Genomic DNA, 115343 nt, shown 5'->3' with positions numbered 1-115343 from the left:
GTGAGGATTGTTGTGGCAACGAGGGCAACCGTCCTTTCGGAACTCATACGTAGCTCCTAAATCAAAAGCCAATGTAGTAGCCTCTGAGCTAAAATATAATTTATTTGCTTTTACATTATCAAAATCAACTAAATCTACCCCACCGTTCAGTACTTCCAAAGTACCGTTAGCCGATTGAATATTTAAGTTCACTTTGCCCTTATCGCTATTAGGCGTTAATGTAGCCGAACCCTCAAAGTCTTTAAAACCTACATAAATATTACCAGAGCCCTGTACTAATTTAGCACTCGCACCCACTTTCACCGAGTTCGTACCGTCAAAATACACTTCACCTGACCACGAAAAACCTACTTCCGAGAAAGCATTTATTACTATCTCTTGGTTGTTAATACTCACTTGGTAAGGGTTCGTGAGCTCTAAGTCGCTTAAATCAGTAACAAATGATTGCAACATTTTAGCATCTACGTTGCGCACATCACCTAAAACGCGTACACGAGAAAAAATTCCTACTGTATGCTGGTCATTTATCTTCACAAAAGCCGAAGGTCCTAACACATCAACATTAACTTTCGCGTTGATATTGTTAAAACCCAAGATAGGATTCTGAGTATCAACACGCGTATACTCGTTAAAGCTATTGGTAAGATTAGGGGTGAGTTTAATAGCATTGTTACCAAAACCCAAGTTCACTGTAGCGATATTGGCGTCCCACGAACGCTTACTACTAATCATATTCGCAGGATTTGATGTTACAGGAAAAATACCCGAATAATTGCTCTCTCGAAGCCCTGCATATGATTGCTGAGCTTCCACAGCCATTGTAGTTAAAAATAAGGCTGATAAAATTACTTTCTTCATTCTATAAAAAACACTTGTTTAAATTGCGTGGCAAAAGTACAATATTTTATCAAATAACAAACAAAACACCACAAAATTATTTGCAAAATTAATTTAATAACCTTATCTTTGCCCTCTCTATCCTGCCATTTACCGTTGAGCTACCCCTTGAAAAACCACATACAATTCTATTTACTTTGCTCTTATTTAACATTTATTTAGCATAATCCATTATCTAAGTTTCGTTTTGTCGCCGTTTTAGGTAGGGCATACATTCGGCTTTTGTATAACAATCGTCCAACATTCGTATAAGGTTTGTATAAGCTTCCTATATCTAATTATTGATTATCAAAGGCGTACATCACCTAAATACATCTTGTCTCTGAAAGTTTACGAAAGAAATAATATTTAAAACGTAATTTTTATAACCCTGTTTAATCTATAGAAGATTTTAAAAAAAACATTATTTTTATGAAAAAAATAATTCTCGTAGGATTGAGCCTCGTCGCGCTCTCCTGTCATACCACACAAAAAATAACACAAACAACCCCATCAGAAGAAGAAATGCTTAAAAATATTACGCATAATCTCATTATTAGCTATCAAAATCAAAAAGCATTGATACTTTTGAAGAAAGAAGTGCAAAAATACGGAGCTGAAATGCTTTATGAATACAAAATTATCAAAGGAATAGCCATTAAAGTACCCGAAAATAAAGATATTCGTGAGGCAAAAACCTATTTTTCTAATATCAAAGGCGTAACATCTGTAGAATACGACCAGATAAACCATATTAATTACTAATTATCAATCAGTAATCATTAATATATGACAATCCGACAAATCACCCTTGCCGATACCGCTGCCCTACAAGCGATCGGCAAACAAACATTTTTTGAAACCTTTGCGGCGACGAATACCGAAGCCGATATGCAACAGTATCTTAAGAAAAGCTTTGCAACAGCCAAGGTACAACAAGAACTCTCAAACCCCAATTCACTGTTTTTCTTCGCAGAAGAAGCAGGCGAGGTACGAGGCTATCTAAAAGTAAACTTTGCCGATGCTCAAACCGAATTGCAAGACCCTTAAGCGATGGAGATAGAGCGCATCTATGTGCTCAAATCCTTTCACGGCAGTGGGGTAGGGCAGGAGCTCTACCAAAAAGCCATAACAGTAGCTCGTGAACAAGCTGTACAATACGTATGGCTCGGCGTATGGGAGCAAAACCCCCGTGCCATTCGCTTCTATGAAAAGAACGGATTTGTACCTTTTGACAAACACGTATTTGTCCTCGGTAACGACCCACAAACCGATATTTTAATGAAGAAAACTTTAACAAAAGATTAACGCGTTCCCGCGCTTGTCTATAATTATTTTTGCCGTACCTTTGCACCACGACAACAAAACCACATAACACCCAAAAACAAGGAAGTGTTTTTTTGTAAAACGCTTCCTTTTTAGTATATTATTTTTAATAAAATTATCTTTCAGACCTGTCCAAATTCTCTGACCTGTCTGATAGCTAACCCCTAAATCTAAAATAACAAACATTATGAATAAAATCTTTTTAGCAGCAACAGCTATCGCATTGGTAGCTTGTAATAACGGAAATCAGCAACAGCAAGGATCTCAAGGTACTGTGTCCTACCCTGTGATTGTGGTAGGCGAACAAAATACCGTCGCAAACCTCTCTTACCCTGTGAATATCGAAGGGGTGGTGAATAGTGCCGTACAAGCCAAAATATCTGGCTATATCACCAAAGTATTAGTAGACGAAGGTCAGGTAGTAACCCAAGGGCAAGCGCTCTTCCAGCTCGAAACCCAAACCCTTAACCAGTCCGCTGCTTCAGCCAAAGCAGCGGTAGAAGTCGCTAAGGTAGAAGTAGATAAATTGGTGCCTTTGGTTGAAAAGAACATCGTGAGCCCTATCCAGCTCGCTACTGCCCGCGCCAATCTGCAACGCGCGCAAGCCACTTACAATGAGGTGGCGAGCAACATCGGTTTTGCGGTCGTAAAAGCACCCGTGAGTGGGGTAGTAGGTGCTATTAACTTCCGCGAGGGAGCACTCGTAAATGCCAATAACACAGTGCTCACTACCGTATCCGACGTGAAAGAGGTATATGCCTACTTCTCAATGAACGAAAAAGAATATCTCAACTTTTTAGGCAATACCGAAGGCAACACTACTGCCGAGAGACTCAAAAATTTACCCGAGGCTTCTTTGGTGTTAGCTAACGGAAAGGAATATGCCGAGAAAGGCAAGATACAAGCCGTAACCGGTCAGATTGATGCTACTACCGGTAGTATGCAGTTCCGCGCAACATTTCCTAACCCTAACAAGGTGCTCACCAATGGCAATAGTGGTACGATCAAAATTCCACAACACTTTAACAACTCGCTTGTTATCCCCGAAGTAGCTACTTTTGAGCAACAAGGAAAAGTATTCGTGTATAAAGTTGAAAAAGATACCCTCAAGCAAGCCGTCATCACCCTTAAAAATCGCGCCGATAACTATGCCGTAGTAGAAAGCGGACTCCAAAAAGGGGATGTCATCCTCGCTCAAGGTCTTAACAAAGTACGCTCAGGCGTAGTTATCAAACCCGAACCCATCTCAATGGACAGCCTCGTAAAGAAAATTCAACCCATTTTCTAAGGTAATACTAACAAGTAATAGCACTTTGACAAAGTCTCAAACTTTGTCAAAGTCTTCATTTGTCACTTGTCATTATGAAATATTTATTTTTATTTTTCTTCTCTCTGCCCCTCACAGCCCAAATCACTGTCACAGGAAAGGTTACTAATTATTATTTGGATAAAGAACAAACTTCTTTTATCTATACTGATACAGGAAAAAGAGCACGTATAGATAAAAATGGACTTTATTCTATTGAAGTAAAACAATGGGACGTAATTAAATTCTATGAACCTAACGTTTGTTTTGTAGTTATTGAGAATGCCCCTAAACAAACATACAATACTTCAATAGCTCCCCTGCCTAAAGGAATGATTTGTGTGGAATATACTTACACTTGTGGTATTTGTTTTTTTCTTGATGGAAAACCTGTGAAGGAAGAAAATAGAGAACAATTTAAAGAAAACTTACGCAAAGGGGTATTTGCTAAATATACATTACTTGTAGAGGATAAATTAAAGGAGAAGTATGGTTATTTTTATTCTTATGGTGTAGATGCTTATACTAAGGAATATTTAGAAAAACAAGAAGATACCTCTCTATAATTGTTAATTATTAATTGTGAATTGTTAATTGAAAACTTATGAATAAATTTTATAAATCATTCGCTATAGCTGCTATAGCCTTTACCCTTACCGCTTGCGCAGGTCGCAAAGCTTACGAGCGTCCGCAAGCCATTGACGAAAAGCTCTTCCGCACCGATAGCCCCGCTACCGATGCCCAGAGCGACGCCTCCCTCTCGTGGCGCAACATCTTCACCGACCCGCTCTTGCAACAGCACATCAGCAAGGCACTGAGCCAAAACCTCGATGTGCGTATCGCCTTGCAAAGCGTACAATCGGCGCAGGCATACCTGAAGCAAAGCAAAGCGGCATTTGTCCCTACCCTCTCAGTAGGTGCCAACTACACCCGCAGTACTTCCTCCCTCAATGCAGGAGGCTTTGCTACCGACCGCACTTACAACAATGCGTTCGATATCACAGGCACTGCCTCTTGGGAAGCCGACATCTGGGGCAAGCTATCGGCTCAAAAACGCGCTTCTTACGCCAGCTATTTGGCTACTTTGGAAGCCCAAAAAGCCGTGCAATCCGAAGTAGTCGCTACCTTGGCAACTGCTTATTACCAACTCTTGATGCTGGACGAACAGAAAAAGGTGCTTGAACAAACGATTGAGTTCCGCTCTCAAAGTTTGGAAACGACCAAACAACTCAAAAATGCGGGTTCTACTACCGAAGTAGCGACCAAACAAATCGAAGCACTCGTGTACAACGCACAGGCGCAACTCATTACAGTGAATAATAGCATCTGGGCATTGGAGAATACGATCTGCGTACTCTTGGGCGAAGAACCCCATACGATAGAACGCTCTACGCTTGCAAGCCAACAATTCCCTACCCAATTCCGTCAGGGGTATGCTGCGAGTTTGCTCGAAAACCGTCCCGATGTGGCACGTGCCGAACTCAACCTGCGCAACGCCTTTGAACTCACCAATGTAGCGCGTTCCAATTTTTATCCTACCCTTACCCTTTCCGCCCGCGGGGGTATCAGCAGCACCGAACTCGATACGTGGTTCTCTGCCAAGTCAATGTTTGCTAATTTCGTGGCAGGATTGGCGCAACCTATCCTCAACCGCCGACAAATACGCACCCAATACGAGGTACAACAAGCCGCTCAAGAAACCGCTTTGCTCAATTTCAAGAAAGCCATTCTCTCTGCCGGCAAGGAAGTGTCCGATGCGATGCGTCAGTTCAGCTCGCAAGACGACTTCGTTCAGCTCAAAACCAAAGAGATGGAAGCCTATCAGCAAGCTACCGACTATTCCAAACAGCTCTTTGACAGCGGTATGGTAAACTATCTCGAGGTCATCACTGCCGAAGTAAACCGCCTCAACGCCGAACTTAGCGTTGCCAACGCCCAGTTTACCCGTATGCAGTACGGCATTACCCTATACAAAGCCCTCGGTGGTGGCTGGCGGTAGTGCGAGCCGCACAGGCAATTACACACTTTGCCAAAGTTTCAAACTTTGGCTAAGTTGATTTCAGCCTCGTCTGCCCAGTCTGCCTTGTCTGATAACAAACAATAAACCATTAATAATTATGCAATCACGTGAAAACATCCAAGAATTGAACGACCATTTACAGGCGTTCCCAAAGGCAGAAGACATCTTTACGAAAGACCAACAATGGCTTTCAAAGCACTTTCTGCCCCTGATGAGTATCGATTTAGCAGAAATCAACCCCGATTGGGCAGGACAAAAAGTGTATATGTTATGCCCTTTTGAGGCAAATATAGGATATATGGGGGGAAACACTACCGAATATCACAATGAATACACCGCCCCTAACTGGGTAACGTTCAAACTCACCGATGATAACAAGTTTGAGTTCTTAGGAAATGAAGGATTTTTTGAAAGAACTAAATATCATAACTGGGATTTTGATTCTAAAGAAGAGAAAGAACTTCAAGAAATGGTGGAGTCCTATGAGCAAAGCAAGAAAAACATAATAAAATACGGTACCTTAGTAGATACAAATTATCCCGAATATAAAGGTAAACCTAATAGAGTAAATTATTTGAACAATTTAGGTGGAGATATATGGAGTGGAAATTGGCAAGGCTCTATTGATGATGGTGAGTATCCAAAGGCTTTCGATATGCAATTGGAGTATGAAAGACAACCCTCACCTGATTGGATTAAAATTTCATACCAAGGAAATCCATTTTATTTTATTGCAGATACAGCAAGTTATGATTGGTGTAAGGGGCATATAGATGCTATCATTATGTTTTACGAGCCCGTAAGCCGTATCGTACTATTCACTTTTGATTATTCGTAAATTGATTAAGCAATTTGAATATATTAACAATTTAATTAAATCATTAATTACCCGTGCGGCTCGTATCGAATGAAAACACTCATTATAGTAACACCCTCGCTGGCGCGAGCTTGTAGCTCGTGCCTCCCTATTCGTCCAATAACAGCAATTATTATCACAAATGAAAAGATTATTTTTAACCTCATCGTTCAGTTCAGTAGCAAAATTGTTTGAAGATTTTGCAGGTGAACCCATAAATGGGAAAAAACTTGCTTTTATCCCAACAGCAAGTTTGGTAGAAAAAGTGCGTTTTTATGTAGATGATGATAGAAAAGCCTTTGAAAAATTAGGTTTTATCATAGAAGAATTAGAAGTTTCTACCGCTACTACCGAAGAAATAGCCCAAGCATTAGAGCAAAATGATTATATTTTTATCTCTGGAGGGAATACATTCTACCTAATGCAGGAACTAAAAAAGAAAGGAGCAGACAAGCTACTTATAGAACAAATTAATAACGGAAAGTTGTACATAGGTACTTCGGCAGGTTCTATCATTGCTTCTCCTAATATTGAGTTCGTTAGTGATATGGATGAAACTAAAAAAGCTCCAGAATTAACTGATTATTCAGGATTACATTTGGTAGATTTTTACTTTTTGCCTCATTATTTGAACTTCCCTTATAAGGAAATTACTCAAAAAATAGTAAACGAATATTCACAGAAAATAGATTTGCGACCTATTTCTAACAATCAAGTAATTACGGTTTTAGGTAATGAAATAAAAACGCTTGAAAAACCTAAACGAGCAACTAAGAAATAGAAAGTTTTGTTGTGTTAGTTTCTCAATATCCCCCTTTGGAGTTTATTAGAGGAAGGTTTTTTAATATATTGCTTTACACTTTACTAAAATGAAAGCGTAGAAAAAAGTCAAAAATTGCTATTAAATAAATAATTTATATGAAAAATATATTATTAATATTAGTTTTAAGTGTCTTTTCTCTAAGTTATGCACAGAATAAAAATACTAAAAAAATGGAAAAACAAGTGTATATAGTACACGGATATGGCGCCACACCCGATAATCATTGGTTTAAGTGGTTAGAAGAAGAATTAAAAAAGCATAAAATTAAAGCTTATCGTATTGCAATGCCTTCTCCTGATAATCCAAACGTTGATGATTGGATAGCAACACTTAAAAAACAGGTGAATGTAACACCTCAAACAGTAATAGTAGCGCATAGCTTGGGTACGATTACTACTCTGGATTTCCTATTGGAGAGCAAAAAAGAACCTAAAGGTATCGTACTCGTATCGGGATTTTATGAACCAGTACCCAATTTTGAGAGCTTAAACCCATTTGTAGAGAAGTTTTCAAGTTTCAAGCGGTTACCAATGGTAGGTAAAGCAGTGGTTATTTCAGCTATAGATGACGATATAGTACCCACTCAGCTAAGTGATAATCTCTCTCGCTTGCTCAATTGTGAGTTTATTCGTCTTCCACAAGGGAAACACTTTCTCGACCGAGGAGGATATACTGAATTTCCATTAGTGAGAGATAAAGTATTAGATATCTTTAAGGAGAAATAACAACAAATTATGCCCAACATCTTATTGCAACAATTAGAAAACGCACTTCCCACAGGAATGCAAATCCCCGAAGAACTCCGTGCGCTCTACCAGTGGATAGAGGACAACGGCTATTGTGAGGAGAATGACGGGGTGCGTTACGGCTATCTCTATCCGCAAGACAAGCTAAGAGAAAGCTGGACAGAGGACGAACGCGAAGGTGGTACCGATATTTCGTTTTATGTAGCAACTCCTTCAGAACGTGAGGAACTGTTAGAGATTTCTTATGGGGAGCATAAGGAGGAAGCAGCTCGCCGTTTGATTTCTTTTGCACAGAGTGGAGGTGATGGTTCGGAATGTGCCTTGTGGTTGGACGATGAGGGAAATACCCAAATCGTGCATATCGGGTCGGGTTCAGGCTCTATGATGACCTGTGTATTGGTGAAAAACGGCTTGGATTTCTTGCGCCTTTTAGCTATTGGCTACGATGAAATTTGCTGGGATAGTGAATTAGCGACCCCACCTAATGAAGGAGAGAATGAAACATTTATCCACCCTAATACGAAATACCAAGAATGGGTACAAAATACCTTTCACACCACTATCCCCAAAATAGGTTTAGAGGTCGTTACCCCTCACGGAATGGACGATGACGATACCGATGACCCTTTTTTGAATTGGTTTTATGAGATGACAGATGAATAGAAACAAGCAACTTATTTATGATAATGATAAATATAACCAATTAAAAAGCTGTTATGAAGGACAAAAATAATGAAAGAAAAGAGTTTAGAGAAAAACTATTAAAAGGTCTTTCTCTTGCTTATCAGAAAATGATAGCCGAAAAACGTAAAAACAACCAACAAATAGTCGTGCGCCGTGAAGGCAAAATCGTTACGATTAACCCGTAGAGGAAAGAAATAAATGCTAATTACAAACATCAATTAATTTTTTATTATTGCAATTTTATTAAAATATTTTTAGTAATTTTGCGTTACCATTACAATAATGATTAAGATTAAAATGCTATGGGACTAAAATTCTTAGAAGAAATTAAACAGGGCATCAGAAGTGCTTCATTGAAAAAGGATATTATCTGTTATTACATCAATAATGGAGATAACACTCTCGCTGACCTCGGTAAAGAACTGAACTTCAGTGTACCCACCGTTGCCAAAATGGTGGGTGAACTGATAGACGACGGTATAGTGATGGACTTTGGAAAGATGGAAACCCCAGGGGGTAGGCGTCCCAACATCTATGGATTGAACCAAAGTTCAGGATATTTTATAGGTGTAGATATCGCTCAAGGAAACGTTCATATAGGTCTCATTAACTTTAAGGGAGATTTGATAGATGAACAGATGGATATCCCTTTTGAAGAAGTACAACCGCACGAACGTTTTGAACGTTTATGCGAAATTGTTGAAGATTTTATGAGCCATACAGTGGTACCAAGGGATAAAATACTGAGCATTGGTATTAATATTTCGGGGCGTGTGAACTCTCAAACGGGGCATTGTTATAGTTTCTTTTACTTCGATGAACGCCCGCTTACCGAAATGTTTGCAGAAAAATTGGGCATAGATGTCTCTATTGATAATGATTCGCGCGCAATGGCTTACGGTGAATATATTAAAGGTCGTGTGCAGGGTGAAAAAGATATCCTTTATGTGAATGTAGGCTGGGGATTAGGTTTAGGAATCATTGTTAATGGGCAGCTATACTATGGTAAATCAGGTTTTTCAGGAGAGTTTGGACATATTACTTCCTTCGATAACGAGATATTATGCCACTGTGGCAAGAAAGGTTGCTTAGAAACAGAGGCTTCGGGCTCAGCTCTTCACCGTAAATTCTTGGAAAAATTGCATAATGGGCAGTCGTCTTTGCTTACGCAACAGAAGGAAAATGAAGGCAGAATCACTCTCAACGATATCATAAATGTTGCTTTGCAAGAAGATATGTTGGCTATCGAACTCATTGAAGAGGTGGGAAATACCTTAGGAAAGCACATTGCGGGACTCATCAACCTGTTTAATCCTGAATTGGTGATTATTGGTGGTACGCTTTCTAATGCAGGCGACTACTTGATGTTGCCTTTGCGCAGTGCTATCAAGAAGTATTCGTTGAATTTAGTGAATAAAGACTCTTCGATAAAGGTATCAAAATTAGGTGATAAGGCAGGTCTATTAGGGGCAAGCCTCCTCGCCCGTAGTAAATTTATAGGATTGATATGAGAGAGCAACAACTTCAGGCTTTTGGGAGACTCCTCGATATAATGGACGACCTGCGTGCGAAATGTCCGTGGGATAAGAAACAGACAATGGAATCGTTGCGCCATCTCACTATTGAGGAAACTTATGAACTGGGTGACGCTATCCTTAGTGGCAATCTGCAAGAGGTGAAGAAAGAACTCGGCGATTTGTTGCTTCATATTGTTTTCTATGCCAAGATAGGTAGTGAAACGGGTGCTTTTAACATTGCTGATGTAGCCAATGGTGTGTGTGAAAAACTCATTGAACGGCACCCACATATTTATGGAGATGTGAAAGTAGACAACGAAGACGATGTGAAGCGTAATTGGGAGAAAATAAAACTCAAAGAAGGCAATAAGAGCGTACTGGGTGGTGTGCCTAAAAGTTTACCAGCTTTAGTAAAAGCTACTCGTATACAAGACAAAGTGGCAGGTGTAGGCTTCGATTGGGATAATATAGACGATGTTTTTGCGAAGATAAAGGAAGAAATAGAAGAACTACACACCGAAGTAAAAGCCCAAAAGCAGGCGAATATTGAGAGTGAGTTTGGCGACGTTCTTTTTAGTCTTATCAACTACGCCCGATTTTTGAAAGTAAATCCTGAAGATGCCTTAGAGCGCACTAATCGGAAGTTTATAACTCGGTTTCAATACTTGGAGCAACAGGCTGCTGAGCGAGGAAAATCACTTAAAGATATGACCTTACAAGAAATGGAAACCTATTGGCAAGAAGCTAAAGAAGACGCTAAGAATAGTGATTGAACATTCTATGATTGTTAATAAATCTTATCTTTGTATTGTGAAGAAAAAACTAAACTATGAACACTGATTTAGACAAAGAATTCAAAGCAAATATACACCCAAGAGTGTTTTGGGACTGCCATTTCGATAAGTTAAGTCTTAAAGAAAGTAAGTACTTTATGATTGCTCGTACCTTAATGCGAGGTACAGATAAAGAAATACAATTCATCGAAACACATTTTTCGTTAGAGGATATTTTAAAAGCAGTAGAGAAGTCTCCCGAAGCTGATGCCGTATGCAAGAATTATTATAGATATATTTATAATTATGTTACTAAAAGAAAGCAAAGCGATAGGAGAACCTCAGAAAAAATTGCTTAGAGAGTTAATGACATTAGATATCTTATCCGATGATTATTGTTTAGCAGGAGGTACTAATTTAGCTTTTCGGTATCAGCATCGCATTTCAATAGATTTAGATATCTTTAGGTTCAATAAAAACTCTAATAAAGATGCCAATATGGCTCTTTTTGGTGAGATAAAAGATGTTTTTGGTGACTCAGTCATACTGATTGATATTTCTAAAATAGGTATTTTTATGTATATCGAAGATGTTAAAGTAGATATTATAGAATATCCCTATCCTTTCTTTAACATAGAGACTATTGATGGCATTCGTTTGGCTTCTAAAGAAGATATTTGTGCGATGAAAATGAATGCTATCATAGGAAGAGGTAGCCGAAAAGACTTCTATGACTTGCACCAATTATTGAAAGAGTATACCCTTGATGAGCTAATTGAGTTGTATAAGAAAAAATATCATATTGATAATATGCAAATGATAATGCGTTCCCTTATTTATTTTGATGATGCCGATGACAAAGAGTTTAAAAATAATGATGTAATTAGTTTACAGAAAGAAGATTGGAGCACTATTAAAGAGAATATAAAAACCGTTTATAACGACTTATTAAAGAAAAACACTACCCTAATATAATAACGATAATGGCAATACAAAAACCAAGCATACCTAAAGGCACTCGTGACTTTTCACCAGCCGAAGTAGCCAAACGCAACTTTATTATCAACACTATTAAAAATACTTTTAACACCTTTGGATTTCAGCCTATTGAAACGCCCAGCTTTGAAAATTACGATACATTGATGGGTAAATATGGCGAAGAAGGTGACCGTCTTATCTTCAAGATACTCAATTCAGGTGATTTTACACAAGGAGTTAAACAAGATGATTGGGAAACTAAGAATACTCAGAAGCTTACTCCCCAAATATCAGAAAAAGCACTCCGCTATGACCTTACAGTTCCTTTTGCACGTTATGTGGTGCAACACCAAAATGAACTAATATTCCCCTTTAAACGTTATCAAATTCAGCCTGTATGGCGCGCCGACCGTCCGCAAAAGGGGCGTTTCAGAGAGTTTTACCAATGCGATGCCGATGTGGTGGGCAGTACGAGCTTGTGGCAAGAAGTGGAATTTGTACAGCTTTATGATGCTGTATTCACAGCGCTTAATCTTAAAGGGGTGACTATTAAGATGAACAACCGTAAAATTCTCAGCGGTTTTGCCGAAGTGATAGGGGAGAGTGATAAACTCATCGACTTTACCGTAGCTCTCGATAAGCTTGATAAGATAGGCGAGGAAGGTGTTATCAAAGAAATGATGGCAAGAGGTATCAGCGAAGGAGCTATTAGCAAGTTACAACCTATATTTGCACTTCGAGGAACTTTTGCTGAAAAGCTCACTTCTTTAAAGGAGATACTAAAAACTTCTGAAACGGGCTTAAAAGGTATCGAAGAGCTGGAGTTTATAGTACAGCAGGTAGAACAACTCACCTTACAAACGGCTATTTTAGACCTTGATGTCACCCTTGCACGTGGGTTGAATTATTACACAGGAGCTATTTTTGAGATTGCTGCTCCAGCAGGAGTGCAAATGGGGTCTATTGGTGGAGGTGGACGTTATGATGACCTTACGAGCATCTTTGGATTGAAGGGGATAAGTGGTATTGGTATCTCGTTCGGCTTAGACCGCATAGGCTTGGTGATGGAAGAACTCAACCTTTTCCCTGAGTCACTCAGCAATAGCGTAGAGGTGCTCTGTATAAATTTTGGCAATAATGAAGCCTTACAGAGTATGAAACTATTGAAAGAGTTGCGTAAACTCGGAAAGAGAGCAGAACTATATCCTGATGCTACTAAGATTAAAAAGCAAATGGAATATGCTAATAAGCGAAGTATTCCGTTTGTAGTGATGATTGGGGAAAGCGAGCTTACTAAAAATACTTTTGTATTGAAAAATATGATTAATGGCACTCAGAAGGAATGTAGTTTTGATGAGGTAAATGAAGCATTGTTTCAATAATATGAATTATAAAATAAATACAAAGGGACTGATGATATATCAGTCCCTTTTTTATTGTATGCTTTGTTTGGTTGTTGTTTAAACAATAACTGATAATAAGAAAATAAATTTACTTCACTATTATCTGAACCGTATCCGAAGCCACTTGTTTAAGCAGCACTTCTTTGTTCATTTCTACTTCTTTTATAGCCTCTTCTGTAGCGTGGCGAATGGTAAAAAGGGTTACGTTCTCAGTTACTGATACCTTAAAGCGTTCTTCTAACCTTTCTAATAGTTCAGTTAGGGTATCGAACTTGTTGTCTACGCATACTGAAAAACTAATAGCCGAGTTCTGTATCACACTTACTTTCATCTTAGCCTTGTGTAAATTCTTAAAGATATAGCTAATTCCTTCTTCCATTATAAATGAAAAGTCAAGTGAAGAGAGGGAAAGTAGTATTTGTTCTTTCTTTAGGATAAAGCAAGGTACCTTTGGAGATAATTCAGCTACATTACACACAGCACTTCCCTCAGCAGTAGGATTTAAAAACGAACGTACATAAAGAGGGATTTCTTTTTGTTGTAAAGGTTGCAGGGTTTTAGGGTGTATTACAGAGGCGCCGTAGAAGGCGAGCTCTATAGCTTCCTTATATGGAATTTTATGCAAGAGCTCAGTATGCTCAAAATATCGTGGGTCGGCATTAAGAACACCAGGTACGTCTTTCCATATCGTTACACTATCGGCATTTAAACAATAGGCAAAAATAGCCGCTGTATAGTCGGAGCCTTCGCGCCCCAAGGTAGTTGTGAAGAAATTCGCATCACTTCCCAAGAAACCTTGTGTGATGTTCAACAGTGACTTGTTAATATGTGTGCGAATATTACTTTGCGTTTCTTCCCAATCAATAGATGCATCACGGTAATTACTGTCCGTTTTTACAAGATTGCGCACATCTATCCACGTGTTTTTAATACCGTTGTCATTCAAAAACTGACTGATAATAGTGGTAGAAATCAGTTCGCCAAAGCCAATCACTTGGTCATATACAAAACTGTGTTTTGGTGACTTGTTTCGTTCTAAGAAAGAAGTAAGTTCTGCGAATAAGCCATCTACTTTCCAATACACAGGATGATTTTCATCAGCAAATAGCTCGCGAATGATATGGTAGTGAAAGTCCTTTATCACCTGAATGCTTTGCTCAAGTTTATCTTGTTCCTTAAAATAACTATTTACTACCACCTCTAAGGCATTGGTAGTCTTTCCCATCGCCGAAATAACGATGAGTGTATTAGCATAGCCTACCGTTTCTAATATTTTAGCGACATTGCGCACGCCTGCAGCATCTTTTACTGAGGCTCCTCCAAATTTAAATATCTGCATTTTTTTTAGGTAAGAGGTAAAAGGTAAGAGGTAAAAATACCAATGATACCTGATTATACTGAGATTAATAGTGCAAAGGTAGTGTATTTTAGTGAAAAGAGAAAAGTGAAAATGGAAAAAATGTCATTTAGAAGTGACATTGTTATATTTCTAACGAGCTTTTTTACCCGCTATTTAGTATTTATTGCCAAGGGAAAATGAAAATAAGCGTTGAGAATTATGTCTCTCAACGCTTACTTAAATGTGTTAATACCAAAGTAATCCTTTTATTTGTTTCCAGCTTGCTTTTTAGCGTCTGCTTTCATCTTTTCATTAGGAACAATTACCACGTTCACACGACGGTTTTTAGCGCGTCCATCAGCAGTTTCATTACTTGCAACAGGGTTCTTTTCGCCATACCATTTGGTAGTAAAACGGCTACTTGCTAAGCCTTTACTCTTAAAATAGTTGGTAACGGCTTGTGCACGGCGTTGTGAAAGTCCTAAATTGTATTCATCTGTACCTACACTATCAGTATGACCAGCTACTATCACGTTAGTATCAGGGTACTCTTTAAGGATAGCAGATAGTTTATTAAGTGTTTGTCTTGACTTCTCATTGATATTATACTTATTAGTATCGAAGTACACACCACCGTTATTTTCGTCAAAAGTAACTACAATTCCGTCGTCTACACGTTTTACATCGGCACCTGGGATTTCTTCTTCTATTTTTTTAGCTTGTTTATCCATTTGGTTTCCGATAACAGCTCCTGCAGCACCTCCTACTACAGTACCAAGTACCGCACCGAGTTCACTGTTTTGTCCGCTACCTACGTTGTTTCCTAAAATAGCTCCTAATAAAGCTCCACCAGCAGCACCAATTACAGCACCGCGCTGTGCTTTGTTAGTATTGTTGTATGCCTCACAACCGGTAAGCAATACAGCTGCCGATAAGGCTAAAACTACGATTTTTTTCATCTTCTGTTTGTATTAATCTTTAATTATTTTACGAAATTCATAGAGATAACAAAAGGTTTGCCATCTACTCTTACAGTTTGTTCCCACACCATTGAGTCATCAGAAATACTTGCTAAATGCAAACGAATACCTGCATTGGTGTCAGATTTGTACTTCTCATTAGTAGGTTTTAACAAGAAATCATAGTATCCTGTTGATTTGTCTATCTCTTGTACAATGAAAATGAAGTTTCTTTGCCCTGTTGAACAACCACTTGCGTTAATAGTATAGTGTCCGCGGTTGTTGTTAGGCACAAACTTCCAAGTACTACCTTCAAAACATTCTTTTGAGGTATCATTCAATAAGGTAACATTAAATTTACCTTTCTCACTATAAGTGATAGATTGTAAAGTCCATTCGCCTTTAATAGCTTTATTAGCTATATTCGTCTCTTTTGGTTTTGCAGTCATTGAGCCTGAAGAACTCTTACAAGCCATTACCAATACTGCCATTACAAGTAAAAGTGCAATTTTTTTCATCTTTAATTGTTTTTGATTACGAGGGCAAAAATATACTTTTTTTTTTCGTCCACCTAATAATTAACTAAATATTAACATTCTATTACTAAGTTATCATATGCCAAAAATACATTTTTAGGTAATCTTTTTTGTATCTCATCGTGGAAACCAAAGGTTTGACTCACGTGTGTCAGATAGGTATACTTAGGTTGTATATCTTCTATAATTTCTAATGCTTCCGATAAATTAAGGTGTGTGGGGTGTACTTCATCTCTCAGGCAATTCAGTACTAACACATCTAAATCCCTCATTTTTTTTCTTTCTCTCTCTTTTATATATTTAGCATCGGTGATATAAGCAAAGTTTTCAATGCGGTAGGCTATAATAGGCAAGTTGCCGTGCATTATGTGTATAGGCTGTATTGTTTTACCACGGAAACTAAAAGGGGTATTATCAATCTCGTGAACCATTACCGAAGGGGCTCCTTCATACCTGTTTTCAGTAGCAAAGATATAAGCAAAACGCAGTCTCAGTTCATCAATCACTCTTTTTAATCCGTAAATAGGCATATCACCTTGGAGGCGAACAAAAGGACGAATATCGTCCATACCTGCAGTATGGTCGGCGTGCTCGTGAGTAAAAAGAATAGCTTCTAAGTGCTGTACGTTATTGGAAAGCATCTGTTGTCTAAAATCGGGGCTACAATCAATAGTGATATTGGTATTGTCCCAACTGATGAGTGCCGAAGTGCGTAAGCGTTTGTCTTTTGGATTAGTACTCTTGCCTACGGGGTGGTTGCTGGCTATTACGGGAACTCCTTGAGATGTACCTGTGCCTAGGAAAGTAATTTTCATCATAATGATAAATGATAAATGGTTAATGATTAACTTTTACAAGTCATTAATCATTAACCACTAACCATTAAACAATTTAAATTGTTATTTTTTATGTCTTGGCTCAGAGGATACAGTGAGTTTTTTGCGTCCTTTAGCGCGACGACGTGCTAATACTTTTCTACCATTGGCAGTTGCCATACGTTCTCTGAAACCGTGTTTATTTCTTCTTTTTCTCTTTGAAGGTTGAAATGTTCTTTTCATTGCTTGTTAATCTTTAAAATCTTATTAAAAATGATACTTTATCTCTCTATTTTATCAATAGCGGGGCAAAAGTACATCATTTTTTTGGAATGACAAAATATTTTTTATTTTTTCTTGTGTAAGACTCTATATTCCTCGTAACACTGACTAATAGCTTCAAGCACTTGTAAGTCGTTAGCTGTCATTATAAAATCATTAGAATAGTTGCAAGAACGAATAATATCTTCTAATTCACTACGGTTTACTTGCAAAAGTTCTAACAAGGTTTCGCGGTCATAGCGGGTAGAAAGGGCATCGCTCAGCTCGTTGTCTTTACGCATCTCTCGCAGTTTACGCATCTCTCGACCTTTAGCACTAAACGAGCGACTCAGCAAGTCAGCAGGATTCATTACGGCACTCAGTACGCGCCCTACGGTACTGGCACTCGCCCTGCTTTCGTAGCCTATCTCTAAGCCCGAAACGCTGTAACGTGTATTGTTGTTGATAGGAGCATTTTTAGCATCAATGTCTAAATACCCAGTAAGTTTATAAGGGGTAACCACTACTTCTTGTAATGCATAAGCAAGCTCTGTCATTCCTATTTTCAATCCTTGATATTTTACCATATCATTGGTAACCCTTATTTTAGTAGATTTATACCCTAAAAAAGAAATGTAAAGAGTATCATTAGCACTTACTCTAATGCTAAAATCACCTTTTTCATTGGTAGTAGTTCCTCTTACTTTATTGAGGTTCAAAATATGTACATTAGGCATAGGTTTATTGTTCTGTACGCTATAGATGTGGCCGTGCAACTCAGTTTCTTGAGCTACAAGTGTAGTCATTACACACAAAAACATATATAACCACAATATTTTTTTCATCATAGTTACTCTTCTTTTAAGGGTAAAAAAGAGGTGTTCGAGAGGGCGAACCACAATTCGCCCCTACGTTCGAACACCTTTTGTAAAATTAAAACATTAGTTTTTTACATTGAAAGCTTTTTCTTTAGGATAGTAAGCTACTGAACCTAAAGACTCTTCGATGCGGAGCAATTGGTTGTACTTCGCCATACGGTCAGAACGAGAAGCAGAACCAGTTTTGATTTGTCCGGTGTTGAGCGCAACGGCCAAGTCGGCGATGGTGTTGTCTTCAGTTTCGCCAGAGCGGTGAGACATTACGGCAGTGTAACCAGCGCGGTTAGCCATATCTACAGCAGCGATAGTTTCAGACAAAGTACCGATTTGGTTTACTTTGATAAGGATAGAGTTGGCGATACCTTTGGCGATACCTCTTTCAAGGATAGACACGTTAGTAACGAACAAGTCATCACCTACCAATTGAACGCGGTCACCGATTTTGTCGGTAAGGAGTTTCCAACCATCCCAGTCGTTTTGATCCATACCGTCTTCGATAGAGATGATAGGGTATTTAGCTACTAACTCAGCTAAGTAATCAGCTTGTTCAGCTGAAGTGCGCACTTTACCTTTAGCGCCTTCAAAGATAGTATAGTCGTATTTACCATCTTTGTAGAACTCAGATGAAGCACAGTCTAAGGCAATCTTAATGTCTTCACCCCATTTGTAACCTGCTTTGTTCACCGCTTCTTTGATAGAATCAAGGGCATCTTCGATGTCTTTGAATGCAGGAGCGAAACCACCTTCGTCACCTACAGCAGTGCCAAGACCTTTGTCGTGTAATACTTTTTTAAGGTTGTGGAATACCTCAGCGCCCATTTGGATAGCTTGTGAAAAGTCTTTAGCGTTCACAGGCATAATCATAAATTCTTGGAAAGCGATAGGGGCATCGGAGTGAGCACCTGCGTTGATGATGTTCATCATAGGTACAGGCAAAGTGTGAGCACTTACGCCACCTACGTAACGGTACAAAGGCAAGCCGAGTTCTTCGGCAGCAGCGCGAGCTACAGCCAATGAAACACCGAGGATAGCGTTAGCTCCTAATTTAGATTTGTTAGGAGTACCGTCAAGCTCGATCATAGTTTTATCGATAAGGTTTTGTTCGAAAACGTTCATACCTACGATTTCTTCAGCGATGATATCGTTTACATTGGCAACGGCTTTGAGAACGCCTTTACCCATATAATCTTTACCACCGTCGCGCAATTCAACGGCTTCGTATTCACCAGTTGAAGCTCCAGAAGGAACAGCAGCTCTACCGATGAAACCGTTTTCGGTTTCTACATCTACTTCTACGGTTGGATTACCACGTGAATCCAAAATCTGACGTGCGTGCACGCTTACAATAATACTCATATATTTTGTTTTTAATTATTTACTTTGTTTTAGGCCATAGGCATTAGGGATTGTGATGCAAAAGGGACAATTGAACTGTGTTAATTGTTAATTATCAATTGTTAATTGTCAAAGCTTTCTCTTCCCCAAAAGAAAGGTGGTTCAATGCCTAAGGCGCGGAGGTAGGTATAACCTTGTCCGCGGTGGTGACTTTCGTTTTCAATAAAGTATAATATCCATTGAGCAAAGCTAAAAGTCATTTGATAAATAGTAAATGACTGGGTGTAATCACCTACTTTTTGCCATTCACGGTCAAGAATTTCTGTAGCTCTATCCCATAAGGCTAATACTTCAGCTTTAGTTGTAGGAAACTGACCTTCTAAGAAAAGTGTGTGTTGTTCCTGAAATCTTTCTTTAAAAAGATAGTCCATAACTCTCAAAAACTCCTCTACCATTGCTGAAAACGGACGTAGATTTGCAATATTGAACTCAAAGAGGTCTTTCTCGGGGAAAGCCTCAATCACTTTGCGGGTGAGGGCACGTACATCTTTTAGGTTAGTGAGTAGTGCTGTGGGGGTAAGTAATTCTTTCATTTATTATTAAAATTAATCAAAAAGTTATATTTCTTGTATGATGGCCATCGCTACTTCCCCCTTTGAAGGGGGGTGGGGGGGATGTTCTCCTATTTTTTTTGATTATTTCATTAACTCTGCAAATTGGTCGAATAGATAGGTGGCATCGTTGGGGCCGGGGCCTGCTTCGGGGTGATACTGTACGCTGAAGCATTTTTTACCTTTGATACGCAAGCCCATCACGGTATCGTCGTTCAGGTGTGTGTGGGTGATTTCAACCTTAGGATTGGCTTCGGCCTCTGCCCTATTCACGGCAAAACCGTGGTTTTGAGAGGTGATTTCACCTTTGCCCGTAAGCAAGTTCTTCACTGGGTGATTGATACCGCGGTGACCGTTGTGCATTTTGTAAGTGCTAATGCCATTGGCTAAGGCGATAATTTGGTGACCTAAGCAAATGCCAAAAATAGGCAAATCTTCGTCTATCATTTGTTTTACTTGAGCAATGACCTCGGTGAGCGGTTCAGGGTCACCAGGACCGTTGGACAAGAAATAGCCATCGGGATTCCACGCTTTGAGTTCACTCAAGGGCGTGTTGTACGGAAATACTTTGATGTACATATCACGGGCAGCCAAGTTGCGCAAGATATTCTGCTTGATGCCGAAATCAAGGGCAGCGACTTTGTACTTCGCCTCAGGATTGCCAAAAAAATAAGGTTCAGTAACCGACACTTTGGATGCCAATTCTAAACCTTTCATATCGGGGACTTGTTGCAAGCGCGCTTTGAGCACTTCTAAATCGTCGGTTTCAGTGGAAATAACGGCGTTCATAGAGCCATTGTCGCGAATATAGCTCACCAAAGCACGAGTATCGACTTCGCATATAGCTACCAAGTGATTGCGGTCTAAAAAGTCTTTGAGGGTTTCCTCGGCACGAGCACGAGAGGCATCGTAGCTAAAATTTCGGCAAACGAGACCTGCAATTTTCATACCATTTGATTCGTAATCATCGGCAGCGATGCCGTAATTACCGATATGGGCATTGGTAGTTACCATAATTTGACCGAAGTAAGAAGGATCGGTAAAGATTTCCTGATACCCAGTCATACCCGTATTGAAACACACCTCGCCAAAAGCAGTGCCTTCATAGCCAACGCTTTTGCCATAGAAGGCAGTGCCATCGGCGAGGAGGAGAACGGCTTTTTTCTTTTGTTGATACTTCATTGTGTTATTTCCTTAAATCGAGTGCAAAAGTACAAAATATTTTTGAAATATAAAAATCAAAGATATATTTTTTTGACTTGAACCTGTCAAATTTATTCTGAAATACAATCAATTTTTGCCTTACCTTCGCTTTAGGTTCGCTCTTCCTTAATAGTTTTTGCTTATCTCACATATAAGAAACCTTTGCGTTCTTCTTGTTTCCCGTTGTAATAGTATTTTACTATATAGAAATAAGTTCCTGCTAATCGCTTATTACCTATCGTTTTCACGTTTGGATATCCTCTAAAATAATCTCCGTGCTCTCCGTAGTGGCTATTTTCGTAAACTTTGAGTCCTATCTCATCAAAAATGAAAACACTGATAGGCATCTTTGGGTCAGTATTTTCTATCTTGAAATAGTTCTGTGGGTTATCTGTAGATACTCCATTGTAAATTACTAATACTTCTTGAGGTTCTATTTGGGGCTGAGGTTGTGGATTTTGACCTTTAGAGCTGATCGTAATTACTTGCTGGTGGGTTACTTGGTTGCCACATACATCGGTAGCCACCCAAATGTAAGTAACTTTTTCTTTGGTCTCGGTTTTTGAAGGAACAATGGTTACTTCACCGCCACAATTGTCATTGGCGGTAAGCGTTGTTTGTGGAGGAATAGCCTCACCTTCCTTAAGGGTTATATTTTGAGGTAATGCACCTACAAAAGTAGGGGCAATGTTATCATTTATCGTGATAATTTGCTTGTAAGTAATAGGTTGCATAGGGTTACAATCGCTAATAGCGGCATAGGTGCGTTCAATTACGTACTGATGTGCACAAGTTCCTGTTTTTTTTACATCGTTGTGAGACACGCGCACGTTAGTGCAAGCTCCTTGAGTAGTAGGGTTGGTGGGTGCAGGTATCTCACCTTCACAAGCCACGGTTAGGTTTTGAGGAAGTGCTGAAGGCACGAAAGAAAGAGTCCCTGGAGCGGTAGTGCTATTGGGGTCGATAGTGATATGTTGTACGTAGCGGTTTTCGTTGCGCGAGTAATCGCTTACATACCATACACGTTCTACCACTTCTTTACCGTTGAGAGTAATCACATTAGAGCTTTTAATTATTTTATAAGTAAGGTCGCCATTGCAGTTATCGGTAGCGGTAAGGCTTTCTTGAGGAGGTATATCATCTTTTGATTTCACGGTATAATCTTTAGGGTAAGACGAAAACTCAGGTTTTTCGGTATCGCCTACTTTTAAGATTTGTGTATGGGTAATAGGGATAGCGTTAGGGGCATAGGCTGTCCAGTGGCGACGTATCACGTATTTCAACTCATTTTCGCCGAGTTTGGCTTCTTGGAGCTCCACTTGAATATCATCAGCGCCTGTAGCCTTGAGTTCAGGGGCAGGAGGAATGCTGTTGAGACAACCTATTTTGTCATCTTGAGGAGGGTTCACCCACTGAAGGGTGTGCAAGGTAACTTCTTTTTCTATATAGATAAACTGCTCAAAAGTAACGGTATTTTTGCAATCATCAGAGGCTGTCCAAGAGCGTTTGTAATAAGTATCGTGTTTTTCTTCTTTATAAGTAAGTGTTACTTTGCTACCATCTTTATTACAAGAGGTTGTAGCGGTTACATTGGCTTTTTCGGGGATAGCATTCGCTTTAACCCTTACTACAGGATCAGGGAGGTTTTGAAAAGTAATGCTAGGTTTTTCGGCTTTATGTGAGTTAGGGTATTTTTTTTATTGCGATAGCAATATGGTCAATTACTTCAATTTTAAAAGTAGGGTAAACATAATTAGGATAGGCTTTAGAAGGAGCTGCATTAACGGGAAAAATCACATCAGCTTTTCCATTGTTAGGGATACTTTCTGCTAATACATATTTAAAGGTTGCTCCCTCATCATCAGAATATAGAATACGTACCTTACTATTTTTACCAAATATCTTTTCATCAACTCCCCAATGAATCGTTATTTTTTTACCTCTATTGATTGTTTCCCAAGCTGGAGTTGTCAAATTAGTAATGCTAAAAGGAGTTCCTTTTTCTACTTTCAGTTTGGTTTCTACCACATCATAGCGTACAGGGTGAGGCTTGTTTCCTTTATAACCCCCATCGTTTACGCCAAGCCAAAAGGTAAATTCACCTGTTTCTCCTTGTTTTAAGTAGCTATAGCGTTCTACACTACGACCGCGCTGGCGGTCTTGGAATACAAAAGTAGGGTCTTGCGAGAACTTAAAGGAGGTAAATTTGGCTTTACCCAAATCACTCGTACCAAAGGCAAAGTCGGCTTGATGGGCAACATAGAGCATAGGGTCGCCATCGGGGTCGGTAGCGGGGATGTAGAATTGAAAGTTCGTATCAGGAGGGATGGTGTAGCTTTTTTTAATTTGGGAGCGGTCGATGATGGGAGCGCGGTTATTCGTTTCTACTCCATAGACTTTGTTTTGGAACTTTGTATTGGGGGCACCTTTTTGATTTTTATCAGTATAATACTCGGATGCGCTATTTGACATCGCTTCTTTCATTTTGTGGATTGAGGGCAAAGAGAAGAAGTTATCATAATGGTGGCCATAGCTCATAATAGAAGAACCACAGCCAGGTTCAGTGTGATAAGTGTATTTACCACAATTTGTAAAAGTGTGCAGAGAGCCGAAGAGGTGACCTACTTCGTGCATAAGGGTTGTATCAGAAGAGCTATCGGTATACAAATCGCCTTTATTTTCCTCGCGATAAGCACCTCCTGATGAAGCTAAACCAGACGCAAAGTTATTAAAATTGGTTATCATTCCGCCGAGGTCATAAATCTCAGGTTCAATGAGTGTATTAATTTTATTGGTAATTGTATACACCTCGTTATCGCCTTGAACTTTAATACCGTCGTAGAATTGCTTCTCTTTTGTATCAACGATAAGGCGTTCGTCATTGACCATTGTAAAAGTTACGCCTACTTCGCGGAGGTAGAGTTCGTTGAGGAAAGTTTCGGCACGTGCCCAGAAGTTTTTTACATATTCTTTGTTTGATTGGAAGTATCTTCGAAAAGCATTGTAATCAACTGCTAAAGCAAAGCGGTAGTGACGGAGCACGCTATCGGAATAGATACCTGCGGGCACTTTGTTAGGGTTATTTTCGGCTTGTAAGGCAGGGCGCCCTGTAGGAGAGATAGGAGCGGTGTGCGAATGCGATTGCCCCTCGTCTACCCCACATTTACCTTCTGCTTGTAGGGTTACTTTTAATTGTCCTTTTTCGGTGGTAAAGAGGTATTCCTGTCCGCCCCATTGCACGCTTCCTGAGATAAAATCAGGTCGAACAGAGAGGACGCCTACTAAGTTCCCCTCGTAATACCCTACGAAGGTACGAATGCCTTCTTTGGCAAAGGAATTTTGGCGGAGTTGCCACTCAATAGGGTCGGTACTGTTTTGAGGTAGCGGTACTTGCCATTGTATGGTGGTAGCATTCACAAAACGCGCGGTGAGTGTGGTAATGCTTTGTTGGGCTTTTATAGAGAGGGTAAAAGCGATAGTTAGGATAAAGATTCTGAAAATTGCTTTCATTTGATTCAGATAAAAGGTAAGAGACTTTGTCAAAGTACTTGGACTTTGACAAAGTGTGTGACGTTCTTATGTATTTTTTATTTAATGTACAGATAGCCTTTTTGGGTTTCGAGTTGTCCGTTGAGGTAATAGGTAACAATATAGAAATAAGTACCAGCTAAGGCTCTGTTACCGATGACTCCTCTTATGTTAGCTTGCCCTCGGAAATAGTCACCGTGTTCACCGTAATGATTGTTCTCATAGACTTTAAGTCCCATTTCGTCAAAAATAACTACCGTGATAGGTTGAGCGGTATCAGCTCCTTCTATTTTAAAATAGTTTTCGGGGTTAGTGGTCGAAACAGCGTTATAGATGATAGTGGTGAACGAGTCAGACGAAGCAGAGGGGTCAGATGGTGTTGGGTTAGGCTGAGGTTAGGTTTGCTATCATCGGCTTTGAGCGTGAAACCACCATTGGTATAAGGTGTAGTAGTAGAAAGCGCATAAGCGAGATTGCCAATTACTTCTATTTTTATCACCCCTGCCCCCACTTGGCGGTTGTAATTGCCTTCGGTGGTGCCAATGGCTACATTGGGTAAAGTAACCGTATAGGTACCTGTGTTAGGCACACTTTCAGCTAACACATATTTATAAGTCTTGCCAAGGTCGTTGGAGAGGAGGATACGCACTTTGCTATCACTGCCAAAGATATTTTTATCCACTTGCCAATGCAAAGGCACCTCTTCGCCTGCTTTGTACTGGTGAGAAGTAGGGGAGCTACCTTTGTTAGTATTCACAAAATCAGTGATTACAAAAGGCTTTCCTGATACAATTTTTACGATGGTTTCTACCACATCGTATTGAGTGAGGTGATTAGGGTTTCTCGAATTTTGGTCGGCTGCACCCACCCAAAAAGTATATTCTCCTGTACCATTGAAGTGAGAATATTTTTCAAGTTCATACACGTTGCCCTTCTTTATATAGCGGTCTTGAAAGCGGATATTGTTATCAAGCGAAGGTTTATAGGTAAGGAATTTGGTGTTGCCCCACTTCCAAAAATTTCTATCAGCAGGGTGCGCCATATACATCATTGCATCGCCATCGGGGTCGGTTGCTTGAATGTAGAACTGAAAATAAGTGTCTTGGGGAATCGTGTACTCTTTTTTAATAGTTTTTCTATCGATAACGGGGGGCTTGCTATTAGTCTTCACGCCGTAAACCAAGTTAGAACCTCCTGGAATAACAATACCCCCTACCTTTGTAAGTTCTTTGTCACTATAATAGGCTAAGGTATTACCCAGAAGTTTTCGGATAGAGCGCAAGCTCGGAAGAGAGATAAAATCACGAGGTAGTTTTTCTATATGACCATAGCTCATAATAGATTGCCCATAGCCTATTTCAGTTTTTTCTGAATCACCATTGCGCCCTAATCCAAAGGTGTGACTTGCACCAAACATATGACCTATTTCGTGTGCCACGGTAGAAGGATTTGGGTACGACACCACCGCATTCGCTTTTGTAAAATCTTCATAAGCTGAGTTCATCGATGCAAGCCATTATACCCTTCAGTCATATTCGTGATATTAACCGCTAAGTCATATTTTTTCTTGTCATAATGCTCATTGAGGGTGATAGTCCCGTAGGTACAAATATGATCACCACTTGTTCGCGGTTTGTACAAAGGGTGTTCTTTATCTTTAAAAATAAGCGCCTCATCATCTATTACCTGAAAGCGCACTCCTGCATCACGAGGGTATAATTCATTGAGAAAAGCTTCCGTATTTGCCCAGAATTTCTTCACTTCATCTACACTATTGTGGAAGTCTGAAGAAAACTTATAGTAGTCTATCACCAAGGCAAGCCGAAAGTGCCTAAACACACCATCGGTAAGAATGTAGGTGTCGGGGGTACGATAGAGAGCGTTGTAATACTCGGGTTGCGTAATAGGTTTGCGAGCAGTGGGGCTCTCGGTAGGCAAATGGGTTACACCACAATCGTGATTACCAGTAAGTTCTTTTACTGATAGTTTCCCATTGGCAGTTGTAGCCAATTGATAATCTTTGCCTGCCCAAGTGAGGTTTCCGCTAACCGAATGCGTATCCAAGGACAGCGTACCTATCAGTGTATTCTCGTAGTAGCCTACAAAAGTACGAAGCTCTTTCTTATCAAAAGAAGAAGTGCGCGCTTGCCATTGTACAAGCGTGAGAGGTTGGTTAGGGATGGGCACTGCCCATTCTACAGAAGATTGTTGTGCAAAAAGAGCAATGATGTTTTGGACATTAGTTTGAGCGTTGGCTACTTCTATGCTTAGGCATAACCAAAACAAGCAGCGTAGTATTGGTTTCATTAATTTGAGTTTTTAGTACGGTGCAAAGGTACGCAGTTTTTCAAATATAGCAATACCCTTAATATAAATTTTACTAATAAAGCTATTACCCAATATAATAACTTCTCTTTTTATACGCAGTTACTTACTACCGGTAATTATGTATGAACTTTGCTAAAGTTGAAAATCTACTAATAAACTTCTCTTTAACTCTACCTTAGCTTTATGTTTTCTTCGCCTTAGGTTCGCCTTAGCTTCGTCATTCCTTCACTGTAGAGCCACTTATCATTCGTTCATTGTTCGTCATTCCTTCGTCTTTTGTTCGTCATTCCTTCGTCTTTTGTTCGTCTTTGCGTCGCTACAATTCCCCCTTTGGAGGAAGTCTGCGAGAGCAGAGTATGTGAATAGGGGGAGGTTATTATCGTCTTTTATTCGTTCATTTATTTTTTATCTGCCTGTCGTGCTACTATTTTTTATCTGCTTGTCGTGCTACGACTGCCTGTTGTGCTACAACTGCCTGTCGTGCTACGACTAATTTACAAATAATCATAAAAAAGCAATGTTATTTCAAAAAAATATTATACCTTTGTCATTATTTTAAATTCTAAACTTATGAAACAACTGTTTATCACATCTCTCATCCTGTTAGGCATAGCTTCTTGTTCCAATCCGCAGGAAGCCATAAAAGCATATCAGCAACAAAAGGAAGCTATAGGTTTGCAAACTCCCGAAAAGCAGAATGAACTTTTAGGGCAGAACCCCGTTGCTTTTCAGCAGAACCTACAAGCGATAAGTAAACAATATGCTGAGGTATTAGCAAATATTAAAGGATTACCCTCTGATTTTATCGCTAAAGAGCAGAAAGAAAACCAATACGAACTCTTAGCGCTTACCTCTGCCTATTTGCTCAATCATCGTAAATATACCCAAGAAGAAGCTCCTGCTATCAATACCTTAGAAGAATCTCTAAAAGACGTAGATTTAGATAACGCTACCGATTTTGATGCGTATGATGCTTATAGAACTTTAGTCCACAATTGCTTTCAGCTGAAAATCTATCGCTACCAAGTACAATATGAGTTCAACGACCCTTGGGGTAAGATTTTAGCCGATTTCAATACCCTCAAATCACAAAATATCAAAGAAACACTTGCTCCTTTGCTTATCGAAGGCGTTTCAGCTACTTCAGCTGAGACTACTAATGAGCAGATTATAGCTTTAGTGCAAAAGGTAGTAAAAGATGAAGAACTGTTAAACACTCTTTCAACACGCATCGCTACAGTAAACCAACTCAAAGCAGGGCAACCTTTCCCTACTTTGCCCTCACTTATTGATTTAAATGGCAAAGAAGTGAAATATGAGAGTTTACCCCTCAAAAACAAATTGCTATTTGTGGATATTTGGGCAACTTATTGTCCTGATTGTCGTAAAGAAATTCCTGCCTTAGAAGCTCTACAGCAAAACTATAAAGGTAAGCCTATTGTTTTTGTGAGTATTTCAGTAGACCGCGATAAAGAAACGTGGAAAGAAATGGTGAAGAATGATAAACTAAGCGGTATGCACCTCTATGCTGATGCTGAAACTAAACTGATTTTTAAACAGTTGTACGATTTGCGCAGTATTCCCCGTTATATGCTTATCAATGCACAAGGCAATATTATCAACAGTAATGCCCCAATGCCTTCCGATAGTCACTTGAAGGAATTGATAGATTCACAACTTTTACAAATAAAATAACTGTATTTTTTAACCAATATCACACTATAAAATGAAAAAGATAGTATTTTTAGCTGTTTTATTAATGGCAATTCCTGCCTCAGCTCAGTTGCTTCGTTATAATTTCGATGAAGAAGGCAACACTTTTATTCAAGGTATTGCACGCGGTCAGTTTTGGGCACGTTATACCGAAACCAATCCCGGTACTACTGTACAAGGCGAAGCCGTGAGTAACGTATTTGATTTTTCAGTACGTCGTGTGCGCTTAGGAGCTTATGCTCAGGTAGAAAAGAAATGGTTGTTCTATGTGCTCTTAGGGAATAATAACTTTAACCAAAGTACCCTCCGCAGTGCCGATTTGCGGCTGCTTGATGCGCTTGGTCAATATACTTTCAGTGAGAAACTCAGTATTGGGGTCGCGAAAACTACCTTTATCGGAGCAGGTCGTTATTCCAATGGTTTTTCTAACGCCTCTATGCTCACCCTCGATCCTTCCATTTATTATCACGCCACCAGTAATCATTACGATGATATGGGGCGTAGGGTAGGAGTGTATGCCAAAGGTCAGTTAGGAAAGTTTGAGTATTTCGCAGCTTTACAAAACTCAACTGTCCCTTTACAAAATGCAAGCACGGCAGGCTTTAACTATAGCAAAGGGAATCCACAGCCTTTTACTTCTGCTTACCTAAAATATGAGTTTTGGGATAATGAGGGCAGTATGTTGCCTTCCAGTGGAGGAGCAGGTACTTATATAGGCAGTAAACGCATTATGAACCTCGGTATGGGTTATGAATATCAAGCCAAAGTGAGAACCGTTACCACTAACACAGGCTCTGCTTACCGTGATTACTTTAATCTCGGTATCGATTTCTTTATGGATACCCCCATTTCTGAACGCAATGATGCTATTACTGCTTATGTAGGCTTTAATGCCATCTCTTTAGGTAGTGATTACGTGAGGTTTGTAGGAGCGAATAGTATTTTTGAAGGAGGAACCTCTCTTAATGGGGCTGGCAATGCTTCTCCCGCCGTAGGTACAGGCAGTAGCTTGTTTTTGCAATTAGGCTATTTGTTACCTAAATGGGAAGACTGTAATATTCGCATTCAGCCTAATGCAGGCTGGCGCTTTGCTAACTATAAAGCTCTCAATAGCAACGTCAATATCTATTCAGTAGGTGTGAATACCTATTTTAACGGACAAAAAAGCAAACTCTCCTTAGGCTATGAGAACCGTCCTATTTTCGATGCTACTGATAAAAAGGTAGACACTCGCTTAGGAACTTTTGTACTGCAGTACCAAATAGAACTCTAATTTTCGGTAAAAGGTAAAAAGCCTGTCTGAAACAAATTTCAGACAGGCTTTTTTTATTAATGTGAGCTATCATTTGCTCAACCTCTGATTTTTGTCCATTGATTCTTACTGAATTCTTTCTGCTCTTTGTTTATTGCGTTCTTCTATTTGTCTTTTTCGTTCCTCTATTAATTTCTTACGCTCGTTCATTCGCTGGTGTATTACGGCTTCACGTTGCTTGATGAGGTAAAAATTCCTTTCCTGAAAGCGGTTCATCGCTTTTTTCTCGAGTTCATACACTCGTTTGATTTGTTTTTGAGTGAGGAACTTGCTGTACTTGGCGTAGTAATGCTTCCTTATGTCCAATATTTTTTGACTGTACTCAAACTGCTCTTGTATAGCCTTCTTTGCTTGTTCTTCAGTCATTGTATCGGTTGGAGAAGCTGTCTTTTTTTCTGGACGCAATGCCCACAGTTCTTTCTGACACTGAGAGAAAGTCTCAATGAACTGCTTGGTAGCACTATCGCTTAGAGCGAGTTCGTTGGCGATATTTTTAGCTTGTATTGTAGCCAATTCTTCACGTGATAAACGTTGCTCAGCAGTGTTTTGAGCCGAAAGAGCTCCCGTAAAAGCTATTGTTGCAACAGCTAACGTAAATAGGTTTAAAAAATGGTTTTTCATATGTTTGTTTGTTATTCATTCATAAATACGTCGTCTTCAAAAACCCTGATAATATGATCTTGGTCGTCTTCATCCAGCTGACTAAAGGCTTGTTCCACATCGGGGACTGTGGTATCCTGGTGAAAAAACACACCCTTTACAATAAAGAACAACACTATAGCAGCTGCTGTAGCAAGGATTGCCCTAAAGACTGTCACCCTAACGTTTTTCTTAGGTCTAATGGGTATAGGTTGAATCTTTTTTACTTCTTCCAAGATAGTATCTTCTAATTGGTCAAAGAAGTTATCGGGTACGGTGTAAGGCATTTTTTTGCCTATAGTGTTAAAGTCAAAATCTGTTTCCATAGTTGTCAATCGTGAGTTTTCATATATTGTACAATTTTGTTTTTAGCGTTATGATAATTAGCCTTTACATTCGCAACCGTTGAGTTGGTTATTTGGGCTATTTCGTCATAACTTAACTCATCGTAATAGCGCAGGTTGAATGCCAATTGCTGTTTTGTAGGCAGTGAATGAATGGCTTTCTGCAGTTTTACGCTTTCTAAATCGGTGTAATCAACGTAGTTAGTGCTCATTATGCTATTAGAGTAGCCTTCTGAGCTGTCTAACGAAAGTTGCACCTCTCTCCTTCGGCTTAAAAGGCGCAGTGCTTCATTAGTCGCTATTTTGTAAACCCAAGCTGTAAGAGATTCTTTACTTTCGAACGTATGAAATGAACGAAACGCTCGTATAAAGGTCTCTTGTACGGCATCTTGTGCATCCTCGTGCTCCACTACGATTCTACGAATGTGCCAATAGAGCACTTTTTTGTATTTGTTCATCAGCAATCGGAATCCGTTTTCAGGGCACTCATTCATCGTGGCAATTATGGTTTTATCATCTATTGTCATTGCCATAACTGTTTTGTTTTTGTTTTAAGTGAGCTCATTTAAGCGAACGTTCTGTAGTAAAGACCTACTAAAAGGGCAAAAGTAAAATTTAAGAAGTATTTTTTTTTGCAAGCAACAATAAAAAAACTTTGCCAAAGCTTCAAACTTTGGCAAAGTTCGTATTTCGTCATTTGTGACTCGTCATTCGTATTTCGTAACTCGTCATTAAAAGAACGCGGCTTTTACTTTCTCTACGTAGTCTAATTTCTCCCAAGTAAAAAGCTCTACTTCTATCGTTTTTGTTTTGTGATAAGGCGATGAGAACACTTTAGTCACTACCTCAGGCGTGCGTCCCATATGCCCGTAAGAAGCCGTTTCGCTATAGATAGGATTGCACAGTTTCAAGCGTTGCTCAATGTCATACGGGCGCAGAGGGAAGATTTCTTGTATTTTCTTCGCTATTTCACCGTCTGTTAAGTTTACTTTAGCAGTGCCGTAGGTGTTTACGTACACACCTGTAGGTTCAGCTACCCCTATGGCATAGCTTACTTGCACCAATATCTCATCGGCTACTCCTGCGGCTACTAAGTTCTTAGCGATGTGTCGCATAGCATATGCCGCACTGCGGTCTACCTTGCTCGGGTCTTTACCCGAAAATGCACCACCGCCGTGAGCCCCTTTACCACCGTAAGTATCCACGATGATTTTTCTACCCGTAAGTCCTGTATCGCCGTGAGGACCTCCAATCACAAAGATACCTGTAGGGTTGATGTGGTAAATAATCTTATTGTCAAAGAACGGAGCGTACTGAGGGTACTTTTTAATCACACGTGGTATGAGAATATTCACGATATCCTCTTTAATCTTTTTGAGCATCTTGCTCTCAGTATCAAATTCGTCGTGTTGCGTAGAAATCACAATCGTGTTCACGCGCACCGGTTTGTTATCGTCGCTGTATTCAAGGGTTACTTGGCTTTTCGCATCGGGGCGCAAATAGGTAATCTCCTTATTTTCACGGCGCAACTCAGCGAGCTCACGTAAAAGAGCGTGTGAGAGGTCTAAGGCAAGCGGCATATAATTCTCAGTTTCGTTTACCGCATAACCAAACATCATCCCTTGGTCGCCTGCGCCTTGCTCTTCAGGCTTGCCTCGGTCTACCCCTTGGTTGATATCAGGTGATTGCTCGTGTATAGCCGAAAGCACACCACACGATTTAGCTTCAAACATATACTCACTCTTAGTATAGCCAATTTTCTCAATCACATTGCGCGCAATTTGCTGTACATCTATGTACGTGTTCGATTTTACTTCCCCAGCCAATATTACCTGACCGGTAGTTACTAAAGTCTCGCACGCCACCTTCGAATGTGGGTCAAAAGCAAGAAAGTTGTCGATTAGAGCATCGCTTATTTGGTCTGCAATTTTGTCTGGATGTCCTTCAGAAACGGACTCAGAGGTGAATAAATATCCCATTGGTAATTATGATTTATTAGGGGGACGCAGTTGTAAAGAAGAACTGTTTTAGCATTTTTCGGGCACTGCCCAAGAGGTTGCAATCAGTACAAATTTGTCCTCGTTGTTATTAATTGGTGGCAAAATTACAAAATAATTATAAATAAACAATCATAAATAAATATTTTTTCTCCCCCGTTCATTCGCCCACACTCTATCTATAAAGCTCACACTAAAGTCCTATTACTACTCCAACATTCGGTATAAAACCAGTGCTGAAAACACTTTTGTCCTTCTTGTAGAGCACATTGTAGCTCGCTCCTATCTGTATGTACACATTACCCCCCATATTTTGTATATAACCTGCCCCCACATACAAAGCATCTTCCTCAGTATTGTATTTGTAATCAGTGTTTTTATGCTTCTGAGAGATAAAATAATGCTGATATGAACTGCTCACATACGCCACCCTACCTATGTAATACGTTAAAGCAGGACCTACGCCCACTAACAAACTCCGGTAGTATTCTGAGTTCTGAAAAGAACCATTCACCACAGCAGCAAGCTCCAAATCTTCAGTGATTTTATAACCCAAACGCGGCGATACATCGAGCCCCAATCCATAAGTAGAGTACCTAATCCCTATATTCCCCCCATACGTCCAAGGGTTGGGACGACTGTTTTGGTAATCAGGGTCTAAGATATTAGGACTTTGTGACCAAACTAAGTGGCTCATAACAAGTAGTGCGGTAGCCAATAAAAAGCGCTTCATATTCATATGTTTATATTTTGGGGCAAAGATAATAAATAATTACAAATAACCAAGCCTAAGCCTATAGATAAGATAAGTAATATTTTTCTATAGAATAACACTTTCTTAGAAAAACTAAAACTAAATATAACACAAACTGCCTTATAGCGCTCAGCCAAGGTATATAAAGACTTTCAATAACATTCCTATATCTATCGTCCAAGATTCGTATAAGGTTCGTATAAGCTTTGTATAAGCTCCCACCAACAATCCAGCACACTTCCAAAATACATCTATTTATCATATTATCAGCTTATTAAGCTCTAAAACGCCCATCGCACTCATCTTCTCAAAAACAACTTGATAAACTATAATACTATTCTTTTTTGCACCTATTTTTTAGAATAAAATTCTAAAAATAAAATTATTAATCTTTTTATTTGTTTTTCTCATTTTTTTTTTGGAAACTTTGCGCTGAAAAATAAAGCGAATTATGAATTTGAAAAATCTATTAGTTTTTGTAGGTATTTTCCTTTGGGCATTGCCTTCCTTAGCTCAGAATATAACAATTAAGGGTTCGGTGAAAGACACCAAGGGAGAACCTATGATGGGTGCTTTTATCCTCATAAAAGGCACTCAGCGCGGTACTTCTACTGATTTTGATGGTAACTATACCCTCAATGCCCAAGTAGGCGATGTGCTCAGATATTCATTTCTCGGAATGAAAACCGTCGAAAAGAAAGTAACAGCTGGTGTAACTCAAATGGATATCGTCCTTCAAGACGACGTGCAACAGCTCGAAGGTACAGTAGTTACCGGCTATGGTAGTCGTAAGGTAGCCAGTCGTACCGTCGCCTCAGTATCACAAGTGCAGGGCAAAGATATTATGAAAATTACTGCGGCTAATGCAATGGAAGGCTTGCAAGGAAAGGTAGCAGGATTAGTAGTTACTAACGAGTCAGGGCGACCTGGAGCTTCTTCTGAAGTGCTTATCCACGGATTAGGTACTTTTACAGCTGCTTTTGATAAGTCCGAGATGCGTAGCACTAACCCTCTCTATTTATTAGATGGAGTGCAAGTATCAAGTGATATAATGACGATGATTAACCCTAACGATATAGAGAGCATTACAGTACTCAAAGATGCAGCTTCTATTTCTATCTATGGAGCGCGCGCTGCCAATGGGGTAATCCTCATAACTACCAAACGCGGGAAACGCAACGAACGAACCAATATCACCGTCAATCATCAGTTAGGAGTTACAACCCTCACCAATGTTACCAATAAATTCTTTGATGATTTGGTAACTCCTCGTGAGTATATGGACTTTTGGTTGCTTAAAAGTCCAAATGAAATAGTCAGTGCAGGTAGAACTTTAGGATATACCGAAACCGACCCTAATGCTATTGCCAACAGAATCTTAGCCGAAAATCCTTATAATACCCGTTGGGATAAAGTCTATTTCCGCAATTTCGTACCTGTTTCTCGCACCGATGTATCCGTTTCAGGAGGAAACAATACTACATCTTATTATCTTTCAGGAGGCTATCTTAAACAAGAAGGAATGCAACCCAAATCCGACTTCAATCGCTATAACCTCAATTTAAGCGTCGATACCAAAATTACCGACTGGCTACGCGCAGCCTTATCTGTCTCCTTAGCTCATAGTGAATCCGAACTCGGAAACGATACCGACCCAAGTACCAAAGTGCTCCGCCTGCCTTTCTACTCACCCGTCGATAAAAATGGCAAACGTAAAGATTTTATCAATTCCATCTTAGGAGCACACAATGGCTTTTATCACCCCAATTATATAGCCGAAAAGTATTTTACAAATATCTATACCGATGATATTCTCCCCGTAGGCTCACTTACGTTTGAACCTATCAAAGGTTTGACCTTTAAAACTCAAGCAGGGATACAATACAATATTTCAGAAACTGAAATAAAAGGTCCTATGCCTTCGTTTAAAGACTATAAAACAGGTGGTAAAACCAATCCTTCGGTGCGTAGAGATATATTTAAATCTATACAAAAAACTTATACGAACCTGTTGGAATATCATTTCAATATAGCAACTAAGAACGATTTTAACTTTTTGTTAGGACAAGAGTCAATAGAAAATAGATATAAAGGATTCAACGCAATATCTAAAGGGCAACCCGCCGATGCCCTTTCTATGCTCTCTCACGGAACTAACGAAATAGGAGTAAATGATTCCGATGTTGCTAGTACCTTTAATTCCTATTTCACACGCTTAGAATATTCGTATGCTGGGCGCTACTTTTTAGATCTTTCAGCCCGTAGAGATGGCTCTTCAGCCTTTATACCTTCTAAACGTTATCAAAACTTCTGGGCAGTAGGTTTGATGTGGAAAGCTAAACAAGAAAAATTCTTAGAAAATGTAAAATGGCTTACCGACTTGAGTTTGCGTTTCAGTACAGGGGTTTCAGGCAACTCACGTATCGGCGACTATCGCAATATGTTGCTCGCTCAAGCTTATGCTGATAGAGCTTATAAAGGGCAAACCAGCTTTACACTTGACCAAGTGCTCGGTAACCCCGAACTCAGTTGGGAAGAACAAGGTAAAACTACCTTTGGACTTAATATGGTAATAGCTCGCAACACCTCACTAAACATTGAGTACTATGATAGGCGTACCAGCAAAATTCTCTCAACTCGTGCTATCAATTCAATGTCTGGATATACTCAAATCCCCGATAACATCGGTGATATGCAAAACCAAGGGATAGACATTACCCTTTCATTACTGATGTATAGAAGCAAAAACAGAGATTTTTCAATACGAGGTAATTTCAATTTGAATTATAATAAACAGAAAGTAACTAATATCTCTTATGGAGACCCCTATGTACTCGGTATAGAAAATTTTAGAGGTTATAAAGTAGGAAGCCCTATAGAATGGGTAATGCCTGTCTACAAAGGTATTAACAATAACGGAGAATCTGAATGGTATCTGCCGGGTGAAGATAGATTAGAATTGCATAAAGACGACAGCCAAATCACCAATGTGTTCGATAAAAGTAAGCTCGCTCAAACTACCGGTAAACCTTTGTTTGCCCTTTTCAACGGCGGTTTTGGCTTTGAATTTGGCTATAAGAATTTCACATTCGATATGAACTTCTCTTATGCAATAGGCAATTATAAACTTAATGAAGACCGTGCTGTGTTAGAAAACCCTAGCTATTTTGGCACCAATACTTTTAGTAAAAAAGTATTTAACTATTGGAAACAACCTGGTGATGATACCGATATTCCTAAAATCGATAGTCCCTACTTAATGCTTCGCGACACCCGATTGTTAGAAGACGCCTCGTATGTACGTTTGAGGAGTATAGGTCTTAGCTATAGCTTGCCCGAAGATTTAATTACTCAAATGCACTTTTTCAGTGGCGTACGTATCTATACTTCTGCTCAGAATATCTTTACAATTACCAAATATACTGGAGCAGACCCTGAGACTGGTGGCGACATAGCTTTAGGAGCTTATCCTCCTACAAGACAGTATTCCTTAGGTGTTGAACTTAAATTTTAAAAAAACATAATAATGAAAAAAATATATCATATCCTCATACTTTTCTCTTTAGCCTTATGGTTGAATGGTTGTTTTAGCTTAGACCAAGAACCTACCGATAAAGTAAGGGTAGGTAATTCATTTAGCTCAGCCCAAGAAGTACAATTTTGGGTGAATGGTGTTTACAACTCATTGCGCCAAAGTTATCAAGGAAAACCAATGTACATCAGTGATTTGCAAGCAGATTTCCTAAACCTTATGAGTTCATCTCGTATTCTGCTCTACCGCGATTTTCACCGTTGGAGTCAATTCCAATCAGGCGATGCTTCCATTAGGGTCATTTGGCAAACTCATTATGGCACTTTAGCCAATGTGAATGCTGGCTTACAAGGTATAGAAACTATGCCTGCTGACCTGCAAGAGGAAGTGAAAGTGCTCAAAGGAGAACTCTATTTGGCGCGTGCTTATTGCCATACCTATTTAGCAGCTCATTTTTGTAAAGCTTACGATCCCTCAACAGCAGCCTCCGATTTAGGTTTACCATTAGCTGACCATATTGTAACAACCCAAACACCTTTACAAAGCACTTTAGAACAGACCTATCAGTTTATTCTCAGTGATATTGCTCAAGCCGAAACTCTTTTAGCAAGTAAAGCAGGTATCGTAGGAGCCGATACTTTTACCGCAGATGCAGCTAAAGCTCTCAAAGCTCGTGTCTTGCTTTATAAACAAGAATGGGCGCAAGCCTATCAAGTCGCTAAAGAACTTATAGATACCAATCGTTATCCATTAGTAACTTCCCAATCCGATTTGCAAGACCTATGGACTCACGATACAGACAATGAGAGCATTGTGCAACTCTATGCTGCTATCGATGGTGTATCGGTGAGTGAACGCCCTTTCGATACTAATAGTCTCTATTTAGATGAAGCTGAAGACTTCTTCAATCCAGGTCAATTTATATTAGAACCTAATGTAGTGCCCACTCAAGATTTCGTAGATTTGTTTGACAATACCGATTGGCGAAAAGAAGTCTATTTGCGCGAAGGCGAATTGTCTTTTGGACAAACTATTTATGTGGTAAATAAATATCCACGAAACATAGATCTTTCAACCCCCAGTGACTTCTTTCCATACTATGGTCATAAACCCAAACTATTGCGTATTGCTGAAACTTATCTTATAGCTGCCGAAGCTGCTTATAGAAATAATGATGAAGCTAATGCTTTAGTTTACCTCAATGCGTTGCGTGCTGGTAGAGGTCTCGGTAATCTAACGGTTTCGGGGACTAATCTTTTTACTGAAATACAAAATGAACGAAATCGCGAACTCTGCTTTGAAGACTTTCGCCTTATCGACCTCAAGCGTTGGGGCTTAGGAGTAAAACGCGGTACACCTCAAAATTTTACACTAATTGCCACAAACCCTGCTAATGAATTGCACCAGCTTAACTTGCCCGCAGGTTATTACAAAATGGTATGGCCTGTTCCACAAATAGATGTAAATAATGAACACGGTAGATGGAAACAAAATCCTGGTTGGTAATAAATTACAAAACATAGCAAAACTGTTATTTTTATTGCGTTAAAAGAAAGTTTGTAAAGAAGCAATTTGTTTTTTTCATTTTTTCCAAATATTTTTGCACCCAAATAATACATTGATGATTTTGAAAACTAAATTACTTTGTGTTTGCGTGTTTACACTCCTTTCAGTAATAGGAGTTTCAGCTCAGCAAATAGAACTAAAAGGCTCAGTAAAAGACACTAAGGGAGAGCCTATATTGGGCGCATTTGTATTGATAAAAGGTACTAACCGAGGTGCTACTACCGATATGGAAGGTAATTATAACTTGAGAGTACAAGTGGGTGACGTGTTGCATTTTTCATTCTTAGGTATGAAAACTGAAGATAAGAAAGTAACCGCTGGCACTACACACATAGATGTAGTAATGCGCGACGACGTGCAACAACTTGAAGGTACTGTGGTAGTGGGTTATGGCAAGCGCAAGGTAGCCAGCCGTACAGTAGCTAATATAGCTCAAGTAGCAGGTAAAGATATTGCCCAAACCCCTGTGCCTAACGTGCTTGAATCCTTACAAGGACGAGTAGCAGGTATGATCATTTCTACCAATTCAGGGCGACCTGATGCAACTTCTACCGTACGCATACACGGTATAGGTTCATTCTCTGCTGCAGTAGGCGATCGTAGTGGTTCTATTTCCGATGTGCTATATGTGGTAGATGGCGTACAAGTAGATGCTAGCATAATGAGTGCTATTAACCCTTCGGATATTGAAAATATTTCAGTACTCAAAGATGCCGCTTCTACCTCTATTTATGGTGCACGTGCTGCCAATGGAGTGATTCTCATTACTACCAAACGTGGCAAACGAAACGAGCGAACCAGTATTACTATCAATCACCAATTGGGCTTTTCAGCACTTACCAATGCAAGCCGTAAGTTCTTTGATGGTATGGTAACTCCTCGTGAATATATGGACTTCTGGCTCTTAAAAGACCCTGATGAAGTAAAACGTATCGGTGATGCTATTGATGGTAATCCTACCGATGCGGCTACAGCTGCTCAAAAAATATTAACAAAATATCCTTATAACACTCGTTGGGATAAAGTATTCTATCGCGATTTCGTACCTCTTTCTCGCACTGATGTATCTGTCTCTGGCGGTAGCAATACCACTTCTTACTACTTGTCATTAGGTTACTTAAACCAAGAAGGGACTAAAAAACGAAGCGATTATGAACGCTATAATCTCAATTTAAATCTCGACTCTCAAATTACTACTTGGTTGCGCTCTGGGCTTTCAGTAACATTGGCGCATAGCGATGCAGAAACTACAAGCGGAGGGAACGCAGGTGACATAATGCAACTGCCATTGTACTCACCTACCGATGAAAATGGGAAACGTAAAAATTATATTTACTCTTTCCTCACACTTCCCGATCCTGATAGTAATAAAACTGGATTTTATCATCCCGATTATCTCATTGAAAAGAATCCTGGTAATGCACAAGTAGATGAAATATTGCCTACAGGTTATCTTACTATTGAACCTATCAAAAATCTTACTTTCAAAACTCAAGTAGGAATACAATACAATATAGAGGAAACGGTAGCAAGAGGCTTAGCATCATCTTATGATTATGAAAACGATATGCCTAATGTAGCTTCTACTCAGTGCTATCTCCGAAAAAATATACAAACTACCTATACTAATTTTATTAGAGTATTATTTTATGTTGGGTAATTCGCACAGCTTTAATGCCTTGTTAGGACAAGAGTCAATGCAGTCTATAAATAGGGGATTTGGAGCCTCTTCTCAAGGACAACCCTCTGATGTGCTTTCTATGCTCTCTCACGGTACTTTAGGACAAACAGTGAATGACGGACAAACAGTTTATACATTCAATTCTTACTTTGCTCGTTTAGAATATAACTATAACAATAAATATTTTCTTGATATCTCAGGCCGTCGCGATGGATCTTCTGCTTTTGGCAGAAACCACCGGTATGCTAATTTCTGGGCTATAGGGGCAATGTGGAAACTTAAAGAAGAAGCTTTTTTGAACAATGCAAAATGGATTAATGAGCTCAATTTGCGTATCAGTACAGGATTGTCAGGAAATTCAAGTATAGGCAATTATCGCAATCGTACTCTTTTTACTGCTAATAGATATTATAAAGAAAGCAACGGTTTCTTTACCCAATCTTTAGGAAATCCTGATTTAATGTGGGAAGAACAGCGAAAAACTAGCATAGGTCTCAGTGCTATCATTTTCCGCAATACCTCTTTGGTATGACAGGCAAGCCTATAAAATATTAGCTACTCGACCAATTAATACAATGTCAGGATATAGTACTTTTCCTGATAATATAGGTGATATGCAAAATCGCGGTGTAGATGTTACTTTATCTTCGCAAGTCTATAAAAATAAAGCAAATACTTTTTCTATTCGCCCTTATCTGAACTTTAATTACAATAAAGAAAAAGTTTTGTCATTGCTCTATGGTCGTGATTATTATTTTGATGGCGAAGCTGGTTATCGAATAGGAGGTCCTATTGAATGGACTCTTCCTATATTCAAAGGAATCAACGATAACGGTAATGCCGAATGGTACCTACCTAATGAAGATAACCCAATGATACAACAAACTGATGACACTAAAGTTACTACTTTACACGATGATAATGACTTGGCTCAAACTACAGGGAAAAAAATGTTTGCTCCTGTGAATGGTGGTTTTGGACTTGGTGTGAGATATAAGGCATTCGACTTAGATTTAAATTTTGTTTATTCTTTAGATAAATATGTTATCAATACAGATAAACTCACTACTTATAACCCCGACGGATTTGGGGGTTATAACTTTAGTCGTGATTTGTTAGAAAATTATTGGAAACAACCTGGCGACAATACTATCTACCCAAAAATAGAGAGTACTAGATTTCTTCGTAGAGATACACGTTTGCTTGAAAATGCTTCTTATTTGCGATTGAAAAATATTAGCCTCAGTTATACTTTCTCTCAAGAAGTAATTGAACAGCTCAAATTTTTCTCAGGAATACGTTTGTACGCTTCGGCTCGTAATATTCTTACCTTTACAAAGTATACAGGAGCTGACCCTGAGATGGAAGGCGATAGCATTGCTACAGGAGGCTATCCTCCCTCACGACAATTTACTTTTGGTGTTGAACTTAGATTCTAAAAGATGTTCACTATGAAAAAAAAATATAATCTTATTTTATTAGGACTTTTCGTCTTTTTTAACAGTTGCTTTAATTTAGAACAAGACCCTTATGATTTTGCTACTGACGAAAATCTTATCAGAACTGTACAAGACGCTCAAATGGCTGTCAATGGTATTTACGCCACTCTACGTAATAATCACGAGGGAGAGTCTATGTATGCTACTGATGTGCAGGCTGATTTTTTGAATATGGCAATCATTCCTGAAACATTGCCTACAATTCATCGTTGGGCTGATTTTTCAGCTTCCAATAATACTACAGCAACTATTTGGCGCAACTATTTTCTCATTATTCAAAATGTGAATATTGATTTAAAAGCTTTTGATAATGTTCCTAATGAAAATACTCTTGAAGTATTGCGTGGAGAGCTTTATTTAGCACGGGCATTCTGCTATAGTTATTTAGTAACACACTTCTGTGAAGCCTACAATACTGCTGTAGCTACTTCTCAATTAGGATTACCACTCGCTACAGAACAAATAGTAAAAGATTTCCCCGAACGTAGTAACTTAAAAGAAACTTATGATTTTATTTTAGCTGATATCGCACGTGCTCAAACTCTTTTAGCTTCTAAAACAGGAGAACCAGGCGCTGATACCTTTACAGTAGATGCTGCTAAAGCATTGAAGGCTCGCATACTCCTGTACCAAAATAATTGGACAGAGGCTTATAACACTGCCAAAGAACTCATAGACATAGATACTTATCCTTTAGTTACCTCACAAGATGAGTTACAAAGAATATGGGAAAGAGATGATACAGCCGAAGCGATTACTCAATTATACGCTTCTATTACTAGCGGTGACTCTCGCGAATTACCTACAGGCACCAATAATATTTATATTAATTATAGTGGTGGTTATAACCCTAAACTTTTGCCTACTCAAACTTTTATTGATTTGTTTGACACAGCAGACTATCGTAAGGAGGTCTTCTTGACTCAACAAATTGTAAATGGTGAAAGCGTTTATTTGGTGAATAAATATCCTAATAACGATGATCTCAATATTTATGCTATGTATGGAAGACCCTATTATGGTCACCGTCCTAAATTGTTTCGCATACCCGAGATTTATCTTATAGCTGCCGAAGCCGCTTATCGAAATGGTGATGTAGTTAATGCCCAACGGTACTTAAACAGCTTGCGCACCGCTCGCGGTCTTACAGCGGTTACGGCTACAGGCGAAGCCCTCTTTACCGAAATTCAGAACGAACGCAATCGCGAACTCTGTTTTGAAGGTGTCCGTATGATTGATATCAAACGATGGGGCTTAGGCGTTGTACGTGGTGCTCCACAAAATATGAATCTGATAATTACTACAAATCCTTCACAGTACTACCAATTAAATATTGCTCCTAACTATTATAAAATGGTATGGCCATTGTCTCCTACTGATATTCAAAATGAGCAAGGACGTTGGCAACAAAATACAGGTTGGTGATGGAATATTATGAATTATACAACAAACTAAAAACAGTTTTCGATACCCAGCGCGATACCGAAGTACCGGAGCTGGGTATTCGCATTTTGCATAATAGCTTCTTTTCGGAAGGAGCTAAGCATTACTTGCCAGGGAGTCCGCATTTGTTTTGCCAAGAGCATAACTTAGCGTTCTCTTCTCAGCTCAATGATGCTCAAGACGATTTGCATTGGGCTGACTACGATGTGGATTGTAATATACATTTTCAATACCACATAATACAACCTTTAGGTACCCCAAAAGCTGATGGGGTAATTATTGTATTTCACGGACTCAATGAAAAGAAATGGGATAAATATTTACCTTGGGCTTATGGATTGGCAAGCCAAACGGGCAAAGCAGTGGTGCTCTTCCCGATAGCCTTCCATATGAGCAGGGCTCCTGAACGTTGGAGTTCTCGCCAAGAGATGTACGCCATCGCTCAAAAGCGTATGAATGAGTTTGCTGATAACTCTGAAACTTCTTATGTGAATGCGGCGACTTCTACACGCTTAGATGCTTTTCCTCAACGTCTGTTTTGGTCGGGATTGCAAACGTATAACGACATTGTGCAGTTCATCACTGACCTGAAATCGGGGGTTTTGCCTACTATTACCCCTACAGCTACGGTAGACCTTTTTGGGTATTCTATCGGTTCTTTCTTATCTGTTATCTTGATGATGGCAAATCCCAAAGGTTATTTTACTAATGCCAAGCTTTTTTGCTTCTGTGGCGGGATGACCATAGACCGTATGTTTCCTATTTCCAAATATATAATGGATGGACGTGCAGCGATAACAATGCAGAAAACCTTTGCTGAGTTGCTTAGCACGAACTTCAAGAACGACGACCGCCTAAGGCATTATCAAGATAGTGAGCTACACTTTGATAAAGCTTGGTTCAAAACAATGTTGCGTTATAACTATTATCAAAAAGAGCGCGAACAGCGTTTCAGAGAGTTGGAACACCAAATTAAAGCGATGGTACTCGAGAAGGACGAGGTAACCCCTCCTATCGAAGCTCTGAATACCCTCAAAGGCGGTTACCGCAATATTGACATTGAGGTACAGATAGACGATTTTCCTTATCCGTACACCCATATGAGCCCCTTTGCTCTCACTACAAAGAACGCCCCTCAAGTAACTGAAGCCTTTCAAAGGTTTGTGAGGACAGCAGTAGAGTTTTATTTAGGTAAAGGGTAAAAGATAAGAAAAGCGTCACAAACTTAGCCAATTTTTCAAAGTTTGGTTAAGTTGTGATATGGGCATCGGAGAAACTCGGAGATACTTGGATGAGCTGATGAGTTGGGCAGGTTGGGGTGTGATAGGTGTTTTCGGAGGAAAACGAAGGGATTCAAAAGAGAAGTGAGAGGTGTTTTGGTGAGAAAAAGGTGTTAGGAGGGTACACTTAGCTTATAGAAAGCTTATACGAATCTTGAACGAATCTTGGACGATTGTTACACAAAGGCTATATAAATATTTGATTAATAGCATAATACAATAATACTAAAGATGCTAAAAACACGGTTTCGAGACGTAATTAAAGAAAAGAGATAATTCTTTCTTGAGCTTTTTTCAAAGAGAAGAGAGTAGCGATATAAAAGGGATACGAGAACACAGGCAGTCGTAGTGCGACAGGCAGGTAATATAAAAATAAACAAATGAAGAACAAAAGACAGTGCGAGCTGTAAGGGTAGTTGCAACAGGACAGACTGTTAGGTAAAGAATGAACGAACAAAAGACGAACGAATGATGAACTAATGACAAAGGAAAACCATAGAAATATTGGTTATTAGGAGTTTCATTTGTGATGTATTTAACCTATATTATAAGTAACTACTAAAAACTAAAAACTGACGACTAATGACGGATACACACACTCACTTATATTCAGAAGAATTTGATAGCGATCGTTCTACAATGATTGCACGTGCACAAGCAGTAGGGGTAACTCGTTGCTTTATTCCTGCGATTGATGCGAGCTACACTCAGCGTATGTTCCAGTTGAAAAACGATTATCCTAACTACGTTTTCCTAATGAACGGTCTGCACCCTTGTAGTGTGAAGGAAGACTACCGCGAAGAACTTGCACACGTTGAGAGTTTAATGAAGGTGCATCCTTTTTGCGCCATTGGAGAAATAGGCATCGACCTCTATTGGGATAAGACTTTCCTCAAAGAGCAACAGGAAGCTTTTCAGTGGCAAATACAGTTGGCTAAAAAGCATCAGTTGCCTATTGTTATTCACTGTCGGGAGGCTTTCGACGAAGTGTTTGAGGTTTTAGAATCCGAAAAAAGTGACGACCTTTTTGGTATCTTTCACTGTTTTACAGGTACCGAAGAACAAGCTCATCGCGCGATTGGTTACGGATTGCATCTGGGTATTGGCGGAGTAGTAACTTTTAAGAACGGAAAAATAGACCAGTTTTTAAAAAATATAGATTTACAGCATATTGTTTTGGAAACTGACTCGCCTTATTTAGCACCTGTACCTTACCGCGGGAAACGCAATGAAAGTGCTTATATAGTGAAAGTTGTAGAGAAGTTATCAGATATATATGCATTGCCTGAAAGCGAGATTGTACGTCTTACTGATGTCAATGCTACAAAAATATTTAACATTTAATTAGGTATTATCAAATATATTTCGTTACTTTGCCTTTTGTTATCTAAAACAAGAGAAAATAGAGTATCTGAAATGACCGATTATTTCAAGTCCATACGTCCGTTTAACGACAACGAAGTGTCACGTGCTTTGTCGCAAATCAAAGATAATCCTTTGATTCAAGCGATGATGGTTTATGCATTTCCTGACGAAAGTCCCGAAGAGCGAGAACGGCGATTGCTTGCTTGCCAGAAGGTGTCAGATTTTCAGGTGGATATAATGTATCAAGTGGTTACTAAGGCGATTGAAAAGAGTATTTCGGAATTTACTTGTGAAGGTTTTGATGCCTTAGATTCTCACAAAGCTTATGTATTTGTTTCTAATCACCGCGATATTATTTTAGATACTTCCTTGTTAAACGTTGCTCTATACGATAATCATCTCTCGATGACGGCTTCGGCTATGGGCGACAATCTGCTGAAGAAAAAGTATTTGAAGATATTAGCGATGCTCAACCGAAATATTATTATATATAGGAGTCTGCCCCCGCGTGAGGCTTTGGAACATTCTAAATTGGTATCGGAATACATTTATCACTGCATTACAGAAGAGCATCGCAATGTGTGGATCGCGCAACGAGAAGGGCGTACTAAGAACGGCGACGACCGTACCCAGCAAGGAGTTTTGAAGATGCTCACCCTTAATGCTCCCGAAGATACATCGCCTTTGCAGTACCTTAAAACACTTAATTTAGTACCAATGTCCATTTCCTATGAGTTTGACCCGACCGATGTGTTGAAGTTACCAGCACTGATCGCTCAACATAACGGGGTAGAATACGTGAAATCTAAAAAAGAGGATTTTGAAAACATCATTCAAGGCTTGTTGGGACAAAAAGGACGTGTGCATATTTCGGTAGGACAACCGCTGTACGACCAGATAGACACTATAGAAGCCACACATCAGCATCTTAACAAGCAATTGCAAGCCTTAGCTGAATGTTTGGACAGTGCTATTCATCAACAGTACAAGTTATTCCCCGCGAATTACATTGCTTATGATTTGCTGAATGACAGCTCTGTATATAAGGAATGCTATAATGAAAAAGATTTTCGACGCTTTGAACGTCGTATGAATAATCGTAGCAATTCTGACGACCTTTCACAAAAGAAGTTTTTAGAGATGTATGCCAATCCTGTAAAGAACAAGTGTGATGGAAACTAATAATTCAAAAGTGCTTCTCATCTATACAGGGGGAACTATCGGGATGATAAAGGACTACCAGACCGGTGCCTTACGCGCTTTTGAGTTCGACAATCTTTACAAGCGTATTCCTGAGCTCTCGCACTTAGATTGTGAAATCTCAGTACACTCGTTTGATAAAGTGATAGATTCCTCGGATATGAACCCGCAGCATTGGATAGAAATCGCTGAGGTGATTGAAAGAGAGTATAATCACTACGATGGTTTTGTAGTGTTGCACGGCAGTGATACGATGAGCTACTCGGCTTCGGCTTTAAGCTTTATGCTACAAGGGCTTACCAAACCTGTAATCTTTACCGGTTCACAACTGCCGATAGGTGATTTGCGCACCGATGCCAAGGAGAATCTTATTACTTCGATACAACTGGCAGCGCTGAAAGAGAAGGGCGAGTCGGTAATACAAGAAGTGGGACTTTATTTTGAGTACAAACTCTATCGAGGTAATCGCACTACCAAAATCAATGCCGAGCACTTTCAAGCCTTTGCCTCACTCAACTACCCATTATTGGTGGAAAGTGGTGTACATTTAAAGGTGATGAAAGAGAACCTATTACCTCGCAAGCGAGGAGCTACCTTAGAGGTTTGGAAAGATTTTGAAACGGATGTAGTGATTATCAAGATGTTTCCCGGTATTACAGCTTCTATACTGAATGGCATTTTCAATATTCCAAATTTGAAAGGGGTAGTATTGGAGACTTACGGTTCAGGCAATGCGCCCACTGATGAGTGGTTTGTGGAGAGTTTGCAGGCAGCTATTGATAAAGGAATACACATAGTGAATGTTACCCAGTGTTCTGGAGGAAGTGTGATGATGGGCAAATATGAGGCAAGTGAAGCTCTCAAAAAGATGGAAATTATAGACGGAAAAGACCTCACAACCGAGTCAGCAATCACAAAATTGATGCTTTTGCTTAAAAAAAATATTTCTCATAAACTATTTAAAATCAAGTTTGAAGAAAATATATCAGGAGAAATTTAGCAAAAAATTAAGAAAAAACTTGTGGGATAGAAAAATAATTTGTTACTTTGGCATTCAGAAACAGCATAGAGAGAGGTGTCCGAGTGGTCGAAGGAGTACGCCTGGAAAGTGTATATACGCCACAAGCGTATCGAGGGTTCGAATCCCTTCCTCTCTGCTTCTTTCTAGAAAAATATTATTAAACATTAAATTATCAACTAACAATTTAAAAGATTAAACAAATGAAAAAAATGTCATCTAAGCTACTTCTTGTAGCAATGTTAATTTTAAACGTGGCTATGGTTAGCGCTCAAGAAGCTACAGAAGCAGCGCAACAAAGCAAAGGCTTCCACCAAGTGTTTAAAGAGCGTTTCATTGAGGGGGGACCTATGTATATGGCTCCTATCTTGCTCTGTTTGATTATTGGTTTGGCAGTAGCTATTGAGAGAATTATTTACCTCAATATGGCAACTACCAATTCTAAGAAGTTGCTAACAGAGATTGAAGAAGCATTGGACAGCAAAGGTATTGAGGCAGCTAAAGAAGTATGCCGTAATACAAAAGGTCCTGTTGCGTCTATTTTCTATCAAGGTCTTGACCGTTCATCAGAAGGTATTGATATGGTTGAAAAATCAGTAGTATCTTACGGAGGTGTACAGATGGGACAATTGGAAAAGAACGTGTCTTGGATTTCGCTCTTTATTGCTATTGCACCGATGTTAGGATTTATGGGTACGGTAATTGGTATGATTGAAGCGTTCGATAAGATTAGTTCAGCTGGTGGTTTGGACGCATCATTGATTGCTGGTGATATTAAGGTTGCCTTGCTTACTACTGTGTTTGGTTTGATCGTTGCGATGATTTTGCAAGTATTCTACAACTATATCATTGCTAAAATAGATGCTATCGTAAATGATATGGAAGATGCTTCTATCTCGCTTATCGATCTTTTAGTAGCAAGAAAAATGAAATAATTTACTCACCCGTTAAACAACTTTAAGTATGTATAAAATAGCAAAATATGGAGCTCTTGCTTTAGGTGTGATTGGGGTAATTTTATGGATTGTTTTGTCTTTTGCTACAAACGCCGATGATCCCAATAACGGTACTATGCAAGCCTTGTTTGTGCTCACATATGTTTTATTAGGTATAGCTTTGATAGCGGTACTTGTATCAGCAGCACAAAACATTTTAGCTTCGCCAAAAGCACTCAAGAAAACGCTTATCTATACCGGCGGATTTGTGGTAGTACTTGTCTTAGCTTATGTCTTCTCTTCAGGAGCAGTGGAAGCTAATGCTAGTGATGAAGTGAAAAAAGCCAGCGAATCTGTAAGGAAATGGACAAGCACAGGTTTAATCGCTTTGTATATATTGGTAGCAGCAGCTGTAGTAGCTCTTATTGCATCCAATGTAAAAAAAGCACTAATGAGATAAAAAATTATGGCAAAACGTTCCGCACCTGAGGTAAACGCAGGTTCAATGGCTGATATTGCATTCTTGTTGTTGATATTCTTTTTAGTTACAACAACTATTGAAAGTAACTCAGGGATTACTGTAAAGTTACCTCCTAAACCACAAGAAAATACGCCACCACCTCCACCAGTAAAAGAGAAAAACGTATTGGTAGTGGTAGTGAACAAGTACAACCAGTTGTTAATAAACAACGAAGTTAAGGAACTCAAAGACGTAAAAGAAACAGCTCTCAATTTCTTGGATAACAATGGTGATGGTTCTTGTACTTACTGTAAAGGTAAAAGAGACCCTTTATCATCTGACAACCCAGATAAAGCAGTTATTTCTTTGCGTAACGACCGTGAAACTTCATATCACACTTATATAGCCGTACAAAATGAATTGATTAAGGCATATAATGAGTTACGTGAGCGTGAACGTGCACGTTTGTTCCCTAATGAAGTACCTTACGTTCAGATAGAGGAAGAATTTAACGCAGCTCGTACTCCAAAAGAAAGGAAAGATGCGTTAGAACCTAAAATCGTGAAATTACAGGAGCTATTCCCAAGGAAATTGCTTGAAACAGCACCTAAGAAACACTAAAATTAGAAGGATATGTCAAAATTTACAAAAAAGAAAAGTGGCGAAACGCCCGCTGTGTCTACGGCTTCTTTACCAGATATCATCTTTATGCTTTTGTTCTTCTTTATGACTGTAACAGAATCTAAAGATAGCGATTTGATGGTACAGAATAAGTTGCCAGTGGCAGACCAAGTGCAAAAATTGGACAAGAAAGACCCAGTTGTGTACATTTATGCAGGGAAACCACTTCCTAAGTATCAGGCTAAGTTTGGTGCAAACGCTAAAATTCAAGTGAATGATAAATTCATTGATGTTGCTGAGGTAAGCCACTATATATTGAATTATAGAGAAGGTTTACGCGACGCTTTAAAAGATGTATTTATGACCGCTTTGAAAGTAGATGCTGATACCAATATGGGATTAGTGAGTGATATACGTGAAAAATTGCAAGATGTTAATGCCTTGAAATTGACTTATATCGCTCGTGAGGGTTCTCCTTTGAATCAAAGATAATTAAGCGAAACATATTTCTGTGCTAAAAAGACTACCTTAAAAAATAGGGTAGTCTTTTTTGTTATTATCAATAAAAATATTACCTTTGCATTATTAAAACGAATTAATAGTAATTATTTATGAGAAAAATCATTTTACTTTTTGGTTTACTCCTAAGTGCAGGAGTAGCTTCAGCGCAGTCGTTTGGGGCTGGTGATGTGCAAATTAACGGAGGTCTTGGTGTTTCAGGTCCAGGAGCTATGATATATGGCTCAGTAGACGTTGGAATTACTGACGAAATAACCGTAGGAGGTGAATTGTTTTACCGTGGTAGAAATTACAATAGCGTAAGATATAACAATATAGGTATTTTAGCTACCAGTAACTATCACTTCAATAAACTTATAAGAAGACTTCCTTCAAACGTAGATTTGTACGGTGGTTTGAGTTTAGGATATTACAATTGGTCTAACGATTATAAATACGACAATTGGGATCCTTATTACGATTCAGGGCTTGCAGTACGTCTTCAAACAGGAGGGCGTTATTTCTTTACAGAAAACTTCGGTGTGAATGCTGAGTTGTTTGTAGAGCACAACTCCTTTGCCACTGGAGGTTTTAAAGCAGGTGTTACTTATAGATTTTAATAACTTAAAAAATGAAAAAAGGGACTTCCTAAGGAGTCCCTTTTTTATTGTGCTTTCTTAGCTTCTTTCAACAAGTAAGCCCTGAATAAGCGCAATTCATCCCAACTGTATTTTTCTTCTGCCTTTTCATAAAGGCTTTTTAGGGTAGTAAGTCCTTCGTCCTCCTTAAAAATTGCATTTAGTTTATTGATAGTTTCCTCAGGGAGCACTTCAGTAATAGCAATTTTATCTTGTTCTATGCATTTAGCTATATGAGAATAGATAGTAGCCTGTGATAGGGTACGTTCTTTGGCAATCTCAGCTACTGTTTTGCCTTCTTTCCAAAGCTGAAGTGTGACATCATAAGTGGAGTGTTTTTCTTTTTTAGATTTATCATCTTTTGGTGGAGGATATTCGCCGACAAAGAGTTTTTCGTTCTTTAATATATTATTTATTTTCTCAATGAGTTCAGTGTGCAAAGTTTCTAATTTGGCTGAATGTATCTTTCCCTTATCAAAAGATTGGTTTGCTTGGGCTAATTGTACCATTTGCTCTAAGCGGAAGAGTTTTTTTAGCGTTTCGGAGATGTTATTGTCTAACTCTTTCAGTTCGGTGAAAAACTGTTTTACTTTTTTCTGGTTAGCTATCTTTCCTTCTACTAATAGCACCTCATACCACAATTGCTCTAAGAGCGGTGTGAAATAGGTTATCGCTTTGGCTACACGTTCGAAAATATGCTGAATATCGGTTGTGTTATTAAAGAGTGTTTTGAGTTGCTTGCTGAATTTCTCAGAAACAGTAACCAATTCTTGCACCTTTACTAACTGCTGACCCGCCCAATCTTTATATAGGTTTTTATTACCAATTTCACCTGAATAGCTGTTGCGGTGTAATACCCATTCTTCTAAGAGAGTGTTCCACTGAAAAGTGTTTAGTATATTCTCCTGCAAGAATTCGGTTTTACCTGTATAACAAGCAGTTTGCACTTCCTTTTCAGAGGCTTTGTTCTCAGCATAACCTACCACTTCGCCATCGTTGTTAATACCATTAGCACTTACTGACGATAGCAAGACCAAACCTTCTAACGAACGCAGGCGCGAGAATGCCACATAGGCTTGCCCTGAGGCGAAAACGCTTGCCAAATCTAAAATAGCTTTCTCAAAAGTAAGTCCTTGACTTTTGTGTATGGTGATTGCCCACGCTAAGCGCAGTGGATATTGGGTAAATGAGCCCAAGCGCTCTTCTTCTATATCTTTGGTAGTTTCGTTCAGTTTATAACGCACGTTTTCCCATTCGTAGCGTTCGACATTTATGACCTTACCACCGTCTAATTTCACTGTAATTTCTTTTTCGGCGAGAGATACTACAGTACCCATCTTTCCGTTGAAAAACAAGTGTTCTCCTGAATTATCGTTTTTGATGAACATCACTCTTGCACCTTCTTTTAGCTGAATAACTTTCTCAATAGGGTAGAGGTATTCTGGGAAATCATCAACAATATCAGCCTCATAAGAAAATAGGGGAGAGGAGAGCTTACTCATTTCTCGTTGGTTCATAGCATCGGCTTTGGCGTTGTGAGTGGTAAGAGTGATGTAATCGTTCTGGTGTTTTTTATGAAAATCTGGCTGTACATACTTTTCTAACTGTTTGATATCCTTAGGGGTAAGTTGGTTTTCACGTAAGTGATTTAAAATAGAGATAAACAGCTTATCAGTTTGCCGGTAAATGGTTTCAAGTTCTACGTATAGCAAAGGGTTTTGGGTTACGACTTCGGATTGAAAAAAATACATTCCTTTATAATAGTGTTTGAGTACTTCCCATTCTTCTTGTTTTACTACGGGAGGTAGCTGTAGCAAATCGCCGATGAAGAGTACTTGTACACCTCCAAAAGGTCGTTTATCTTTGCGAATAAATTGCAACATATAGTCCATTGCATCGAGTACATCGGCACGTAGCATACTTACCTCGTCTACAATTAGGAGTTCCATATTGCGAATGAGTTGCTGTTTATTTTTGTGCATTTGGAAGTGTTTGCGCAGAGAAAAACGGTTTTCGAAGCGTAGGAACTCATTTACAATAGGAGGGTTGCTGAGCGTTGGTAAGAAAGAAGCAAAAGGGAGTTGGAACATTGAATGAATAGTTACGCCCCCAGCATTGAGGGCAGCAATACCCGTAGGGGCAACTACTACCGTATTTTTATAGCAAGTATTGATGATTTTGTGTAGCAAAGTAGTTTTACCCGTTCCTGCCTTTCCTGTGAGAAATATATTTCTATTTGTTTGATTTACAAGTGTAAGAATATACTCTTCCATACCATTTGTTTGGTTGTTGTTATTTAATAACGCAAAGATACGAAACTTTTTTTAATTGGCAAATTAACAAAATTATTATGAGCTACACGGGTATTTTTTTGAAGGAATGAGGGTGGGGGTAGCTTATACAAAGCTTATAGGAAGCTTATACGAATCTTGGACGATTGTTATACAATGGCTATGTAAAGAGTTGAGAGTTAATAGTTAAGAGTACATAAAAATTTAGGTAAAAAATGCTAAAGGGCAATAATACGGGAGTGAATAAATAATTTTTTTTACTTTTCTTTTGTTACTATTAATTTTTTTTACTACTTTTGTCGCATTAATAATCAACCTTTAAAAATATTCACAGCTATGATTAAAAAAATCTATCAAGTAGCCATAGGCATTGCTGTATGTCTTGGTTTTGTAGCTTGTAATAGTAACCAAGCTACCTCTAATGAGAATAAGAGTGGAAGTTCTTATCAAATTAAAGTACCTACCCCTTCTCGTCCAGCTGGACAAACTGATGTGTTAAACCTTACTACTCCTAAAATGGACACCGTGCGTGTGGGTATCATTGGGCTTGGAATGCGTGGACATAGTGCAGTAGAACGTTATATGCACGTGCCTGGAGCTAAGGTTACTGCTCTGTGCGATATTCGCCCTGAAATGGTAGAAAAAGCACAGCAGGTGATTGAAAAGGCAGGGCATAAACGCGTAGCCCAATACACAGGTGATGAAAACGCTTGGAAAGCTTTGTGCGAACGCAAAGATGTAGACCTCGTGTACATTGTAGCCGATTGGAAGCACCACGTACCGATGGCGCTTTATGCTATGGAACACGGTAAGCACGTGGCTATAGAAGTACCTGCTGCACTTGATATGGATGAGATTTGGGCATTGATTGATATGAGCGAAAAGAAACGCTTGCACTGTATGATGCTTGAGAACTGCGTGTACGACTACTTTGAAATAACTACTCTTAATATGGCTCAACAAGGGCTATTAGGTGAAGTTATTCACGGAGAAGGTTCTTATATTCACAACTTAGATGACTTTTGGACTGAGTATTGGAACAATTGGCGTTTAGATTACAACGCTAAAAATCGTGGTGATGTATATCCTACTCACGGTATAGGTCCTGTATGTCAAGCGCTTAACATTCACCGTGGTGATAAAATGAATTATTTAGTTTCATTTGATACACATCCTTTCAGAGGCAAAGAAGTGTACAAACGTGTAACAGGCAAGGAAGATCCTAACTTCCAAAATGGAGACCTTACCATTACAATGATTAAAACAGAAAAAGGAAAGACTATCCAAATACAACACGATGTGGTAACTCCTCGCCCGTATTCACGTATGTATCAGCTTACTGGAACTAATGGATTTGCCAATAAATATCCGATAGAAGGTTATCTTATTCAGCCAGAAAGTATAGCAAAAGACGAAGTGCCTAACCACGAAAATCTTTCGGCACACAGTTTTATGCCGGAGGAAGCTAAAAAAGCAATGATGGAAAAATACAAGCCACGTATTCTTAAAGAGTTGGAAGCTAAAGCAAAAGAAGTAGGTGGTCACGGTGGTATGGACTATATAATGGATTATCGCCTGATCTACTGCTTACGCAATGGTTTGCCTTTGGATATGGACGTATATGACCTTGCTGAATGGTGTTGCTTAGCTCCTCTTTCTAAACTATCCTTAGAAAACGGTAGTGCTCCTGTAGAAATCCCCGATTTTACTCGTGGAGCTTGGAACAAACAAAAGGGATATAAACACGCATTCGCTGATTAGCAAATGAAATGTGCTACAAACTTTGCCAAAGTTTAAAACTTTGGCAAAGTTGAATCACTAAAGACTAAATATACTAACACCTATGTCAAACGTACTACGCCTTCCAGCGGAACAACTCTACGCCAAGGAATTAGAGGCTTTAAAAGAAGAGGATAAAAAACAAGAAAAACCCATAGGCTGGCAATTGTCGCCTAAAGCGGTGCTGAAATTCGTAACTGGTGGTACGGCTAGCGGGGTGGAAATTACTCCTAAGTACATTGGTCATAACCGTTTGGTGGAGATAGCCATTGCAACCTTGCTCACCGACCGTTCCTTGTTGCTCATAGGCGAACCAGGAACGGCTAAATCGTGGCTTTCCGAAAACCTGACGGCTGCTATTTGTGGTGACTCAGGCAAAGTGATTCAAGGTACGGCAGGTACTAGCGAGGAGCATATCCGCTATTCGTGGAACTACGCGATGCTATTGGCGAATGGTCCATCGCACACTGCCCTGCTCAAGTCGCCTATCTATCGCGCGATGGAAACAGGAACGGTGGCGCGCTTTGAGGAGATTTCGCGTTGTGCTTCCGAAGTGCAGGACGCGCTGATTTCGATTCTATCGGAGAAGAATATCGCCATTCCTGAGCTTAGCGAAGAACTGTATGCGCAGCGCGGTTTTTCTATTATTGCGACCGCCAACACCCGCGACCGTGGGGTGAACGAAATGTCATCGGCATTGAAACGCCGTTTTAACATCATCGTATTACCTGCACCTGCTACTTTGGAAACCGAAGTATCAATTGTTACTAAACGTGTTGCCGAGATTTCTAATAACTACAAATTACAAGCCGCCTTGCCCAGCAGTGAAGCTATTGAGAAGATTGTTACTATCTTCCGCGAATTGCGCAAAGGGGCAACTTTAGACGAAAAACAGAAACTCAAATCACCGAGTGGTGTGATTTCTACTGCCGAAGCTATTTCGCTTATCACCAATAGTATGGCATTAGCAGGCAGTTTTGGTAACGGCACTGTTACCGATGAAGATTTAGCATCAGGATTGCAAGGAGCTGTAGTAAAAGATGAAGATAAAGATAAAATGGTGTGGAAGGAATACCTTGAAAATGTAATGAAGAAACGCGGAGCATCGTGGCGTGAACTCTACAACCAATGTTCAACAATGAACAATTGATAATTATCACATTGGCAAATTGGCAAAATTGCACATTTCCACATAGTAATAAATAAGCGAATTGTATTCAGGGTGCGCTTGAATCCACTGATGCAAGATAGGTATAAAGGTGGCGATAATCTCTTTGTCGCCACTTTCTAATATACGTTTGCTATAAGCGATATAGATTTGCTCTGCCAAAGGCATTATAAGTATACCTTGGTATGACTTAGGTGCAAAATCCTCAGCGCGCAGAAACGGCATCACGTCAGTAATTACTTCCAAATATTCCTCACGATCTTTATACGCTTTGTGCAACTGCTCTGCTAAGGCAGAAAACGCTTTTGAAGGCATCGTGAAATACATACCTTTCAAATTCTCGTACAGCACATCAATAAGCGCTATTTTTCCTGTTTTGCGCAACTGTGCGAAGAACTTCACGTATTGCCAAAGCAGTTGGTCAGTGATGAGCACTTCTTCAATGCTAAAACGCAGGTCTTTGAGTGCTTGCACATATTGCAGAAAAGTGTCTAAGTCGTTTTCGGCTACTGCCCTCTTGCAAAAATCGTAATACACCCAGCCCAACGAATATTTGTTGATACTGCTATCGTTTTCCTTAAATTCCTCAAGAGCGATGCGCAACGCCTCTTCCAAGTCACCTGCTTTGCGCAAAGCCGTTACCTCACTTATCATCATTTCTTTACAACTCTAAAAAGGGTGATTTTCTCATTGCCCGAAGCAACCATAGTTTGCTCATCTACAAAGAGTAGCGCGTGATAGACTTTATCTGAAAGTTGTTGCCAGCTCCTACCTTGGTCGTTAGAGAAGAAAAGACCATTAGGCGAAGTTACCACCAGAGCATTTCCCTCACTATTAGGAATGTATTGCACACAACTGGCATAGCCAATAGCCTTGTCGGTCGCGATAGGCTGCCAAGTTTTACCCCCATCAAAAGTGAGTGCGCCAGAGCCTTTGCGCTCTGTAGGTTGTTCATAATCACCGCCGAGAACGATGCCCTGCTGGTCGTTGTAGAAAGCTATGGTGAAAGCTCCTTGAGTAGGCGAACCTTGGGCGAGAGGTAGGGTAGCGAGGTCTTGCCATTTATAGCCCTTGTTGTCAGAGAACAACACCCTGCTCTTACTGCCGCCTGTTACCACCCATAGTTTGTTGCCATAGTGCGCCAAAGCCGAGTTGCTAGCGGCGAATACACTTTCACCCTCTTCGAGTTTTGGTGATTGCGACCACGTGAGTTTCGTCCATTGTTGTCCGCCGTTGTGGGTAGTTACTACTGAGAGTCTGTTGTCGATAGGGTCACCAATAGCAATGCCAAATTGATCATCGGTAAAGAGCATAGCATCGTAGAACACGTCAGAGTGTTCCTCGCGATACACCTCCTCCATACCGTTTTGTTCCGCCTTCAACAGCAAAGCCGGATTGCCGATAGAGAGCATAAAGAAGTTTTGAGGGGTGGCAGCCACTGCACGAAAATCGGATATCACTCCTTGATTTTTGAGGTTAGAGGTCGCAATCGTCAGATTTTGTGTGTTGATAAAGCCAAAAGTAGCATCCGAGCCTGCAAAAGCTACGTTTTTCTCCAAAAGCACCATTGCCCGTACACTGATTTTCTCTAAGGGGAAAGTCTTCACCTCAGTCAGTTCAATGGTTGCACCCTCATACGGATTGGAATGCCTACACGCCCCAAGGCAAAGCAAACTAAAAAGTATCGTAATATATTTCATATCTCAGCGCGATAAAGAGAGGCAAAGATATGAATAATTAGTCAATTAGCAAATTTTTCGTATCTTTGTTGCATTAAGTCATTTTCTAATTTCTCAATTCCCTAATTACTATGTATATTCGTTCCTTAAACATCGCTACCGATAGGGTACAAGGCTTCCCCTATAACACCGAAGCTGTGCGTTATGCCAAAAATATCAACCTCGACCAACCTGTAACCTTCATTGTGGGCGACAATGGCGTAGGAAAATCGTCGCTTATTGAAGCCATTGCCTACAAACTCCACTTGGCGCGCATCAACAATACTTTGGGATTCCAAGAAGAATCATTTGAGCCCATCGCCGAGCTTGCCGAGCATTTAGAACTCAATATGATACGCGACGGTCGCGGTTTTTTCTTCCGCTCCGAAGACTTTGGCGATTACGTGATTAAGGGCAATATCTTTGAGTCGTTCAAGAGTCAGAATCCTACCTACCAGAATATGATGTTTAACTACGGGCAAAATCTCTCGTCTTTCTCACACGGTGAAGCCTTCTTACACATCATCACCCAGCGCGTAAAAAAGCAAGGTATCTACATTTTTGACGAGCCCGAAAGTGCGCTCTCTCCCCTGCATCAACTCTCACTGCTCTACCTGATACGCGAACACCTCAAAAAGGAGCGTTCACAGTTTATCATCGCTACCCATTCGCCTATCCTAATGGCAATGCCCGATGCGGTGATTTACGAAGTTACTAAGGACGGTATGCGTCCTACTCCTCTTCAGCAAGTAGAACATTATATCATCACTAAAACCTTTTTAAACAATCCTGCGGTGTATTTTAGAGAGGATTAGTGAACTCTCACCACTTCTCCTAAGTCTAAATACACTAAGTATTTGCCCTTTACTTGCCAACCTATAGCGGTTAGATCTTGTTCGTAATGGTGCAGTTGGAAACGGTATTGGTCGTTAAGCTGTCCTGTTTTGTAGTCTATGATATAGGCTTCGCGAGTGGTGGGATTGCAGGCAAGGCGGTCGGGACGGAAATAGTTGCCGTCAGCATCAATGAACTCACGCTCGGTAAAGTAAGCGTAGTCTTTGCTAAAGAAAGGTGCTAAAGTAGGATTCCTAAGCAGCTGCTCCATTTGGGGGTGCAAAAGCTCGTATTGCTCTGTTGTGAGTGTTCCCTCTTGCAAGGCATTGTCCAGTACGAGGTCGAGATCAGTAGCGTAAGTAATTTTCGAGAATAACTCGTGTATGAGGTTCCCGCGCTCTAATGCCTCTTGTTTGTGAGTATCCCATAGCAAGGAAGCTCCCGTAGCAATCTTGTAGTTCGGCTGTTGCCAACCTTTTTGGAAAGGAATGGGTAATTCAATAGCAGATTTCTCATCTTTCTTCTCTGGGAATATGGGCTTGCCAAAAGCGTACTCCACAACCTCGTCATTCCACATTTTTTGTTTTTCTAAAAATGCTTGAAAGAGCGTACCATAAGTGTCTCCCCCACGCTTGGGCAATGAAGTAATTACATATAAAAACGATTCTGGACGGGTCATTGCTACATATAGCACGTTCAGCTGGTCGAGAAGGTTCTGTTCGTGCAGTTGTTCCATCAGGAGGTCAGCACGCAGGTCGTAGTTCACTAAACTCTTGTTGGTATTGATAAGCAAATACTCAAAACCGTTAAATTGCTCTTTGTCTACGGGAAACCACAGCTTCTCGGCGTGCGAGTCAATGAGTTTACTATCGGCAAAAGCATAGATAATCACAGGGGCTGAAAGACCTTTGCTCTTGTGAACCGTCATCACAGTAATGGCGTTCAAACCTTCGGGAGAACTGATACTCAGCTTCTCTTGCTGGTCGTCCCAGAACTCTAAAAAGTCTGATAAACCTCCTTTACGCGCATTCTTAAAATCGAATACGATGTCCATAAAGTCGGTAAGATAAGCGTCTGACGTGCGAGCGAGGTCAAAACAATTCACTGCCAAAGCTACTCCTTCGTATAGCGAATACTGGTTGAACTGTTCCATTGAGAATTGAAACTCAGCGAAGAACTCGTTTACGTCCTTGGATACGTATTGGCTGAGGAATAGGTGAGGGTCGGTTATATTTTTTAAGCGTATGTAATCAAATAGCAATTGTAGTTTGAGTTCCTCACTTTCGGGGTAATAGAGTAAGCGCAGTAAGGTTACGAGAAACTGTACTGAAGCCACGTTCTTCAGCAAGAGTGAATCAGGAGAGATAACTTTCCTATCGTGCTGAGCTAAAAAAGACGCTACAGCTGCTCCTTCGCGGTTAGTACGCACTAATACGGTAATATCCTTATCGGTAGCTCCTGAGCGGTTTGCGTGCTCAATCTTCTCCAAAATAGTTTCACAATAAATGCGTTCACGAGGCGAAAGCGCATTTTCAACCGTAAGTGTATCGTTATCTTCTTCTGTTAATTCTTCTTCATTGCCTATTTCCACAAATGATAAATTCAGATAACCTTCGGGCAAACCTTTACTTTTCTTGCTGTCGGGATAGAATTGCACAGCGTTTTCATAGAGCTTTTTGTATGACTCACTTTGGAATTGTTGGGCTACAAAGCTAAAAAAATGATTGTTGAAATTAATGATAGTCTCTAAACTGCGAAAATTGTCCTGAAGATCTCTTACTTCTCCCTTGATGAAAAAAGGGTTTACCTCATTGTTATACAGACTCATAAACTGTTCTGCTTTTCCTCCTCGCCAGCGGTAAATTGATTGTTTGGCATCGCCTACGAGTAATACCGAACCTCTCTCTTTGTTCACTTCACTTTGTACGGCATTGAGGATAAGCGGTATGAAGTTTTGCCATTGCAATATTGAGGTGTCCTGAAACTCATCAATAAAATAATGTCTAAACTTCTCGCCTATGCGCTCATAGATAAAGGGTGCAGGTTGGTTACTGAGTTCTGATGAAATCACCCCGTTGAACTCCCATATAGGTAAAATGTTTTCTTCTTCTTTAAGTTTTTCTACTTCCTGCTGAATGCGATTCAGTAATGCCAAAGGCGCAACGTATCTCAAAGCATTACTCATAAAAGCAATGGTGCCAAATCCTTTCCGTACGTTTAAAAAGAGCTCGGTAATAGTGTCTTGTAAGCTATCGATAAGAGCAGTATCGTATTTCTTAGCGGCTGTATCGGAATAAAGAGGTTCGCCTGCTAAGAGATTGTTTTGCCAACCACTACCCCACGTGGGCTCTTTAGTACTGTCTAAGGTAAGTTTCTCGAAGAAATCGTATAAAGATCCTCTGTTAAAAGCTTTTCTGTCTAAACCATTCTCCTTCATCAATTGCATAAAGTCGTTAGCCGAAGTCTTTATCGTGTTTAGCGCCTCAGTCCGTTGTTTGAGCAGAGTGTTTTTGAGGGCTCGGAAGTCTGATAACTCTTTGTCTTTTAGTGATTGCAGTGGCTTATAATGGTTTTCGTCAGTAAGCATTTCAGCAACGCCAAGCAGTTCTTGAGAGGTATCCCAACTCTTGTCGTCGTCAATCTTTTCGTTAGAGAAGTCTATAAGCCATTGGGTAAGTTCAGGGTCTTCGCCTGCCTTGCTCATCAAATTGTCTACCGCTCGCTCTAATAGTGTTTTGTTATCTAACTGTACCTCAAAAAAGGGATTTAAGTGCAAATCGTGTGAAAACCTACGAATCAATTGGTGGTTAAAGCCATCTATCGTACTGATATTAAAAGCAGCGTAGTTGTGCAGTATATGCTCCAACGTCTTAGCCGAACGGTCTTGCAATTCCTTTTCAGGAAGTTTCAGCTCGTTTGCTAATTCCGTAAACATAGGGTGCGGGTCGTACAGCATTTTGTCTTCACTGAATATGCCCAACAGCTCAATAATGCGGTTCTTCATTTCAAAAACTGCCTTATTAGTAAAGGTAATAGCGAGTAACTGCCTAAAATAGTCGGGGTATTTACTGCTGAGAATGATACTCAAATATGCCTTCACAAGACTATAAGTCTTTCCAGACCCCGCCGAAGCATTGTATATAGTATAATTTGCTGAAGATGTATTCATTTTTTTACCTTTTACCTTAAAACTGCGCAGCAGGAGCGGTATCGTTATTGAGCTTCTTGTCGATGGTGTTGTTCTTCCCTTTGGAGAAATCGTAGCTAAGTCCCAACACAAACATATTACGGTTATTCTCTATGTAGGTATAACTGTGCTGGTTTACCAAACCTTCGTAACTGCTTTTCATCTTGTATTCTGAAGGCATACCCAACCAAAATACGCCACCTTTGAGTGTCCAATTGCCTAATTGGTATTCCACAAAAATATCATTGCTGTTTTCATAAGTACGCATTACCTTTCCTGCGATGTAGTAGATAGGATAGTTAAAAGTGTAGTCTATTCGCAAATCGTTATAGGTAAAGGTAAGCGATAGGTTGTTGTCGATATAATCATTACGCACTCTTAATCCTGCCTCAGTAACCAAGGTCTCTCGGGTAGGGGCAATATTGGCTGAAAATACAAATAGCTCATTCTTCAAAGGCTTAAAACTGCCGTCTAATGAAAAACCAAACTCCTCGTGATATTTGCTGTTCTCATAAGTATTGAGCAGTCCATTGCGGGTGGGGTCATTTACATAAATGTCAGTAATTACCCTGCGGGTTGTTTTGTAGAAGGGTTGTAGGTTAAAATCTGTGTAGTCGTTGTTGAAAGTGTAAGAGAGTCCAGCCCAGAATATGTGCTGTGATTTGAGATAAGGATTTCCTGTTTGCAAGATATTCGGTGCTTCCTGTTCAATATTGCTACTGAGTTCCGCACTACGCGGACTGCGGGGTACATAGTAACTCGTGAGTCGCAAACTCTGGTTGTTAGCGAGTTCATAACCTAACACCACCTTGGGAGTAAATACCCATTCGGTAAAAGTGTTTTCGGCACTGCGGTTGTGCGTATAGGTAAGTCCTGCGCTGGCTCTATACATAAAATTAGCCTTTTTGCCTACAAACTCGGTGTACATATATTGGTCGGTATAAGCTACGTTGTAATCCGAAGCTCCTGCCAAATTGCGCAAATCGTTGTCGATAAACGTACTACTAATGCGGTAACCCGAATTGAGTTTGCCAAAGTCAAACTGGTGAGTGTGCGCTACTTCACCTACCCAACCGCGCTGTTTCACTTTCAAATCCATATCGTCGTCGTACACGCTTCGCTGGGTGGCAGTTTCCCATTCCTTTGAGAGGTTGGCTCTGGTAGTGTTGTAATAGCTCCCTACGGCGTTCACGCTCAACTCATCGCGTTTGCTTAGTTTCTTTGAGAAGTAAAGGTCTATTTTGGGGCGTAGCCAATGGTCGTGACTTTTTCCTGCTAAAGTGTGATGATTTACGGTTGTGCCTTGTGTAAAGAGGTTCACGCCATTGCTATAAGACGAGCGATTTACTAATTCCATTTCAGCTTTCGCTTGAAAACTGTAGTTTTGTGGTGCTACCACTCCATAACGCACCGAAGTGTTGTGAGAGTTGTATTCAAATCCTGATTTAGAGCGTTGGTCATTCGCATAACGCCTGCCCGATAGTTCGTAATCGGAGTGTTTTTCATAGTATCTATCGTTATAATCGCGAAAACTGAGTTGGTATTCTACTCCTAAGGTATGCTTACCCTTAGTGTAATTGCCATAAGCCGAAGCATCTACAAAGCCTGTGGTAAGAGCCGAAAGCGCATCAATACCTAACGAATAGCCCTCTTCAGCCGAACGTGTGATAATGTCTACCACAGTATCAGCTCTGTTGCTCCAGCGTGCTGGCAGAATATCGTAATAGTCGATGCGTGCTACATTTTGAGGCGCAATACCCCGTATTTGCAAATCAGTTGCTTCTACACCATTCACCAATACCAAGAGCGTACCTCTTTTGAGGGTCGCAATCTGGTTGGTTACAGGGTTGAGGTGCAGGTTAGGCAAACTGCGCAAGAGGTCTTTAGCATAGCGCGCTTGCTCCACAGCTTTCTTTTCAAAGGTGAAACTGGCTTTATCAGTGTACTGTGTTTTGCGTTGAGCCTTTACAATTACTTCATTGAGGACGATAGTATCTAAGGGCGCATCAGGTACAACCTCTTGTGCGGTAGTGTTTAAAAAGCAGATGAATAGTAAGGTGGTTAAAAGGTGTTTCATAGAATTAGCAAAATTATTTGTCTGAATATTTGGTGAAATCCAAAAGATGTTGTACCTTTGCATTTGAAGATGAGTTAAAGTCATAGACTCGCTGGGCTAATAACCTAGATGCGTTATCGGACGTGTTGAGTAAGGACTTTAACTCATCTTTTATTATGTTTTCTTCTGACTTCACACTGTTGTACATTGTCTTTAATCGTAGTTTATTATTTTTGCTTCCAAAGATTTCTACTACCACAAGAGTACTATCAGCTTGTCTTTTTAGAAATAAATAGGTTTCAGCTTGATGTTTTTTAATATATCCTAATGCTATAATTTTGTCAGGATGATCCAAAATATCTACAATACTTTCTATTTCAGTATCAGTAAGAGGGTGTCCCTGATGAGTAGCTTTTTCATTTTCGCCGTAATGTCTATCAAAAATGTGCTTCAATTCCGATGGGTTAATGGCAACATAAGCAATTGGATAGCGAAAATGAATATCGGAAATAGAGTTTAAGATAATCATCGCCTCAGGCGTTAACGTAGCAATAAGATAATCTTTAGCTTCTACTTTTTCAGTTTTTACTTTATTAAATAATGATAGTACAAATGATCTGACTTTTTGCTTCAAATCTGTTACACTTTGATAGTTCATCAGTTTATAGATAGCAAATTGTTCGTGCTCTTTTTCGAACTTCAGTATAAAGTTTTAACAATCCGTTATTAGCTTGCTCAATGCTGCCTCTTTCTATCAATGCTAATTGCGCTTCTGTAAAATGCGTTTCACTTCTTTCAAAAGGAATCTGCTTTTCCTTGAGCCATTCTTCTACTAACAATTGCTCTTCAGTGTTCAAAGGTTGTATTAAGATATTCATAGATCATTTATTATATAACTTCCTAAATTACCTAATACTCTACCGGATAATCGTCTGAGTTCTATCAGGTCCCACCGATACTACTTTAATAGGCACTTCCAATTCCTTCTCCAAGAAACTGATGTAATCCAATAATTCCTTAGGCAGTTGTTGGTAGTCAGTAAGCTTAGTCAGGTCTTGTTGCCAGCCTTTGAGTTCCGTATATACGGGCGTTACGTTCTGTTCTTCTATATTGTAAGGCAAATGCTTGATTTCTTTTCCTTTGTAAAGGTAAGACGTACATACTTTCAGCGTCTCAAAACCACTGAGCACATCGGCTTTCATCATTATGAGTTCGGTTACGCCATTCACTTGCACGGCGTACTTGAGAGCTACCAAATCAAGCCAACCACAACGGCGACGCCTGCCGGTAGTCGCACCAAATTCCCGCCCTACTTGGGTCATCGTTTCGCCCACTTCGTCAAAAAGTTCAGTAGGGAAAGGTCCACTGCCCACACGGGTGGTATAAGCCTTAAAGATACCTATCACCTCACCAATACTGCGAGGGGCAACACCTAAGCCCGTACAAGCTCCAGCAGCCGTTGTGTTCGACGAGGTAACAAACGGATAGGTACCAAAATCAATGTCGAGCATAGAACCTTGTGCCCCTTCAGCCAGTATCTTTTTGCCCTTCTTGAGCGCTTGATAAAGGTATTCTTCACTGTCGATAAGCTGAAACTCTTTCAGCACTTTTATAGCTTCAAAAAACTCCGCTTCCAATTCTCGTAGGTTATATTGTATATCTACCTTGTAGTTAGCAAGCATTTCCTCGTGTTTATCAGTGAGGTTGCGATAACGCTCGTTGAAGTCGTCAAGCTCTATATCGCCTACGCGTAAGCCATTACGACCCGTTTTATCCATATACGTAGGTCCTATACCTTTGAGAGTAGAGCCAATTTTAGCCTTCCCTTTAGCAGCTTCCGAAGCAGCATCAAGCAAGCGGTGGGTAGGCAAGATAAGGTGTGCTTTACGCGAAATGAGCAGATGCTGTTTTAAATTCACCTCATAAGGAGCGAGGGCATCTATTTCTTTTTTGAAGATAATAGGGTCAATCACCACCCCATTGCCGATGATATTCACCGCATCTTTGTGGAAGATACCCGAGGGGATAGTGTGTAACACGTGCTTAATGCCATTGAACTCAAGCGTGTGCCCCGCGTTAGGACCTCCTTGAAAGCGCGCAATAATGTCGTAGTTTTGGGTAAGGACGTCTACAATTTTCCCTTTTCCTTCGTCTCCCCACTGAAGACCTAATAATAAATCTACTGCCATAATTTATGTTGATTTTTTGTCTTTTTAATCTATCTTCCTAAAGAGCAATCCAATAAGTCTAAACAGTCGCTTCTCAGGTATGAATTCCCCCTTTGGAGGGGGGAGGGGGAGGTAATTCCCCCCCTCAGCTACTTTCAAACAAACCTCCTCTTCAAATGGTGTAAGATTATTCCTCTTTCTTCTTTGTACCGTAAAAATAAAGAGAGTGATTGCTAATATTAATGTTAAAAACTTCTTCTATAGTCTTCTGTATCGCCTGAATACGAGGGTCGCAAAACTCCACAATCTCACCCGTATCAGTAAGAATTACGTGGTCGTGCTGGCGGTCAAAATACGATTTCTCGTAATACGCTTGGTTTTGTCCAAACTGGTGTTTGCGCACTAATCCACATTCCAGCAAAAGCTCAATCGTGTTGTAAAGCGTCGCTCTACTTACCCGATACTTTTTCTCTTTCATATTTTCATAGAGTGTTTCTATGTCAAAATGGTCGTTGTATTCGTAAATCTCCTTCACAATCGCATAGCGTTCAGGGGTTTTACGGTGTCCGTTGTCTTCCAAGTATTTGGTAAGCACCTTTTTAACAATCTCCAAATTCTCTTCCGAAGTATTTTTTTTATGTTTCTCAGCTATATTTTCCATATATTCAAAATATGTTTTTCATTAAAGGGCAAAAGTAATATTAATTCTTCAGATAACAAAATACTATTATCATTTTCTCATAAAATGCACTTCAATACTTTATCTTAACGTCATCTTATTGCCGTCTTAGCTTCGTTCTTCCTTCGCCTTTGCGTCGCAACACTCCCCCTTTGAAGGAAGTCTGCGAGAGCAGAGTATGTGAATAGGGGGAGGTCTTATTCTTCATTCCTTCATCATTTTTCTATCCACCCTTGTAGCTCCCACCGTCTTTCCGTCACAACACTCCCCCTCTCTGAGGGGGTTAGGGGGAGGTCTTATTCTTCATACCTTCGTCAATCCTTTATCTACCTGTGTTTTCCACCGTCTTTCCGTCACAACACTCCCCCTTTGAAGGAAGTCTGCGAGAGCAGAGTATGTGAATAGGGGGGATGTTTTATTTTTCATTCCTTCGTCATTCTTTTATCCACCCCTGTAGCTCGCACCATCTTTGCGTCGCAACACTCCCCCTTTGAAGGGGGCTAGGGGGAGGTCTTATTCTTCATTCCTTCATCATTTCTCTACTCACCCTCGTAGTTTCCACCGTCTTTCCGTCGCCACACTCCCCCTCTCTGAGGGGATAGGGGGGATGTTTTATTCTTCATTCCTTCATCATTTTTCTATCCACCCCTGTAGCTCCCACCGTCTTTCCGTCGCCACACTCCCCCTCTCTGAGGGTAGTCAGCGAGCTGGCGTAGCTGAGTATGTGTATTAGGGGGAGGTTTTCTTCGTCATTCGTCCCTTGTCTCTCGTCATTCATCACTCCTCATTACCTATCTGCCCGTCGTGCTACGACCTTTTTCTTTCGCCTCGAAACCCTATTTTTGGCATCATTGGCATTATTGTATTATAGTATGAATCAATTACTTATATACCCTTTGTATAACAATCGTCCAAGATTCGTATAAGGTTCGTATAAGCTTTGTATAAGCTAACCGTACTCTCCCAATAACCTTTTATCATCAAAATACTGCTCAAACACCTTTCTATATTTTTCATTTTCCTTCGTTTCCCTCAACTACCCTCTATTTATACAGCTTATCCCCCCGAAAAATCTGACTTATCCGAAAAATCTGACACCGTCCTATCAGTATTATCAGTATTATCGGTATTATTGGCATTATTGGCATTAAAAAATTATTTCGTACCTTTGCAGTCTAAATTCATTGAACAACATATATGAAACTTCATAACATTATCATTACCACAACTTTGCTTTTCTCTTTGCAAGGCTGTATCAAAAGCGAAGCCCCTAATGCTGAGGCAGATATCCTCACTTGTGAGGTAGACGGCAACCTGCTCATTCGCCAGCCCATTATCCAAAACACTGAGGTAAAACTCTACGTAAACGATTTAGATAAAGTAAAAAACATAGCCCCTCGCTTTACCCTTACCGAAGGCGCCACTATCAGTCCTACCAGTGGTACGGTGCGCGATTTTACCACGCCTCAATCCTACGTGGTAACCTCACAGGATGGCAATTGGCAGAAGATGTACAAAGTGAGTTGCCTTACCAATGAAATCATCGCTCAGTATCATTTCGAAAATGCTCGTATCACCGATGGATACTACACTTTCTACGATACCTCAATAAGCGGAGAAGAAATCGCTTGGAGCAGTGGGAATGCAGGCTTTAAATTCACCAATAACAAAGCAGCTGCCCAAGACTATCCCACCGCTCAAGCTAATGACGGTTACCAAGGGAAATGTGTCAAACTCGTAACACGTAGCACAGGAGTTTTAGGAAAAACTTTCGGAGCTCCCATTGCCGCTGGTAATCTCTTCACAGGAAGTTTTGAAATAGATTTGTTCAACCCCGCAAAATCTACTCATTTCGGAACTCCTTTCAAAAGAAAACCTACGCGCCTCTCTGGCTATTATAAGTACAAAGCAGGTGAAAAACTTACAGATAAAAACGGCAATGTAATTACAGGTCAAAAAGACAATTGTGATATTTATGCAGTGTTCTACGAGGTTACCTCACAAGTCCCTCATTTAGATGGCACTAATATCAAAACACACAACAATATTGTACTAATGGCGCAACTTACCGACAAGAGAGAAACCGATAATTGGGTACAGTTCTCAATCCCTTTCAAAACTGTAAAAGGTCGCTCTATTGATACCAACAAATTGAAAAACGGAAAATACAGTCTCGCTATAGTGCTTAGTTCCAGTGAAAAAGGTGCTGAATTTACCGCAGCCGTAGGGAGCACCCTCTATGTAGATGAATTACAATTATCTTATGATTAATGAAGAATGACAAAATGAAAAGAAGTATTGTTACTATTTTTTTGATATGCCTAAGTGCTTTATCGCACGCTCAAAACGAACGAACAGAAGCGCTCGTGCAATCAGAAACTAAAGGTTGGGAATACGAACTCCGTGCTGGGGTGAACATAGGGGGTGCAAGCCCTATACCCCTCCCCAAAGAAATAAGAAAAATAAAAGGATACAGTCCTAAATTCAATGGCTCGTTTGAAGGAGTCGTTACCAAATGGTTGAATTCCAAATGGGGAATTTCAGCAGGTTTGCGCTTGGAAGAAAAAGGTATGGAAACCGACGCTAATGTGAAGAACTACGGAATGGAGATTATAGACCAAGGTAATCACGTCTCTGGTTATTGGACGGGTGATGTGCATACAGCCTACAAAAGCTCTTTCGTTACCTTGCCTATATCAGTGAACTATCGCCTTGCCAATCGCTGGAAAGTGCGTTTAGGCCTCTTCGCTTCTTATCGTATGGATGGTGATTTCTCAGGTTATGTAACCGATGGTTACTTGCGCGAAGGAACTCCTATAGGTGAAAAAGTAAGCTTCACCAATGATCAAACCGCTAGTTACAATTTCAGTAGTAACCTCCGTCACTGGCACTTTGGCACTCAGTTAGGAGGCTCTTGGCAAGCGTTCAAACACTTTAGCATCAATGCTGACGTGAACTATGTAATGAACAACATCTTTGAAAAAGACTTTAAAACAATTACTTTTAATATGTACCCTATCTATATGAATATAGGTTTTGGGTATCGCTTTTAAATACAATATTTTATGGAATATCATATAGAAGGTATGGGCTGCACCGGTTGCGCCAATACCGTACAACAAAAACTCTCAGAAGTAGCGGGCGTAACTGCCGTTACTGTTGATTTCGACACCAAAAAAGCCTCCGTAGAAACCGATAGAGAAGTGCCTTTGGAAGCGCTGCAAAAAGCCTTAGAAGGTACGCACTATAGTATTCAGGCTTCAAGTTCTGAAGGTGAACATCATCATCACGAAGAACCAAAAAAAAAAGATAATACCGTAAAGGGCTCTGGCGTTTTCTATTGCCCTATGCATTGCGAAGGCGATAAAACTTACGATCACCCCGGTGATTGCCCCGTATGCGGTATGGACTTGGTGGAACAAGTAAGTACTGATGTTCCCGAAGGTGAAAGTGCTGAAGAGCAAAAACGCAACAAACTGCGCCGTCACTTTTGGGGTGCAGTAGCTTTTACGCTCCCTATCTTTATCATTGCTATGAGCGGAATGTGGCACAACAATCCGCTGTATAAACTAATGCCTGTAAGTGGCTGGAACTGGGTGCAGTTTGCGCTCTCCTTACCAGTAGTGTTTTACTTTTGTTGGGTGTTCTTCCAGCGCGCGTGGCGCAGTATCCGCACACTCAAATTCAATATGTTCACCCTCATAGGGATAGGTGCTGGCGTGGCGTGGCTCTTTAGTGTAGTAGGACTGTTAGTTCCTGAACTATTCCCTGAACAGTTCAAAGACCACGGTTCGGTGCACTTGTACTTTGAGGCGGCTACCGTGATCCTCACTTTGGTACTCTTAGGTCAAGTGCTCGAAGCCGATGCGCACAGCCGTACCCAAGGAGCTATCAAAAAACTACTCAATTTGGCTCCTAACGAGGCTACCAAACTCGTTCACGGTCAAGAAATTACTGTGCCTATTGACGAGGTAATGATAGGTGATTTGCTTCGGGTAAAACCAGGGGAAAAAATCCCTGTAGATGGGGTAATTACCGAAGGCAGTGCGAGCATCGATGAGAGTATGATCACTGGTGAACCTATTCCTGCTGAAAAAGAAGTGGGTAGCCAAGTCTCTGCGGGTACCCTCAACGGCACGCAAACCTTTGTGATGCGCGCTGAAAAAGTGGGTAGCGACACGTTGCTCTCTCAAATCGTGCAGTTGGTACAACAAGCCAGTAGTAGTCGGGCTCCTATTCAAAACTTAGCTGACAAGATAGCTGCTTACTTTGTGCCTACGGTGATAGGCATTTCGGTGCTCACCTTTGTAATATGGAGTGTATTTGGAGGTGAAAATGCTTACGTATACGCCCTGCTCAATGCCGTAGCAGTGCTCATTATCGCTTGTCCGTGTGCTTTGGGCTTGGCGACCCCTATGTCGGTAATGGTGGGCGTAGGCAAGGGAGCTCAGAATGGTATTTTGATACGCAATGCCGAAGCGCTCGAACTGATGAATAAAGTCAATACTTTGGTCATCGACAAAACGGGTACGCTCACCGAAGGCAAACCCAGTGTGAGCCGTGTACTTACCTTTGGCAATACTACTGAAAAGGAATTGCTACAATTCCTCTATAGTCTTAACCAGCACAGCGAACACCCTTTAGCGAAAGCTACTAATGTATATGCTACAACACAAGGAGTAACTCCTCTACCTTTTACTAACTTTGAAGCTTTGACAGGCAAAGGGGTAAAAGCTAATTATCAAGGTAAAACCTATTACTTCGGCAATGAACGTCTCATTGAAGAGCTTGGTATCGCTTTAACTCCTGATGTAAGTGCAGCTTTACAAGCGGAGCAATCACAAGGAAAGACCGTTTCGCTTTTATCGGTAAACGAAGAGGTGATAGGGGCAGTAGCCATTGCCGATAAGGTGAAGACTACCACCGCTCAAGCTTTAGAGGAATTGCAAGATTTGGGTGTTGAAATCGTGATGCTTACGGGTGATAATCCGCTTACGGCTGAGGCTGTTGCCAAAGAGATAGGCATTACTGAGTACAAAGCGGGAATGCTTCCTCAAGACAAACAAGCAGAAGTGGCACGCTTGCAAGCAGAAGGCAAGATTGTAGCAATGGCAGGCGATGGCATCAACGATGCACCTGCTTTGGCTCAAGCTAATGTGGGGATTGCAATGGGCACTGGTACCGATATTGCTATTGAAAGTGCTAAAATCACCTTGGTAAAAGGCGATCTCAACGGTATTGTAAAAGCTAAAAAACTCAGCAAAGCAGTGGTGAAGAACATACGTGAAAATCTGTTTTTTGCTTTGGTGTATAACAGCGTAGGCATTCCCGTAGCAGCAGGAGTGCTCTATCCTATTTTTGGCATTCTGCTCTCCCCTATGCTCGGCGCTTTGGCAATGAGTTTTAGCTCCGTAAGTGTCATCAGTAACGCTCTTCGACTTAGGAGAACGAAATTATAAGTAACAAAAAAAAGCTTTTTTTGTTTTGAGAAATCTTATGCTTAGCTTATACAAAGCTTATAGGAAGCTTATACGAATCTTGGACGATTGTTATACAAAAGGGGTGTGTATGCTTTATTTATAGCGATTTATATTGGGTGAGTACTTCAAGGAATACGAAATTAAACGTAACCAGCACGGCAAATAAGTGTGAACTACGCAGGCAATTAAAACTTTGTTAAGTTGCGTAAGATTTATGATGCTCAACGGTATTAAGTATATCATAGCCGTCTCTACAGTTTTCTTTTATGAGAGTAGAGGCGGTTTTTATTATATCTATATAAAGTGCATTCTACTTTCGATTGATATATACAAGATTTTCTTGTTAATTCTTCAATATTAAATGTTAATCACTTCTTAGCAACTTACTTTCAGGTAGTAACTCTCTTTTTCTTTTTTAAACCGAATATAAATTAAGGTCTTTCTACATTTTTTTATTGTGTAGGTAATAAAAAAGCCGTACTTTTGTACCGAATTTTTAACGTATTACATTATATAAAACTATAAAACGAATGGCAGGATTATTTAAAACATCTGTTGCAAGAAAGGTGGCGATGGCGCTCTCGGCACTTTTCCTTATTCTGTTCTTAATCATTCACTTTGCAGTCAATTTGACTTCAGTGATTAGTGAGAGTACTTTTAACGAGCTTTCCCACTTTATGGGTACGAACCCTCTTATTCAGTTTGCTATGCAACCTGTATTGCTTGCAGGGGTAATATTCCACTTTGTAATGGGCTTTGTATTGGAAATTCAAAACAAAAAAGCTCGAGGCAATGAGGCGTATTACAGCTACAATGGAGGTGCTAACTCCACTTGGATGTCTCGTAATATGATCATTACAGGCGCAATGATTCTTCTTTTCTTGGGGCTTCACCTTTATGATTTTTGGGTAGGTGAAATGAACTACAAATACATTGAGTTCAGAGACCCAGATCCTACTCGTTATTATCACGAATTGGTTGAGAAGTTTGAGAACCCTGTGCGTGTAGGTATTTATGTATTAGCCTTTATCGCTTTGGCTTTACACTTGTTGCACGGCTTTCAATCTGCTTTCCAATCTATGGGCTGGAAAGACGATGCACGCAAAAAGCTCATCAGCTGCGTAGGCAATTGGTACACTTATATCATCTGCGGAGGCTTTATCTTTATCGCCCTCTTCCATTACCTTAATCACTTATTAAATGCTTAATTTTTATGAGTACATTAGATTCTAAAATTCCTGAAGGTCCTCTTGCGGACAAATGGACGAAATATAAAGACCATATCAACCTCGTAAACCCTGCTAACAAACGTAATATCGACGTGATTGTGGTAGGTACTGGTTTGGCTGGTGGCTCAGCTGCGGCTACTTTGGCTGAATTGGGCTACAACGTGAAAGCTTTCGCTTACCAAGATTCTCCTCGCCGCGCACACTCTATCGCTGCTCAAGGGGGGATCAACGCCGCTAAAAACTATATGGGCGATGGCGACTCTAACTATCGCTTGTTCTACGATACCGTAAAAGGGGGTGACTACCGCGCTCGCGAAGCAAACGTATACCGCCTTGCCGAAGTATCTGGCAACATCATCGACCAATGTGTGGCTCAAGGCGTTCCTTTTGCGCGTGACTACGGCGGATTGCTTGACAACCGTTCTTTCGGAGGCGTGCTCGTATCTCGTACTTTCTATGCCAAAGGTCAAACAGGACAACAGTTGTTGCTCGGTTGCTACTCAGCTATGAACCGCCAAATCGCTCGTGGTAAAATTGATATGTACAACCGCCACGAAATGCTTGATGTGGTAATCGTAGGAGGTAAAGCGCGCGGTATCATCGCTCGTAACCTCGTTACTGGTGAGATTGAACGCCACTCTGCTCACGCTGTGGTAATCGCTTCTGGTGGTTACGGTAACGTGTACTTCCTTTCTACCAACGCGATGGGCTCTAACGCTACCGCTGCTTGGAAAATCCATAAAAAAGGCGCTTACTTCGCTAACCCTTGCTTCACGCAAATCCACCCTACTTGTATCCCTCGCTCTGGCGACTATCAGTCTAAATTGACTTTGATGTCCGAATCATTGCGTAACGATGGTCGTATTTGGGTGCCTAAGAAAATGGAAGATGCAGTAGCGATCCGCGAAAAACGCAAAAAACCTACTGAAATTCCTGAAGCCGACCGCGATTACTACTTGGAACGCCGTTACCCTGCTTTCGGTAACCTCGTGCCTCGTGATGTGGCCTCTCGTGCTGCTAAAGAACGTTGCGACGCTGGTTTTGGTGTAAACGAAACAGGTGAAGCAGTTTACTTAGACTTTGCTTCTGCTATTGAACGTTACGGTAAAGAACAATGTAAAATTCACGGCGTTGAACCTACTAAAGAAGAGGTGACCAAACGCGGTGAGAAAATCGTTGAAGCTAAGTACGGTAACCTTTTCCAAATGTACGAGAAAATCGTTGCTGAAAACCCTTACAAAACTCCGATGATGATTTACCCTGCTACCCACTACACTATGGGCGGTATTTGGGTAGACTATAACTTGATGACCACTATCCCTGGTTGTTATGCCATCGGGGAAGCAAACTTCTCCGACCACGGTGCGAACCGCTTAGGGGCGTCTGCTTTAATGCAAGGTTTGGCTGATGGTTATTTCGTATTGCCTTACACTATCGGCGACTATCTCTCTGCTGATATCCGTACTGGTAAAATCCCTACCGATACGCCTGAATTTGACGAAGCTGAACGCATCGTAAAAGAACGCTTAGCTTACTTCATCAACAACAAGGGTACGCACTCAGTGGATTACTTCCACAAGAAACTCGGTAAAGTGATGTGGGACAAAGTAGGTATGGCGCGTAACGCCGAAGGTCTTAAAGAAGCTATTAAAGAAATCCGCGAAATTCGTGAAGATTTCTGGAAAAACGTAAAAGTACCTGGTGAACTCACTGGTATGAACGTTGAACTCGAAAAAGCAGGTCGTGTAGCCGACTTCCTCGAACTCGGTGAACTATTTGCTAAAGACGCCTTAGAACGCAACGAATCTTGTGGGGGTCACTTCCGCGAAGAGTACCAAACTCCTGATGGTGAAGCCCTTCGCGACGACGCGAACTATGCGTATGTAGCTGCTTGGCAATACACTGGTAACCCTACCGAAGTAGTGAATACCTACAACCCAAGTGAAGAAATAATGCACAAAGAAGCATTAGTATTTAAAGATATTGAATTGAAACAACGTAGTTATAAATAGAAAGATATGGCATCAATGAACCTTACACTCAAAGTGTGGCGACAAAAAAACTCGCAAGAGAAAGGTCGTATGGTAGAATATAAAGTAAACAACATTTCAGACCATATGTCTTTTTTGGAAATGTTGGATATTCTCAATGAACAACTCATTGAAAAAGGAGAAGAACCTGTAGCGTTTGACCACGATTGCCGCGAAGGTATTTGCGGTATGTGCTCCCTCTTTATCAATGGGGAAGCTCACGGTCCCGACCGTGGCGTAACTACTTGTCAGTTGCATATGCGTATGTTCAACGATGGGGATACCATCACTATTGAACCTTGGCGCGCTACTGCTTTCCCTGTCATCAAAGACTTGATGGTGGATAGAAGCGCTTTTGAACGCATTCAGCAAGCAGGGGGGTACATCTCAGTGAACACCTCTGGTAACACCCAAGATGCGAACGCTATTCCTATCCCTAAACGCGACGCCGACCGCTCTATGGACGCGGCAGCTTGTATAGGTTGTGGAGCCTGCGTAGCTACTTGTAAAAACTCTTCAGCTATGCTATTTGTGGCTGCCAAAGTATCGCAATTCGCCCTCCTTCCTCAAGGTCGTGTAGAGGCCACCGAACGCGTACTCAATATGGTAAACCAAATGGAACACGAAGGTTTTGGTAACTGTACTAACACCGGTGCCTGCGAAGTAGAATGCCCTAAAGGTATTTCACTCGAAAATATCGCACGCTTGAACAGAGAATACCTCAAAGCAAGCATCAGATAATTAGCTAATTTTCAAATTTGCTAATAAGCACATTAAAAAAGCTGTCTCAACTGAATTGGGACAGCTTTTTTGTTGTATATTTGCAAAAAACAGACATTATGAAACAAGAAGACATCATCGTAAAGCAAATTTATAACGTGGTTTTTGAACAGGCTCTCAAGAGATATATAGACCTATTGAAGGAAGGTAGAGTACGTGAGCCCTATAAAGAACCTCATTGGCAAAAAGGACAGGCTTTATACAACCAACTCAATGAAGAAGGAAGAGAGCATTTCAAATCCTTTTTGAGTATGGTGATGAGTGAAACTATAGCCGATATTTTGGGCTATTTAGATGGCATTGCAAGTTTTGAAGGGCAACCTGAGCCTTTTGAGTTGTTTTGCAATGGTGAAAAGGTAAGTGGAGACCTGCAAGAACTTTTCCTAATGGATTTAGAAGCAAAAGGGATATAAAAAAGACTTTGTCAAAGTCCTTAGACTTTGACAAAGTATAGTGATTACTTGTGCGGCTCGCACTTACTTCTTACTTCTTACCTCTCAAAATAGGATTAAGTTCCTCATCATTGTACATTTTCATTTGCTTATAGACCTTCATATATTTGCGACCGGCGGCAATGTCGTCTAAAAGCTGGTCGAGGGCGGTGGAGAGGTCTTTCTTCTGTTCGAGGAGGACATTGAGCTTTTCTTGGCATTTGGCGCGATGCTCGGGGGTGGCATCGGGGCGGCGTACTTCTTCCTCCATATGGTAGATTTTGAGGGCGAGAATAGATAGTCTATCAACAGCCCACGCGGGACTCTCGGTATTGATAGTGGCTGTGGGAAGGGGCTGTACGTCCTTGTACAAATCTAAAAAATAACTATCAATGTACTCCACCATATCGGTGCGGTCTTGATTAGAGGCATCGATTTTGCGCTTGAGGTCGAGAGCTGCCACAGGGTCAATATGCGGGTCGCGAATGATATCTTCGTAATGCCACTGCACCGTGTCAATCCAATTCTTGCGGTAGAGCAAGTGGTTGAGCAGGTCGGTGCTGGGGTAAGGATTCGTAAAAGGCTGATATACATCGTCGGCAATGTGGTATTGCGCAATACTTTCTTCAAATATTTTAAAGGCTTTTTCTGAAAACATAATGATTAAATTTTCGGCAAATATAAACTTTTTCATTGATAAATCAATCCTTTTGCGTAACTTTGCCACAAAATTAATTTTTTATATGAAATACTTCATCGGTATCATCACCTTATTCACCCTCATTATGGAAAACATTCAAGCTCAAAACACCCCTGATAATCAAACTATTTATCAGTTTACTGTAGAAGATATCAACGGCAATCCGTTTGAACTTTCCAGCCTCAAAGGCAAGAAAGTAATGATCGTAAACACAGCCTCCAAATGTGGTCTCACCCCTCAGTATAAGGAGTTGGAAGCTCTCTACCAGCAGTACAAGGACAAGGATTTTGTGATCATTGGCTTTCCTGCCAACAATTTCTTCCGCCAAGAACCTGGCACCAATAAGGAAATTGCGTCTTTTTGCAGTCTCAACTACGGGGTAACTTTCCCAATGATGAGCAAAATATCCGTAAAAGGCAAAGATACGCACCCTTTATACCAATTCCTCACTCAAAAAGCGAAAAACGGTGTGGAAGATTCTAAAGTAAAATGGAATTTTCAAAAATACCTCATCGGGCGCGATGGCAAAGTGGAAAAAGTCATCGACCCTAAAACCTTGCCTTCCAGCGACGAGGTAAAGCAATGGATTGAACAATAATAAATGACAGAAAAGATAATAATGACTACCAAAGAACTACTACGCGATGCCCTTGCCCTTACTCATCAGGGGTTTGCAAATGAAAATCCTAAATACATCAAAAAACAAAAGAACAAGATACTCTTTCACACCCTGCTAAACATCCCCTTTGCTAAAAAATGGTTTAGCCTCATACAATCTGATGAGTACAAATGGGTGCTTTCACACCGTCCACGTATTTATTTTAAGCCTTTTAGGGTGTATATGTCTACCCAGTGGGGCAAAAAAGAACGGATGAAAGCACTGCTGAGTTGTTATGCTTTTATCAAAGAATGCCCCTTACTAAAGCGTATGGTGGAGAGCGAAACACCTATCAAGCTCGCTGAGTTCACAATGAAGTACAACAACGAAAAAGGGCAGATTTACTTAGGGTACAACGAGCGTTTCCGCAAAGAGGGGGAATTGGTGGTCTCGTTGCATTGTGATAGTTATCAGGAGGCTATCTGTGAAGCTTCTTTTGTGATTGACAAAGAAAATGAGGGATGGGTATGTCGTATAGGCTGTGTACAAGGTAACAAAAGTGCCGAAACTGAGAATGCTATCAAAGAACTACAAAAACAAATGTATGCTCTTCGTCCTAAAGCCCTGATGATATTTATCATTCAGGAACTTAGCAAGCAATTAGGTTGTGCCGCTTTGTATGGCGTAGGCAGTAAAATTCAAGCACATAACAAGAAACACTTTATTCATATAGATTGGTTGCACAAACTCAGTTTTAGTTATGACACATTGTGGAAAGAAGCCGATGGCACTCCCGATAAAGATGGGTGGTTCAAGCTTCCTATTGAAATGCACCGCAAACCAATGGAAGAAATCAAATCGAGCAAGCGGTCGCTCTATCGCTATAGGTATGAGATGTTAGACAAAATTGCAACAGAAATACAAGAGACAATTAACAAATAACAAGATGAAATTAGATATATTAGCTTTTGGGGCACACCCCGATGATGTAGAATTAGGCGCAGCAGGTACCATTGCCAAAGAGATTAGTTTAGGCAGAAGTGTGGGCATCATCGACCTTACTCAAGGGGAATTGGGTACACGTGGTAGTGCTGAAATACGTCACCAAGAAGCGACTAAAGCCAAAGAATTATTAGGGGTAATCATACGCGAAAACCTCAAATTCCGCGATGGTTTTTTCGTAAACGACGAAGCTCACCAAATGGCCATCATTGAGAAAATTCGCCAATATCAACCCGACATAGTGCTCTGCAATGCCATTGACGACCGCCATATCGACCACGGCAAAGGTAGCAAACTCGTGAGTGATGCTTGCTTTTTGAGCGGCTTGCGACGCATCGAAACCACGCTCAACGGAGTGGCACAAGCGGCTTGGCGGCCTAAAGTGGTGTATCACTACATTCAATGGAAGAACATCACCCCTGATTTTGTGGTAGATATCACCGGATTTATGGAAGCCAAACTCAATGCCGTATTGGCCTACAGCTCGCAGTTCTACGACAGCAACAGCAATGAGCCTACTACGCCTATTTCCGACAGGAATTTTTTAGATAGTGTTACTTATCGCGCACGCGACTTAGGCCGCTTAATTGGTACAGATTTTGCGGAAGGTTTTACTTGCGAGAGATTTCCCGCTGTCGCATCACTTTTTAATCTTAAATAACAAAAAATGAAATTAATATTATTAACCGTTGGGATACTGCTACTGTGTGTAGGCGGTATGGCCATTAAGATATGGGGCAAAAAGGGCGGTAAGTTCTCCGGTACTTGCGCCAGCCAAAGTCCGTATCTAAACCCTGAGGGCGAGCCTTGCAGTTTCTGCGGGCGTTTACCCGATGAACAAGAGTGTAGAAATAAATAATGGCAGAGACACTCGCTGAAAATATAGCCGCTGCCAAGGCAGGGAAGCAACGAGCTTTTAGCTGGTTGTTGGACGAGTTTTGGGCTGATGTGTACAACTTCCAGCTCAAGCGCGTGAACGATGAAGTGGAAGCCGAGGACATTAGCATACAGACGTTTGCCAAAGCGTTTGACAAGCTACATACGTACGACGAGCAGTACGCTTTCCGCACTTGGCTCATTGCCATTTCTAAGAATATCCACATCGATACGCTCCGCAAACAAAGCGAGTCGCTGTTGCATTTGGACAGTGAAGAAAAACAATCAAAAGCACTCATTGATGAGACCCCCATTATAGAGGACAGCCTCATTATGGAGCAGCAGTTTGACTATCTGCTCAAGAGCATCAAGCAGCTGAAAGAACCCTATCGAACGGCCATACAATTGCGCTATCTGCACGAGAAAAGTTATAAAGAGATTGCTGAAGAAATGCAATCAACGATGAGTAGTGTGAAGATTACACTGCTAAGAGCCAAGAAGATGCTCGCTGAAATACTAAAGAAAAACAGATGAAACTTCGCGTTTCATCTGTTTTTTTATGCTTATAGTGCTACGTTCTTGCGGTGAATATCTATAACTTCCGAAATTTGGTATTCGTCAAAAAGGTTGAGCAGCTCATCCACCCCTTCTTCCAATTTCAAATCCATTTCCTCAGGATAAATAGGCAAAATGCTATAGAAATTGATAATAGTGCCGTCTTTGGTGTGCAACTTTAGGAAATCTTGTGGTGCTGAGAGATAAGGCGGCATCAGCAGGATACAACCGAAATCGGTATTGGCGATAGGCTCGGCATCTGGTCCGTTGGGGATAGTGTGCCCTTCAGCCATCCACGTTTTGTACTGGTGAGGGAAGCGCGCTATCATCTTGAGGAAGTAGATAGGCCAATAGTTATCATCGTCCTTGAAAGCCTCATCGCTGATAGGCCAATTGGCAGGGAGATAGACCATTAGCTCGGCGTGGCTATAGTCGTTTGGGTCATCCAAGCCTTCGGGGAGGTACATAGGGTAATCGCTCATACCCGTAGTAAAGAGCACGTGGTAAGGAGTTTCCGGCGTAGGCTTGATCCAATGCACATCGATATGCACGTACTCTGATAAGATTTCGTGGAACACGCTGTCTATCTTTCCGATATATTTTTCAAAATGGTCGCAAATCTCTTCCATATAGACACAAGTGCGGTCGGGAAATACAAAGTCACTTCGGTCTTTTTCAGAATAGTTATAGACATTAGAGCCCCCTTCTGACACATAGTCGGGGGTTGGAGCGAAAATGTTAGGCAATTCATCTTCTTCGTCAAACGAAACAGCTTCTATGAGCGAGTGCATCTCGTTGTCATAGTATACAATTCCCCTTTCAATATCATCAGTAAGGAATTCTAACCAATCTTCCATAGAGTCGTGGTACAAATCCATAAAAGAGGCTTCTATAGAATCCAACACTAAGTCAATTTCAGCTATTTGCCCTACAATGCCTTCTTCATCAGGGTCAAGGTCAATAAACATAAAGCGCGCGCCATTGGAGAGGAACGGAATCCATTTAGGGTTGTAGAATTGGTTTTTCACCACTTTATCCCAACACATATCAATAGCTTCTTCTTCGTCAAAGCGGAGCGACTGCCAATTTGGCACACTTTCTAACTGTTCGAGCCAATGTTGCTGAGTGCGTTTGATTTCTTCTAAGGGAAGAAAGCGCAAACCATTGAGGAAGAAAACATCGTTTTCCCCCTCTTTTTGTCCATTAAAAGTCTGATATAGTTGTTTTACTTCTTTAGGAAGTGTAATCCCCATTTCAGTTTCAAAGGTAGCTATCTGTGCTTCACTCACTCCTTTGTTGAGACTTGCAATAAGGGGAGTCGCTTGGTCGAGGATAACGTCTAAAAATCTTTTGACTGTTTTTTCCATAGTTGTTTTATACAATTAGTTTTTCGCAACAAATGTACAACATTTCAATTAAAAAACAAATAATATACTATATTTTTTTCTTTTTTCTTTTTAAATATTAAAATATTGTATATCTTTGCCCCAAATTATTTAATTTAATAAAAGACATATGGACAGTAAAGTTACATCAATTCTGAGCTATTTTGGTATTTTGTGGTTAGTTGCCTATTTTGCGGGAACTAAAGATGAAAAATCTATCTACCACCTTAAACAAGGATTTGGGCTATTTGTCGTAGGATTTGCCTTCGGTATTATACTCCGAATTTTAATGGTAATTTCGGCTACTGTTGCCGGAATTGTTTCTCTTCTTGGTATCGTTCTTTTGGTATTGTTTATCATTGGGGTAATCAATGCTGTAAAAGAAGAGCAAAAACCACTTCCTCTTTTTGGTAAATCATTTGAAAAAAGTTTCAATTTTATCAAATAAGTAGGGATTTAAAACGCACAAAAGAGGCTGTTAGGGTTTTCCTTAACAGCCTCTTTCCTTATCTATGTTTTCAATCTTTATCCTGTAAAATCGTCTAATAGCTCTAACGAAGGTACAAAGAAAAGCGTTCCCGTTTCGGCAGTACTGAAGTCTAATAAGCAGTCGTAATTGCCCGCAGGTTTGCCTACAAACATATTAGTGAGCATTTTTTCTACCGTACTAAAGGTGTTGGCATAACAAATAAAGTAAGTGCCCATTTGGTGGCTCACGGGGTCGTGAAAAGGCATATTATCTCTCACTACTTTTAGGCTGTCGCCCACATTAGCAAGAGCCGAGTGCGCATTCGTAGGCTTGGTATCATCATCCATTTCTATGTCCATTTCCTTACTACGCCCTATTACTTTTTCTTGCTCTTCTACAGGCAAGGCGTGCCAAGCGTTCATATCGTGTACGTATTTCTGTACGAATAAGTAACTTCCTCCTTGATAATCGGGGTCTTCGTCGCCTACTACAGCAAATTGTTCGCGCTCTGCGCCACGAGGGTTTTCCGTGCCGTCTACAAAGCCAATGATAGCACGCCCATCCCAATACCTAAAGCCTTGCACATTCACAATGCAATCGGCTACGGGTTGCATCACCTCGCTGATAGTCGCTGCCATATCGTAAGCCAAGCTGGGGTTATGTGCACGAATATGAAAATGCAAGTCGCCTTTAGTAGCCACAGCTGTGTGTTTACTCCCTTTGATAGGCTGAAAGTCTTTGAGTTCTTTCGGTAGTGGTTCTGGTAATCCTAAAGTAAGCCACGCCCTATAGCTGATGCCAATAGTTACACTGGCACGCGCGTCCGGGAAGCGGTCAGCTACCGAGTTGTTCAGGTTGCCCACCAAACCACATACCTTTGCAAAAGTATCGTTCAGTAGGTCGGGGTCTATATCTTTTTTAAATACCCATACCAAAAATACAGTATTGTTATTAGGCAAATCTGTTACATTCTGATAGTTCATCTCTTTTAATATGAATCAAGAGTTAGAAAATAAATAATAATTGGTTTATACTGAGTTATGATGACTCTCGCTAATTCCCCCTCTTTGAGGGGGCTGGGGGAAGTTTGTAATCAATAAGATAATTCAACTCTTACCTCTTATAACTCCTAACTTTTCACTACTCTCTCCTGACGGTTGATAGACTCTTGGTGAATCGCTTTAAATACCTGAATCACTAAGTCCTCACTGAGGTTGCGTTGTTCGCCCTCTAATATCATTTTACCCAAAATTTCGTGCCAACGTTGGTTTTGCAAAATCGCTACATTGTTCGCTTTTTTCAGTGCCCCGATCTCATCAGCTACCTCCATACGTCTTCTAAGTAAATCTAAGAGTTGGTCGTCAATAATATCAATACGCGAACGCAAATTGCTGAGCTGACTCACATAGTCTTCTTCTGAAGTGGACGTTTTACGAATGCGCAAGTCGCTCATTATTTGTATAAGTCGCTCAGGCGTAATCTGTTGTGCAGCATCGCTCCACGCTGCATCGGGGGTGCAGTGCGTTTCAATCATTAGTCCGTCAAAATTCAAATCAAGTGCCGTTTGCGATACATCGAATATCAAATCACGTTTGCCCGTAATGTGCGATGGGTCACAGATAAGTGGCAAATCAGGGAACTTGTTTTGCAATTCAATCACCAATTGCCATTCAGGAATATTCCGGTATTTAGTCTTCTCATAAGTAGAAAAACCGCGATGTATCACCCCTAAGTTTTTAACCCCTGAGCGTTGCAAGCGTTCCAAAGCTCCTATCCACAACGGAAGGTCAGGGTTTACTGGGTTTTTTACTAATATAATCTTGTTAGTGCCCTCTAATTCGTCAGCTATTTCCTGAATAATAAACGGACTCACGGTAGAGCGCGCTCCTATCCATAACATATCAATATCGTGCTCCAAGGCAAGCTTCACGTGGTCTTTATTAGCCACTTCGGTAGCCGTTTTCAGTCCCGTTTCTTCTTTCACACGTTGTAGCCATTTAAGCCCCAGAGCTCCCACACCTTCAAACATACCCGGGCGGGTACGAGGTTTCCAGATACCCGCACGAAAGAACGACACATCAGTATCTTTGAGGCTGTGTGCTATCCTGAGCACTTGTTCTTCAGTCTCAGCACTACACGGTCCCGCAATTACTACGGGGTGGTTAAGGTGTAAGTTATCAAGCCATTGGCGATTTTCTTTCGTTATTTCCATTCTATAAATCTTATCCTTTTACAAGTTAGACGGCAAAGATACGAAAAAACTAAAGAATAACAGAGAAAAAAACAAAAAACTCTACACTATCAATTCATAAATTAGTATGAAAGTAGCGTACACTAACATTTAAATGGCTAAAAACCAAAAAAATAACCTATCTCCTTAATCTTAACTTTACCTTAGTTCCGCCTTTTGTTCTTCATTTGTTCGTCTTTCCTTCACCTTTGCGTCGCTACATTCCCCCTTTGGAGGGGGGTAGGGGGAGGTTATCTTCGTCATTTGTTCGTTCATTATTCACCTTTTCGTCGCTACTTCCCCCTTTGAAGGGGGGTAGGGGATGTTTTTACTATCTTACCTCCGCTCTTCCTTCGCTTATCGTCCATCATAGAGCCGATGTAGAGCCACTTATTGTTCGTCTTTTCTTCGTCTTTTCTTCGTTCATTATTCACCTTTTCGTCGCTACAGTTCCCCCTTTGAAGGGGGGTAGGGGGATGTTATCTTCATCTTTCTTTCGTCTTTTCGTCGCTACTCCCCCTTTGAAGGTAGTCCGCGAGAGCGGAGTGTGTGAATAGGGGGGATGTTTTTACTATCTTACCTTCGCTCTTCTTTCGCTTATCGGCCATCATAGAGCCGATGTAGAGCCGATGTAGAGCCGATGTAGAGCCGATGTAGAGCCGATATAGAACCGATATAGAACTACTCATTGTTCGTTTATCGTATAAGCTTTGTATAAGCTCTATCTAATTTCATCATTAACCATTAACCATTCATCATTAACCATTAACCATTTTCTTTAAGATAACTATAATTTTAAAACATACAAACGAAAATAATAGAAAATCTCTCCTGTTACTTTTTATCCATAAGCTATCAAAAATATTTAACCTTATTATTATCAATAAATTAACTTTTTCCTGTTTTTTTAAGCTATCAAAAATTAGCCACATTTTTGATAGCATTTGACCATTTTTTGATAGTTGTTTACTTTCTTTTGCCTTACCTTTGCCTCCGAAAAAACATCGCATTTTCACCAGTGCGAACAAACTTAAACCAATTGTTATAAAACAAATACCAATATGATGAGTAGAAAGATAAACAAACGCATTTTACTATCGCTTTTGCTCTGCAATTGTTCGGGTGCTCTTTTCGCCCAGCAAGTAAAAGGGGTAGTGAAAGCCAAATCCGACAACAGCCCTATGATGGGCGTAAGTGTGGTGGTAAAACACAAAACAGTAGGTGCTTCTACTGATTTCGATGGGAATTATACCCTTCAACCTGTTGCCGCTACCGATAGTTTGGTCTTTTCTTATATAGGCTACAAATCTCAAACCGTAGCCGTGAAAGGACGCAAGGAAATAAACGTAAGCTTAGAAGAAGAGGTAACCACTCTCGAAGGCGTTACCGTTTCTGTAGGGTATCGTACTGAACGTAAAGCCGACCTTACCGGTGCAGTATCAGTAGTAAAAGTAGACGAAATGATGTCTACTGCCGAAAATAACCCTATGAAAGCCCTCCAAGGTCGTGTCGCAGGTATGCAAGTTACCGATAACGGAGGTCCTGCGGGTAAAGCTACTATCCGTATTCGCGGTATCGGTACACTCAATAACAACGACCCTCTCTATATTATAGATGGTGTCCCTACTCAAGGCGGTATGCACGAACTCAACTCTAATGATATAGAAAGTATCCAAGTGTTGCGTGACGCTTCCGCAGCCAGTATCTACGGGTCTCGAGCTGCTAATGGGGTCATCGTTATTACTACCAAAAAAGGTAGAAACGGAGTACTTAAGGTAGATTTCGACCATTATACTACCGTTTCTATGTTCCACTCACGTATGCAAATGCTCAACTCCAATGAGTATGCACAAGTACTTTGGAAAGCAGCCGTAAATCGTGGTAACAACCCTAATCAAAACCCACTTGGTATTCATTATGATTATACTACTGATGCCAATGGTCACGCTACCCTCAACAATTTGTACTATCCTCGTGAGTATTTTGATAAAACAGGTAGCCCTATGATTCCTTCCAATACCGATTGGTTCAAAGAAATTACCCGTATGGGCGTAACCGAATCTTATAACCTTTCCGTAACCAATGGTACTGAAAAAGGAAACTACTTCCTATCATTAGGCTATTACAATAACGATGGTCTTGTGAAAAACACCGACTTCTCCCGTTTCTCTGCTCGTATCAATACCGATTACAAGCTCTTTGGCGATGTAGTAACCATAGGCGAGAACTTTACCGTAAACCGCACCAGCGAGGTAGAACAACCGCACCAAATTACTGAATCGGCAATGATAGCAGTCCCATTCATTCCAGTACGCACTGCCGATGGCAAACACTGGGGAGGTCCTGTAAACGGCTTACCCGACCGTCAGAACCCTGCTCGCCTCGTAGCCGATAATAAAGATAATCGCTATAACTATTGGCGTTTGTTCGGTAATGCTTTTATCAACATTCAGCCTATCAAAAAACTGAACATCCGCTCTAACTTTGGTGTAGATTATGGCAACTTCTATAAACGTGTGCTCAATCGTTCTTATGTTTCTGGTTTTATGGAAGAAGGCAAAGAGAAAACTTTCTCTCAACTCGAACAAGCACACTGGACAAAATGGAACTGGGCAAACACTGCTACTTACGACTTTGAGCTTGGAAAAAGTCGTTTTGAAACCCTCGCCGGTATGGAAATGTACTCACAAGAAGACCTTAACTTTGCAGTAAGAGGAGATAACCTTGCTATCGAAACTCCTGAATATATGTGGCCTACCTTGGCTACAGGAGGTATCACTGGTAGCGGTTCAAACACAGGCTATAAGTTGCTTTCTTTCTTCGGAAAAATCAACTATGCTTATGACAATAAGTACCTTGCTTCAGCTACCCTTCGCCACGACGGTTCATCTCGTTTTGCTAAAGATAATCGCTGGGGTACTTTCCCTGCGTTCAACTTAGGTTGGCGCATCTCTCAAGAGCCTTTTATGGAAAAAATCAACCATACAGTTTCTGACCTCAAATTGCGCTTCGGTTGGGGACAAAACGGTAACCAAGATATCAATAACTACGCAATTTATGATATCTTCGACCCTTATTATGGGGTAACTGGCGACTTTATTTGGAATGGCATCTGGAAAACATCTTACGATATCGATGGTAAAGGCTCTGGTCAGTTAGCTTCTGGCTTCCGCCGTACACGCCTCGGTAATAAAGACCTCAAATGGGAAACCACTACACAAACCAACTTTGGTATCGACTTCGGTTTCTTTAATAACAGTCTGTATGGCTCTGCTGAATACTATATCAAGAAAACTACCGACATCCTCGTTGAACCTCCGTATGCAGGTATCAAAGGCGAAGGAGCCTACCAATGGGTAAACGGTGCCGCTATGGAAAACAAAGGTTTGGAAGTCTCTGTAGGTTATCGTAATGAAACCAAAGGTGGACTTCGCTACGATATCAACGCCAATATCGCTACCAATAAAAATAAGATTACCGAATTACCTGAATCAGTAATCAATGCTTATGGTGGTAATGGTAAATGGGATAATGGTTTAGGTCGTCCAGTAGGCTCTAATAACTTCTATGGTTATGTAGCCGACGGCATCTTCAAAACTCAAGAAGAAGTAGACCAACATCCTACCCAAAACGGCAAAGGCATCGGTCGTATCCGCTACCGCGATTTGAATAATGATGGCGTAGTGAATGAAGACGACCGCACTTGGATAGGTAACCCACAACCTGATTTCATCTATGGTTTGAACCTCAATTTAGAGTACAAAAACTTTGATTTTACAGCTTTCTTCCAAGGAGTACAAAACGTAGATGTAGTTTCTAATGTAAAACGCCATACCGATTTCTGGAGCGTACAAGATACTTATGGTAACAAAGGTCGCCGTTTGCTTGACGCTTTTGACCCCGTTACCAATCCAAACTCCGATATCCCAAGCGTTTCAAGTGTAGACGATAACAACGAAGGACGTATGTCTACTTATTATGTAGAAGATGGCTCTTATTTGAAGCTCCGCAACGTACAATTGGGTTACACTTTACCTAAGGAAGTATCTGAGAAAATTAAACTCAGCAAGTTGCGCCTCTACGTGAGTGGCCAAAACCTTCTTACTATTAAGAGCAAGTCGTTTACTGGTAAAGACCCTGAAAACCCTAACTACGGCTATCCTATCCCAATCACCTTTACTATGGGATTGAATGCTTCATTCTAATAACTGATACAAATGAAAAAGATAATATATACCACCGCAATATTAGCAACCTTACTTACTACAGGTTGTAGCTTCTTAGACGATAATCCACAAGGAATTATGAGTGAAAAAGAAGCTATTTCTAAAGCCGATCAGCTTGCCATTGCAGCCTACGCTTCATTAGGCAACGACCACTACGATTCGCCTTTTAGTCTTTGGATTTACGGCAATGTCCGTGCCGATGACGCTTATAAAGGCGGTCAAGACGTAAGTGATATTCAAGTGTTCCACTTCTACGAAACCGCTCAGAATATCGACCCTACCTATGGCGAAGCCGATAAGTTCTGGTTTATGTGCTACCAAGCTGTTTCACGCACCAATACTGCATTGCGAGCTTTAAATCAAGCCTCTGATGCTGAAGTGCCTAACCGCCAGTCTCGCATAGGCGAAATGCACTTCTTGCGCGGTCACTTCTATTTTATTCTCAAAACAATCTTTGGACATATTCCTTTTGTAGATGAGAACACTCCTGATAGTGAATACGAAAAAACACCTAATACTTTGCCTAACGATGAGCAATGGCAAAAGATAGCCGCCGATTTCAAAAAGGCATACGACCTATTGCCTGCTACTCAAGCACAGAAAGGGCGTGCTACTAAAGCAGCAGCAGCAGCTTACCTTGCTAAGGCTTACTTGTATAAAGCGTATCGCCAATCTGATAACAATAGTGTAACAGATATCAACACTCAAGATTTGCAAGAGGTACTTACTTATACCGATGCAGTTTTAGGTACTTCTTATGGTTTGGAAGACGACTTTGCTTTCAACTTCCTTCCAGGTAGCTATGAGAACGGTAAAGAGTCGCTCTTCGCTGTGCAATACTCCGTAGACGACGGTACTCAATACGGAAGCTTGAATTGGGGCGATGTGCTCTCTGTACCTCAGAAGTTAGGTTGCTGCGACTTCCACAAACCAAGTCAGAATTTAGTAAATGCGTTCAAAACTACTAACGGTTTGCCTGATTTTGATAATTTCAACAATAACGACTATAATGCAGCTACCGATAAAGCCGACCCTCGTTTGTTCCACACGGTGGCACTACCAGGCTTGCCCTATAAATATAATCAAGAGTTGATTTACAACAACGATTGGAATCGCAATAGTAACGTATATGGCTTCTATGCTTCTCTCAAAGAAAACGTAGACCCTTCTTGCTCTTGCTTCCGTAATATCAACCCATTCCGCGGTAACTCTAAGAACAGAATTGTGATTCGTTATGCTGATGTGCTTTTAATGCGTGCAGAAGCTCTTATTGAGCTCAACCGCAGTAATGAAGCCTTGCCGCTCATCAACCAAGTGCGTCAGCGTGCTAAACAAAGTACCTCTATGATTCCTTATGCTACCAATGCTGATATAGCTTTGTATCAAAATGGTGTGAACATCACTTGGAATCAAGAGAACGCGCGCAAAGCACTCCGTTGGGAACGTCGCCTTGAATTTGCTATGGAAGGTAGTCGCTTCTTTGACTTAGTGCGTTGGGGTATAGCAGACCAAGTGCTCAACGACTATTTTGACAAAGAGAAAACACGTCGCCCAGCGATATACAACAACGCGCACTTTACTAAAAACAAAAACGAGTATATCCCTATTCCCCAAAACCAAATAGGGTACGTAAAAGGTATTTACAAACAAAATGCAGGATTCTAATATGAAAACAACAGTACACAAACTCGCCCTCGGTATGGCAGCTTTGCTCGGCTTGTTTAGCTGCGACGAGAAACACGAAGGCGAACTTATCAATGATAAAGAGGCTAAAATCAATGCCTTCCAAGCCAATGGTATCGATGGAATCATCGACGAGGAGAAACAAACCATTACCGTTTACGCTCCTTGGTCGGCTACTCTTACCAATATGTCCACCTCCCTCAGCTTGCCCGAGGGAGCTACCTCAGTGCCTAAAGGTGCTACAGGAGTAGATTTGAGTAAAGGTGCTAAGTACCGCATCTTTAATGGTAACCTCTATTGGGATTATACCGTTACCGCTCAGTACCCTAAGATAGAGAACTTTGTTATCGGGAAATACAAAGCTACTATCGACCATAGTACAGGTAAAATAAGTGTGAAATATCCCAAAGGAGAAGCAGTAACTGCGCTAACTCCTACATTTAGCACTACCCCTAATGCTACCGTAAGTCCTGCTTCGGGAGTTGCCCAAAACTTCACTCAAAGCGTTACTTACACTATGAATTACCGCGGTGAGAGTTTTGTGTATAATGTAGAGATTATACCTACCAACTTTGCGCCTATTGCCTTTGTAGGTACAGCTAAGAGTGCTTCTGCTATCGCCAATGAAGATGAGAAAGCAGCTTATACTTGGCTTGCCGAAAACTACGACACTGCCAAATACATCTCATTTAGCGACATCAAGGACGGCAAAGTTAATCTTACCGACTACAAAGTGATTTGGTGGCATTGGGATAACAACAAAGAGTTGCCCGCTGAAGCCAAAGCAGATGCCGTTGTGAACAAAATGAAACAATTCTATGCTGCTGGAGGCTCATTCTTATTGTCTTCTTGGGCTGTACAGTACGTAGTCGATTTAGGTATCGCCTTAGACGGCAAAGTGGTAAATAATATGTGGGGAGAAGGCAACAGTCCATTTGCAATTGGTGATGACTGGGGTATTTGCTATAAAGGCAACGAAAGCCACCCCCTTTTCAAAGGATTGACTAAGAAAACAGGTACTAACGATGTCGCCTTCTTACTCTCTAGAGGGGTAAAAGCCAAAGCACATAACGCCTTATGGAACTTTGAATTTGGTCCTTACGAAAATAATAAAGCAGGTTGGCAAACAGCTTCAGGTGCTAAACAATTGGCAAGTTTCCACTGGAATGATGCTATGAACCGAGCAGCGATTTTTGAATATACCAAACGTGGCAATGCAGGTCGCACCATTTGTATAGGCATTGAAGGCTACGACTGGTATAACGAAGATAATTCACCCGCTAATACCTACAAAAGCAATATTGAATTGCTTACTGCCAATGCTTTAGAATATTTAGCAAATTAATAAATAAAGATGATGAAAAGAACACTTACATTGGCGCTTTGCGCTACCGCCCTAATAGCTTGTGAAAAAAAAGAATATTGTAGTAACGACCCTAATGCGGCTCCCGATGCCTCTACTTGTTATGCAGTACAAGATTACGGTCGTACCTATAAGCATTTCTTTCAACCTAAGAACGCTTGGGTAGGTGACCCTATGCCCTTCTACGACAATGGCAAGTTTCACATCTTCTACCTCTACGACCAACGTCCCGCACCTGCAACCTTCCACCCTTGGTATAGCGCTACGACTTCCGATTTGGTAAATTATACTGATAATGGCGAAGCTATTGCTTGTGGTGCTGATGGTTCACACGAAGATGCTTTGGGTACAGGTTCAGTGTTTAAAGACGGTAATACTTATTACGCTTTTTATACAGGTTATAACGGACAATTAGACCCTAAAGAAATCATCTATAGAGCTACTTCTACAGATATGAAAACGTGGACGAAAGATGCTTCTTTCTCTTTCCGTGCTCCTGATAAGTACGACCGCGATAACTTCCGTGACCCATTTGTGTTTAAAGATGGAAATACTTATAAAATGCTTATAAGCACGCGTGCTGAGGTTAGAGCTGGAGAATGGAGACCTGTAGTTGCTCAGTTTGTATCTACTGATCTTATCAATTGGAATGTTATCTCTGAACAAGAGAAGTTTCTTTACGTAGATAGAGATGCGCACGATGCTTTTATGGTAGAATGTCCTGATTACTTCAAACAAGGAAATTATGAGTATTTGGTATTCTCTAACTATAATATTCGTCGCGTGCAATACAAATACCGTCGTGTGGGAGCTACTGATTGGATAACTCCTACTAATATTGATTTAGACGGCCGCGCTTTCTATGCAGGTAAAACCGCTTCTGATGGTACGCATCGTTATATTTGGGGCTGGATACCTACCCGTATTAACTATGAAGATAATGCAGATTACCACTGGGGAGGTTCTTTGGCTGTACACGAGCTTACTCAAAATGCTGACGGTACCCTTAGCGTGAAAATGCCTACTGCTTTTGATAGCAAACAAGCTGTATCGGCTTCGTTGGGTACAGTGGCTCTTAATAATGATACTCGCGTATTCGACCGCCTCAGCAAAGAATTTAATAAAATCACTACTAAGATAAAAGCTGATAGTGCTACCGAGTTTGGGGTGATGTTTGGTGCTTGCGGTAACTTGTATGAAACTTACCGCGTAACGCTTAACCTTACCAAAGGTGAGTTACAACTCAACCGTGTGATTAAAGATGGAGGTACAGCCACTATCAATACTATAAAATTTCCTGTGAATGCTTCTAAAGAATACAATTTGAAGATTGTACAAGAAGGCTCAGCTGCGGTAGTATACGTAAACGACACTGTGGCTCTTTCTTTCCGTTGCTATAAAATGAACCAAAATGCTTGGGGCATATTTGCTAACGGCACAGCAAACTTTACTTTTTAATGAAAAGGTAAAAGGTAGAAGGTAAAAGGTAAAACGAGGAAGAGTGAACCTAAGACCGAAGGGAAGACGAACAAAAGACGAAGGGAAGACGAACGAAAGACGAACCTAAGACGAAGGATGAACGGCTCTACATCGGCTCTACATCGGCTCTACAGCGAAGCTAAAGCGAACCTAAGACGAAGGAATGGTATACGCATCTTATCTTTTACCTCAATAAATAGATACTTTCATTACTTTATAAGTCTCAGCTTCTTGAAGGTGTTTGAAAACTCAAGCACCTTCAAAAGAAGAGGAGAAACGCTACTAACCTCTACCTTCTAAATTTGGTAATTCCAAAAAAATAATATACATTTGTACCATCTTTTAAATAAAAAGAGATATGAAAAAATATACGAACAACAAACTGATAGCTGGCTTGGGCGTCCTGGCGCTTACTGCCTGCCAGCAAAACGCCGATGACCTCATCATTGAGGACTTTGAATCGGGTACTTATGCTAATTGGATAGTAGAAGGCGATGCCTTTGGTACCGTTCCCGCCACGGGTAGCTACACCGGTCAGCAACCCGTAACAGGCTTTGAAGGCAAACACCTCGCTAACAGCTTCAACAACGGCGACGACTCTCGAGGCACCCTTACCTCCAAAGAATTCACCGTGGAACGCGACTACATCAACTTCCTCGTAGGAGGAGGTACACACGCCGACACCTATATCGAACTCCTTATCGACGGCAAAAGTGTGCTCCAATCACACTCCCTCTACGAAACCGAGACCCTACAATGGCTCTCTTGGGATGTGAAAGCCTACAAAGGAAAAAAAGCCACTATCCGCATTGTCGATAACCAACGCGGCGGTTGGGGGCATATCCTCATCGACCAAATCGAACAAGGCAACAAGCAAAAAAGTGTTTTTATGACCGATTACACCCGCACATTCGACGCCAAAGATAAGTACTTGCTCATTCCTGTGGAAGACCAAGCTACTGAAAACAAAGTCCAACTCTCTGTCGATGGCAATCTCATCGGAGAGCCAATGACTATCCGCATCGCCCAAAACAAAATCGACTATTGGGTACCTATCGATATTCAGGCTTATAAAGGCAAAAAAGTAACCCTTACTTTTGCCGTAGCCAAAACCACCGATATGGGATTAGCTGAAATCAAACAGTCTTCTGATTATAACTTCAATTACGCCGAAACCTATCGCGCTCTATACCACTTCACCCCACAATACGGCTGGATGAATGACCCTAACGGAATGGTATATCACGACGGTGTATATCACCTATTCTTCCAACACAACCCCTACGGCACTCGCTGGGGCAATATGCACTGGGGGCACGCTACCTCCAAAGACTTAGTAAACTGGGAATATCAGCCCGTTGCCATAGCCCCCGATAAGCTCGGGGCTATCTTCTCAGGAAGCGCAGTGATTGATCACGACAATACTGCAGGCTTCGGCAAAGGCGCAATGGTAGCCATCTACACCTCCGCAGGCGAACGCCAAACACAATCTATTGCCTACAGCCTCGATGGCGGAAAAACCTTTACCAAGTACGAAGGCAACCCCGTACTCACCGATGCCAACATCATAGACTTCCGCGACCCGAAAGTATTCTGGCACGCACCTACCAAACAGTGGGTGATGAGCCTCGCCACTACCCAAACCATCACCTTCTATGGCTCTCCTAACCTCAAAGAATGGACACGCCTTAGCGAGTTTGGCGAAGGTTTAGGCGGTCACGGTGGCGTGTGGGAATGCCCCGATCTATTCCCGCTTACCTACAACGGCAAAACCAAATGGGTGCTCTTCGTGAGTATCAACCCCGGTGGACCTAATGGCGGAAGCGCTACCCAGTACTTCATCGGCGACTTCGATGGCAAAACCTTCAAAGCCGACCCAATGAACTACCCATTGTGGTTAGACTACGGTCGCGACAACTATGCAGGCGTAACCTGGAGCAACGTCCCCGCTTCCGACGGCCGTCGCTTGTTCATTGGTTGGATGAGCAACTGGGATTATGCCAATGACACCCCTATTCAGAACTTCCGCAGCGCAATGACCGTAGCCCGCTCCTTGCGTTTAGCCCATAACGGTGAACATCTCGTAGTAGCCAGTGAACCTGTAAAAGAAGTAGAAAACTTGCGCCGTGAGACCGTAAAATTAGAAAGTAAAGCAGCCGAAAGCACCATCGCTTTTGAAAACTTCTTGCCTAATAACCAAGGTGCTTACGAACTCACTTTCACCGTAACCCCTAACAATACCGATAGCTTCTCATTCGCATTGGAGAACAACAAAGGCGAAACCGTAAACTACACCTTTGATGCAGTGAGCAAAACCCTATCAGTAGACCGTTCTAAGAGCAGTGTAAGCTTCAATGCCAACTTTGCCGAAACGATTATCAAAGCGCCAATAGTACCTAAGAAAAGCTACACCGTGCGCCTCTTAGTCGATAAAGCATCTACTGAACTCTTTGTCAATGGTGGTGAAGTGGTACAAACCAATGCCGTGTTCCCTACCGAAGTGTATAACACCCTCCGCTTCAAAACCGACAAAGGCACCCTCACCCTCAACGATATAACTGTTTATAAATTAAAATAATCACGTATTATGCAACAAAATAACAACTATCTAAAATACCTTTTGCCTGTAATGCTGTCTTTCTTCTGTATGGGCTTTGTAGACCTTGTAGGCGCAGCCTCTAACTTCGTAAAGAAAGACTTTGCCTTAGATGATACTTCGGCTAACATCTTTGTGTCGATGGTATTCTTTTGGTTCTTGCTCTTCTCAGTGCCTACCGGCGTATTGATGAGCAAGATAGGCCGTCGCAAAACTGTGCTTATCAGTTTGGTGATTACTGCCTTGGCTACCGTTGTGCCACTCATCACCTATAGCTATACCTCTATGCTCATAGCCTTTTCGCTATTGGGTATTGGTAACACACTGATGCAAGTGTCACTCAACCCTTTGCTTTCTACCATTGTAAAAGGCGATAAGCTCGCGAGCTCTCTTACTTTTGGTCAGTTTATAAAAGCCATTGCTTCGTTTATCGCTCCTATCTTGATGGGGGTAATGGCAACACATTTTGACAATTGGCGTTTGTTCTTCCCGCTCTTTACTGTTATTTCAGTAATAGCCGTATTGTGGTTAGGAGCTACTAATATAGAGGAAGAGAAAAACGATAGCAAGAATGCTACCTTTGCCGACTGTTTTGCACTGCTTGCGAACCCCTTTGTGCTCTTGTGTTTTATTGGTATTATGTGCCACGTAGGGATTGACGTAGGAGTGAATGCCACAGCGCCTAAGATTATCAGTGAGCGTTTAGGTGTATCTTTAGAAGATGCCTCTTTTGCTACCAGCTGGTATTTCTTGTTCCGTACCATCGGGTGTCTATCAGGGGCATACATCTTAGCAAATTTCTCTACCAAGAAGTTTTTTGTGCTCAGCATCGCTTGTATGGTAGCTGCTATGGCTATTTTCTTTGCTTTCGATAGCAAAGTAATGCTTTACACTGCGATTGCTTTAGTAGGTTTCGGTAATTCCAACGTGTTCTCTATCATCTTCTCACAAGCGCTATTGCACAATCCTACCAAGAAAAACGAAGTGTCAGGCTTGATGATTATGGGACTCTTTGGCGGTACCATCTTCCCTTTTGCAATGGGCTTAGCCTCCGATGCGATGAACAGCTCACAAATAGGCGCCCTTATCGTCCTCAGTGTAGGTGTATTGTACCTATTGCTAATGAGCACCAAGATAAAAGCTAATGCTTAGTTATTAGTAGTTAGCTGTTAGTCGTCAGACCTGTCCAACAAGTCTGACGACTAAAATTTGTTAATTTGCTAATTATATTGTAACTTTGTGCGCTATAACCTAAACCCCTAACCCTCTGAGACCTGAAATCTAAGGTCTGAGATCTAAAAAATAACAAACAATGAAAAATACAGTAGTAGGATTGGGAGAAATCCTTTGGGATGTATTCCCTGAAAGAAAAGTATTAGGCGGCGCGCCCGCTAATTTCGCTTACCACGTGTCGCAATTCGGCTTTAACGGCTATGCCGTGAGCGCTATCGGTGGCGACCTCCTCGGTAAGGAAATCCTCAAAAGTTTAGAAGAAAAAGAACTCAACTACGTGATTGAGAAAACCGACTTCCCCACAGGTACCGTAAAGGTACAGCTGGACGGTCGCGGGGTGCCTACCTACGAGATTAGCGAGAACGTAGCCTGGGACAATATCCCTTTTTCTTCGCGTATTGAGAACTTAGCGAAGAACACCAATACCGTGTGCTTCGGCTCTTTAGCGCAACGCAATGTGGTGTCACGTGCTACCATTCACAAGTTTTTAGACTTGATGCCTGCCGAGAGCCTCAAAGTATTCGATATCAACCTCCGCTTGAAATACTTCAGCAAAGAGGTAATCGTCGATTCGTTAGACAAAGCCACTGCCCTCAAAATCAACGATGAGGAAATCGTAAAAATCGCCGAAATGTTTAATCTGCAAGGTAGCGATGAGGATATTTGCCGTCAGATATTAGAGAAATACAATCTCAAGTTCCTTATCTTGACCCAAGGCACACGCGGTAGCTACGTGTTTACTCCCAATGAAAAATCGTTTTTGGGTACACCCAAAGTAACCATCGCCGATACAGTAGGCGCTGGCGACTCGTTTACAGCGGCTTTCGTTGCTTCTTATTTGAACGGTCGCAGTATCGCACAATCGCATCAGTTGGCCGTGGAAGTGTCGGCTTATGTATGTCAGCAACACGGTGCAATGCCACGCCTCGCCGATGCTCATTTAGAGTTGTTTAGATAGAATGACTTACCGCAAGTATCATATACTCTTTTTATATTTCGCTCTCTTTGCTTGCCTCGCTTGCCAAAGGGAGCGAAAACCCCGTTATGTCATAGGGGTATCGCAGTGCAGTGAAGACCTGTGGCGACAAACGATGAATGAGGAACTCAAGCGTGAAGTAGCACTCTACCAAGCGGATGCTGAGGTGCTCATTCGCAGTGTAAAGGACGATACGCACAAGCAAATCGCCGATATTGAGTGGTTCATCGAGCAAAAAGTGGATCTACTCGTAGTCTCACCGAACGAGTCGGAAGCGTGTACGCCTGTGATTCAAAAGGCTTACCAGCAGGGTATTCCCGTAATTTTGGTGGATAGAAAAATCGCTACCGATAGCTATACGGCTTATGTGGGGGCTAACAATTACCAGATTGGCAAAGAGGCAGGGCGCTATGCGATAGCCGTTCTCAAAGGCAAAGGCAATATCGCCGAAGTGCGGGGTACCAAAGGTTCTACCTCCGATGCTGAGCGCCATAAAGGTTTTGTAGAGGCACTCAAGAGCGCGCCCGAGGTGCAAATAGTAGCCGAAACTTGGGGCAACTTCCTCCAAGGGGATGCCAAACAGCAAATGCAACTCCTCTTCCAGCAACACCCTAATATCGACCTCGTCTTTGCGATGAACGACCCAATGGCTGCGGGCACTCACGAGGCAGCGATGCAGTTCAACGGCAAGATGCCTTTCATCATAGGGGTGGATGCCTTGCAACAAGTGGGCATACAAAATATTGAAAACAGCATTCAAGACGCTTCGTTTATCTATCCCACAGGAGGCGATAAGGTCATCGATTTGGCAATGAAAATCCTTCACCACCAGCCTTTTGAACGTGAGAATATCCTCAATACTACGGTGGTGGATAAGAGCAATGTGCGCATCTTGCAGTTGCAAACCGAACAGATTGCTCAAAAACAAGCAAAAATTGAAGATATCAATAACCAACTGAATGAGAGCGTCATCCAGCACACGAACCAGCGTACGCTCTTCTATATTTCTATCACAGCCATTGTGCTGATTACAATACTCTTAGCGATTGCCATTAGGGCGTATCGCACCAAGAGCCGCGCCAATCAGCAGTTGGAACAGCAAAATGAAGAAATCAAGCGTCAGGCGGCCGAATTGCAATTGCAAAAAGAACGTTTGGAGGAAATCTCTGCCCAACTCGAAGAGGCAACCCAAGCTAAATTGCTGTTCTTTACCAATATCTCTCACGAGTTCAAAACGCCTTTGTCGCTGATATTAGGCCCCGTGCAAACGCTCTTAGCGCACAATTCTCTCCCTAAAGAGGAGCAGGATTTGTTATTTCTCATCAAGAAGAACAGCAACCGACTCTTGCACCTCATTTCCGAGGTCATTGAGTTTCGTAGCTACGAGAATGGCAAGTTGCAAATGTATTTCACCAAAGGCAACCTCAAGCACTTCCTCACCGAACTCAATTCGTTCTTCAGCGACCGCATCAAGCAAAAGAAACTCAACTTCCAGTTTGTAGCGGAGGATACCTCTTTTGAAATGGCTTTTGACAAGGAAAAAGTAGAGAAAATTTACTTCAACCTGCTCTCCAATGCGCTCAAATTCACTCCTGAAGAGGGAACGATTACAGTGTCATTAGAAAAAGATGGGGAAACAGCAGTACTGCGCGTGTTCAACAGTGGTTCGTATATCCCTGAGGATAAACAGAGCGAGGTGTTTGAACACTTCTACAAAATCAACCCCGATAGTGAGGGTTCGGGCATTGGCTTGGCCTTAGTACAAGCCTTAGTAGCAGCCCACAATGGTACGATTAGTGTGGAAAGTACAGAAGGGGAGGGGACAACCTTTAGCATTCGCTTGCCTTTTGCACAAGAACAGCTTACTACCAAAGCGGTGTACGACAGTAGCTACATCGAAACGCATTTGGACTTACTGCCGTCATTGCCAGCTCCTGCCGAAAAACTCAAACTGCCTGTAGCGGGACAATCATCGGAAAAACCTACCGTATTGGTAGTGGAAGACAATGAGGATATGTGTCAGTTTATTCGCTATATCCTCAGCGATGACTATGATCTTATCGAAGCTGAAAATGGGGAAGAAGGCTTTGAAATGGCCAAAAAACACCTCCCCGATGTAGTGATCAGCGATGTGATGATGCCCAAAACCGATGGCTTCGACTTGTGTCAGCTCATCAAAACCAACGTGGCGACCAATCACATACCCGTAATTTTGCTCACCGCCTATGCGTTGGACGAGCAAAAGCAAGTAGGCTTTGAGAGTGGCGCCGATGCCTATATAGCCAAGCCTTTCAACGTAAAACTGCTCAAAACGCGAGTGCGCAAACTCATTGAGAACCGCAAGAAGATACGAGAAACTTTTAGCAATTTCCTCTTGAACGAAACCAAGCAGGAGACCCTCGGCAAGGTAGAACAGCAGTTTATCACCGATTTTACCCATTACGTAGAGAACTCTATCGCCAATCCTGAGCTCAATATCGATGAAATCGCCGATGCTTTGGGCTTGTCGCGCTCCAATCTCTACCGCAAAATCAAATCCCTCACCGACTATTCGCCTAACGAGCTCATTCGCACCATCCGCGTAAAATATGCCAAACAACTGCTCAACACCCAAGCCAAGAGCATCTCGGAAGTCGCTTATGAAGTAGGATTCTCCTCACCTTCGTACTTTGCCAAATGTTTTAAAGATTTTTACAACGAAAGCCCTACCGAATACTTAGAGCGAATACGGTAGAGATTAAATATAAGAGAGAAAATTATGCAGGTAAAATTAGATAAAATTTCAGAGTGGACGATTACGGGATTCGAACTAAGCAACGGTGCCTATCAATATGCTCTCATAAATGCAAAAAATCATTTTGCACGAGGAGCAGACGAATTTGTTATTTGGGGCAGCAGCGATGACGGCTCTAACTACGGTATCGTTTGGATAAAGGCGGGGCAATGGTCATTCATTCCATCTCCCGCACAAAAAGAAAGCTGGAATAAGCCCGTTTTGTTGGATGCTGGTTCCGATATTTTAATTATTAGCGGAGAAGATAAAAAAGCTTGGTGGGTGTCATCTCCCGAGCAGAAACCGTGCGAAGTAATAAGTAAAAACCTGTGTGCCGCAGAAAATATCACGGAAATTTCTACACTTGGCGAAAACGGCTTTTATTCCATTATTTGCCGTGTTGACGGAGAGGTGTTTGCTGCCAATAGTTTTACCTTTTTGCATTATGACAACGAGGCGCATACCCTGCACTGGGACGAGCAACTCACCCCTGTGTTTGCAAATGAAAAAGTACAGAGTAATTTTCTGCAATCTTTGCAACGGGCAGAGGGTATCTATCACAAAATGGATTTTCATTACTCCTATCCCCAGATAGGCAACCTTATGATAAAAGACAACTCGATGTATGCTTTCGTTGAAGCGGATACAGTAAATCCTTGCAGTTTATCGCAATTTAAGTATTACTGGTATCTCGAACTCACCCAAGACGGCATCTACAAGAGAAAGATATGGGGAAAAGAAAAGCTCGAAAAGCTCGCAGGAAAGCACGGTGTGAGAGGAAAATTCAGTGCTCAAAAAGAATATCTGATACTGTCCCCGATTTTCAAGACGGATGAATGGAAAGGAAACCAAAAATTATTGAGATTGTCTGATGGGGAGCTTTTGGATATTACTTTTCCAAAGGGATATTCTAAATTCAGAATGATGGATATTTGGAATGATCACGTATTTATCAGCGACGAAGCAAACCGTATTGCCCTCTGCAAAATGTAAGTTTCACACTTCGGCTAAGTTGATTTAATCACAATGTTATCAGTATAGAGCGTTAAAAACGTTAATTTTCTTGACAAGTATTTATAAAAAGCACTACCTTTGTAACGCAAAAATGATAAATACATTGCCTATGATAAAATACCTTTCTTTTGTAATCTTATGCTTCTGTAGTTTCTCATTATTGGCACAACAAGATGAGGTATCTTCATCTCAATGGACAATAGAATTTAACGGAGGCGTAGGACGCGGAGAACTCAAAGGCGATAATTTAGAGTTAGGCGGAATGATATCCAATGGAAATTGGCTCGTGAATTACTATCCCGTTGAAAGATTACGTTTGCAAACAGGTATTGCCGTATCGTGGTTTAGCAACGGAAGTGTAACAGCCGATAATTATTACAATACTGATGCAGTATTTATAGGCATTCCTGTTAAAGTGCTCTTTTCTGTTGCCGAAATAGCTCCTAATAAGAGTGCTGTAGTGTTAGGCGTGGGCGTGCAGGTGAACAGAGTGATCACCTACCGCTTGAAAACACAACAGTTGAATAGTAGTTCTCATAGCGGAAATGTTTTTTTAGGGGTTCCTATAGACGTAGGAGTTGAAACTAAACTGAGCCCCAAACATACTTTAGGAGTATATCTCAGCGCTCAAATAGTACCAAAATCCTCTAAAACTATATTTTACAAACAAACGACTTACTGAAAGTATCACTCTCTTATCAACTATAAAGATAAAAAATCCCCGTGCGGTAGGATTACTGCACGGGGATTTTTTATAATTGGCAAAATTCCCTAATTGCGCAATTTGCTAATCTTCCAAATATTCCTCATCTTAGGGAACTTATGCCCCGTAGGCTTAATGTAGTACGTCAAAGCAATCCCTATCAGCACTACAATGCCAAACAGCGTAATACCTCCAAAGATTTCCTTCCAGCTCAGCAGCAATGCCTGCATATTCACATAACCAAACAATGAGCCCATTTGTCCGCCACCTATATGCGCCGCAATAGGGTTGGCAGCGTCTATCTCTTGGCTCAGTATCGCCACATTGCGCTGTTGCAAGTACTGCAACACATTCGCACAAAGGCTATTAGCCATAGTATTACCCAGTGCCGTCCGCACAAAACCTAATACCGTAAGGCTCGCAAAGAAATGCGGAAACGGTATCCCCTCAGCCGCATACAGCGCAATACTGATGTACAACACCACGTAACCCAAGCCTCTTAGCGCATAAGGCACGTACAAAGCCTCTTTAGGTATGCTTGGTTGGAACAAGTAATACAACATAAAATGATGCAATACGAACGCCAAAAAGCCCACTAAAAAGATAGCCTTGTAACTCCCTCGGTACACCGAAAGCCAATAAAACGACCCCGCAGCGCCCACTACCACGCCCGCAAACACCGCCCAATTCAGCGATGCGTTGTGCAAACTGTTGAAGTGTAGCACCCCGCCAGTGTACGCATTCAGCACTGTGCTCGATGTACTCAAAAAGATTTGCAGCAGCGCCAGTAGCACCAAAGCGCGCAACAAGTTTTTATACCTAAACACCTCCGGCATAATCAGCGGTCGCCTAATGCTCAGCATCCGTTGGATAGCCAATGCCAATAGCACCACACCCACCACCGTAGCTGCACTTATATAGGGCGAAGCAAACCAATCAAGCCGCTTTCCGTACTCAAATACAAAGTTAAAAAGCACCAATACCAGCGTCCAAAGCAACAACCCCATCCAATCTATTTGGTACAGGGGTATCTTCTTCATCATCCGTATAGGGCGCATCAGGGCGTACAGCGTAATCATCAACAGCAAATGAGCCCCCACAATACACACGTGCATATACTCCCAACTGTACAGATAACTAATCTCTGCCGTGAGCAATCCTGATAGCTGTATCGAGCCTAACACCACCAAATACACCACCGAGAAGAACACCGTGAAGTCCCTCACTGGCGTAATCACCAGCTGTATCGACGAGAATGCCTCAAACGTGCCAATCATACGGAAAGCACCTACTATAAGCGAGGTAACCAAAAGCACCAGCACATTGCCCGAGTACATACATATCACGTTGCCCACAACCACTACTGCCGAAGCCGTTAGCAAAATCGTACGCGAGTAAAACCTGAATTTTATCCGAAACAACAGCGGGAAAATCAGCGTCATACCTATGAACGAAGCCATACTTATCAGCTTCACATCCTCTGTCGTCAGCGCTTTATCCCCCACCACTTCATTGAGGTTTGTCAGATAAATACTATTGCTAAACTGAAACAAAATGACCGTAAAGAGCAGTAACCAAAAACGCAAGCGGTCGGGCACCCACTCCTTGAACGCCATTATCCTATATTTTCCTTGTGGAATCATCGTATCTTTCCTATTTTACATTCACTTCTGCGCTCATCCCAGCCTTGAGTTTGGCCAAATCCTCTGCCTTGTTATCCCCCGTAAAACTGATTTTCACAGGGATGCGCTGCTCTATCTTTACAAAATTCCCAGTGGAGTTATCCGTCGGAACAAGCGAAGATGCCGAGCCCGTAGCTTGCGCCAAAGCCGTAACTTTCCCCTTGAAAACCACGTCCTCAACAGCGTCCACACGCACCTCTACGGCATCGCCTACGGCTATGTGGCGCGTCTGTTTCTCTTTGTAATTGGCAATCACCCACACCTCATTGGCATCAACCACCGTCGCAACCACCTGTCCAGGCTGTACTAACTGACCCACTTGCAGCTCCTTCCTACCCGTAATCCCATCGCAAGGTGCCGTAATCACAGTGTACGAAAGGTTCAAGCGCGCCATATCCAGCTGCGCCTGCGCCTGCTTAATATTCGCTTCCGTCTGACTAAGGCGTTTCGTCTGCTCCACACCCACCAGCGCAGTCGTCTTCATCTGCCGGCTCAACATCTCAAAGCGCGCCTTCGTAGCGTCGTACTCCACCTTCACTTGGTCATATTGCGCCTGCGTAACCGACTGTTCCGCCAGCAAATTCTCGTACCGCTTCAGGTTCGTCTCCGCATTCTTTAGCCGAACACGCACCTCCTCAAGCGTTGCTTCCGATACCGAAAGGTTATTCTGAGCCGTACTCACCGTCGTGCCCATCACCTCCTTGCCCGCCGTCGCATTGGCGAAAGCCGCCTCCGCCTGTGCTAATCGCAGAAGGTACTCGCTTGCATCGATAATAAGCAACGTGTCCCCCTTGCGCACCTGTTGATATTCATCAAAGCGGATTTCCCGAATAAAACCCTGCACCCGAGAGTTCACCGGCACAATCTGCCGCTTTACTTGCGCGTTATTAGTGAATCCACTACTGCTTACGCTCGTGAATTGCAGCACTACCCAAATAAGTCCCACTGCAATAAACAGCAGTATCAACCAGTTAAAAACTCTGAAGAACAACGTCTTCTTACCCTTTTTATTGTTATGTTCCATTGTTATTAATATGAATTTAAAAAAGAAAAATAGTATTGTTAAAGTATATATCAGATGGCGTGAACTACAAAATCATGCCCATTCTTATCGAAAAAGTATCACACATTTACCGATACCCATCGCTTTTGCGGATAGTTCCCTTTCGGAAGTTCGGAGGCATTAACCTATGTATATCCCAATTATTAACCGAACACTAACCGAACACTAACCGAACACTAACCGAACACTAACCGAACACTAACCGAACACTAACCGAACACTAACCACTCCTAACCCAATTGTCAATTGTCAATTATCAATTGTCAATTGATAGTCTGCCAATGCTCCGCTGCACTTTATAGTATTGATATAAGATGTTCAGCCGTGCATTCACCAATTGCAACTCGGCATTTAGCTGCGTATTACTCGCGTCAAGCATCTCGCTAATGAGCACTAAGTCATTCAAATAGCGGTTGTTAATAATCTTATAATTCTCGTTAGCCAATTGCACACTCTTTTCAAACACGCTCAGCTTCTCCACCGATTCCCTCAACCGCAACCATTCATCGTGAATAGCCACCTGCGCTTGCTCCTCCAAAAGGGCTTGCGCCGAAGTATGTGTCGCCAACGAAGCCCGCGCTACAGCCACCTCTTTCCCCGTCTTAAACAACGACGAAAGATTGTATTTCAGCCCCACACCCACATACCAATAGTTAAAATTCTTATCGATAGGAGGCACTTCAATAGTAATAGGCCCGTCCAAATGGTTTTGCGCCACGATAGCCACACTCGGCAACCAGCCCGCTTTAGCAATTTTCAGCTGCTGCTCATCCGCTTTTATCTGCAAGGTTGCTTGTTGCAATTCAGGGAGATAAGCCTTAGCTTCACGCCAAAGATCCTCAGCTGAAAGCGTAGGCAACACCATCTCAAGCACCTTTTTATCAGGAATAACCAATGTAGATTCCCCCAATCCAAGCGTAGTAACCAAATGATGATTCAGTATTTTCCGCTGGTTATCAATCTCGATAAGTGCCAATCGGTAATTCTGCAAGATAAGCTCATAACGCGTAATATCGTTCGAGAGCGCCATCCCCTGCTTATGTTTACCGCGCACCTCCTTGATCAGTAGCTCCGTTTGCTCGATGTTCTTCTGGTACACCTCCCTTTGGTTCAGCAATTTATACAAATTCAAATACTGACCCACCAACAAGAAACGCACATCTTGCACCCTTTTCTGATGCCCCAGTTCCGCAATTTGCACCTCCAATTCAGCCTTCTCAATGGCTTTGCTGATAGCCCCACCAGCGAACACCACCTGCTGTGCTTCGAGCGCGAAGTTATTGCCAAAGTGGGGCATAGGTGCACGCATCGCATTGCCAAAGTCCCTATCCATCAGCGTTCCGTCGCCCAAGTACGCCACCGATAATGACGCCTCTATATTCGGCAACCGTCCATTTTTAGTCGCTTCGGCGGCTTTGCGTTGTATGTCAATACCTGTCGCTGAGGTCTTCAGCACCTTGCTATTCGCATCGGCAAGGTCAAAAAGTTCTTTAAGGGATATAGTACGCTCGTTTTGCGCCCATAACCCACCTGCGCATAATAGCCCTAAAGCTACTGCGAGCCCAAATGATTTTGTCATTCTTTAGATGATAAATGTTAAATATTGAATAATGTTGTTGTATACTTTGTCAAAATCTCAAAATTTGACAAAGTGAAGAACGGATAGTCCCCCTCGGGGGTTCGGGGGGTCTTATTCCCTACCAACCTACGTGAAGGGGTATTTTGCAGTAATCTTTTATTCGAAAAAAATCGCTCTTTGAGCAGAAGATATTCATTTAATTAACCAATCTCATTGTAAGATTGCGGGCGCAAAAGTACAAATAAAAACCGAAATACCAAAAAAATACAAACTTACTTTTACAAAATTTCTAATTTCCGAATTTGCTAATTTGCTAATTTGCTAATTACTTCGTACCTTTGCCCCAACTAAATAATTATTATTACAATGAAGTTAAAAAATATCACCCTTTGGGTAGCTACTGCGTTTGTATTAGGGGCTTGTAACAATCCTCAAACTCCTGCAAAACAGGAAGATCAAACTCCTCAAAAACCACTCATTAGCTACGTCGATCCCTTTATCGGTACGGGTGGTCACGGCCATACTTACCCTGGGGCTACCACGTCTTTCGGTATGATTCAAGTGAGCCCTGTGAACGGCCTCAGCCACTGGGATTGGTGCTCAGGCTACCACTATTCCGACAGCCTGATGGTGGGCTTCGGTCACCTCTCGCTCAGCGGTACGGGCATCGGCGATTTGAACGATGTTTTGTTAATGCCTACCACCAAAGAATACGACCTGAGCGTGCTCAAGTACGGTCGCAAGGAGCAATATCCAGTGAACGCACAAGAGTTCCGCGATATGGTGCCTTACAAATCAAAGTACAGCCACAAGAATGAAAAAGCTGAACCTGGCTATTACCAAGTGTACCTCGAAGACTCTAAAGTGAACGTGGAACTCACTGCCGCTCAGCGCTATGCAGTGCACCGCTACACTTTTGAAAAAGGGGCTGAACAATCGGTAATCCTCAACTTGGGTTTTGCTATCAACTGGGATAGCCCTACCGAAACTGATATCAAGCAAGCGGGTAACGATGCCACTTTGCTCATCGGACATCGTTTTAGCACAGGCTGGGCTGAAAACCAAAAAGTATTCTTCGCTATCAAATTCTCTCGCCCTATAGTGAAATCTAATCTACAAGAAAATAAAAAAGAAATCACCTCTGCGCAATTCTTCTTTGATAATGCTCAAGAAAAGTTAGAAGTGAAGGTAGCCCTTTCGTCAGTGAGTGAAGAGAATGCCTTGGCTAATTTGGAAGTAGAGGAAGCTATAGCCTTTGACAAAACCAAATCATTAGCCCAACAGCAATGGGAAAAGACCCTCAACAGTATCACTGTAGAAACGCCCGTAGATTCCCTCAAAACGATTTTCTACACTGCCCTCTATCACGCGCAAGTGGCTCCTGTAACGTTCTCTGATAAAAACGGTCAGTTCCGCTTGCAAAACGACCAAATCGCGCAAACCGAAGGCACAGCTTATTCTACCCTTTCGTTGTGGGATACTTTCCGTTCCGAACACCCACTGCTCACGCTCTTGCAACCCAAGGTAACTGCTGATATTATCAACAGTATGTTGGTTTACTACTCAGTGCACAAGGTATTGCCTGTTTGGACACTCTATGGCAATGAAACGAATACGATGACGGGCTATCACTCGGTAGCGGTGATCGCCGAGGCTTACCTCAAAGGCATACGTGGCTTTGATGCCGAAAAGGCTTACGAAGCGATGAAAAACACGATGATGCAGGACGATCGCGGACTCGCAGCTTACAAGAAATACGGCTATATCCCTCACAATGTGAAAGTAGACGAATCGGTAACCATTACCTTTGAATATGCTTATGACGACTGGTGTGTGGCGCAAATGGCGAAAGCTTTAGGCAAAACCGAAGATGCTGAATACTTTACCAAACGCTCTGAAGCCTATACGTATTTATTTGATAAAGAAACAGGCTTTATGCGTGGCAAAAGCACCGACGGCAAATGGCGCACTCCTTTTGACCCCAAACGCTCCGACCACCGCGAAAACACCGATTATACCGAAGGCAACGCTTGGCAACACAGTTGGTTTGTACCTCACAATGTACGCGGACTCATCAATCTATTTGGCGGCAACGAGCCTTTTATCGCTCACTTAGAAAAACTCTTTACTGAAAGCTCCGAAATCACTGGTGATAATTCTTCTCCTGATATTTCAGGACTTATAGGTCAATACGCTCACGGCAACGAGCCCAGCCACCACATTGCTTATATGTTCAACGAGGCTGGCCAACCTAAGAAAACCCAATATTGGGTAGACCGTATTTTACAAACTCAGTACAACACTACCCCTAATGGCTTGAGTGGCAATGAGGACTGCGGACAAATGTCGGCTTGGTATATCTGGAGTGCAATGGGCTTGTACCCTATGAATCCTGCTTCCACCCAGTACGAGTTCGGTCGTCCGCTCTTTGATAAAGTAACCATCCACTTGCCTAACGGAAAAACCTTTACCATTATTGCTAAGAACGTCTCTAAGGACAACAAGTATATCCAATCGGTTAAACTCAATGGTAAGGCGTATAACCAATGGCATATCTCACACCAAGAGTTACTCAATGGCGGTGAATTAGTATTTGAAATGACGAATAAATAAATGAAAAAAAACATCTTAATTACAGGAGGAGCTGGATTTATCGGCTCTCACGTCGTGAGGCTATTCGTAAACAAATACCCTCACTATCACATTTTTAACTTGGACAAACTCACTTACGCAGGTAACTTGCAAAATGTTGCCGATGTTGCTGATGCTCCTAACTATACCTTTATTCAAGCGGATATCTGTGACTACGAGCGTATGAAAGCTATCTTCGCTGAACACCACATCGATGGGGTAATCCACCTCGCTGCCGAAAGCCACGTCGATAGAAGTATCGAAGATCCTTTTATCTTTGCTAAAACCAATGTAATGGGTACCCTTAGCCTCTTGCAAGCAGCGCGCGAGGCGTGGAAAGATAATATGGAGGGCAAACGCTTTTACCACGTCTCTACCGATGAGGTATATGGAGCTTTGGAAATGGACGATACACTCTTTACTGAGGAAACTCCTTACGACCCTCAGTCGCCCTACTCGGCTTCTAAAGCCTCGTCCGACCATTTTGTACGCGCTTACCACAACACCTACAAACTGCCTGTGGTAATTTCCAATTGCTCAAACAACTACGGCTCTCACCAATACCCTGAAAAATTGATACCGGTGTGTATCTATAATATTGTGGATAACAAACCGCTGCCTATCTATGGCAAAGGCGAAAATATCCGCGATTGGCTGTTTGTGGAAGACCACGCTCGCGCTATCGACACCATTTTCCACAAAGGAAAAGAGGGCGATACTTACAACATCGGGGGCTTTAATGAGTGGCGCAATATCGATTTGGTAAAAGTGATTATCAAGGAAGTAGACAAACAATTAGGTCGCCCTAAAGGCACTTCCGAAAAACTCATCACTTTCGTAACCGACCGTGCTGGCCACGACCTCCGTTATGCTATCGATGCTACCAAATTGAAGAACGAACTCGGTTGGGAACCTTCACTGCAGTTTGAAGAAGGTATCGCAAAAACCGTAAAATGGTACTTATCAATTAACAATTAATAATTGACAATTAACAAAAAAACAGAGGCTACTTATTGTAAGTAACCTCTGTTTTTTATTCTATAAATTGACAAATTAACAAATTGACAAATTAACAAATTGACAAATTTGCTAATTACCTCCTGCATACCACTTGGTTCATATATTTGAGATTGACAATGCTGTATTCGCCAAGTTTATTGGTCTTTTCTAATTGTTTGTAAAAGGCTTTGAGATTGGCTTTCTTGAGTGCTTCGTCTTCAAATTTGCCAAATACGACTTTAAAGTGTGGCACGCGCATCAAAAACTCGTATTCTCCATTGGGCTTTACCCATACTTCAGTGATGTTTTCGGCCAACCATTGGTCGTTTTGAATGAAGGTCATTAAGGCGTAGGAGGTTTGCCAATGGCGTTCGGTGTCACCTCTGAGGATAGGCACCCGCGCCGAATAAGAACTCGAGAGGGGCATTTTCTTCCCTTGGGAATCCATATAGTACACCCCCGCCCCGTCGTATACGCGCGCAATAGGTTCACGTTGCTTGATTTTCGCGTTCAGCGTACCATCAATAGTGCAAAACACTTCTGATTTTTCTATCATCACATTGTTGTCCAATAGCTTTTCTATCTCACTCAGGCGCAACAGTCCCATAGGCTGTTGTGCTTGTGGGTCTTTGAAAATCGTGCGACGTATAGCTTCATCGGTAACGTACATATTCTCATCCTGATGATCTACCACTACCTCCTTGACCACGCGCATCTTGTTCCGCCCCGAAGCAAACAATTGTATGCAAAAAGGCAGAAACAAAATTATTAATATTTTAAGTATCTTCTTTATCATAATCATTGACAAATTGGCAAATTAGCAAATTGACTAATTAACGTCGTAGCCAAAACGGCGCAATTGTCGGGCATTGCTACGCCAGTCTTTATTTACTTTTACGAAAAGTTCTAAGTGTATTTGTTTGCCAAAAAACTTCTCTAAATCAGTGCGGGCTTCAGTGCCTACACGCTTGAGGGCTTCCCCTTTATGCCCTATGATAATCCCCTTCTGACTCTCGCGCTCTACCATTATCACCGAGCGAATATGAATGATTTTCTCGCTATCGGCAAAACTTTCGGTCTCTACTTCTACTGAATAGGGGATTTCCTTCTTGTAGTGCAATAGTATTTTCTCGCGGATAATCTCATTCACGAAAAAGCGTTCAGGCTTGTCGGTGAGCTGGTCTTTAGGGAAAAAGGCAGGCGACTCAGGTAGGAGTTCTACAATGCGGTTGAACACTACTTCGGTATTGAAATTGTGCAAGGCTGAAATAGGAAAGATCTCAGCGCGTGGCACTTTCTCTTTCCAATAGGCTACTTGTTCCTCCAATACGCTCTGCTCACTGGTGTCCACTTTGTTGATGAGCAATAGCACAGGCACGTTCAGCTTGTTGATGCGGTTAAAGAACGCTTCGTCTTTGAGTTCTTTTTCGCCTATTTCCACCATATAGATGAGAATATCAGCATCTTCAAAAGCACTCTTTACAAAGTCCATCATCGAGGCTTGCAGGGCGTACAAGGGTTTGATAATTCCAGGAGTGTCCGAGAAGACAATCTGAAAATCATCCCCACTCACAATCCCAAAAATACGGTGACGGGTAGTCTGCGCTTTAGAGGTGATAATAGAGAGTTTTTCGCCTACAAAGGCGTTCATTAAAGTTGATTTCCCTACATTAGGGTTTCCGATGATATTTACAAATCCAGCTTTGTGCATTTTTTTAGGTTTTAGGTGATAGGCCATAGGCCACAGGGGTTGAGATTCAAGGTAGACTTCTAAGGCCTATGGCCTGATACCTTGGATCATTCCTTTTCCCCAGTGGGGGTGATTAGGGGTTTTAGGGGTAAAATGTTCATATTTTTCTAAGGCTTTTTGAATCATTGGTTGGGCTTTGTCGGCACCACCGCCAAAGATTTTAGGGGTGTTGTAAATCCCTACCGCACGAATGGCGTAAGGTCGTGGGTTTTCGGCGTTTGCCTTGATGGCTTTTTCAGAGTGCTCCCTGCTGAGTTTGCCGTATTTAGCCCCGCGAAACATCGGGTTTACCTTCACTTTGGCACTGTAGTAATAGGCGTAGAGCGCATTGATTTCCGATATATCGGCATCGGGTTGTTTTTCGGCTATCTTGAGGTATTTCTCGGCTTTCTCACAATAACTATCAATGGTATTGCCTGATGACAAATCCGCAAGACGGATATTTACATAAGCCGCGTAATAGTTGGCGAGCCAATCGGTAGGTGCTGTTGTAGCGAGGTGTTCAAAATCCTTCGCCAAAGGCTGTAACTCCTTCACAGTATAGCTTTTGTCGAGCTGCTTTACCTTTTCAGTAAGCGCAGTCTCCACATCTTGAGCCATAGCCATACTGCCTAATAGCAGTAATAATATAGTAATGTATTTAGTCATAGTTTACATCGCATTTGTTAATTGTCAATTGTCAATTGATTTATCTTCTTCCTTTTGGTTTTTTAGCAGGTACTGATGGGGTAGGAGAGGAGGCTTCGGTTTTGGCGGTTGCCTCTTCTTTCTTCTTCTCTTTTTTGTAAAGAGGAATCAGATAGCTAAGGGTGTAGTTGAAATTAATCCCCCAACGGCTGTCCTCGTGTACGCGACCAAAAGCGGGAATGTAGTAGTTAGGAAAACCGCTGTTGCCCGTTTGTACTGCCAAGAGTCCCACGCGCACGCTCGCCCCTGCATAGAGGTTGCGCAGGAGCTCCGCTTTGATGCCCACCACCAACTCCAACCAATGAGCCGTACGACCGTCGTATTTCTTGAGAAATGAGGGGTCAGAGCCCAAAATATTCTCATTCCAATACTGGTTGTTTTTATGGATAGTGTAGGCTGTGAGGTCTTGTGAGAAGAGTGAAATGCCGTAGCGCGCCCCCACGTATATCATATTTTCCATTCCGTACCAGTTGCCATAAGTGTTGTAGTCAAAACCCGCGCGCAAAAACTGACCTTCGGTGGTATAGGTATAGAAATCCTCCTCTTTTGTGCGTTTCTCGTGACCGAGTTCAGCAGCGAGGTAGTAATTGTAGCTCAAGCGGTAATCGCCTACGAGTTCTAATCCGTAGTAATCCTTGTCAAAGAAAGGGTGTACGAGCTTACTCAGGTCGGCACCCACGCGCAAGCCATACCGCTGTTTGTACACGGGAGCTTCCTGCTTTTCGGGCAAGGCAATAGTAGTTTGCGTAGTCGTTCGGGTAGCTGTTTGTGCCCTGAGGCCTACAGCACACAGCATACTAATGATACAAATGGATATGAGCTCTTTTTTCATTATCAACGGTAGTGTTCTTGAGGTTTAAGCCTTTCAGCCACGAAGTGTTAGCGTCCTGAATGGTAGCTGAGAGGGTGTTGTAAGTAATTTTGATGCCACAAGCTTTGCTCACAAACGATTGTTCAGAATTGTAAGTGAGGGTGAGGGTAGCCGTGCTGGTGGTCGTGCCAGATACTACTGTTTGGAACAGATAGGTAGTAGGCGACTCCAATTTCAGCGGTAAAGCCAATGAATCCAAGGTGCTGTTGCTCACGAGTGGCGTAGTGTTGCCCTCGCCGTAGACCGTAAGGTTGGCCACGCTGAAGGGCGTACGAGTGTTGTTCTGATTGTAAAAACGCACCACCAAGCGCGGTGTGTTCACACTGTGATCACATAGGTCGTCCGACTCGCAACCTACAGCGCCTAATAGGGTGATAAGTAATAATATAGGTAAAATCTTTTTCATTTTTCTGTAAAGTTGGGGCAAAGGTACGGGATAATTAGCAAATTAGCAAATTTGTGAATTATCAAATAAGACAATGCATAAAATTTTATTTTTAAGAAGAACATCTAAAAGTGTTGAAATTTTAATGAAATTGGTTATAAAATTAGAAGAAAATTAGTGGCTTTGTTGTTGGATTTCACGGATTATACTATAAACACAATTCTAAATCAGTAATTTGTTGTATTGAACTGACATTAATTAGCAGAAAGATATTTTCTCTAATCTTCATCGAATAAAGAGCGGTACGAGGTCGTAGTACGATAGACAGTACGAGCCACACGAGCAAGTAATAAAGTATAAGTAAAGTATAAGTGAGTGATGAGTGGCTCATCAGCGAACAAAAGACGAA

At 41.3% G+C, this 115343-nt stretch carries 96 protein-coding genes, 1 tRNA gene and 4 pseudogenes (1 of these 101 running past the window's edge); 59 read left to right on the top strand and 42 right to left on the bottom strand.

All coding sequences use genetic code 11. The annotated features are described in order from the left end of the window. Nucleotides 1-858, bottom strand: the 5' portion of a protein-coding gene (locus RCZ04_RS00600; RefSeq protein WP_460483985.1) for a DUF5723 family protein. Its footprint begins 537 nt before the window's first position; the window shows 858 of its 1395 coding nt (coding positions 1-858); its start codon is at nucleotides 856-858; its stop codon lies off the left edge, out of view. Nucleotides 859-1308: 450 nt separating this feature from the next. On the opposite strand from RCZ04_RS00600, the gene RCZ04_RS00595 reads away from it, so the two are divergent. The 15 genes and pseudogenes from RCZ04_RS00595 (at nucleotide 1309) to hisS (ending at nucleotide 13287) form a co-directional block, all read left to right on the top strand. Next, entirely contained in the window at nucleotides 1309-1641 is a 333-nt protein-coding gene (locus RCZ04_RS00595) for a hypothetical protein (RefSeq protein WP_460483984.1), read from the top strand. A gap of 24 nt (nucleotides 1642-1665) precedes the next feature. Continuing rightward, nucleotides 1666-2184: pseudogene (locus RCZ04_RS00590) on the top strand (GNAT family N-acetyltransferase). A 205-nt stretch (nucleotides 2185-2389) separates the two neighbouring features. Next, complete coding sequence (locus tag RCZ04_RS00585; protein WP_460483983.1) at nucleotides 2390-3490, top strand: efflux RND transporter periplasmic adaptor subunit; 1101 nt, start codon at nucleotides 2390-2392, stop codon at nucleotides 3488-3490. 74 nt (nucleotides 3491-3564) lie between these two features. Continuing rightward, nucleotides 3565-4074, top strand: coding sequence for an Ig-like domain-containing protein (locus RCZ04_RS00580; protein WP_460483982.1), 510 nt, complete (start codon nucleotides 3565-3567; stop codon nucleotides 4072-4074). A 38-nt stretch (nucleotides 4075-4112) separates the two neighbouring features. After that, the gene (locus RCZ04_RS00575; protein ID WP_460483981.1) at nucleotides 4113-5507 is read left to right on the top strand and encodes an outer membrane factor lipoprotein domain-containing protein; all 1395 of its coding nucleotides are present in this window, start codon (nucleotides 4113-4115) and stop codon (nucleotides 5505-5507) included. Between the two features lie 118 nt (nucleotides 5508-5625). Continuing rightward, entirely contained in the window at nucleotides 5626-6366 is a 741-nt protein-coding gene (locus RCZ04_RS00570; protein WP_460483980.1) for a hypothetical protein, read from the top strand. A gap of 160 nt (nucleotides 6367-6526) precedes the next feature. After that, complete coding sequence (locus RCZ04_RS00565) at nucleotides 6527-7165, top strand: peptidase E (RefSeq protein WP_460483979.1); 639 nt, start codon at nucleotides 6527-6529, stop codon at nucleotides 7163-7165. Nucleotides 7166-7377: 212 nt separating this feature from the next. Next, entirely contained in the window at nucleotides 7378-7932 is a 555-nt protein-coding gene (locus RCZ04_RS00560) for an RBBP9/YdeN family alpha/beta hydrolase (protein ID WP_460483978.1), read from the top strand. 9 nt (nucleotides 7933-7941) lie between these two features. Further along, complete coding sequence (locus tag RCZ04_RS00555; protein WP_460483977.1) at nucleotides 7942-8616, top strand: SMI1/KNR4 family protein; 675 nt, start codon at nucleotides 7942-7944, stop codon at nucleotides 8614-8616. A 53-nt stretch (nucleotides 8617-8669) separates the two neighbouring features. Further along, entirely contained in the window at nucleotides 8670-8822 is a 153-nt protein-coding gene (locus RCZ04_RS00550) for a hypothetical protein (protein ID WP_460483976.1), read from the top strand. A 117-nt stretch (nucleotides 8823-8939) separates the two neighbouring features. Beyond that, on the top strand, nucleotides 8940-10148 hold the full coding sequence (locus RCZ04_RS00545) for an ROK family transcriptional regulator (protein WP_460483975.1): 1209 nt from the start codon (nucleotides 8940-8942) through the stop codon (nucleotides 10146-10148). After that, a complete protein-coding gene (gene mazG / locus RCZ04_RS00540; RefSeq protein WP_460483974.1) occupies nucleotides 10145-10927 on the top strand; it encodes a nucleoside triphosphate pyrophosphohydrolase in 783 nt (260 codons plus the stop codon). The genes RCZ04_RS00545 and mazG overlap by 4 nt, the downstream gene beginning before the upstream one ends. 56 nt (nucleotides 10928-10983) lie before the next feature. Next, the gene (locus tag RCZ04_RS00535) at nucleotides 10984-11286 is read left to right on the top strand and encodes a DUF6922 domain-containing protein (RefSeq protein ID WP_460483973.1); all 303 of its coding nucleotides are present in this window, start codon (nucleotides 10984-10986) and stop codon (nucleotides 11284-11286) included. Further along, nucleotides 11234-11902: a nucleotidyl transferase AbiEii/AbiGii toxin family protein gene (locus RCZ04_RS00530; protein WP_460483972.1), complete on the top strand. Its 669-nt coding sequence runs from the start codon at nucleotides 11234-11236 to the stop codon at nucleotides 11900-11902. Before RCZ04_RS00535 ends, RCZ04_RS00530 begins: the two co-directional genes overlap by 53 nt. An 8-nt stretch (nucleotides 11903-11910) precedes the next feature. After that, complete coding sequence (gene hisS / locus RCZ04_RS00525; RefSeq protein WP_460483971.1) at nucleotides 11911-13287, top strand: histidine--tRNA ligase; 1377 nt, start codon at nucleotides 11911-11913, stop codon at nucleotides 13285-13287. A 109-nt stretch (nucleotides 13288-13396) separates the two neighbouring features. On the opposite strand, the gene RCZ04_RS00520 is transcribed toward hisS, so the two are convergent. The 14 genes and pseudogenes from RCZ04_RS00520 to RCZ04_RS00455 form a co-directional block, all read right to left on the bottom strand. After that, entirely contained in the window at nucleotides 13397-14647 is a 1251-nt protein-coding gene (locus tag RCZ04_RS00520; RefSeq protein WP_460483970.1) for an amino acid kinase family protein, read from the bottom strand. Nucleotides 14648-14913: 266 nt separating this feature from the next. After that, nucleotides 14914-15606: an OmpA family protein gene (locus RCZ04_RS00515; RefSeq protein ID WP_460483969.1), complete on the bottom strand. Its 693-nt coding sequence runs from the start codon at nucleotides 15604-15606 to the stop codon at nucleotides 14914-14916. A gap of 23 nt (nucleotides 15607-15629) precedes the next feature. Then, the gene (locus RCZ04_RS00510) at nucleotides 15630-16124 is read right to left on the bottom strand and encodes a lipocalin family protein (RefSeq protein ID WP_460483968.1); all 495 of its coding nucleotides are present in this window, start codon (nucleotides 16122-16124) and stop codon (nucleotides 15630-15632) included. Between the two features lie 71 nt (nucleotides 16125-16195). Beyond that, on the bottom strand, nucleotides 16196-16957 hold the full coding sequence (locus RCZ04_RS00505) for an MBL fold metallo-hydrolase (protein ID WP_460484067.1): 762 nt from the start codon (nucleotides 16955-16957) through the stop codon (nucleotides 16196-16198). Nucleotides 16958-17041: 84 nt separating this feature from the next. Beyond that, nucleotides 17042-17200: a 50S ribosomal protein L34 gene (gene rpmH, locus RCZ04_RS00500; protein WP_002669412.1), complete on the bottom strand. Its 159-nt coding sequence runs from the start codon at nucleotides 17198-17200 to the stop codon at nucleotides 17042-17044. A 104-nt stretch (nucleotides 17201-17304) separates the two neighbouring features. Then, the gene (locus RCZ04_RS00495; protein WP_460483967.1) at nucleotides 17305-18066 is read right to left on the bottom strand and encodes a peptidase associated/transthyretin-like domain-containing protein; all 762 of its coding nucleotides are present in this window, start codon (nucleotides 18064-18066) and stop codon (nucleotides 17305-17307) included. A 93-nt stretch (nucleotides 18067-18159) separates the two neighbouring features. Then, a complete protein-coding gene (gene eno / locus RCZ04_RS00490; protein WP_460483966.1) occupies nucleotides 18160-19452 on the bottom strand; it encodes a phosphopyruvate hydratase in 1293 nt (430 codons plus the stop codon). A 101-nt stretch (nucleotides 19453-19553) separates the two neighbouring features. Then, nucleotides 19554-20024: a DinB family protein gene (locus tag RCZ04_RS00485; protein WP_460483965.1), complete on the bottom strand. Its 471-nt coding sequence runs from the start codon at nucleotides 20022-20024 to the stop codon at nucleotides 19554-19556. A 102-nt stretch (nucleotides 20025-20126) separates the two neighbouring features. Beyond that, complete coding sequence (carA, locus tag RCZ04_RS00480) at nucleotides 20127-21224, bottom strand: carbamoyl-phosphate synthase small subunit (RefSeq protein ID WP_460483964.1); 1098 nt, start codon at nucleotides 21222-21224, stop codon at nucleotides 20127-20129. A gap of 161 nt (nucleotides 21225-21385) precedes the next feature. After that, nucleotides 21386-22672, bottom strand: a complete 1287-nt coding sequence (locus RCZ04_RS00475; protein ID WP_460483963.1) for a T9SS type B sorting domain-containing protein — start codon at nucleotides 22670-22672, stop codon at nucleotides 21386-21388. Between the two features lie 256 nt (nucleotides 22673-22928). Continuing rightward, nucleotides 22929-24755 (bottom strand): zinc metalloprotease, encoded by a 1827-nt coding sequence (locus RCZ04_RS00470; protein WP_460483962.1) that lies wholly within the window; start codon nucleotides 24753-24755, stop codon nucleotides 22929-22931. Between the two features lie 77 nt (nucleotides 24756-24832). Then, nucleotides 24833-25168: pseudogene (locus RCZ04_RS00465) on the bottom strand (T9SS type B sorting domain-containing protein); the annotation flags it as partial. A 902-nt stretch (nucleotides 25169-26070) separates the two neighbouring features. Continuing rightward, nucleotides 26071-26277: pseudogene (locus RCZ04_RS00460) on the bottom strand (reprolysin-like metallopeptidase); the annotation flags it as partial. Further along, the gene (locus RCZ04_RS00455; RefSeq protein ID WP_460483961.1) at nucleotides 26274-27080 is read right to left on the bottom strand and encodes a zinc metalloprotease; all 807 of its coding nucleotides are present in this window, start codon (nucleotides 27078-27080) and stop codon (nucleotides 26274-26276) included. The gene RCZ04_RS00455 and the pseudogene RCZ04_RS00460, both read right to left, overlap by 4 nt. A 591-nt stretch (nucleotides 27081-27671) precedes the next feature. Here RCZ04_RS00455 and RCZ04_RS00450 point away from each other — a divergent pair. Then, entirely contained in the window at nucleotides 27672-28796 is a 1125-nt protein-coding gene (locus tag RCZ04_RS00450) for a TlpA family protein disulfide reductase (RefSeq protein WP_460483960.1), read from the top strand. Nucleotides 28797-28827: 31 nt separating this feature from the next. Continuing rightward, nucleotides 28828-30087, top strand: a complete 1260-nt coding sequence (locus RCZ04_RS00445; protein WP_460483959.1) for a hypothetical protein — start codon at nucleotides 28828-28830, stop codon at nucleotides 30085-30087. A gap of 105 nt (nucleotides 30088-30192) precedes the next feature. Here the strand turns inward: RCZ04_RS00445 and RCZ04_RS00440 are convergent, their stop codons facing one another. From RCZ04_RS00440 to RCZ04_RS00420, 5 genes are all read right to left on the bottom strand, one after another. Further along, the gene (locus RCZ04_RS00440; RefSeq protein ID WP_460483958.1) at nucleotides 30193-30747 is read right to left on the bottom strand and encodes a hypothetical protein; all 555 of its coding nucleotides are present in this window, start codon (nucleotides 30745-30747) and stop codon (nucleotides 30193-30195) included. An 11-nt stretch (nucleotides 30748-30758) separates the two neighbouring features. Further along, nucleotides 30759-31091 (bottom strand): hypothetical protein, encoded by a 333-nt coding sequence (locus RCZ04_RS00435; protein WP_460483957.1) that lies wholly within the window; start codon nucleotides 31089-31091, stop codon nucleotides 30759-30761. A 5-nt stretch (nucleotides 31092-31096) separates the two neighbouring features. Next, on the bottom strand, nucleotides 31097-31642 hold the full coding sequence (locus tag RCZ04_RS00430; protein ID WP_460483956.1) for an RNA polymerase sigma factor: 546 nt from the start codon (nucleotides 31640-31642) through the stop codon (nucleotides 31097-31099). Nucleotides 31643-31840: 198 nt separating this feature from the next. After that, nucleotides 31841-33088 (bottom strand): methionine adenosyltransferase, encoded by a 1248-nt coding sequence (gene metK, locus RCZ04_RS00425; protein WP_460483955.1) that lies wholly within the window; start codon nucleotides 33086-33088, stop codon nucleotides 31841-31843. 211 nt (nucleotides 33089-33299) lie between these two features. Continuing rightward, a complete protein-coding gene (locus tag RCZ04_RS00420; RefSeq protein ID WP_460483954.1) occupies nucleotides 33300-33839 on the bottom strand; it encodes a hypothetical protein in 540 nt (179 codons plus the stop codon). Between the two features lie 472 nt (nucleotides 33840-34311). Here RCZ04_RS00420 and RCZ04_RS00415 point away from each other — a divergent pair, with 472 nt between their 5' ends. The 14 genes and pseudogenes from RCZ04_RS00415 (at nucleotide 34312) to RCZ04_RS00350 (ending at nucleotide 51578) form a co-directional block, all read left to right on the top strand. Next, nucleotides 34312-37374 (top strand): SusC/RagA family TonB-linked outer membrane protein, encoded by a 3063-nt coding sequence (locus RCZ04_RS00415; protein WP_460483953.1) that lies wholly within the window; start codon nucleotides 34312-34314, stop codon nucleotides 37372-37374. Between the two features lie 12 nt (nucleotides 37375-37386). Further along, nucleotides 37387-38898, top strand: coding sequence for a RagB/SusD family nutrient uptake outer membrane protein (locus RCZ04_RS00410; RefSeq protein WP_460483952.1), 1512 nt, complete (start codon nucleotides 37387-37389; stop codon nucleotides 38896-38898). 121 nt (nucleotides 38899-39019) lie between these two features. Then, nucleotides 39020-42078 (top strand): annotated as a pseudogene (locus tag RCZ04_RS00405) (SusC/RagA family TonB-linked outer membrane protein). 12 nt (nucleotides 42079-42090) lie between these two features. Continuing rightward, nucleotides 42091-43563 (top strand): RagB/SusD family nutrient uptake outer membrane protein, encoded by a 1473-nt coding sequence (locus RCZ04_RS00400; RefSeq protein ID WP_460483951.1) that lies wholly within the window; start codon nucleotides 42091-42093, stop codon nucleotides 43561-43563. After that, entirely contained in the window at nucleotides 43563-44783 is a 1221-nt protein-coding gene (locus RCZ04_RS00395) for a DUF6051 family protein (RefSeq protein WP_460483950.1), read from the top strand. The genes RCZ04_RS00400 and RCZ04_RS00395 overlap by 1 nt, the downstream gene beginning before the upstream one ends. A gap of 660 nt (nucleotides 44784-45443) precedes the next feature. Further along, nucleotides 45444-46205: a TatD family hydrolase gene (locus RCZ04_RS00390; protein ID WP_460483949.1), complete on the top strand. Its 762-nt coding sequence runs from the start codon at nucleotides 45444-45446 to the stop codon at nucleotides 46203-46205. Nucleotides 46206-46277: 72 nt separating this feature from the next. Continuing rightward, entirely contained in the window at nucleotides 46278-47408 is a 1131-nt protein-coding gene (locus RCZ04_RS00385; protein WP_460483948.1) for a lysophospholipid acyltransferase family protein, read from the top strand. After that, nucleotides 47398-48426, top strand: a complete 1029-nt coding sequence (locus tag RCZ04_RS00380; protein WP_460483947.1) for an asparaginase — start codon at nucleotides 47398-47400, stop codon at nucleotides 48424-48426. Before RCZ04_RS00385 ends, RCZ04_RS00380 begins: the two co-directional genes overlap by 11 nt. Before the next feature lie 69 nt (nucleotides 48427-48495). Next, nucleotides 48496-48583, top strand: a tRNA-Ser gene (locus RCZ04_RS00375). 64 nt (nucleotides 48584-48647) lie between these two features. Further along, the gene (locus tag RCZ04_RS00370; protein ID WP_460483946.1) at nucleotides 48648-49379 is read left to right on the top strand and encodes a MotA/TolQ/ExbB proton channel family protein; all 732 of its coding nucleotides are present in this window, start codon (nucleotides 48648-48650) and stop codon (nucleotides 49377-49379) included. Nucleotides 49380-49407: 28 nt separating this feature from the next. Further along, nucleotides 49408-49839, top strand: coding sequence for a hypothetical protein (locus RCZ04_RS00365; protein ID WP_460483945.1), 432 nt, complete (start codon nucleotides 49408-49410; stop codon nucleotides 49837-49839). A gap of 6 nt (nucleotides 49840-49845) precedes the next feature. Continuing rightward, complete coding sequence (locus RCZ04_RS00360) at nucleotides 49846-50460, top strand: ExbD/TolR family protein (RefSeq protein ID WP_460483944.1); 615 nt, start codon at nucleotides 49846-49848, stop codon at nucleotides 50458-50460. A gap of 12 nt (nucleotides 50461-50472) precedes the next feature. Then, the gene (locus RCZ04_RS00355) at nucleotides 50473-50952 is read left to right on the top strand and encodes an ExbD/TolR family protein (protein ID WP_460483943.1); all 480 of its coding nucleotides are present in this window, start codon (nucleotides 50473-50475) and stop codon (nucleotides 50950-50952) included. Nucleotides 50953-51071: 119 nt separating this feature from the next. Next, the gene (locus RCZ04_RS00350; protein WP_460483942.1) at nucleotides 51072-51578 is read left to right on the top strand and encodes a hypothetical protein; all 507 of its coding nucleotides are present in this window, start codon (nucleotides 51072-51074) and stop codon (nucleotides 51576-51578) included. Between the two features lie 44 nt (nucleotides 51579-51622). Here RCZ04_RS00350 and RCZ04_RS00345 read toward each other — a convergent pair whose 3' ends face one another. Beyond that, on the bottom strand, nucleotides 51623-53908 hold the full coding sequence (locus RCZ04_RS00345) for a helix-turn-helix domain-containing protein (RefSeq protein WP_460484066.1): 2286 nt from the start codon (nucleotides 53906-53908) through the stop codon (nucleotides 51623-51625). A gap of 315 nt (nucleotides 53909-54223) precedes the next feature. On the opposite strand from RCZ04_RS00345, the gene RCZ04_RS00340 reads away from it, so the two are divergent. Next, the gene (locus tag RCZ04_RS00340; RefSeq protein WP_460483941.1) at nucleotides 54224-55648 is read left to right on the top strand and encodes a Gfo/Idh/MocA family protein; all 1425 of its coding nucleotides are present in this window, start codon (nucleotides 54224-54226) and stop codon (nucleotides 55646-55648) included. Between the two features lie 82 nt (nucleotides 55649-55730). Next, nucleotides 55731-56816 (top strand): ATP-binding protein, encoded by a 1086-nt coding sequence (locus RCZ04_RS00335; RefSeq protein WP_460483940.1) that lies wholly within the window; start codon nucleotides 55731-55733, stop codon nucleotides 56814-56816. A gap of 6 nt (nucleotides 56817-56822) precedes the next feature. Here RCZ04_RS00335 and RCZ04_RS00330 read toward each other — a convergent pair whose 3' ends face one another. Both RCZ04_RS00330 and RCZ04_RS00325 read right to left on the bottom strand, forming a co-directional pair. Beyond that, nucleotides 56823-57491, bottom strand: coding sequence for a hypothetical protein (locus RCZ04_RS00330; RefSeq protein ID WP_460483939.1), 669 nt, complete (start codon nucleotides 57489-57491; stop codon nucleotides 56823-56825). After that, nucleotides 57488-58534 (bottom strand): WD40/YVTN/BNR-like repeat-containing protein, encoded by a 1047-nt coding sequence (locus RCZ04_RS00325; RefSeq protein WP_460483938.1) that lies wholly within the window; start codon nucleotides 58532-58534, stop codon nucleotides 57488-57490. Before RCZ04_RS00325 ends, RCZ04_RS00330 begins: the two co-directional genes overlap by 4 nt. Nucleotides 58535-58644: 110 nt before the next feature. On the opposite strand from RCZ04_RS00325, the gene RCZ04_RS00320 reads away from it, so the two are divergent. Then, nucleotides 58645-59367 (top strand): AAA family ATPase, encoded by a 723-nt coding sequence (locus RCZ04_RS00320; RefSeq protein WP_460483937.1) that lies wholly within the window; start codon nucleotides 58645-58647, stop codon nucleotides 59365-59367. Here the strand turns inward: RCZ04_RS00320 and RCZ04_RS00315 are convergent. From RCZ04_RS00315 to RCZ04_RS00285, 7 genes are all read right to left on the bottom strand, one after another. After that, nucleotides 59364-62555 (bottom strand): UvrD-helicase domain-containing protein, encoded by a 3192-nt coding sequence (locus tag RCZ04_RS00315; protein ID WP_460483936.1) that lies wholly within the window; start codon nucleotides 62553-62555, stop codon nucleotides 59364-59366. The genes RCZ04_RS00320 and RCZ04_RS00315 overlap by 4 nt on opposite strands. 16 nt (nucleotides 62556-62571) lie before the next feature. Next, on the bottom strand, nucleotides 62572-64650 hold the full coding sequence (locus tag RCZ04_RS00310; protein WP_460483935.1) for a TonB-dependent receptor: 2079 nt from the start codon (nucleotides 64648-64650) through the stop codon (nucleotides 62572-62574). 13 nt (nucleotides 64651-64663) lie between these two features. Then, complete coding sequence (locus RCZ04_RS00305) at nucleotides 64664-65287, bottom strand: PBECR3 domain-containing polyvalent protein (protein ID WP_460483934.1); 624 nt, start codon at nucleotides 65285-65287, stop codon at nucleotides 64664-64666. Nucleotides 65288-65291: 4 nt separating this feature from the next. Next, the gene (locus tag RCZ04_RS00300; RefSeq protein WP_460483933.1) at nucleotides 65292-65507 is read right to left on the bottom strand and encodes a hypothetical protein; all 216 of its coding nucleotides are present in this window, start codon (nucleotides 65505-65507) and stop codon (nucleotides 65292-65294) included. Between the two features lie 39 nt (nucleotides 65508-65546). Further along, nucleotides 65547-66818: an adenylosuccinate synthetase gene (locus tag RCZ04_RS00295; protein ID WP_460483932.1), complete on the bottom strand. Its 1272-nt coding sequence runs from the start codon at nucleotides 66816-66818 to the stop codon at nucleotides 65547-65549. Between the two features lie 166 nt (nucleotides 66819-66984). Then, the gene (locus RCZ04_RS00290; RefSeq protein WP_460483931.1) at nucleotides 66985-67458 is read right to left on the bottom strand and encodes a Fur family transcriptional regulator; all 474 of its coding nucleotides are present in this window, start codon (nucleotides 67456-67458) and stop codon (nucleotides 66985-66987) included. A 637-nt stretch (nucleotides 67459-68095) separates the two neighbouring features. Beyond that, nucleotides 68096-68254, bottom strand: a complete 159-nt coding sequence (locus RCZ04_RS00285) for a hypothetical protein (protein WP_460483930.1) — start codon at nucleotides 68252-68254, stop codon at nucleotides 68096-68098. 419 nt (nucleotides 68255-68673) lie between these two features. Between RCZ04_RS00285 and RCZ04_RS00280 the strand changes: the two genes are divergently transcribed. From RCZ04_RS00280 to RCZ04_RS00250, 7 genes are all read left to right on the top strand, one after another. Continuing rightward, nucleotides 68674-69747 (top strand): PCMD domain-containing protein, encoded by a 1074-nt coding sequence (locus tag RCZ04_RS00280; protein WP_460483929.1) that lies wholly within the window; start codon nucleotides 68674-68676, stop codon nucleotides 69745-69747. Then, on the top strand, nucleotides 69747-70529 hold the full coding sequence (locus RCZ04_RS00275; RefSeq protein ID WP_460483928.1) for a porin family protein: 783 nt from the start codon (nucleotides 69747-69749) through the stop codon (nucleotides 70527-70529). The genes RCZ04_RS00280 and RCZ04_RS00275 overlap by 1 nt, the downstream gene beginning before the upstream one ends. Nucleotides 70530-70541: 12 nt before the next feature. After that, entirely contained in the window at nucleotides 70542-72935 is a 2394-nt protein-coding gene (locus RCZ04_RS00270) for a heavy metal translocating P-type ATPase (protein WP_460483927.1), read from the top strand. Nucleotides 72936-73486: 551 nt separating this feature from the next. Then, nucleotides 73487-74164, top strand: a complete 678-nt coding sequence (locus RCZ04_RS00265; RefSeq protein ID WP_460483926.1) for a succinate dehydrogenase cytochrome b subunit — start codon at nucleotides 73487-73489, stop codon at nucleotides 74162-74164. Nucleotides 74165-74169: 5 nt separating this feature from the next. Continuing rightward, nucleotides 74170-76197, top strand: a complete 2028-nt coding sequence (locus RCZ04_RS00260; protein ID WP_460483925.1) for a fumarate reductase/succinate dehydrogenase flavoprotein subunit — start codon at nucleotides 74170-74172, stop codon at nucleotides 76195-76197. A gap of 6 nt (nucleotides 76198-76203) precedes the next feature. Beyond that, the gene (locus RCZ04_RS00255; RefSeq protein ID WP_460483924.1) at nucleotides 76204-76956 is read left to right on the top strand and encodes a succinate dehydrogenase/fumarate reductase iron-sulfur subunit; all 753 of its coding nucleotides are present in this window, start codon (nucleotides 76204-76206) and stop codon (nucleotides 76954-76956) included. Nucleotides 76957-77054: 98 nt separating this feature from the next. Beyond that, nucleotides 77055-77408 (top strand): hypothetical protein, encoded by a 354-nt coding sequence (locus tag RCZ04_RS00250; RefSeq protein WP_460483923.1) that lies wholly within the window; start codon nucleotides 77055-77057, stop codon nucleotides 77406-77408. A 70-nt stretch (nucleotides 77409-77478) separates the two neighbouring features. Here RCZ04_RS00250 and RCZ04_RS00245 read toward each other — a convergent pair whose 3' ends face one another. Continuing rightward, nucleotides 77479-78084 (bottom strand): DUF4254 domain-containing protein, encoded by a 606-nt coding sequence (locus RCZ04_RS00245; protein WP_460484065.1) that lies wholly within the window; start codon nucleotides 78082-78084, stop codon nucleotides 77479-77481. 85 nt (nucleotides 78085-78169) lie between these two features. Here RCZ04_RS00245 and RCZ04_RS00240 point away from each other — a divergent pair, with 85 nt between their 5' ends. Genes RCZ04_RS00240 through RCZ04_RS00220 form a run of 5 tightly spaced genes read left to right on the top strand, consistent with a single transcriptional unit; the run spans nucleotide 78170 to nucleotide 81136 of the window. After that, on the top strand, nucleotides 78170-78724 hold the full coding sequence (locus RCZ04_RS00240; protein ID WP_460483922.1) for a glutathione peroxidase: 555 nt from the start codon (nucleotides 78170-78172) through the stop codon (nucleotides 78722-78724). Between the two features lie 21 nt (nucleotides 78725-78745). Next, complete coding sequence (locus RCZ04_RS00235) at nucleotides 78746-79666, top strand: VirK/YbjX family protein (protein WP_460484064.1); 921 nt, start codon at nucleotides 78746-78748, stop codon at nucleotides 79664-79666. Nucleotides 79667-79670: 4 nt separating this feature from the next. Beyond that, on the top strand, nucleotides 79671-80387 hold the full coding sequence (gene bshB1, locus RCZ04_RS00230; protein ID WP_460483921.1) for a bacillithiol biosynthesis deacetylase BshB1: 717 nt from the start codon (nucleotides 79671-79673) through the stop codon (nucleotides 80385-80387). A gap of 6 nt (nucleotides 80388-80393) precedes the next feature. Then, nucleotides 80394-80585 carry a membrane or secreted protein gene (locus RCZ04_RS00225; protein WP_460483920.1) on the top strand — a complete coding sequence of 64 codons (192 nt, stop codon included), beginning with the start codon at nucleotides 80394-80396 and terminating at the stop codon, nucleotides 80583-80585. After that, entirely contained in the window at nucleotides 80585-81136 is a 552-nt protein-coding gene (locus RCZ04_RS00220) for an RNA polymerase sigma factor (RefSeq protein WP_460483919.1), read from the top strand. Before RCZ04_RS00225 ends, RCZ04_RS00220 begins: the two co-directional genes overlap by 1 nt. A gap of 29 nt (nucleotides 81137-81165) precedes the next feature. Here RCZ04_RS00220 and RCZ04_RS00215 read toward each other — a convergent pair whose 3' ends face one another. Continuing rightward, complete coding sequence (locus tag RCZ04_RS00215; protein WP_460483918.1) at nucleotides 81166-82524, bottom strand: suppressor of fused domain protein; 1359 nt, start codon at nucleotides 82522-82524, stop codon at nucleotides 81166-81168. 148 nt (nucleotides 82525-82672) lie between these two features. Here RCZ04_RS00215 and RCZ04_RS00210 point away from each other — a divergent pair, with 148 nt between their 5' ends. Beyond that, nucleotides 82673-82990: a hypothetical protein gene (locus RCZ04_RS00210; protein WP_460483917.1), complete on the top strand. Its 318-nt coding sequence runs from the start codon at nucleotides 82673-82675 to the stop codon at nucleotides 82988-82990. 77 nt (nucleotides 82991-83067) lie between these two features. Here the strand turns inward: RCZ04_RS00210 and RCZ04_RS00205 are convergent, their stop codons facing one another. Together RCZ04_RS00205 and RCZ04_RS00200 are read right to left on the bottom strand one after the other, a co-directional pair. Further along, a complete protein-coding gene (locus tag RCZ04_RS00205) occupies nucleotides 83068-83994 on the bottom strand; it encodes a Dyp-type peroxidase (RefSeq protein WP_460483916.1) in 927 nt (308 codons plus the stop codon). 146 nt (nucleotides 83995-84140) lie between these two features. Further along, entirely contained in the window at nucleotides 84141-85223 is a 1083-nt protein-coding gene (locus RCZ04_RS00200) for a chorismate mutase (RefSeq protein WP_460483915.1), read from the bottom strand. A 1079-nt stretch (nucleotides 85224-86302) separates the two neighbouring features. On the opposite strand from RCZ04_RS00200, the gene RCZ04_RS00195 reads away from it, so the two are divergent. The 10 genes from RCZ04_RS00195 (at nucleotide 86303) to RCZ04_RS00150 (ending at nucleotide 103266) form a co-directional block, all read left to right on the top strand. Beyond that, nucleotides 86303-89446: a SusC/RagA family TonB-linked outer membrane protein gene (locus tag RCZ04_RS00195; protein ID WP_460483914.1), complete on the top strand. Its 3144-nt coding sequence runs from the start codon at nucleotides 86303-86305 to the stop codon at nucleotides 89444-89446. A 12-nt stretch (nucleotides 89447-89458) separates the two neighbouring features. Further along, the gene (locus tag RCZ04_RS00190; RefSeq protein ID WP_460483913.1) at nucleotides 89459-91132 is read left to right on the top strand and encodes a RagB/SusD family nutrient uptake outer membrane protein; all 1674 of its coding nucleotides are present in this window, start codon (nucleotides 89459-89461) and stop codon (nucleotides 91130-91132) included. Beyond that, entirely contained in the window at nucleotides 91119-92495 is a 1377-nt protein-coding gene (locus RCZ04_RS00185; protein ID WP_460483912.1) for a DUF4960 domain-containing protein, read from the top strand. The genes RCZ04_RS00190 and RCZ04_RS00185 overlap by 14 nt, the downstream gene beginning before the upstream one ends. Nucleotides 92496-92507: 12 nt before the next feature. After that, entirely contained in the window at nucleotides 92508-93971 is a 1464-nt protein-coding gene (locus tag RCZ04_RS00180; protein ID WP_460483911.1) for a glycoside hydrolase domain-containing protein, read from the top strand. 379 nt (nucleotides 93972-94350) lie between these two features. After that, nucleotides 94351-96570 carry a GH32 C-terminal domain-containing protein gene (locus RCZ04_RS00175; RefSeq protein ID WP_460483910.1) on the top strand — a complete coding sequence of 740 codons (2220 nt, stop codon included), beginning with the start codon at nucleotides 94351-94353 and terminating at the stop codon, nucleotides 96568-96570. A gap of 9 nt (nucleotides 96571-96579) precedes the next feature. Beyond that, entirely contained in the window at nucleotides 96580-97740 is a 1161-nt protein-coding gene (locus RCZ04_RS00170; RefSeq protein WP_460483909.1) for an MFS transporter, read from the top strand. Between the two features lie 160 nt (nucleotides 97741-97900). Then, nucleotides 97901-98779 (top strand): carbohydrate kinase family protein, encoded by an 879-nt coding sequence (locus tag RCZ04_RS00165; RefSeq protein WP_460483908.1) that lies wholly within the window; start codon nucleotides 97901-97903, stop codon nucleotides 98777-98779. A gap of 1 nt (nucleotide 98780) precedes the next feature. Next, a complete protein-coding gene (locus RCZ04_RS00160) occupies nucleotides 98781-101531 on the top strand; it encodes an ABC transporter substrate binding protein (protein ID WP_460483907.1) in 2751 nt (916 codons plus the stop codon). 24 nt (nucleotides 101532-101555) lie between these two features. Continuing rightward, nucleotides 101556-102563 carry a hypothetical protein gene (locus RCZ04_RS00155; RefSeq protein WP_460483906.1) on the top strand — a complete coding sequence of 336 codons (1008 nt, stop codon included), beginning with the start codon at nucleotides 101556-101558 and terminating at the stop codon, nucleotides 102561-102563. A 130-nt stretch (nucleotides 102564-102693) separates the two neighbouring features. Continuing rightward, complete coding sequence (locus RCZ04_RS00150; protein WP_460483905.1) at nucleotides 102694-103266, top strand: hypothetical protein; 573 nt, start codon at nucleotides 102694-102696, stop codon at nucleotides 103264-103266. An 89-nt stretch (nucleotides 103267-103355) separates the two neighbouring features. Here RCZ04_RS00150 and RCZ04_RS00145 read toward each other — a convergent pair whose 3' ends face one another. From RCZ04_RS00145 to RCZ04_RS00135, 3 genes are all read right to left on the bottom strand, one after another. Beyond that, nucleotides 103356-104930, bottom strand: a complete 1575-nt coding sequence (locus RCZ04_RS00145; RefSeq protein ID WP_460483904.1) for a hypothetical protein — start codon at nucleotides 104928-104930, stop codon at nucleotides 103356-103358. Nucleotides 104931-104940: 10 nt separating this feature from the next. Further along, entirely contained in the window at nucleotides 104941-105993 is a 1053-nt protein-coding gene (locus tag RCZ04_RS00140; protein WP_460483903.1) for an HlyD family secretion protein, read from the bottom strand. Nucleotides 105994-106288: 295 nt separating this feature from the next. Then, nucleotides 106289-107611 (bottom strand): TolC family protein, encoded by a 1323-nt coding sequence (locus RCZ04_RS00135; protein ID WP_460483902.1) that lies wholly within the window; start codon nucleotides 107609-107611, stop codon nucleotides 106289-106291. A 366-nt stretch (nucleotides 107612-107977) separates the two neighbouring features. On the opposite strand from RCZ04_RS00135, the gene RCZ04_RS00130 reads away from it, so the two are divergent. Both RCZ04_RS00130 and rfbB read left to right on the top strand, forming a co-directional pair. Then, the gene (locus RCZ04_RS00130) at nucleotides 107978-110224 is read left to right on the top strand and encodes a GH92 family glycosyl hydrolase (protein WP_460483901.1); all 2247 of its coding nucleotides are present in this window, start codon (nucleotides 107978-107980) and stop codon (nucleotides 110222-110224) included. Then, entirely contained in the window at nucleotides 110225-111220 is a 996-nt protein-coding gene (gene rfbB / locus RCZ04_RS00125; protein ID WP_460483900.1) for a dTDP-glucose 4,6-dehydratase, read from the top strand. It abuts the gene before it with no gap. Nucleotides 111221-111335: 115 nt separating this feature from the next. Here rfbB and RCZ04_RS00120 read toward each other — a convergent pair whose 3' ends face one another. From RCZ04_RS00120 to RCZ04_RS00100, 5 genes are all read right to left on the bottom strand, one after another. Beyond that, the gene (locus RCZ04_RS00120; protein WP_460484063.1) at nucleotides 111336-112040 is read right to left on the bottom strand and encodes a cell division protein FtsQ/DivIB; all 705 of its coding nucleotides are present in this window, start codon (nucleotides 112038-112040) and stop codon (nucleotides 111336-111338) included. Between the two features lie 30 nt (nucleotides 112041-112070). After that, on the bottom strand, nucleotides 112071-112952 hold the full coding sequence (era, locus tag RCZ04_RS00115) for a GTPase Era (RefSeq protein ID WP_460483899.1): 882 nt from the start codon (nucleotides 112950-112952) through the stop codon (nucleotides 112071-112073). A 66-nt stretch (nucleotides 112953-113018) separates the two neighbouring features. Next, nucleotides 113019-113639: a hypothetical protein gene (locus tag RCZ04_RS00110; protein ID WP_460483898.1), complete on the bottom strand. Its 621-nt coding sequence runs from the start codon at nucleotides 113637-113639 to the stop codon at nucleotides 113019-113021. Nucleotides 113640-113679: 40 nt separating this feature from the next. Then, nucleotides 113680-114510: a DUF6048 family protein gene (locus RCZ04_RS00105; protein ID WP_460483897.1), complete on the bottom strand. Its 831-nt coding sequence runs from the start codon at nucleotides 114508-114510 to the stop codon at nucleotides 113680-113682. After that, the gene (locus RCZ04_RS00100) at nucleotides 114476-114955 is read right to left on the bottom strand and encodes a DUF6452 family protein (protein WP_460483896.1); all 480 of its coding nucleotides are present in this window, start codon (nucleotides 114953-114955) and stop codon (nucleotides 114476-114478) included. The genes RCZ04_RS00105 and RCZ04_RS00100 overlap by 35 nt, the downstream gene beginning before the upstream one ends. Between the last annotated feature and the right edge of the window lie 388 nt (nucleotides 114956-115343).

The organism is Capnocytophaga sp. HP1101, assembly GCF_054772415.1.
The sequence above is the reverse complement of the archived record's forward strand: the minus strand, read 5'-3'. Positions and strand labels throughout refer to the sequence as shown.

Bases quoted from the DNA above. Each gene is read 5' to 3' on its own strand.
- RCZ04_RS00210 (WP_460483917.1), top strand. From the start codon at position 82,673: ATGGACAGTAAAGTTACATCAATTCTGAGCTATTTTGGTATTTTGTGG.
- RCZ04_RS00325 (WP_460483938.1), bottom strand. From the start codon at position 58,534: ATGAAATATATTACGATACTTTTTAGTTTGCTTTGCCTTGGGGCGTGT.
- RCZ04_RS00575 (WP_460483981.1), top strand. From the start codon at position 4,113: ATGAATAAATTTTATAAATCATTCGCTATAGCTGCTATAGCCTTTACC.
- RCZ04_RS00380 (WP_460483947.1), top strand. From the start codon at position 47,398: ATGGAAACTAATAATTCAAAAGTGCTTCTCATCTATACAGGGGGAACT.
- RCZ04_RS00520 (WP_460483970.1), bottom strand. From the start codon at position 14,647: ATGCAGATATTTAAATTTGGAGGAGCCTCAGTAAAAGATGCTGCAGGC.
- RCZ04_RS00225 (WP_460483920.1), top strand. From the start codon at position 80,394: ATGAAATTAATATTATTAACCGTTGGGATACTGCTACTGTGTGTAGGC.
- RCZ04_RS00445 (WP_460483959.1), top strand. From the start codon at position 28,828: ATGAAAAAGATAGTATTTTTAGCTGTTTTATTAATGGCAATTCCTGCC.
- RCZ04_RS00580 (WP_460483982.1), top strand. From the start codon at position 3,565: ATGAAATATTTATTTTTATTTTTCTTCTCTCTGCCCCTCACAGCCCAA.
- RCZ04_RS00195 (WP_460483914.1), top strand. From the start codon at position 86,303: ATGATGAGTAGAAAGATAAACAAACGCATTTTACTATCGCTTTTGCTC.
- RCZ04_RS00470 (WP_460483962.1), bottom strand. From the start codon at position 24,755: ATGAAAGCAATTTTCAGAATCTTTATCCTAACTATCGCTTTTACCCTC.
- RCZ04_RS00435 (WP_460483957.1), bottom strand. From the start codon at position 31,091: ATGGAAACAGATTTTGACTTTAACACTATAGGCAAAAAAATGCCTTAC.
- era (WP_460483899.1), bottom strand. From the start codon at position 112,952: ATGCACAAAGCTGGATTTGTAAATATCATCGGAAACCCTAATGTAGGG.
- RCZ04_RS00215 (WP_460483918.1), bottom strand. From the start codon at position 82,524: ATGGAAAAAACAGTCAAAAGATTTTTAGACGTTATCCTCGACCAAGCG.
- RCZ04_RS00250 (WP_460483923.1), top strand. From the start codon at position 77,055: ATGAAACAAGAAGACATCATCGTAAAGCAAATTTATAACGTGGTTTTT.
- RCZ04_RS00300 (WP_460483933.1), bottom strand. From the start codon at position 65,507: ATGAATATCTTAATACAACCTTTGAACACTGAAGAGCAATTGTTAGTA.
- RCZ04_RS00240 (WP_460483922.1), top strand. From the start codon at position 78,170: ATGAAATACTTCATCGGTATCATCACCTTATTCACCCTCATTATGGAA.
- RCZ04_RS00170 (WP_460483909.1), top strand. From the start codon at position 96,580: ATGCAACAAAATAACAACTATCTAAAATACCTTTTGCCTGTAATGCTG.
- RCZ04_RS00290 (WP_460483931.1), bottom strand. From the start codon at position 67,458: ATGGAAAATATAGCTGAGAAACATAAAAAAAATACTTCGGAAGAGAAT.
- RCZ04_RS00535 (WP_460483973.1), top strand. From the start codon at position 10,984: ATGAACACTGATTTAGACAAAGAATTCAAAGCAAATATACACCCAAGA.
- RCZ04_RS00320 (WP_460483937.1), top strand. From the start codon at position 58,645: ATGTATATTCGTTCCTTAAACATCGCTACCGATAGGGTACAAGGCTTC.
- RCZ04_RS00155 (WP_460483906.1), top strand. From the start codon at position 101,556: ATGCAGGTAAAATTAGATAAAATTTCAGAGTGGACGATTACGGGATTC.
- RCZ04_RS00310 (WP_460483935.1), bottom strand. From the start codon at position 64,650: ATGAAACACCTTTTAACCACCTTACTATTCATCTGCTTTTTAAACACT.
- RCZ04_RS00100 (WP_460483896.1), bottom strand. From the start codon at position 114,955: ATGAAAAAGATTTTACCTATATTATTACTTATCACCCTATTAGGCGCT.
- RCZ04_RS00545 (WP_460483975.1), top strand. From the start codon at position 8,940: ATGGGACTAAAATTCTTAGAAGAAATTAAACAGGGCATCAGAAGTGCT.
- RCZ04_RS00415 (WP_460483953.1), top strand. From the start codon at position 34,312: ATGAATTTGAAAAATCTATTAGTTTTTGTAGGTATTTTCCTTTGGGCA.
- RCZ04_RS00295 (WP_460483932.1), bottom strand. From the start codon at position 66,818: ATGGCAGTAGATTTATTATTAGGTCTTCAGTGGGGAGACGAAGGAAAA.
- RCZ04_RS00280 (WP_460483929.1), top strand. From the start codon at position 68,674: ATGAAACTTCATAACATTATCATTACCACAACTTTGCTTTTCTCTTTG.
- RCZ04_RS00515 (WP_460483969.1), bottom strand. From the start codon at position 15,606: ATGAAAAAAATCGTAGTTTTAGCCTTATCGGCAGCTGTATTGCTTACC.
- rfbB (WP_460483900.1), top strand. From the start codon at position 110,225: ATGAAAAAAAACATCTTAATTACAGGAGGAGCTGGATTTATCGGCTCT.
- RCZ04_RS00110 (WP_460483898.1), bottom strand. From the start codon at position 113,639: ATGACTAAATACATTACTATATTATTACTGCTATTAGGCAGTATGGCT.
- RCZ04_RS00510 (WP_460483968.1), bottom strand. From the start codon at position 16,124: ATGAAAAAAATTGCACTTTTACTTGTAATGGCAGTATTGGTAATGGCT.
- mazG (WP_460483974.1), top strand. From the start codon at position 10,145: ATGAGAGAGCAACAACTTCAGGCTTTTGGGAGACTCCTCGATATAATG.
- RCZ04_RS00130 (WP_460483901.1), top strand. From the start codon at position 107,978: ATGAAGTTAAAAAATATCACCCTTTGGGTAGCTACTGCGTTTGTATTA.
- RCZ04_RS00565 (WP_460483979.1), top strand. From the start codon at position 6,527: ATGAAAAGATTATTTTTAACCTCATCGTTCAGTTCAGTAGCAAAATTG.
- RCZ04_RS00255 (WP_460483924.1), top strand. From the start codon at position 76,204: ATGGCATCAATGAACCTTACACTCAAAGTGTGGCGACAAAAAAACTCG.
- RCZ04_RS00260 (WP_460483925.1), top strand. From the start codon at position 74,170: ATGAGTACATTAGATTCTAAAATTCCTGAAGGTCCTCTTGCGGACAAA.
- RCZ04_RS00165 (WP_460483908.1), top strand. From the start codon at position 97,901: ATGAAAAATACAGTAGTAGGATTGGGAGAAATCCTTTGGGATGTATTC.
- RCZ04_RS00330 (WP_460483939.1), bottom strand. From the start codon at position 57,491: ATGATGATAAGTGAGGTAACGGCTTTGCGCAAAGCAGGTGACTTGGAA.
- RCZ04_RS00245 (WP_460484065.1), bottom strand. From the start codon at position 78,084: ATGTTTTCAGAAAAAGCCTTTAAAATATTTGAAGAAAGTATTGCGCAA.
- RCZ04_RS00570 (WP_460483980.1), top strand. From the start codon at position 5,626: ATGCAATCACGTGAAAACATCCAAGAATTGAACGACCATTTACAGGCG.
- RCZ04_RS00270 (WP_460483927.1), top strand. From the start codon at position 70,542: ATGGAATATCATATAGAAGGTATGGGCTGCACCGGTTGCGCCAATACC.
- RCZ04_RS00140 (WP_460483903.1), bottom strand. From the start codon at position 105,993: ATGGAACATAACAATAAAAAGGGTAAGAAGACGTTGTTCTTCAGAGTT.
- RCZ04_RS00175 (WP_460483910.1), top strand. From the start codon at position 94,351: ATGAAAAAATATACGAACAACAAACTGATAGCTGGCTTGGGCGTCCTG.
- RCZ04_RS00370 (WP_460483946.1), top strand. From the start codon at position 48,648: ATGAAAAAAATGTCATCTAAGCTACTTCTTGTAGCAATGTTAATTTTA.
- RCZ04_RS00495 (WP_460483967.1), bottom strand. From the start codon at position 18,066: ATGATGAAAAAAATATTGTGGTTATATATGTTTTTGTGTGTAATGACT.
- RCZ04_RS00135 (WP_460483902.1), bottom strand. From the start codon at position 107,611: ATGACAAAATCATTTGGGCTCGCAGTAGCTTTAGGGCTATTATGCGCA.
- RCZ04_RS00275 (WP_460483928.1), top strand. From the start codon at position 69,747: ATGAAGAATGACAAAATGAAAAGAAGTATTGTTACTATTTTTTTGATA.
- RCZ04_RS00400 (WP_460483951.1), top strand. From the start codon at position 42,091: ATGAAAAAAAAATATAATCTTATTTTATTAGGACTTTTCGTCTTTTTT.
- RCZ04_RS00315 (WP_460483936.1), bottom strand. From the start codon at position 62,555: ATGAATACATCTTCAGCAAATTATACTATATACAATGCTTCGGCGGGG.
- RCZ04_RS00385 (WP_460483948.1), top strand. From the start codon at position 46,278: ATGACCGATTATTTCAAGTCCATACGTCCGTTTAACGACAACGAAGTG.
- metK (WP_460483955.1), bottom strand. From the start codon at position 33,088: ATGGGATATTTATTCACCTCTGAGTCCGTTTCTGAAGGACATCCAGAC.
- RCZ04_RS00390 (WP_460483949.1), top strand. From the start codon at position 45,444: ATGACGGATACACACACTCACTTATATTCAGAAGAATTTGATAGCGAT.
- RCZ04_RS00205 (WP_460483916.1), bottom strand. From the start codon at position 83,994: ATGAACTATCAGAATGTAACAGATTTGCCTAATAACAATACTGTATTT.
- RCZ04_RS00355 (WP_460483943.1), top strand. From the start codon at position 50,473: ATGTCAAAATTTACAAAAAAGAAAAGTGGCGAAACGCCCGCTGTGTCT.
- RCZ04_RS00360 (WP_460483944.1), top strand. From the start codon at position 49,846: ATGGCAAAACGTTCCGCACCTGAGGTAAACGCAGGTTCAATGGCTGAT.
- RCZ04_RS00220 (WP_460483919.1), top strand. From the start codon at position 80,585: ATGGCAGAGACACTCGCTGAAAATATAGCCGCTGCCAAGGCAGGGAAG.
- RCZ04_RS00150 (WP_460483905.1), top strand. From the start codon at position 102,694: ATGATAAAATACCTTTCTTTTGTAATCTTATGCTTCTGTAGTTTCTCA.
- RCZ04_RS00340 (WP_460483941.1), top strand. From the start codon at position 54,224: ATGATTAAAAAAATCTATCAAGTAGCCATAGGCATTGCTGTATGTCTT.
- RCZ04_RS00450 (WP_460483960.1), top strand. From the start codon at position 27,672: ATGAAACAACTGTTTATCACATCTCTCATCCTGTTAGGCATAGCTTCT.
- RCZ04_RS00365 (WP_460483945.1), top strand. From the start codon at position 49,408: ATGTATAAAATAGCAAAATATGGAGCTCTTGCTTTAGGTGTGATTGGG.
- RCZ04_RS00105 (WP_460483897.1), bottom strand. From the start codon at position 114,510: ATGAAAAAAGAGCTCATATCCATTTGTATCATTAGTATGCTGTGTGCT.
- RCZ04_RS00560 (WP_460483978.1), top strand. From the start codon at position 7,378: ATGGAAAAACAAGTGTATATAGTACACGGATATGGCGCCACACCCGAT.
- rpmH (WP_002669412.1), bottom strand. From the start codon at position 17,200: ATGAAAAGAACATTTCAACCTTCAAAGAGAAAAAGAAGAAATAAACAC.
- bshB1 (WP_460483921.1), top strand. From the start codon at position 79,671: ATGAAATTAGATATATTAGCTTTTGGGGCACACCCCGATGATGTAGAA.
- RCZ04_RS00455 (WP_460483961.1), bottom strand. From the start codon at position 27,080: ATGAAACCAATACTACGCTGCTTGTTTTGGTTATGCCTAAGCATAGAA.
- RCZ04_RS00410 (WP_460483952.1), top strand. From the start codon at position 37,387: ATGAAAAAAATATATCATATCCTCATACTTTTCTCTTTAGCCTTATGG.
- RCZ04_RS00505 (WP_460484067.1), bottom strand. From the start codon at position 16,957: ATGAAAATTACTTTCCTAGGCACAGGTACATCTCAAGGAGTTCCCGTA.
- RCZ04_RS00550 (WP_460483976.1), top strand. From the start codon at position 8,670: ATGAAGGACAAAAATAATGAAAGAAAAGAGTTTAGAGAAAAACTATTA.
- carA (WP_460483964.1), bottom strand. From the start codon at position 21,224: ATGAAGTATCAACAAAAGAAAAAAGCCGTTCTCCTCCTCGCCGATGGC.
- RCZ04_RS00530 (WP_460483972.1), top strand. From the start codon at position 11,234: ATGTTACTAAAAGAAAGCAAAGCGATAGGAGAACCTCAGAAAAAATTG.
- RCZ04_RS00420 (WP_460483954.1), bottom strand. From the start codon at position 33,839: ATGAAGCGCTTTTTATTGGCTACCGCACTACTTGTTATGAGCCACTTA.
- hisS (WP_460483971.1), top strand. From the start codon at position 11,911: ATGGCAATACAAAAACCAAGCATACCTAAAGGCACTCGTGACTTTTCA.
- RCZ04_RS00585 (WP_460483983.1), top strand. From the start codon at position 2,390: ATGAATAAAATCTTTTTAGCAGCAACAGCTATCGCATTGGTAGCTTGT.
- RCZ04_RS00485 (WP_460483965.1), bottom strand. From the start codon at position 20,024: ATGAAAGAATTACTTACCCCCACAGCACTACTCACTAACCTAAAAGAT.
- RCZ04_RS00395 (WP_460483950.1), top strand. From the start codon at position 43,563: ATGGAATATTATGAATTATACAACAAACTAAAAACAGTTTTCGATACC.
- RCZ04_RS00430 (WP_460483956.1), bottom strand. From the start codon at position 31,642: ATGGCAATGACAATAGATGATAAAACCATAATTGCCACGATGAATGAG.
- RCZ04_RS00180 (WP_460483911.1), top strand. From the start codon at position 92,508: ATGAAAAGAACACTTACATTGGCGCTTTGCGCTACCGCCCTAATAGCT.
- RCZ04_RS00185 (WP_460483912.1), top strand. From the start codon at position 91,119: ATGCAGGATTCTAATATGAAAACAACAGTACACAAACTCGCCCTCGGT.
- RCZ04_RS00200 (WP_460483915.1), bottom strand. From the start codon at position 85,223: ATGGAAATAACGAAAGAAAATCGCCAATGGCTTGATAACTTACACCTT.
- RCZ04_RS00595 (WP_460483984.1), top strand. From the start codon at position 1,309: ATGAAAAAAATAATTCTCGTAGGATTGAGCCTCGTCGCGCTCTCCTGT.
- RCZ04_RS00335 (WP_460483940.1), top strand. From the start codon at position 55,731: ATGTCAAACGTACTACGCCTTCCAGCGGAACAACTCTACGCCAAGGAA.
- RCZ04_RS00265 (WP_460483926.1), top strand. From the start codon at position 73,487: ATGGCAGGATTATTTAAAACATCTGTTGCAAGAAAGGTGGCGATGGCG.
- RCZ04_RS00190 (WP_460483913.1), top strand. From the start codon at position 89,459: ATGAAAAAGATAATATATACCACCGCAATATTAGCAACCTTACTTACT.
- RCZ04_RS00555 (WP_460483977.1), top strand. From the start codon at position 7,942: ATGCCCAACATCTTATTGCAACAATTAGAAAACGCACTTCCCACAGGA.
- RCZ04_RS00440 (WP_460483958.1), bottom strand. From the start codon at position 30,747: ATGAAAAACCATTTTTTAAACCTATTTACGTTAGCTGTTGCAACAATA.
- RCZ04_RS00145 (WP_460483904.1), bottom strand. From the start codon at position 104,930: ATGATTCCACAAGGAAAATATAGGATAATGGCGTTCAAGGAGTGGGTG.
- RCZ04_RS00285 (WP_460483930.1), bottom strand. From the start codon at position 68,254: ATGAATGACGAGAGACAAGGGACGAATGACGAAGAAAACCTCCCCCTA.
- RCZ04_RS00350 (WP_460483942.1), top strand. From the start codon at position 51,072: ATGAGAAAAATCATTTTACTTTTTGGTTTACTCCTAAGTGCAGGAGTA.
- eno (WP_460483966.1), bottom strand. From the start codon at position 19,452: ATGAGTATTATTGTAAGCGTGCACGCACGTCAGATTTTGGATTCACGT.
- RCZ04_RS00305 (WP_460483934.1), bottom strand. From the start codon at position 65,287: ATGAACTATCAAAGTGTAACAGATTTGAAGCAAAAAGTCAGATCATTT.
- RCZ04_RS00160 (WP_460483907.1), top strand. From the start codon at position 98,781: ATGACTTACCGCAAGTATCATATACTCTTTTTATATTTCGCTCTCTTT.
- RCZ04_RS00235 (WP_460484064.1), top strand. From the start codon at position 78,746: ATGACTACCAAAGAACTACTACGCGATGCCCTTGCCCTTACTCATCAG.